General features: G+C 65.5%; 102 protein-coding genes (1 of these 102 only partly in view). 49 read left to right on the top strand and 53 right to left on the bottom strand.

Annotated elements, in window-relative coordinates; translation table 11 throughout:
* Positions 1-229: 229 nt before the first annotated feature.
* Positions 230-769, top strand: a complete 540-nt coding sequence (def, locus tag ACTJKQ_RS17160; RefSeq protein ID WP_056067371.1) for a peptide deformylase — start codon at positions 230-232, stop codon at positions 767-769.
* 33 nt (positions 770-802) lie between these two features.
* Here the strand turns inward: def and ACTJKQ_RS17165 are convergent, their stop codons facing one another.
* Both ACTJKQ_RS17165 and map read right to left on the bottom strand, forming a co-directional pair.
* Positions 803-3,403 (bottom strand): [protein-PII] uridylyltransferase, encoded by a 2,601-nt coding sequence (locus tag ACTJKQ_RS17165; RefSeq protein ID WP_121943201.1) that lies wholly within the window; start codon positions 3,401-3,403, stop codon positions 803-805.
* Positions 3,404-3,498: 95 nt separating this feature from the next.
* Entirely contained in the window at positions 3,499-4,314 is an 816-nt protein-coding gene (map, locus tag ACTJKQ_RS17170; RefSeq protein ID WP_056744190.1) for a type I methionyl aminopeptidase, read from the bottom strand.
* Between the two features lie 137 nt (positions 4,315-4,451).
* Between map and purL the strand changes: the two genes are divergently transcribed.
* A complete protein-coding gene (purL, locus tag ACTJKQ_RS17175; protein WP_440597530.1) occupies positions 4,452-8,459 on the top strand; it encodes a phosphoribosylformylglycinamidine synthase in 4,008 nt (1,335 codons plus the stop codon).
* Positions 8,460-8,645: 186 nt separating this feature from the next.
* On the opposite strand, the gene ACTJKQ_RS17180 is transcribed toward purL, so the two are convergent.
* Complete coding sequence (locus tag ACTJKQ_RS17180; RefSeq protein WP_440597531.1) at positions 8,646-9,335, bottom strand: class I SAM-dependent methyltransferase; 690 nt, start codon at positions 9,333-9,335, stop codon at positions 8,646-8,648.
* A 233-nt stretch (positions 9,336-9,568) separates the two neighbouring features.
* Here ACTJKQ_RS17180 and ACTJKQ_RS17185 point away from each other — a divergent pair, with 233 nt between their 5' ends.
* The 4 genes from ACTJKQ_RS17185 (at position 9,569) to egtB (ending at position 13,651) form a co-directional block, all read left to right on the top strand.
* Positions 9,569-10,555 (top strand): DUF808 domain-containing protein, encoded by a 987-nt coding sequence (locus tag ACTJKQ_RS17185; RefSeq protein WP_440597532.1) that lies wholly within the window; start codon positions 9,569-9,571, stop codon positions 10,553-10,555.
* A 129-nt stretch (positions 10,556-10,684) separates the two neighbouring features.
* The gene (locus tag ACTJKQ_RS17190) at positions 10,685-11,275 is read left to right on the top strand and encodes an OmpW/AlkL family protein (protein WP_015013729.1); all 591 of its coding nucleotides are present in this window, start codon (positions 10,685-10,687) and stop codon (positions 11,273-11,275) included.
* A 240-nt stretch (positions 11,276-11,515) separates the two neighbouring features.
* On the top strand, positions 11,516-12,433 hold the full coding sequence (gene egtD, locus ACTJKQ_RS17195; protein ID WP_440597533.1) for an L-histidine N(alpha)-methyltransferase: 918 nt from the start codon (positions 11,516-11,518) through the stop codon (positions 12,431-12,433).
* A 12-nt stretch (positions 12,434-12,445) separates the two neighbouring features.
* Entirely contained in the window at positions 12,446-13,651 is a 1,206-nt protein-coding gene (egtB, locus tag ACTJKQ_RS17200) for an ergothioneine biosynthesis protein EgtB (RefSeq protein ID WP_440597534.1), read from the top strand.
* A 204-nt stretch (positions 13,652-13,855) separates the two neighbouring features.
* Here egtB and ACTJKQ_RS17205 read toward each other — a convergent pair whose 3' ends face one another.
* From ACTJKQ_RS17205 to ACTJKQ_RS17215, 3 genes are all read right to left on the bottom strand, one after another.
* Positions 13,856-15,139, bottom strand: a complete 1,284-nt coding sequence (locus ACTJKQ_RS17205; RefSeq protein ID WP_440597535.1) for an O-acetylhomoserine aminocarboxypropyltransferase/cysteine synthase family protein — start codon at positions 15,137-15,139, stop codon at positions 13,856-13,858.
* Between the two features lie 169 nt (positions 15,140-15,308).
* On the bottom strand, positions 15,309-18,002 hold the full coding sequence (locus ACTJKQ_RS17210) for a cation-translocating P-type ATPase (RefSeq protein ID WP_440597536.1): 2,694 nt from the start codon (positions 18,000-18,002) through the stop codon (positions 15,309-15,311).
* Between the two features lie 55 nt (positions 18,003-18,057).
* Positions 18,058-20,061 (bottom strand): peptidase U32 family protein, encoded by a 2,004-nt coding sequence (locus tag ACTJKQ_RS17215; protein WP_440597537.1) that lies wholly within the window; start codon positions 20,059-20,061, stop codon positions 18,058-18,060.
* Positions 20,062-20,320: 259 nt separating this feature from the next.
* Here ACTJKQ_RS17215 and ACTJKQ_RS17220 point away from each other — a divergent pair, with 259 nt between their 5' ends.
* From ACTJKQ_RS17220 to ACTJKQ_RS17235, 4 genes are all read left to right on the top strand, one after another.
* Complete coding sequence (locus tag ACTJKQ_RS17220; protein WP_440597618.1) at positions 20,321-21,412, top strand: branched-chain amino acid ABC transporter substrate-binding protein; 1,092 nt, start codon at positions 20,321-20,323, stop codon at positions 21,410-21,412.
* Between the two features lie 141 nt (positions 21,413-21,553).
* Positions 21,554-21,805 carry a hypothetical protein gene (locus ACTJKQ_RS17225; protein WP_440597538.1) on the top strand — a complete coding sequence of 84 codons (252 nt, stop codon included), beginning with the start codon at positions 21,554-21,556 and terminating at the stop codon, positions 21,803-21,805.
* A gap of 58 nt (positions 21,806-21,863) precedes the next feature.
* Positions 21,864-23,255, top strand: coding sequence for a tRNA adenosine(34) deaminase TadA (tadA, locus tag ACTJKQ_RS17230; protein ID WP_440597539.1), 1,392 nt, complete (start codon positions 21,864-21,866; stop codon positions 23,253-23,255).
* Positions 23,256-23,339: 84 nt separating this feature from the next.
* Positions 23,340-24,323: an LD-carboxypeptidase gene (locus ACTJKQ_RS17235; protein WP_056067397.1), complete on the top strand. Its 984-nt coding sequence runs from the start codon at positions 23,340-23,342 to the stop codon at positions 24,321-24,323.
* 91 nt (positions 24,324-24,414) lie between these two features.
* On the opposite strand, the gene ACTJKQ_RS17240 is transcribed toward ACTJKQ_RS17235, so the two are convergent.
* A complete protein-coding gene (locus ACTJKQ_RS17240; RefSeq protein ID WP_108498163.1) occupies positions 24,415-24,774 on the bottom strand; it encodes a hypothetical protein in 360 nt (119 codons plus the stop codon).
* Positions 24,775-25,174: 400 nt separating this feature from the next.
* On the opposite strand from ACTJKQ_RS17240, the gene ACTJKQ_RS17245 reads away from it, so the two are divergent.
* The 3 genes from ACTJKQ_RS17245 to ACTJKQ_RS17255 all read left to right on the top strand — a co-directional run bounded on the left by ACTJKQ_RS17245 (position 25,175) and on the right by ACTJKQ_RS17255 (position 29,801).
* A complete protein-coding gene (locus tag ACTJKQ_RS17245; RefSeq protein ID WP_056744210.1) occupies positions 25,175-26,104 on the top strand; it encodes an adenylate/guanylate cyclase domain-containing protein in 930 nt (309 codons plus the stop codon).
* 113 nt (positions 26,105-26,217) lie between these two features.
* On the top strand, positions 26,218-28,770 hold the full coding sequence (locus ACTJKQ_RS17250) for a penicillin acylase family protein (RefSeq protein ID WP_440597540.1): 2,553 nt from the start codon (positions 26,218-26,220) through the stop codon (positions 28,768-28,770).
* A 17-nt stretch (positions 28,771-28,787) separates the two neighbouring features.
* Positions 28,788-29,801 (top strand): asparaginase, encoded by a 1,014-nt coding sequence (locus tag ACTJKQ_RS17255; protein ID WP_440597541.1) that lies wholly within the window; start codon positions 28,788-28,790, stop codon positions 29,799-29,801.
* A gap of 97 nt (positions 29,802-29,898) precedes the next feature.
* Here the strand turns inward: ACTJKQ_RS17255 and ACTJKQ_RS17260 are convergent, their stop codons facing one another.
* Positions 29,899-30,516: a hypothetical protein gene (locus ACTJKQ_RS17260; protein WP_440597542.1), complete on the bottom strand. Its 618-nt coding sequence runs from the start codon at positions 30,514-30,516 to the stop codon at positions 29,899-29,901.
* A gap of 233 nt (positions 30,517-30,749) precedes the next feature.
* Here ACTJKQ_RS17260 and ACTJKQ_RS17265 point away from each other — a divergent pair, with 233 nt between their 5' ends.
* Positions 30,750-31,478: a hypothetical protein gene (locus tag ACTJKQ_RS17265; protein WP_116749577.1), complete on the top strand. Its 729-nt coding sequence runs from the start codon at positions 30,750-30,752 to the stop codon at positions 31,476-31,478.
* A 36-nt stretch (positions 31,479-31,514) separates the two neighbouring features.
* Here the strand turns inward: ACTJKQ_RS17265 and ACTJKQ_RS17270 are convergent, their stop codons facing one another.
* From ACTJKQ_RS17270 to ACTJKQ_RS17290, 5 genes are all read right to left on the bottom strand, one after another.
* Positions 31,515-32,789 carry an acyl-CoA dehydrogenase family protein gene (locus ACTJKQ_RS17270; RefSeq protein ID WP_056067410.1) on the bottom strand — a complete coding sequence of 425 codons (1,275 nt, stop codon included), beginning with the start codon at positions 32,787-32,789 and terminating at the stop codon, positions 31,515-31,517.
* Between the two features lie 52 nt (positions 32,790-32,841).
* The gene (locus tag ACTJKQ_RS17275) at positions 32,842-33,927 is read right to left on the bottom strand and encodes a phosphotransferase (RefSeq protein ID WP_056744220.1); all 1,086 of its coding nucleotides are present in this window, start codon (positions 33,925-33,927) and stop codon (positions 32,842-32,844) included.
* A gap of 44 nt (positions 33,928-33,971) precedes the next feature.
* Entirely contained in the window at positions 33,972-34,691 is a 720-nt protein-coding gene (locus ACTJKQ_RS17280) for a Crp/Fnr family transcriptional regulator (protein ID WP_015013747.1), read from the bottom strand.
* A 183-nt stretch (positions 34,692-34,874) separates the two neighbouring features.
* Entirely contained in the window at positions 34,875-35,654 is a 780-nt protein-coding gene (locus ACTJKQ_RS17285; RefSeq protein WP_056067414.1) for an oxepin-CoA hydrolase, alternative type, read from the bottom strand.
* Positions 35,655-35,690: 36 nt separating this feature from the next.
* Positions 35,691-37,214, bottom strand: a complete 1,524-nt coding sequence (locus ACTJKQ_RS17290; protein ID WP_440597543.1) for a 3-hydroxyacyl-CoA dehydrogenase — start codon at positions 37,212-37,214, stop codon at positions 35,691-35,693.
* Positions 37,215-37,287: 73 nt separating this feature from the next.
* Between ACTJKQ_RS17290 and ACTJKQ_RS17295 the strand changes: the two genes are divergently transcribed.
* On the top strand, positions 37,288-39,498 hold the full coding sequence (locus ACTJKQ_RS17295) for a hypothetical protein (protein WP_440597544.1): 2,211 nt from the start codon (positions 37,288-37,290) through the stop codon (positions 39,496-39,498).
* A gap of 110 nt (positions 39,499-39,608) precedes the next feature.
* On the opposite strand, the gene ACTJKQ_RS17300 is transcribed toward ACTJKQ_RS17295, so the two are convergent.
* The 4 genes from ACTJKQ_RS17300 to thiO form a co-directional block, all read right to left on the bottom strand.
* Positions 39,609-40,505: a thiamine phosphate synthase gene (locus tag ACTJKQ_RS17300; protein WP_440597545.1), complete on the bottom strand. Its 897-nt coding sequence runs from the start codon at positions 40,503-40,505 to the stop codon at positions 39,609-39,611.
* On the bottom strand, positions 40,498-41,307 hold the full coding sequence (locus tag ACTJKQ_RS17305; RefSeq protein ID WP_440597546.1) for a thiazole synthase: 810 nt from the start codon (positions 41,305-41,307) through the stop codon (positions 40,498-40,500). Before ACTJKQ_RS17305 ends, ACTJKQ_RS17300 begins: the two co-directional genes overlap by 8 nt.
* Positions 41,308-41,385: 78 nt before the next feature.
* A complete protein-coding gene (thiS, locus tag ACTJKQ_RS17310; RefSeq protein ID WP_056067422.1) occupies positions 41,386-41,583 on the bottom strand; it encodes a sulfur carrier protein ThiS in 198 nt (65 codons plus the stop codon).
* Positions 41,580-42,713, bottom strand: a complete 1,134-nt coding sequence (thiO, locus tag ACTJKQ_RS17315; RefSeq protein WP_440597547.1) for a glycine oxidase ThiO — start codon at positions 42,711-42,713, stop codon at positions 41,580-41,582. Before thiO ends, thiS begins: the two co-directional genes overlap by 4 nt.
* 534 nt (positions 42,714-43,247) lie before the next feature.
* Between thiO and thiD the strand changes: the two genes are divergently transcribed.
* On the top strand, positions 43,248-44,123 hold the full coding sequence (gene thiD / locus ACTJKQ_RS17320; protein ID WP_440597548.1) for a bifunctional hydroxymethylpyrimidine kinase/phosphomethylpyrimidine kinase: 876 nt from the start codon (positions 43,248-43,250) through the stop codon (positions 44,121-44,123).
* Between the two features lie 80 nt (positions 44,124-44,203).
* Here thiD and ACTJKQ_RS17325 read toward each other — a convergent pair whose 3' ends face one another.
* On the bottom strand, positions 44,204-45,484 hold the full coding sequence (locus ACTJKQ_RS17325) for a purine-cytosine permease family protein (RefSeq protein WP_440597549.1): 1,281 nt from the start codon (positions 45,482-45,484) through the stop codon (positions 44,204-44,206).
* Between the two features lie 791 nt (positions 45,485-46,275).
* Between ACTJKQ_RS17325 and ACTJKQ_RS17330 the strand changes: the two genes are divergently transcribed.
* Genes ACTJKQ_RS17330 through ACTJKQ_RS17340 form a run of 3 tightly spaced genes read left to right on the top strand, consistent with a single transcriptional unit; the run spans position 46,276 to position 47,399 of the window.
* On the top strand, positions 46,276-46,629 hold the full coding sequence (locus ACTJKQ_RS17330; protein ID WP_440597550.1) for a hypothetical protein: 354 nt from the start codon (positions 46,276-46,278) through the stop codon (positions 46,627-46,629).
* Between the two features lie 30 nt (positions 46,630-46,659).
* On the top strand, positions 46,660-47,070 hold the full coding sequence (locus ACTJKQ_RS17335; protein WP_440597551.1) for a DUF6678 family protein: 411 nt from the start codon (positions 46,660-46,662) through the stop codon (positions 47,068-47,070).
* Positions 47,071-47,099: 29 nt separating this feature from the next.
* The gene (locus tag ACTJKQ_RS17340) at positions 47,100-47,399 is read left to right on the top strand and encodes a hypothetical protein (protein WP_440597552.1); all 300 of its coding nucleotides are present in this window, start codon (positions 47,100-47,102) and stop codon (positions 47,397-47,399) included.
* 78 nt (positions 47,400-47,477) lie between these two features.
* On the opposite strand, the gene ACTJKQ_RS17345 is transcribed toward ACTJKQ_RS17340, so the two are convergent.
* The 14 genes from ACTJKQ_RS17345 to ACTJKQ_RS17410 form a co-directional block, all read right to left on the bottom strand.
* On the bottom strand, positions 47,478-47,738 hold the full coding sequence (locus ACTJKQ_RS17345; RefSeq protein WP_440597553.1) for a hypothetical protein: 261 nt from the start codon (positions 47,736-47,738) through the stop codon (positions 47,478-47,480).
* 148 nt (positions 47,739-47,886) lie between these two features.
* Positions 47,887-48,318: a GNAT family N-acetyltransferase gene (locus tag ACTJKQ_RS17350; RefSeq protein ID WP_056067433.1), complete on the bottom strand. Its 432-nt coding sequence runs from the start codon at positions 48,316-48,318 to the stop codon at positions 47,887-47,889.
* A gap of 181 nt (positions 48,319-48,499) precedes the next feature.
* Complete coding sequence (locus ACTJKQ_RS17355) at positions 48,500-49,381, bottom strand: helix-turn-helix domain-containing protein (protein WP_440597554.1); 882 nt, start codon at positions 49,379-49,381, stop codon at positions 48,500-48,502.
* 12 nt (positions 49,382-49,393) lie between these two features.
* Positions 49,394-49,753 (bottom strand): nuclear transport factor 2 family protein, encoded by a 360-nt coding sequence (locus tag ACTJKQ_RS17360; RefSeq protein WP_108497445.1) that lies wholly within the window; start codon positions 49,751-49,753, stop codon positions 49,394-49,396.
* A 125-nt stretch (positions 49,754-49,878) separates the two neighbouring features.
* Positions 49,879-50,946 (bottom strand): NAD(P)/FAD-dependent oxidoreductase, encoded by a 1,068-nt coding sequence (locus tag ACTJKQ_RS17365; protein ID WP_440597619.1) that lies wholly within the window; start codon positions 50,944-50,946, stop codon positions 49,879-49,881.
* A 31-nt stretch (positions 50,947-50,977) separates the two neighbouring features.
* Positions 50,978-51,307, bottom strand: a complete 330-nt coding sequence (gene fdxA, locus ACTJKQ_RS17370; RefSeq protein ID WP_055393870.1) for a ferredoxin FdxA — start codon at positions 51,305-51,307, stop codon at positions 50,978-50,980.
* Between the two features lie 114 nt (positions 51,308-51,421).
* Complete coding sequence (locus tag ACTJKQ_RS17375) at positions 51,422-52,786, bottom strand: sulfate adenylyltransferase subunit 1 (RefSeq protein ID WP_440597555.1); 1,365 nt, start codon at positions 52,784-52,786, stop codon at positions 51,422-51,424.
* The gene (gene cysD / locus ACTJKQ_RS17380; RefSeq protein ID WP_440597556.1) at positions 52,786-53,739 is read right to left on the bottom strand and encodes a sulfate adenylyltransferase subunit CysD; all 954 of its coding nucleotides are present in this window, start codon (positions 53,737-53,739) and stop codon (positions 52,786-52,788) included. The genes ACTJKQ_RS17375 and cysD overlap by 1 nt, the downstream gene beginning before the upstream one ends.
* Before the next feature lie 14 nt (positions 53,740-53,753).
* Positions 53,754-54,377, bottom strand: a complete 624-nt coding sequence (locus ACTJKQ_RS17385; protein WP_440597557.1) for a phosphoadenosine phosphosulfate reductase domain-containing protein — start codon at positions 54,375-54,377, stop codon at positions 53,754-53,756.
* Positions 54,378-54,427: 50 nt separating this feature from the next.
* Positions 54,428-54,817 (bottom strand): DUF934 domain-containing protein, encoded by a 390-nt coding sequence (locus ACTJKQ_RS17390; RefSeq protein WP_440597620.1) that lies wholly within the window; start codon positions 54,815-54,817, stop codon positions 54,428-54,430.
* 37 nt (positions 54,818-54,854) lie between these two features.
* Positions 54,855-56,639 carry a nitrite/sulfite reductase gene (locus ACTJKQ_RS17395; RefSeq protein WP_440597558.1) on the bottom strand — a complete coding sequence of 595 codons (1,785 nt, stop codon included), beginning with the start codon at positions 56,637-56,639 and terminating at the stop codon, positions 54,855-54,857.
* Positions 56,640-56,646: 7 nt separating this feature from the next.
* Positions 56,647-57,450, bottom strand: a complete 804-nt coding sequence (locus ACTJKQ_RS17400; protein WP_440597559.1) for a sulfite exporter TauE/SafE family protein — start codon at positions 57,448-57,450, stop codon at positions 56,647-56,649.
* A gap of 136 nt (positions 57,451-57,586) precedes the next feature.
* The gene (gene mnmC, locus ACTJKQ_RS17405) at positions 57,587-59,548 is read right to left on the bottom strand and encodes an FAD-dependent 5-carboxymethylaminomethyl-2-thiouridine(34) oxidoreductase MnmC (protein ID WP_440597560.1); all 1,962 of its coding nucleotides are present in this window, start codon (positions 59,546-59,548) and stop codon (positions 57,587-57,589) included.
* Positions 59,549-59,939: 391 nt separating this feature from the next.
* Entirely contained in the window at positions 59,940-60,212 is a 273-nt protein-coding gene (locus ACTJKQ_RS17410; protein WP_010461281.1) for an oxidative damage protection protein, read from the bottom strand.
* Positions 60,213-60,371: 159 nt separating this feature from the next.
* Here ACTJKQ_RS17410 and ACTJKQ_RS17415 point away from each other — a divergent pair, with 159 nt between their 5' ends.
* The 16 genes from ACTJKQ_RS17415 (at position 60,372) to ACTJKQ_RS17490 (ending at position 73,131) form a co-directional block, all read left to right on the top strand.
* Positions 60,372-61,394 carry a sulfate ABC transporter substrate-binding protein gene (locus ACTJKQ_RS17415; protein ID WP_056067453.1) on the top strand — a complete coding sequence of 341 codons (1,023 nt, stop codon included), beginning with the start codon at positions 60,372-60,374 and terminating at the stop codon, positions 61,392-61,394.
* Positions 61,395-61,571: 177 nt separating this feature from the next.
* Positions 61,572-62,162 carry an NADPH-dependent FMN reductase gene (ssuE, locus tag ACTJKQ_RS17420; RefSeq protein ID WP_440597561.1) on the top strand — a complete coding sequence of 197 codons (591 nt, stop codon included), beginning with the start codon at positions 61,572-61,574 and terminating at the stop codon, positions 62,160-62,162.
* 138 nt (positions 62,163-62,300) lie between these two features.
* Entirely contained in the window at positions 62,301-62,477 is a 177-nt protein-coding gene (locus ACTJKQ_RS17425; protein WP_158236071.1) for a hypothetical protein, read from the top strand.
* A 58-nt stretch (positions 62,478-62,535) separates the two neighbouring features.
* On the top strand, positions 62,536-63,507 hold the full coding sequence (locus tag ACTJKQ_RS17430; protein ID WP_116749593.1) for a sulfonate ABC transporter substrate-binding protein: 972 nt from the start codon (positions 62,536-62,538) through the stop codon (positions 63,505-63,507).
* 41 nt (positions 63,508-63,548) lie between these two features.
* Complete coding sequence (locus tag ACTJKQ_RS17435) at positions 63,549-63,689, top strand: hypothetical protein (protein ID WP_203422183.1); 141 nt, start codon at positions 63,549-63,551, stop codon at positions 63,687-63,689.
* Between the two features lie 46 nt (positions 63,690-63,735).
* Positions 63,736-64,899 carry an FMNH2-dependent alkanesulfonate monooxygenase gene (gene ssuD, locus ACTJKQ_RS17440; protein WP_260667067.1) on the top strand — a complete coding sequence of 388 codons (1,164 nt, stop codon included), beginning with the start codon at positions 63,736-63,738 and terminating at the stop codon, positions 64,897-64,899.
* 23 nt (positions 64,900-64,922) lie between these two features.
* A complete protein-coding gene (locus tag ACTJKQ_RS17445) occupies positions 64,923-65,297 on the top strand; it encodes a VOC family protein (RefSeq protein WP_056744268.1) in 375 nt (124 codons plus the stop codon).
* Positions 65,294-66,160, top strand: a complete 867-nt coding sequence (gene ssuC / locus ACTJKQ_RS17450; protein ID WP_056067463.1) for an aliphatic sulfonate ABC transporter permease SsuC — start codon at positions 65,294-65,296, stop codon at positions 66,158-66,160. Before ACTJKQ_RS17445 ends, ssuC begins: the two co-directional genes overlap by 4 nt.
* 48 nt (positions 66,161-66,208) lie before the next feature.
* On the top strand, positions 66,209-67,171 hold the full coding sequence (locus ACTJKQ_RS17455; protein WP_260667069.1) for an aliphatic sulfonate ABC transporter substrate-binding protein: 963 nt from the start codon (positions 66,209-66,211) through the stop codon (positions 67,169-67,171).
* 4 nt (positions 67,172-67,175) lie between these two features.
* On the top strand, positions 67,176-67,985 hold the full coding sequence (locus ACTJKQ_RS17460; RefSeq protein WP_440597562.1) for an ATP-binding cassette domain-containing protein: 810 nt from the start codon (positions 67,176-67,178) through the stop codon (positions 67,983-67,985).
* Positions 67,986-68,044: 59 nt separating this feature from the next.
* Complete coding sequence (locus ACTJKQ_RS17465) at positions 68,045-68,260, top strand: TOBE domain-containing protein (protein ID WP_015013774.1); 216 nt, start codon at positions 68,045-68,047, stop codon at positions 68,258-68,260.
* A 340-nt stretch (positions 68,261-68,600) separates the two neighbouring features.
* Positions 68,601-69,209, top strand: coding sequence for a TetR/AcrR family transcriptional regulator (locus ACTJKQ_RS17470; RefSeq protein ID WP_121943172.1), 609 nt, complete (start codon positions 68,601-68,603; stop codon positions 69,207-69,209).
* A gap of 205 nt (positions 69,210-69,414) precedes the next feature.
* Positions 69,415-70,416 (top strand): NADP-dependent oxidoreductase, encoded by a 1,002-nt coding sequence (locus ACTJKQ_RS17475; RefSeq protein WP_121943171.1) that lies wholly within the window; start codon positions 69,415-69,417, stop codon positions 70,414-70,416.
* A gap of 131 nt (positions 70,417-70,547) precedes the next feature.
* A complete protein-coding gene (locus tag ACTJKQ_RS17480) occupies positions 70,548-71,255 on the top strand; it encodes an SDR family oxidoreductase (protein WP_440597563.1) in 708 nt (235 codons plus the stop codon).
* A 391-nt stretch (positions 71,256-71,646) separates the two neighbouring features.
* Positions 71,647-72,051, top strand: coding sequence for a GreA/GreB family elongation factor (locus ACTJKQ_RS17485; protein ID WP_121943170.1), 405 nt, complete (start codon positions 71,647-71,649; stop codon positions 72,049-72,051).
* Positions 72,052-72,174: 123 nt separating this feature from the next.
* Positions 72,175-73,131, top strand: a complete 957-nt coding sequence (locus ACTJKQ_RS17490; RefSeq protein ID WP_440597564.1) for a universal stress protein — start codon at positions 72,175-72,177, stop codon at positions 73,129-73,131.
* Between the two features lie 56 nt (positions 73,132-73,187).
* Here ACTJKQ_RS17490 and ACTJKQ_RS17495 read toward each other — a convergent pair whose 3' ends face one another.
* Both ACTJKQ_RS17495 and ACTJKQ_RS17500 read right to left on the bottom strand, forming a co-directional pair.
* Entirely contained in the window at positions 73,188-74,552 is a 1,365-nt protein-coding gene (locus ACTJKQ_RS17495; RefSeq protein ID WP_440597565.1) for an LLM class flavin-dependent oxidoreductase, read from the bottom strand.
* Between the two features lie 141 nt (positions 74,553-74,693).
* Positions 74,694-75,551 (bottom strand): TauD/TfdA dioxygenase family protein, encoded by an 858-nt coding sequence (locus tag ACTJKQ_RS17500; RefSeq protein WP_108497574.1) that lies wholly within the window; start codon positions 75,549-75,551, stop codon positions 74,694-74,696.
* 279 nt (positions 75,552-75,830) lie between these two features.
* Between ACTJKQ_RS17500 and ACTJKQ_RS17505 the strand changes: the two genes are divergently transcribed.
* From ACTJKQ_RS17505 to ACTJKQ_RS17535, 7 genes are all read left to right on the top strand, one after another.
* Positions 75,831-76,937: an ABC transporter substrate-binding protein gene (locus ACTJKQ_RS17505; RefSeq protein ID WP_056744284.1), complete on the top strand. Its 1,107-nt coding sequence runs from the start codon at positions 75,831-75,833 to the stop codon at positions 76,935-76,937.
* Between the two features lie 289 nt (positions 76,938-77,226).
* Positions 77,227-78,099 carry an ABC transporter permease gene (locus tag ACTJKQ_RS17510; RefSeq protein ID WP_440597566.1) on the top strand — a complete coding sequence of 291 codons (873 nt, stop codon included), beginning with the start codon at positions 77,227-77,229 and terminating at the stop codon, positions 78,097-78,099.
* Positions 78,100-78,112: 13 nt separating this feature from the next.
* Positions 78,113-78,925: an ABC transporter permease gene (locus ACTJKQ_RS17515; RefSeq protein WP_440597567.1), complete on the top strand. Its 813-nt coding sequence runs from the start codon at positions 78,113-78,115 to the stop codon at positions 78,923-78,925.
* 45 nt (positions 78,926-78,970) lie between these two features.
* Complete coding sequence (locus ACTJKQ_RS17520) at positions 78,971-79,804, top strand: ABC transporter ATP-binding protein (RefSeq protein WP_440597568.1); 834 nt, start codon at positions 78,971-78,973, stop codon at positions 79,802-79,804.
* A gap of 36 nt (positions 79,805-79,840) precedes the next feature.
* The gene (locus ACTJKQ_RS17525) at positions 79,841-80,935 is read left to right on the top strand and encodes an ABC transporter substrate-binding protein (protein WP_440597569.1); all 1,095 of its coding nucleotides are present in this window, start codon (positions 79,841-79,843) and stop codon (positions 80,933-80,935) included.
* On the top strand, positions 80,932-82,290 hold the full coding sequence (locus tag ACTJKQ_RS17530; RefSeq protein WP_440597570.1) for a sulfatase family protein: 1,359 nt from the start codon (positions 80,932-80,934) through the stop codon (positions 82,288-82,290). The genes ACTJKQ_RS17525 and ACTJKQ_RS17530 overlap by 4 nt, the downstream gene beginning before the upstream one ends.
* A gap of 192 nt (positions 82,291-82,482) precedes the next feature.
* Entirely contained in the window at positions 82,483-83,451 is a 969-nt protein-coding gene (locus tag ACTJKQ_RS17535; protein ID WP_440597571.1) for a CysB family HTH-type transcriptional regulator, read from the top strand.
* A gap of 58 nt (positions 83,452-83,509) precedes the next feature.
* Here ACTJKQ_RS17535 and ACTJKQ_RS17540 read toward each other — a convergent pair whose 3' ends face one another.
* Positions 83,510-85,150 carry an argininosuccinate lyase gene (locus tag ACTJKQ_RS17540; protein WP_440597572.1) on the bottom strand — a complete coding sequence of 547 codons (1,641 nt, stop codon included), beginning with the start codon at positions 85,148-85,150 and terminating at the stop codon, positions 83,510-83,512.
* A gap of 174 nt (positions 85,151-85,324) precedes the next feature.
* Between ACTJKQ_RS17540 and ACTJKQ_RS17545 the strand changes: the two genes are divergently transcribed.
* On the top strand, positions 85,325-86,281 hold the full coding sequence (locus ACTJKQ_RS17545) for a LysR family transcriptional regulator (protein ID WP_440597573.1): 957 nt from the start codon (positions 85,325-85,327) through the stop codon (positions 86,279-86,281).
* Positions 86,282-86,323: 42 nt separating this feature from the next.
* Here the strand turns inward: ACTJKQ_RS17545 and ACTJKQ_RS17550 are convergent, their stop codons facing one another.
* A complete protein-coding gene (locus tag ACTJKQ_RS17550; protein ID WP_208758677.1) occupies positions 86,324-87,199 on the bottom strand; it encodes a LysR family transcriptional regulator in 876 nt (291 codons plus the stop codon).
* Between the two features lie 109 nt (positions 87,200-87,308).
* Between ACTJKQ_RS17550 and ACTJKQ_RS17555 the strand changes: the two genes are divergently transcribed.
* Together ACTJKQ_RS17555 and ACTJKQ_RS17560 are read left to right on the top strand one after the other, a co-directional pair.
* The gene (locus ACTJKQ_RS17555) at positions 87,309-88,319 is read left to right on the top strand and encodes a zinc-dependent alcohol dehydrogenase family protein (RefSeq protein ID WP_440597574.1); all 1,011 of its coding nucleotides are present in this window, start codon (positions 87,309-87,311) and stop codon (positions 88,317-88,319) included.
* The gene (locus tag ACTJKQ_RS17560) at positions 88,316-88,747 is read left to right on the top strand and encodes a nuclear transport factor 2 family protein (RefSeq protein WP_440597575.1); all 432 of its coding nucleotides are present in this window, start codon (positions 88,316-88,318) and stop codon (positions 88,745-88,747) included. The genes ACTJKQ_RS17555 and ACTJKQ_RS17560 overlap by 4 nt, the downstream gene beginning before the upstream one ends.
* A gap of 167 nt (positions 88,748-88,914) precedes the next feature.
* Here ACTJKQ_RS17560 and ACTJKQ_RS17565 read toward each other — a convergent pair whose 3' ends face one another.
* The 4 genes from ACTJKQ_RS17565 to ACTJKQ_RS17580 form a co-directional block, all read right to left on the bottom strand.
* Complete coding sequence (locus tag ACTJKQ_RS17565) at positions 88,915-89,451, bottom strand: hypothetical protein (protein ID WP_192421260.1); 537 nt, start codon at positions 89,449-89,451, stop codon at positions 88,915-88,917.
* Positions 89,452-89,571: 120 nt separating this feature from the next.
* Positions 89,572-90,345 (bottom strand): YkgJ family cysteine cluster protein, encoded by a 774-nt coding sequence (locus ACTJKQ_RS17570; RefSeq protein ID WP_440597576.1) that lies wholly within the window; start codon positions 90,343-90,345, stop codon positions 89,572-89,574.
* Positions 90,342-91,832: a sensor histidine kinase gene (locus tag ACTJKQ_RS17575; protein WP_440597577.1), complete on the bottom strand. Its 1,491-nt coding sequence runs from the start codon at positions 91,830-91,832 to the stop codon at positions 90,342-90,344. Before ACTJKQ_RS17575 ends, ACTJKQ_RS17570 begins: the two co-directional genes overlap by 4 nt.
* A complete protein-coding gene (locus ACTJKQ_RS17580; protein ID WP_440597578.1) occupies positions 91,813-92,511 on the bottom strand; it encodes a response regulator transcription factor in 699 nt (232 codons plus the stop codon). The genes ACTJKQ_RS17575 and ACTJKQ_RS17580 overlap by 20 nt, the downstream gene beginning before the upstream one ends.
* 152 nt (positions 92,512-92,663) lie before the next feature.
* Between ACTJKQ_RS17580 and ACTJKQ_RS17585 the strand changes: the two genes are divergently transcribed.
* Complete coding sequence (locus ACTJKQ_RS17585) at positions 92,664-93,086, top strand: tripartite tricarboxylate transporter TctB family protein (protein ID WP_056067517.1); 423 nt, start codon at positions 92,664-92,666, stop codon at positions 93,084-93,086.
* 10 nt (positions 93,087-93,096) lie between these two features.
* Positions 93,097-94,611, top strand: coding sequence for a tripartite tricarboxylate transporter permease (locus tag ACTJKQ_RS17590; protein ID WP_116749611.1), 1,515 nt, complete (start codon positions 93,097-93,099; stop codon positions 94,609-94,611).
* A gap of 85 nt (positions 94,612-94,696) precedes the next feature.
* Here ACTJKQ_RS17590 and ACTJKQ_RS17595 read toward each other — a convergent pair whose 3' ends face one another.
* From ACTJKQ_RS17595 to ACTJKQ_RS17605, 3 genes are all read right to left on the bottom strand, one after another.
* Positions 94,697-97,000: an ATP-dependent DNA helicase gene (locus ACTJKQ_RS17595; protein WP_440597579.1), complete on the bottom strand. Its 2,304-nt coding sequence runs from the start codon at positions 96,998-97,000 to the stop codon at positions 94,697-94,699.
* On the bottom strand, positions 96,997-97,890 hold the full coding sequence (locus ACTJKQ_RS17600) for a hypothetical protein (RefSeq protein ID WP_440597580.1): 894 nt from the start codon (positions 97,888-97,890) through the stop codon (positions 96,997-96,999). The genes ACTJKQ_RS17595 and ACTJKQ_RS17600 overlap by 4 nt, the downstream gene beginning before the upstream one ends.
* A 401-nt stretch (positions 97,891-98,291) precedes the next feature.
* Positions 98,292-99,233: a LysR family transcriptional regulator gene (locus ACTJKQ_RS17605; protein WP_440597581.1), complete on the bottom strand. Its 942-nt coding sequence runs from the start codon at positions 99,231-99,233 to the stop codon at positions 98,292-98,294.
* A gap of 74 nt (positions 99,234-99,307) precedes the next feature.
* Here ACTJKQ_RS17605 and ACTJKQ_RS17610 point away from each other — a divergent pair, with 74 nt between their 5' ends.
* Both ACTJKQ_RS17610 and ACTJKQ_RS17615 read left to right on the top strand, forming a co-directional pair.
* Entirely contained in the window at positions 99,308-100,051 is a 744-nt protein-coding gene (locus ACTJKQ_RS17610) for a sulfite exporter TauE/SafE family protein (protein ID WP_440597582.1), read from the top strand.
* Between the two features lie 6 nt (positions 100,052-100,057).
* A complete protein-coding gene (locus ACTJKQ_RS17615) occupies positions 100,058-100,249 on the top strand; it encodes a hypothetical protein (protein ID WP_056067526.1) in 192 nt (63 codons plus the stop codon).
* 208 nt (positions 100,250-100,457) lie between these two features.
* On the opposite strand, the gene dgoD is transcribed toward ACTJKQ_RS17615, so the two are convergent.
* From dgoD to mmsA, 10 genes are all read right to left on the bottom strand, one after another.
* Positions 100,458-101,606: a galactonate dehydratase gene (gene dgoD / locus ACTJKQ_RS17620; protein WP_440597583.1), complete on the bottom strand. Its 1,149-nt coding sequence runs from the start codon at positions 101,604-101,606 to the stop codon at positions 100,458-100,460.
* A gap of 57 nt (positions 101,607-101,663) precedes the next feature.
* The gene (locus tag ACTJKQ_RS17625) at positions 101,664-102,323 is read right to left on the bottom strand and encodes a 2-dehydro-3-deoxy-6-phosphogalactonate aldolase (RefSeq protein WP_440597584.1); all 660 of its coding nucleotides are present in this window, start codon (positions 102,321-102,323) and stop codon (positions 101,664-101,666) included.
* Positions 102,320-103,369 carry a 2-dehydro-3-deoxygalactonokinase gene (locus tag ACTJKQ_RS17630; protein ID WP_440597585.1) on the bottom strand — a complete coding sequence of 350 codons (1,050 nt, stop codon included), beginning with the start codon at positions 103,367-103,369 and terminating at the stop codon, positions 102,320-102,322. The genes ACTJKQ_RS17625 and ACTJKQ_RS17630 overlap by 4 nt, the downstream gene beginning before the upstream one ends.
* An 11-nt stretch (positions 103,370-103,380) precedes the next feature.
* Positions 103,381-104,319 carry a dihydrodipicolinate synthase family protein gene (locus ACTJKQ_RS17635; RefSeq protein ID WP_440597586.1) on the bottom strand — a complete coding sequence of 313 codons (939 nt, stop codon included), beginning with the start codon at positions 104,317-104,319 and terminating at the stop codon, positions 103,381-103,383.
* Between the two features lie 113 nt (positions 104,320-104,432).
* Positions 104,433-106,166, bottom strand: a complete 1,734-nt coding sequence (locus ACTJKQ_RS17640) for an IlvD/Edd family dehydratase (RefSeq protein WP_440597587.1) — start codon at positions 106,164-106,166, stop codon at positions 104,433-104,435.
* A gap of 34 nt (positions 106,167-106,200) precedes the next feature.
* On the bottom strand, positions 106,201-107,238 hold the full coding sequence (gene yjfF, locus ACTJKQ_RS17645; protein WP_099730004.1) for a galactofuranose ABC transporter, permease protein YjfF: 1,038 nt from the start codon (positions 107,236-107,238) through the stop codon (positions 106,201-106,203).
* Complete coding sequence (locus tag ACTJKQ_RS17650) at positions 107,235-108,287, bottom strand: ABC transporter permease (RefSeq protein WP_440597588.1); 1,053 nt, start codon at positions 108,285-108,287, stop codon at positions 107,235-107,237. The genes yjfF and ACTJKQ_RS17650 overlap by 4 nt, the downstream gene beginning before the upstream one ends.
* On the bottom strand, positions 108,280-109,830 hold the full coding sequence (locus ACTJKQ_RS17655) for a sugar ABC transporter ATP-binding protein (protein ID WP_440597589.1): 1,551 nt from the start codon (positions 109,828-109,830) through the stop codon (positions 108,280-108,282). The genes ACTJKQ_RS17650 and ACTJKQ_RS17655 overlap by 8 nt, the downstream gene beginning before the upstream one ends.
* Positions 109,830-111,059, bottom strand: a complete 1,230-nt coding sequence (gene mmsB, locus ACTJKQ_RS17660; RefSeq protein ID WP_440597590.1) for a multiple monosaccharide ABC transporter permease — start codon at positions 111,057-111,059, stop codon at positions 109,830-109,832. The genes ACTJKQ_RS17655 and mmsB overlap by 1 nt, the downstream gene beginning before the upstream one ends.
* A gap of 1 nt (position 111,060) precedes the next feature.
* Positions 111,061-111,776: the end of a multiple monosaccharide ABC transporter ATP-binding protein gene (gene mmsA, locus ACTJKQ_RS17665; RefSeq protein WP_440597591.1), read on the bottom strand. The gene runs 802 nt beyond the window's last position; only the last 716 of its 1,518 coding nucleotides appear in the window; its start codon lies off the right edge, out of view; its stop codon occupies positions 111,061-111,063.

The raw sequence follows: 111,776 nt of genomic DNA on the forward strand, positions 1-111,776 counted from the left end.
CCTGGGCTCGAACCAGGGACCTACGGATTAACAGTCCGGCGCTCTACCGACTGAGCTATCGAGGAACAAGACTTAGATTATATACACAAAAATTGTCCCGAATCCACAAAACTGACTGCATCGGTTCGCAAACCCACGCGCCAACCTGAAGCCGCATGGCGCGATATGCTGGGCACCCTGCTGCCAATTTGGCGGTCTGTGCCTTGCCTCCAAGCCTGTCTGATATTTCATGACCATTCACACCATTTTGAAAATGGGCGACCCCCGCCTGCTGCGCGTGGCGCAGCCTGTCACTGCGTTCGACACTGACGAGTTGCATCAGCTGGTGCGGGATATGTTCGAGACCATGGCCTCCGTGAACGGAGCCGGCCTTGCCGCGCCGCAGATTGGGGTGGATCTGCAACTGGTGATTTTTGGTTCCAACGACCGCAATCCGCGCTATCCGGATCGGCCGCTTGTGCCGCCCACCGTACTGCTCAACCCGGTGATCACGCCCCTGGGGGTGGAAGAAGAGGAAGACTGGGAGGGTTGTCTCTCCGTGCCCGGCTTGCGCGGCAAGGTGCCCCGCTGGTCGCGCATCCGCTACACAGGCTTCGATCTGTACGGCGACCCCATTGACCGCACGGTAGATGGCTTCCATGCGCGCGTCGTACAGCACGAATGCGACCACCTGATCGGCAAGCTGTATCCCATGCGGGTGCGTGATTTCACGCAGTTCGGGTTTACCGAGGTGCTGTTCCCGGAGATCAGTGCCACCGAAGACGACTGATAGAGATCCTCTCCTGGGCCTATCCCTGCGCGGTCAGGACGACAGTTCCTGCAGCAGCTCGGTTTCGATCTGGATCTGGCGGGCGTTGTTTTGCAGCTCTGGGCCCTGGATGAGAAAGGTGTCTTCCACCCGCTCGCCCAGGGTACTGACCTTGGCCAGTTGCACGCTCAGGTGGTGCTGCGCCAGGATGCGTGCCACGAGATAGAGCAGACCGGCACGGTCGCTGGCCGAGATCGCCAGCAGCCAGCGCTGCGCCTTTTCGTCGGGGCGCAAGGTCACCCGGGGCGCTACAGGAAAGCTCTTGACCCGGCGTGACACCCGCTTGCGGGTGGGTTCTGGCAAAGGGCCGCCTTCCTCGATCACGCGCATCAGGTCGCTCTCCACCATGTGGGTCAGCTCGCGGTAGTGCCCTGGCTGCTCCGATGCCGAAGAGGCCACGACCTGAAAGGTGTCCAGCGCATAGCCGTTGTTGGCGGTGTGAACCCGCGCATCGAGGATGCTGAAACCCACACGGTCGAAGTAGCCGCAGATGCGTGCAAACAGGTCGGCCTGGTCGGCGGCGTAGACCATCACCTGCAGCCCATCACCCGCCAGCGACTGGCGGGCGCGCACCACCGGCTTGGCCGTGCCCACATGGCGCGACAGGTGGCGTGTATGCCAGGCAATGTCGGCCGCGTCATGGCGCATGAAATAGCTCACATCCAGCGTGGCCCACAGTGCCTTGTGGGCCTCAAAGGGCAGCGCATTCAGCGCCAGCAGCACCAGCGCCTCGCGCTTGCGGGCTTCGATTTCGGCCGCAGCATCGGGTGCGCGGCCACCCAGGGTGCGCAGCGTGGCGCGGTACAAGTCTTCCAGCAGCTTGCCTTTCCAGGCATTCCAGACCTTGGGGCTGGTGCCACGGATGTCCGCCACCGTGAGCAGGTACATGGCCGTGAGGTTGCGTTCATTGCCCACGCGGCGTGCAAAGGCAGCAATCACATCGGGGTCGCTCAGGTCCTGCTTTTGCGCCACGGTGCTCATGGTCAGGTGCTCACGCACCAGAAACTCGATGAGCCGGCCATCTTCGCGGTCCACGCCGTGCTGGCGGCAAAAGCGCCGTACTTCTTCTGCGCCGATTTGCGAGTGGTCGCCACCGCGTCCCTTGCCAATGTCATGGAAAAGCGCTGCCACATACAAAATCCAGGGCTTGTCCCAGCCGCCCGCCAGCTGGGAGCAAAAGGGGTATTCGTGCGCATGCTCGGCCATGAAGAAGCGGCGCACATTGCGCAGCACCATCAGAATGTGCTGGTCCACCGTGTAGACGTGGAACAGGTCATGCTGCATCTGCCCCACGATGCGACGAAACGGCCACAGGTAGCGGCCCAGCACCGAGGTCTGGTTCATCAGCCGCATGGCGTGCGTGATGCCCGAGGGCTGCTGCAGGATGCGCATGAAGGCATCGCGGTTGACCGGATCTCGACGGAAGGCGCTGTCCATCACGCCGCGTGCGTTGTACAGCGCGCGCAAGGTGCGCGCCGACAGGTCCTTGAGTCCGACCGTGGTCTGGTAGAGCAGGAAGGTCTCCAGGATCGCGTGCGGGTCGCGGGTATACAGATCGTCGCTGGCCACCTCGATAAGACCTGCCTTCTCAAAGAACCGTTCGTTGATCGGACGCGGCTCATGGGTCGATGGGTTCAGGCGCTCTTCAATGTTGAGCAGCAGGATCTGGCTGAGTTGCGACACCGCCTTCGCTGCCCAGTAGTACCGCCGCATCAGACTTTCGCTGGCCCGCATGGGCAGGCGCGAACCATCGGGTGCTTGCGAGCGGTAGCCGAACGACTCGGCCACGGCGGTCTGCAAGTCGAATACCAGCCGGTCTTCGTGCCGCCCGGCAGCCGCATGCAGACGGGCGCGGATCAGGCACAGCAGCGCCTCGTTGCGCTCGATCTGGCGCACTTCAAAGGCCGTGGCCAAGCCACTGGTGGCCAGTTCCTTCCAGTTGCTGCCCAGCCCGGCAGCCTGCGACACCCACAGGATCATCTGCAGGTCCCGCAGCCCGCCGGGCGACTCCTTGCAGTTAGGCTCCAGGGAGTAGGGCGTGTTCTCGTACTTGGTGTGGCGCTGGCGCATCTCCAGGGTCTTGGCGACCAGAAACGCCTGTGGATTCATCTGCGCGCGGTACTGGCGCTGGAATTCTGCAAACAGCGCGGCGCTGCCGCACACCAGCCGCGATTCGAGCAGCGAGGTCTGCACGGTGACATCGCCCGCGCTTTCGGCAAGGCACTCGGCCACCGTGCGCACGCTCGATCCGATCTCCAGGCCCGTGTCCCAGCAGCTGCCGATGAAGCCTTCCAGCTTCGTGCGCAAAGCACTGCCGGCCTCGGGCGCCGTGCCGTCGGGCAGCAGCAGCAGGACATCGACATCGGAATAGGGGAACAACTGGTCGCGCCCAAATCCACCGACGGCCACCAGGGCCATATCGTCGGGCAGCTCAGCGCGCTGCCACAGGGTCTGCAGCAGGTTGCCCGCCAGCGACGACAGCTTACGCAGCAGCACACGGATGCCGCGTGTCGATGCGCCGGTGGATTGCATGGCCGCCAGCAGCGCAGCCTTGTCGCTGCGGTAGGCGTCGCGCAGGGCATGGAGTTCAGTCATGGTCGGTAAGTATCGTGGGAGGCCATGAAAAAGCCATGCAAGAGTTGTGCAAGCGGCTGCCCTTTTGCGCGGGAACCGGTGGCCCGGCGCTCACCTCAGGTCTTGGTGGCGGTCACAAAGGACGGCAGCGGGGGCGAACCCGCTGACAACGTCATCACCTCGTAGCCCGTGGGCGTGACCAGTACCGTGTGCTCCCACTGGGCCGACAGGCTATGGTCCTTGGTCACGATGGTCCAGCCGTCGTTGCCAAATTCCTTCACGTCGCGGCGGCCGGCATTGATCATGGGCTCGATGGTGAACACCATGCCGGGTACCAGTTCTTCGAGCGTGCCGGGCTTGCCATAGTGCAGCACCTGGGGTTCTTCGTGGAACTTTTGGCCAATGCCGTGGCCGCAGAACTCGCGCACCACCGAGAAGCCGTGCCCTTCGGCAAACTTCTGGATCGCGTGGCCGATATCACCCAGCCGCGCGCCGGGCTTGACCTGCACGATGCCATGCCACATGGCTTCAAACGTCAGCGCTGACAGGCGCTTGGCGGCGATCGAGCATTCGCCGATCAGGAACATACGGCTGTTGTCGCCGTACCAGCCGTCCTTGGTGATCACGGTCACGTCCACATTGACGATGTCGCCCTTCTTGAGCGGCTTGTCATTGGGGATGCCGTGGCACACCACATGGTTGACCGAGGTGCACAGTGAAGCCGGGTAGGGCGGGTAGCCCGGTGGCTGGTAGCCCACGGTGGCCGAGATGGTGCCCTGCTGGGCCATGCATTCGGCGCCCAGGCGATCGATTTCTTTGGTGGTGATGCCGGGCTTGATGTGCGGTGTGATGTAGTCCAGCACTTCGGAGGCTAGACGGCAGGCCAGGCGCATGCCCTCGATGTCCTCGGCGCTTTTGATGGTGATGCTCATGGCGCAATTATCCCATTGGGCCCCCGGCTGCGCAGGCGGCCCGGCCATGCCCGGTAAAATGGAGGGCTCCGGTGCTGGTTGCACGCTGGCGCCCGGAGCCACCCTCTACCCCTGACACCCCCCAACAGGCCGCTACCGTGACCTTGCACATGACCACGCTGGCGGGCGGCAACGCCCTCAGCTCCTTCCGCGCCCAGCAACTTCAACCCGCCCTGGAGGCGATCCACCCCAAGATCAGTGGCATTGCAGCGCGTTTCGTGCACCTGGTCGCCACCGATGCGGCCCCCACTCCTGCAGAACAAGAACGCCTGGCCGCGCTGCTGACCTACGGCGACCCCTACGCGGGCCCTGAAGACGGCGCCGCGCTCATCGTCACGCCCCGCCTGGGCACGCTGTCGCCCTGGGCCTCCAAGGCCACCGACATTGCGCGCAACTGCGGCATCGCCATCCGCCGTGTCGAGCGCATCACCGAGTACCGCGTCAGCCTGAAATCCGGCCTGCTGGGCAAGACGCCCGAGCTGACGGCCGAGCAACTGGGCCATATCGCGGCCCTGCTGCACGACCGCATGACCGAATCGGTGGTGGCCGACCGCAGCGCCGCAGCCGCCCTCTTCACCGAACTGCAGCCCGCCCCCATGGAGCATGTGGATGTGCTGGCCGGTGGTCGCGCGGCACTCGAAGCGGCCAACACCCGCTTCGGCCTGGCCCTGGCCGACGATGAAATCGACTACCTCGTGACCGCCTTCACGGGCCTGAAGCGCAACCCCACCGACGTGGAACTGATGATGTTCGCGCAGGCCAACAGCGAACACTGCCGCCACAAGATCTTCAACGCCGAGTTCACCATTGACGGCGTGGCGCAGAGCAAGAGCCTGTTCGGCATGATCCGCAACACGCACCAGCTGGCGCCCCAGCACACGGTGATCGCGTATTCGGACAACGCCTCGGTCATGGAAGGCCATCAGGTGGAGCGTTTTGTGGCAAAAATGGCCGCAAGCGCTAGTGAATCAAGCGCTAATAGCTATCAAAAAAGTAGCGTTACCCAGCATGTGTTGATGAAGGTGGAAACGCACAACCACCCCACTGCCATCTCGCCCTTCCCAGGCGCATCGACCGGCGCGGGCGGCGAGATCCGCGACGAAGGCGCCACCGGCCGGGGCTCCAAACCCAAGGCGGGCCTCACGGGTTTCACCGTGTCCAAGCTCTGGGGCAGCACCGTGGGCAAGCCGGAGCACATTGCCAGCCCGCTGCAGATCATGGTCGAAGGCCCATTGGGCGGCGCGGCGTTCAACAACGAATTCGGCCGTCCCAATCTGAACGGCTACTTCCGCGAGTACGAGCAGAACGTCGGCGGTGTGCAGCGTGGCTACCACAAGCCCATCATGATCGCGGGCGGCGTGGGCGTGATCGATGCAGAGCTGACGAAAAAGATCGAATTCCCTGCAGGCTCGCTGCTGATCCAGCTGGGCGGCCCCGGCATGCGCATCGGCATGGGCGGCAGCGCGGCGAGCTCCATGGCCACCGGCACCAATGCGGCCGAGCTGGACTTTGACTCGGTGCAGCGCGGCAACCCTGAGATCGAGCGCCGTGCACAAGAGGTCATCAACCACTGCTGGGCACAGGGCACGAACAACCCCATCCTGGCCATCCACGACGTGGGCGCGGGCGGTTTGTCCAACGCCTTCCCCGAGCTGACCAATGATGCTGGCCGCGGCGCGCGCTTTGACCTGCGCGCCGTGCAGCTCGAAGAATCGGGCATGAGCCCGAAGGAAATCTGGAGCAACGAGTCGCAAGAACGCTACGTGCTGGCGATTGCGCCCGAATCGCTGGAGCAGTTCAAAGCCTTCTGCGAACGCGAGCGCTGCCCGTTTGCCGTGATCGGTACGGCCACCGAAGAGCGCCAGCTGGTGCTGCACGACCCCGCTGCCACGGCCGACGACCAGAAGCTCCCCGTGGACATGCCGATGAACGTGCTGCTGGGCAAGCCGCCCAAGATGCACCGCGACGTGAAGACCGTGGTGCGCGAATTTGCACCGATGGACTTGACCGGCGTGCCGCTGCAAAAGGCCGTGATCGACGTGCTGGCCCACCCCACGGTGGCGTCCAAGCGCTTCCTCATCACCATTGGCGACCGCACCGTGGGTGGCCTCAGCCACCGCGACCAGATGGTCGGCCCCTGGCAAGTGCCTGTGGCCGATTGCGCCGTGACACTGGCCGATTACAAGGGTTTTGCGGGTGAAGCGATGAGCATGGGCGAGCGCACGCCGCTGGCCGCCATCAACGCGCCCGCCTCGGGTCGCATGGCCGTGGCCGAGGCCATTACCAACTTGCTGGCCGCGCCCATTGAGCTGCCGCGTGTGAAGCTGTCGGCCAACTGGATGGCCGCCTGCGGTGAGCCCGGCGAAGACGCTGCGCTCTACGAAACCGTGAAGGCCGTGGGCATGGAACTGTGCCCCGCGCTGGGCGTGTCCATCCCCGTGGGCAAGGACAGTCTGTCCATGCGCACGCAGTGGAATGAAGGTTCCGACAAGAAGAAAGTCACCTCGCCCGTCAGCCTGATCGTGAGCGCCTTTGCTTCGCTGTCCGACGTGCGCGGCACGCTCACTCCCCAGCTCAACGCCACCGAGGCCGATACCACGCTGGTGCTGATCGACCTGGGCAAGGGCCAGAACCGCATGGGCGGCAGCATCCTGGGTCAGACGCTGGAGCAAAGCGGCAACGTGGTGCCCGATGTGGACGACCCCAAAGACCTGGTCAACTTGGTCAACGCCGTGAACGCACTGCGCGCCAAGGGCCAGATCCTGGCCTACCACGACCGCAGCGATGGCGGCCTGCTGGCCGCAGCAGCCGAAATGGCCTTTGCAGGCCATGTGGGCGTGGCGCTCAACGTGGACATGCTGGTGACTGAAGGCGACGGCATCAGCGACAGCCGCATGGAAACCGGTGACGCCAAGAACTGGGCGCTGCAGGTCAGTGCCCGCCGTGAAGAACTGACGCTCAAGGCGCTGTTCAACGAAGAGCTGGGCGTGCTGCTGCAGGTGCGCACGGCCGAGCGCAACGATGTGATGCAAACCTTGCGTGAGCACGGCCTGTCCAGGTTCAGCCACTTTGTGGGCAAGACGCGCCCTGCATCGTCTGAGATCGACGCAGGCAAGGGTGAGCTGCAGGTCTGGCGCGATGCCAAGGCCGTGTTCAGTGCGCCGCTGGCCGACCTGCACCAGGTGTGGGACGCGGTGAGCTGGAAGATTTGCCAGCAGCGCGACAACCCCGCCAACGCCGACGCAGAACACGCCGCAGCGGGCGAGCCCACCGACCCGGGCATGCATGTGCACCTTTCGTTTGACGCGGCAGACAACGTGGCCGCGCCGTACCTGAACCTCGCAAAACCCAAGGTCGCCATCCTGCGCGAGCAGGGCGTGAACTCGCACATCGAAATGGCCTACGCCTTCACCGAGGCGGGCTTCGAGGCGTTTGACGTGCACATGACCGACCTGCAGACCGGCCGCGTCCAACTCGAAGAATTCAAGGGCGTGGTCGCCTGCGGCGGCTTCAGCTATGGCGACACGCTGGGCGCTGGCATTGGCTGGGCGCGGTCCATCACCTTCAACCCGGTGCTGGCCGCACAGTTCCAGGGCTTCTTCGGTCGCACCGACACGTTCGGCCTGGGCGTTTGCAACGGCTGCCAGATGTTTGCTGAGCTGGCGGACATCATCCCCGGTGCACAAGACTGGCCACGCTTTACCACCAACCAGAGCGAGCGCTTCGAGGCCCGCCTCTCGCTGGTGGAAGTGCTGGAATCACCCAGCCTGTTCCTGCAAGGCATGGCAGGCAGCCGCCTGCCGATTGCGGTGGCACACGGCGAGGGCTATGCCAACTTCAAGTACCGGGGCAACGCCGACAAGGCCATTGCTGCGATGCGCTACGTGGACAACCACGGCCGCGCGACGGAGCAGTACCCGTTCAACCCCAACGGCAGCGCGGGTGGCCTGACGGCAGTGACCACGGCCGACGGCCGCTTCACGGCCATGATGCCGCACCCCGAGCGCGTGTTCCGCAACGTGCAGATGAGCTGGACCAGCGAAGACAAGGCGCAGTACAGCGGCTGGATGCGCATCTGGCGCAACGCGCGCAAGTGGGTGGGGTAGCAGGGGGCATCCCCCTGAGCGGCTGCGCCGCTTCCCCCTTCTCTCGATTCGCTGCGCGAATCGGGAAGAGGGACGCAGCCCTCGCTGCGGGGCGGCCCTTGCTCGGCAGCCCTGGCGCTTAGGGTGCGCGGGCTCGGCGGTCTGATGGTGGCGCTATCGTGCCGGGCCAACCCTTCAAAGTTGCGTTCAGGCCGCTGTTAAGGTGCGCTGGTACATCAGCAGCCGCCCTTTGTACGCCGGCACATCGGCCTGGGCGGGGTGGTCCAGTCGCTCTTCGATCACATCGAAACGGTGCACAGCCATCTGCTTATGGAAGGTGGAGCGGTTGCCCCTGTTCGGGTCCACGATCCAGATCTGCGCGCCGTCGCCTGCGTGGTGGTCCAGAAAGGTGGCCAGGGACGCACGAGCGTCGCGTTCGTACAGCACATCGCTGCCGATGATGAGGTCGAACTGGCCTTGCACCGCGTTGGCCGGTGCTGGCGCGTCCGAGCCCCATTGACCCGTGCGGTACTTCACGGGTGACAGGCCGTTCAGGCGCGCGTTTTCCTGCAGAAATTGTTGGGCCAGAGGATGGCAGTCGCTGGCAGTGACATCGATACCGCGCCGATGGCACACCAGGCTGGCCAGACCCAGTCCGCAGCCGATCTCCAGCACACGTTCGCCCGCCAGCAGGGGGCGGCTGGCCATGCGCTGGGCCAGCTGCGCGCCCGACGGCCACAACAGGCCGAAGAGGGGCCAGGCGGCCGATGAGATACCCAGCGCCTCGGCGGCGCCCAGCGGGTCGGCAAACTGCTGCTTGTCCAGCAGCGACTGGATGATCAGGTCTGCCGCGCCGGTGATGGCGATGTCTTCTTGCTTGGTCAGGTAGCCGGGCATGGCGGGGCGGTGAAGCCCGCAGAAGGCCCCATAGCGGGTAGTGGATGAGGGCGCGAGTATGCGCCTTGTGGCTGGGCAAGCATGCCCGCAGGCGGTGTGGGGCTATCTGCGAATGGCATGGCCGCTGCACGACGATGGGGCTTGCGCGGCGGTTGCCTGTGCGTTGCTATAGTGCGGCGCACACCGGCGGCTTGTTCGCCGCAATTTTTTGCGACTCATCCCAAGGACTTCCCATGGCCGCTGGCAGCCTGCTTGCTTTGCTCGACGATATCGCCACCATCCTCGACGATGTGGCCTTGATGACCAAGGTGGCGGCCAAGAAGAGCGCTGCCATGGCCGACGATGTGTCGGTGATGACCAAGGTGGCTGCACAGAAGACGGCGGGCGTGCTGGGGGACGACCTGGCGCTCAACGCCCAGCAGGTGACTGGGGTGCGCGCTGAGCGCGAGATTCCGGTGGTGTGGGCGGTGGCCAAGGGCTCGTTCATCAACAAGGTCATCCTGGTGCCCGCTGCGCTGCTGATCAGCGCCTTCGCGCCGTGGGCCGTGACGCCGCTGCTGATGGTGGGGGGCGCCTTCTTGTGCTTTGAGGGCTTTGAGAAGGTGGCGCACAAGCTGCTGCACGCCCAACATGAAGATGAGGCCGAGCATGAGAGCCACGCCAAGGCCAATGCCAATCCGGCGGTGGATCTGGTGGCCTTTGAAAAGGACAAGATCAAGGGTGCCGTGCGCACGGACTTCATCCTGTCGGCCGAAATCATTGCGATCACGCTGGGCACGGTGGCCGCTGCGCCCTTCGTGCAGCAGCTCACGGTGCTGTCGGGCATCGCCATCATCATGACCATCGGTGTCTATGGGCTGGTGGCGGGTATCGTCAAGCTGGACGACCTGGGTCTGTGGCTCAACAACAAGGCCAGCAGTGCCGCGCGTGCCCTGGGATCGGGCATCCTGCGCGCAGCACCCTGGCTGATGAAGGGGCTGTCCATTGCGGGCACTGCGGCGATGTTTCTGGTGGGTGGTGGCATTCTGGTGCACGGCGTGCCTGCGTTGCACCATGCGGTTGAGGCTGCAGGTACGGCAGCGGCGCAATGGCCCGTGGGTGGGCTGTGGGCGGTGCTGGTGCCCAACCTGCTGAATGCCGTGGTGGGCATCGTGGCGGGTGGCCTGGTGCTGGCCGGGTGGACCATGGTTCAGCGCCTGCGGGGCAAGTCCACAGCTTGATAGTGGGTATTCCTTGATCTAGGTCTAAGGGTTACTACCGAGGGCTTGAGGTAAGGCAAGGCCGGGTCGTGGCCGCAGCGGTTCAATGCATGCACGGGGGTCGTCCCCGTCCAACCGATGCGAAATACCATGAAAAAGAACCTGCTGGCTGTCGCCGTTCTCTGTGCCCTCTCTTCTGGCGCTGCCCTGGCGCAACAGGCTGAAGGCCCCTGGATGGTCCGTGCACGTGCGGTGCACCTGGACAGCGCCAACAAGGACAGCACACCGCTGGGCCTGTCGGTCAACAACAAGACCATCCCTGAAGTGGATGTGACCTACTTCTTCAACAAGAACATCGCGGCCGAGCTGATCCTGACCGTGCCCCAGAAGCACACGCTCAGCGCTGGCGGCGCAGCCATTGGCACGCTCAAGCACCTGCCCCCCACACTGCTGGCGCAGTACCACTTTGATGCCCCCGGCTTCAAGCCCTACGTGGGCGCGGGCCTGAACTACACGCGTTTCTCGAGCGTGAACCTGCCTGCGGGTGTGAGCATTGACCGCAACAGCTTCGGCCCCGCGCTGCAAGTGGGTGTGGACATCCCGCTGGCCAAGAACCTGTACCTCAACTTCGACGTGAAGAAGGTTTTCATCAAGACCGACGTGAGCGCAGGCGGTGCCAAGCTGGGCACCTTCAAGGTGGACCCCGTTCTGGTGGGCGTGGGTCTGGGCTGGCGCTTCTAAGGGCACAGGGCCCCAGGCGGGCCCTGCGTTCCTGACAATAAAAGTTCTCCAAGGGTCTGAAGGGCTGGCGCATGCGCCAGCCCTTTTTTTGTGGGTGCGGAAATGGCCTACACACGGCAGTCAGCGAGGGAACGCACAATGGGGCAGGGGAGCGTGTGGGGCGTGCCGCAATGTGGGCGCTCCAGGTGCCTCTGCTTTTGACCACCCGGCGGCGCTGCCGCCCCAACGTCCTGACGACCCATGCTCCTGCCTCGCTATTCCGACATCACCCACGGACTGACCCAGCGGCCCGCACGCATCTCCCCCAAGTATTTCTACGACCAGCATGGCTCGCAGCTGTTTGAAGCCATCACACGCCTGCCGGAGTACTACCCCACACGCACCGAAATGGCGCTGATGCAAACACATGCAGACAGCATCGCGGGCGCCGTGGGCGCAGGGCGCACCCTGATCGAACTGGGCGCGGGCAACTGCCAGAAGGCCCGCACCCTGTGCCGCCTGGTGCAGCCGGCCTGTTTTGTGGGCGTGGACATTTCGGCGGATTTTCTGGAGCAGGCGGTGCAAGGGCTGCGCGACGACTTCCCGGCGCTGGATGCCCGCGCGCTGGCGGGCGACATGACCCTGGGGGTGTCACTGCCTGACGACATTCCCCGCACCGGGCGCCTCGTGTTCTACCCTGGCTCGTCCATCGGCAACTTCGACCCGCCGCACGCGCTGGAGCTGCTGGCCCACATGCGCGAGCTGATCGACGACGATGGCGGCCTGCTCATCGGCATCGATTTGCCCAAGGATGTGGCGGTGCTCGAAGCCGCCTACGACGATGCAGCGGGGGTCACCGCCGAGTTCAACCGCAATGTGCTGCGGCATGTGAACCGCCTGATCGGCAGCGACTTTGACGTGGCGCAGTGGCAGCACCGTGCGTTCTTCAACACCGAGGCGTCGCGCATTGAAATGCACCTGGAGGCTGCCTCTGACACCGAGGTGTGCTGGCCCGGCGGCGGTCGCAGGTTCGACCAGGGCGAGCGCATCCACACCGAGAACAGCTACAAGTACCCGTTGCCCGTGTTCACCGACATGCTTGCGCGCGCCGGTTTTGCGCAGGCCCAGGCGTGGACGGACGAGCGGGGCTGGTTCGCGGTCGTCCACGCCCGTCCTTGACCGGTGGCTGCCATGACCGTGACATCCCCCGCATTCGACACGCTGCTGGCGCGCTACACCGCCGTGCGCGGCCGCTCGCTGGCCCTGGCGGCACCACTGTCGCCCGAGGACTGCGCCGCGCAGTCCATGCCCGATGCCAGTCCCACCAAATGGCACCTGGCCCACACCACCTGGTTCTTTGAGACCTTTGTGCTCGAAGCCCACGAGCCCGGTTTTCAGCCGTTTGCACCGGCGTTCCGGGTGCTGTTCAACTCCTACTACAACGGTGTGGGTGCCAAGCACCCGCGTCCGCAGCGCGGGCTGCTCACGCGGCCATCGCTGGACGAGGTGCTCGCCTACCGGGCCGACGTGGACGCCCGCATGGCGCGCCTGTGGCCCGCTGTGGCGCACGACACTGCGCTGCGTGGCCTGATCGAGCTGGGCCTGCAGCACGAGCAGCAGCACCAGGAGCTGATGCTCACCGACATCCTGCACCTGCTGTCCTGCAACCCCTTGTTCCCTGCCTATGCCAAGGCTTCTGACGCTGTGGCGCCCGAGGCTGGCGAAGCACTGGCGTGGCATTCCTTTGACGGGGGGCTGGCCGATATCGGCGACGCTGGCAACGGCTTTGCCTTTGACAACGAGGGCCCGCGCCATCGTGTGTATCTGCATCCCTACGCGCTGGCCTCGCGGTTGGTGACGCAGGCCGAGTATCTGGCGTTTGTGGAAGGTGGCGGCTACCACAACCCGCTGCTCTGGCTGGCCGAAGGCTGGGACTGGCGGGCGGCGCAGGGTCTGGAGCAGCCTCTGTACTGGCATCGCATCGACGCGGCCTGGCACCAGTTCACGCTGGCCGGCCTGCAACCGCTGCAGGGCAACCAGCCGGTGGTGCATCTGTCGTACTACGAAGCCGATGCCTACGCGCGCTGGGTGGGCGCGCGCCTGCCCACCGAGGCTGAATGGGAGCATGCGGCCGCGCAGGGTGCCGCTGGCGTGGCGCAGTGGCACGGCGCTGCCTGGCAGTGGACGCAGTCGAGCTACGCGCCGTACCCCGGCTTCCGGGTGGCCGAAGGCGCCGTGGGTGAGTACAACGGCAAGTTCATGGTCAACCAGTACGTGCTGCGGGGCTCGTCCAGCGCCACGCCGCCGGGGCACGAGCGACTGACCTACCGCAACTTCTTTCCGGCCACGGCGCGCTGGCAGTTCACCGGCATTCGGCTGGCACGCGACATCGGCTGAAGGCGGCCAGCGCCTGGCGCTGGCCGTCATCGACCCGCCGCGTTGGGGCCAGCATGACGGTGTCGCTACGTGTCGTGGTCTTGTTTGCTATTAAATATGTAGCTGATGGCGCATATTCCACTAGCGCTTGGACGCAAAAAGTCTCAAAAGTACGGTGACAGGTGCCTGGCCATGCGCCTGTGGGGGCGCATGGCCATTCGCACATCACACCTTGTCGAGTGCCTGGGCCAGGTCCGCCCGCAGGTCGTCGATGTGCTCGATGCCGACCGACAGGCGCACCATGCTTTCGCTCACGCCCGCCTTGGCCAGCTCTTCGGGATTGAGCTGGCGGTGGGTGGTGGACGCGGGGTGGGTGGCCAGCGACTTTGCATCGCCAATGTTCACGAGGCGCGTGAAGAGCTGCAGCGCGTCGAGGAAACGGGCACCTGCCGCACGTGGATCGGCGTCGCTGTTCTTCACGCCAAAGCTCAGGATGCCCGATGCCTTGCCGCCTGACTGGCGTTGCACCAGCGCGTGGTCCGGGTGGTCGGGCAGACCGGCGTAGCGCACCCATTCGACCTTGGGGTGGCTTTGCAGGTACTGGGCAATGGCCAGCGTGTTGTCGCAGATACGGTCCATGCGCAGCGCCAGGGTTTCGATGCCTTGCAGGATGAGGAATGCATTGAGCGGCGCCAGCGCCGCACCCGTGTTGCGCAGTGGCACCACGCGTGCACGGCCGATGAAGGCGGCGGGGCCCAGCGCCTCGGTGTAGACCACGCCGTGGTAGCTCACGTCGGGCTCGTTCAGGCGCGGGAAGCGTGCCTTGTGCTCCGCCCACGGGAATTTGCCGCTGTCCACAATCGCGCCGCCCACGCTGTTGCCGTGGCCGCCCAGGTACTTGGTGAGCGAGTGCACCACGATGTCCGCGCCATGCTCGATGGGGCGCAGCAGGTAGGGGCTGGGTACCGTGTTGTCCACGATCAGCGGCACGCCATGGTCATGCGCCACCTTGGCCAGCGCGGCGATGTCGGTCACATTGCCCAACGGGTTGCCGATGGACTCGATGAAGATCGCCTTGGTGCGCGCATCGATGTGCTGCGCAAAGCTGGCCGGGTCGCGCGGGTCGGCAAAGCGGGTGGTGATGCCCTGCTGCGGCAGCGTGTGGGCAAAGAGGTTGTAGGTGCCGCCGTAGAGCGTGCTCGCCGAGACGATGTTGTCGCCCGCCTCGGCAATGGTCTGGATGGCGTAGGTGATGGCGGCCATGCCCGAGGCCACGGCCAGCGCGGCAATGCCGCCTTCCAGCGCCGCGACGCGCTTTTCGAGCACGTCGGTGGTGGGGTTCATGATGCGGGTGTAGATGTTGCCCGGCACCTTCAAGTCAAACAGGTCGGCGCCATGCTGGGCGCTGTCAAACGCGTAGGCCACCGTCTGGTAGATGGGCACGGCCACGGCCTTGGTGGTGGGGTCGGGGCTGTAGCCCGCGTGGACGGCCAGGGTTTCGATTTGCATGGGTGCTGTCTCTTTCATTGAAGGGATGGGAGTGGCACAACCGGGCTCAGCCCATGGCTGGACGAGGCCCGGTGTGCCGATGGCGCGGGCCATTCTGGCACCCTGGACCCCTGGCGTCATCGAATCGTTGGCTATGTGCTTATGACGTTCTTGTGCGCGCTGGACTCTTTCAGGCCGAGGGCTCGTCCATGGCGCTGTCCATGGGCTCTGGGGTGGTGCGGCGCGCCTGCTGGCTGCGGCGCCAGGCCTTCTCGATTTCCACGACCACCAGCACCACCAGCGCGGCGCCGATGCACAGCACCAGCTCACCCAGGCTCAGCGGCTCGGTGCGGAAGATGGGGTTGAGCCAGGGCACATAGATGGTGGCCATCTGCAGCGCAAAGGTGAGCAGCACGGCACCCAGCAGCGGACGGTTGCTCAGCAGGCCCAGGCGCCAGATGGGTTCGGATTCGGAGCGGATGGCGATCACATGCGCCATCTGCGCCAGCGTGAGCACGGTGAACACCATGGTCTGCCAGTGCGTGTGGCCGGTGTGCAGGGCCCAGGCCTGCACCGCCAGGCACAGCCCACCAATGAGCAGGCCCACGCCCAGGATGTGCTGCCACATGCCGTGGGCAAACAGGCTTTCGCGCGGCGCGCGGGGCGGGCGCTGCATGATGCCGCGCTCGGCAGGCTCGGCCGCCAGAGCCAGGCCGGGCAGGCCGTCTGTGACGAGGTTGACCCACAGGATGTGGATGGGCAGCAAAGGGATGGGCAACAGCAACAGCGGCGCCAGGAAGATGGTCCAGATCTCGCCCGAGTTGCCCGTCATCGCGTAGCGCACAAACTTGCGGATGTTGTCGTAGATGCGGCGGCCCTCGCGCACCGCGGCGACGATGGTGGCGAAGTTGTCGTCCAGCAGCACCAGGCTCGATGCCTCGCGCGCCACGTCGGTGCCGCCCTGGCCCATGGCCACGCCGATGTCGGCACGTTTGAGCGCCGGGGCATCGTTCACGCCGTCGCCCGTCATGGCCACAAAGTGGCCCTGGGCCTGCAGCGCCTCGACGATGCGGATCTTCTGCGCCGGGTCCACGCGGGCGTAGACCTGCACCTGCTCCATGCGGGCGCGCAGTGCGGCATCGTCCAGTGTGGCCAGGTCGGCGCCGGTGAGCACCGGGGCATCGCTACTCTTCACAATGCCCAGGCGGTGCGCAATCGCGCGCGCGGTGGCGGGGTGGTCGCCCGTGATCATCACCGGGGTGATGCCCGCGCTGATGCAGTCGCGCACTGCGGCCTGGGCCTCGGCGCGGGGTGGGTCGATGAGGGCGATCAGGCCCAGCAGCTCCAGCTGGTTTTCTACTGCGTCGATGTCGTTGGTGTCGGGCAGGCGGGCGTGGCTGCGGCGGGCGAGGGCCAGCACCCGCAGGCCCTGGGCGGCGAGCTGCTGGGCGGTGGCGAGGACCTTGGCGGTGTCGAGTGCGGCAGCGCCTTCAGGCGTCCAGTGGGCGGTGCAGCGGGGCAGCACGGATTCGGGCGCGCCTTTGGTGTAGGCCACAAAGCCTGCGGCCGCGCGGTGGAAGGTCGTCATGCGCTTGCGGTCGGAGTCAAACGGTTGCTCCTGCACGCGGGGGCTGGCGGCATCGAGCTGGGCCTTGTCCAGCCCGCCCGCGTGGGCGGCCAGCACCAGTGCGGTCTCGGTGGGGTCGCCCAGCCAGTGGATGCCCGACTGGCCCTCTTCGTTGTGGACCTGCAGCGTGGCGTCGTTGCACAGTGCGGCGGCGCACAGGGCTTCGGCGTGGGCGGGGCCGGGCAGGGGATCGCCGGGCACCCAGCGCACGCCGTGGGCCAGCAGCAACTCGGCATGCATGCGGTTCTGAGTCAGGGTGCCGGTCTTGTCCGAGCAGATGGTGGTGACCGAGCCCAAGGTCTCCACCGAGGGCAGACGCCGCACCAGGGCATGCACCGCCACCATGCGGCGTGCGCCCAGGGCCAGCAGCACCGTGACCACGGCGGGCAGGGCCTCGGGGATGGCGGCCACCGCCAGGCTGATGGCGGTGAGGGCCATGAGCAGCGGCGCCTCGCCGCGCAGCACGCCCACCACAAAGATCACCGCGCAGATGCCCAGCACCGCTATCGCCAGGCGCTTGCCAAACGCCGCCAGGCGCAGTTGCAGCGGCGTGCTGCGGTCGCCGGTGTCGAGCAGCGTGGCCACCTTGCCCAGCTCGGTGTGCATGCCGGTGGCCACCACCAGGCCGCGTGCGCGGCCGTGGGTGGCGGTGGTGCCCTTGAAGGCCATGTTGGTGCGGTCGCCGAGCGCGCCCACGTCTTCGGCTGCCAGGGCTTCGGTCTGTTTGGCTACGGTGACGGACTCGCCCGTGAGGGCCGATTCATCCACCTGCAACTGCGCAATCTCGATGAGCCGCAGGTCGGCCGGGATCTGGTTGCCCGCCTCCAGCAGCACGATGTCGCCGGGCACGAGCACGGTGGCAGGAACCACCTGCAACGCACCGCTGCGCAGCACGGTGGCGTGCGCCGCCGCCAGCTTGCGCAGCGCCGCCATGGCCTGGTCGGCGCGCCAGGCCTGCACAAAGCCGATGACGGCATTGAGCACCACGATGACGAGGATCACCAGCGTGTCGGTGACCTCGCCCACCAGCCCCGAGATGACGGCCGCGCCCAGCAGCACCAGCACCATGAAGTCCTTGAACTGGTCGGCCAGCAGGCGCCACCAGGGGCGGTCCTGCGATGCGACCAACTCGTTGGCGCCATGGGTGGCGCAGCGGCGCAGCGCTTCGTCGGCATGCAGGCCTGCGTCAGGGTTGACGCCATGGGCCTGGGCCACGGCGTCGGTGGGGTGCAGGTGCGGCGCGGTGGATGGGGACATGCGGCGATCAGTGAAACGGGCCGCACGCCCGCACAAAGACTTCTTCGGCGTTGCCTTAGTGCGCGACTTGCGGCCGGGCTTTGTAGAACTGGAGCGGGGCTTCTGGCACCTGGTTCAGCACCTGGCGCTTGATCTTGCCCACCACATGCATTTCACAGGGCTTGCAGTCAAAGCGCAAGGTCAGCTTTTCCTTGCCATTGATCAACATCAAGGGTTCGGCCTTGATGGTGCCCTGGACACCCGTCACGCCCTTGGCCTGTTTGGGGCAAAGGCTCATGGAAAAGCGCACGCAGTGCTTGGTGATCATGAGGCTGACCTCGCCTTCCTCTTCGTGCGCCTCGTAGGCCGCGTCGATCACCTTCACGCCGTGGCGCACGTAGAAGTCGTGGGCCTTGTGGTTGAACACATTGCCCAGGAAAGAAAGCGTGTCCTCTGGGTAGGGTGCAGGCGGCTCCACCGGCGTGGCGCGCGGCAGGCGGGCAAAGTTGCGGGCGCGGTTGGCTTCCAGGTCGGCCACGGCATCGCGGCGCAGGGCGTTGACCACCGAGGCGGGCACAAACCAAGGCTGCGAGAGCTGCAGCGCAATGTCATGCACCGCAAACACCGTGGCGCCAAAGCGGCCGAGCTGCTCGCGCAGGCTGGCCTCGGCCTTGGCCGCATCAGTGGCTGGCTGGTGGGGTTGCTGCACGGATGCAGAGCCCACGTTGCCGTCCTCGTCGGTCAGCATCAGGCTGAAGCCGGTGGGCGTTTCGCTCAGGTGCGCCCACAGGCCGATGCGGCGGTCGCTGGACTTTTTCTCCAGCGTGCGCACCCAGTCCATGTCGCGGTTGCGGTTGACCTCGGTGCCCTTGCGCAGGTCCTTGAAGCCGTCCATCGGGTCCTTGGGGTACACGCGCCACTGGCCCACGCTGCGGGCCGACACCGGCTCGGCCACGTTGATGGCCATGCCCACCAGCTCCTTGTGCAGGTCGTAGTAGCACAGGCCGTCGCCGTTGTGCAGCACGGTGGCGGGGTCACTCAGTTCAAGCTCCACAAAGTCTGGGCCCAGCTTGGTCACCCAGCCGATGGCCTGGCCGGGGTTTTTGGGGGTGTCGAACGCGCCGATGTCTTCCTTGCGGCCGGTCACGAAGTAATCGGTGAACTCGCGGTTGAAGTTCTGCAGCGGGTCGGGCGTGAAGGTGAAGGTGGTGCGACCGCTGGACGAGCGCGACAGCGGCCGGCCTTGGGCCTCGCGCTCTTCGATGATCTCGTCGAGCAAGGTGCGGTAGTGGGCGGTGATGTTCTTCACGTAGCCCATGTCCTTGTAGCGCCCTTCGATCTTGAAGCTGCGCACGCCCGCATCGATGAGTGCGCGCAGGTTGTCGCTCTGGTTGTTGTCCTTCATGCTCAGCACGTGCTTGTCGTGCGCGATGAAGCGGCCCTGCGCGTCGGTCACCTGGTAGGGCAGGCGGCAGGCCTGGCTGCAGTCGCCGCGGTTGGCGCTGCGGCCCGTTTGCGCATGGCTGATGTTGCACTGGCCACTGTAGGCCACGCACAGCGCGCCGTGGATGAAGAACTCGATGTTGGCGCGCCCCGGCGCATCCACGGGCCCCAGCGCCTTGTGCACTGCGGCGATCTGCTGCACCGTCAGTTCGCGTGCCAGCACGATCTGCGACAGGCCCGCGTCCTGCAAGAAGCGTGCTTTTTCGGGCGTGCGGATATCGGTCTGGGTGCTGGCGTGCAGCTGGATGGGCGGCAGGTCGATTTCGAGCAGGCCCATGTCCTGGATGATCAATGCATCCGCGCCCGCCTCGTACACCTGCCAGGCCATCTTGCGCGCGGCCTCCAGTTCATCGTCGCGCAGGATGGTGTTGAGCGTGATGAAGATGCGGCTGTTGAAGCGATGCGCGTGCCTGACCAGGCGCTCGATGTCCCGGATGTCGTTGCCCGCACTGGCCCGCGCGCCAAAGGCCGGGCCGCCGATGTAGACGGCATCGGCGCCGTGGTTGATGGCTTCGATGCCAATGTCTGCATCGCGCGCGGGCGAGAGCAGTTCGAGCTGGTGGGGCAGTAGGGACATGGGGCGTGATTATCCCAGCCTGCCTGGCCGGGCGGTGGGCGCCGGACTCATTAGCCCGGTTAATGCCGGAGCAAATTACTAAGTTTGCTTAGTAATTTTGCGAAAACGAGGGTTGAGGTGGCTACGATGCGGGGTTTGTTGTGTACAAGTTCGGTGCACAACAGGATGATTTGACCGACCCAGGAGACTTTGTACCGTGCTGCGCCCCGTTTTTGCTTCTTCGCCCCTGTTCCGAATTTCTGCGCTGACCGCCCTTGCGATGGCGGCCCATCTGGCCTCTGCCCAGGACGTACAGACCGTCAAGATCGCACATGCGGGCCCGGTGTCGGGCGGCATTGCCCACATCGGCAAAGACACGGAAAACGGTGTGCGTCTGGCCATTGACGACCTGAACGCCCAGAACCTCGTCATCGGCGGCAAGAAGATCAAGTTTGAAATCGCGGCCGAAGACGACGCGGGCGACCCACGCCAGGCCACTGCCGTGGCCCAGAAGCTGTGCGACCAGAAGGTGGCGGGCGTGGTGGGGCACCTGCAATCGGGCACGTCCATTCCCGCCTCGGCGGTCTACGCCAAGTGCGACCTGCCACACATCACGGCCTCGGCCTCCAACCCCGACCTGACCAAGCCCGGCCACAAGACCACCTTCCGCCTGATCGCCAACGACAACGCGCTGGGTGCTGCCCTGGCCTTGTTTGGTGCGGACCACCTCAAGCTCAAGAGCGTGGCCATCATCGACGACCGCACGGCCTATGGCCAGGGCGTGGCCTCGGTTTTCAAGGCGACGGCGCAACAAAAGGGCCTGAAAGTGGTGGCTGAGGAGTTCACCAACGACAAGGCCACCGACTTCATGGCCATCCTCACCGCCATCAAGAACAAGAAGCCCGACGCGATTTTCTACGGCGGCCTGGACGCCCAAGCTGGCCCCATGCTGCGCCAGATGGAGCAGCTGGGCCTGGGCAACGTGAAGTTCTTTGGCGGTGATGCGCTGTGCACCGAGAAGCTGCCCGAACTGTCAGGCAAGACCCCCGCGCTGAAGAATGTGACCTGCGCGACGGGCGGTGCCTCGGTGGACAAGATGCAGGGCGGCTCGGACTGGAAGAAGCGCTACGACGCCAAGTTCCCCGGCCAGTTCCAGATCTACAGCCCCTATGCCTATGACGCCGCCATGGTGCTGGCCGACGCGATGAAGCGCGCCAACTCGGTGGACCCCAAGGTGTTCGCGCCGTTCCTCGCCAAGACTGAATACAAGGGCGTGACTGCCAACATCGCCTTCACCGCCAAGGGCGAGCTGACCACGCCCGCCGTGACCTTGTACACGTTCAAGGACGGTAGCCGCGTGGCATTGAACTGAGGTCACCCTCCGGCGTTGCTTCAGCGACTCCTGACCCAACGGCCGCTCCCTGCGGCCGTTTTTGCGTGCGGCGTTTGGCTTTACAGTCAGATCCCATCGCAAGAACGCGCGGGCCCCCGGTGCCCGCCAAGGAGCCCAGGTATGCGCGCACTGTTTGGATTGGTCGGACTGGTGGTGGTGCTGGCCATCGTGGGCCTGCTGGCCAAGAAGCAACTGGCGGCCACGAGCGCCCCCGTGCCCGCATTGCAAACCGCCACAGGCGCGGCGGGGCCTGCGTCGGTGCCGACCGGAACGGTGCGTGAGCAGAGCCAGCAGATGCAGCAGCAGGTCAAGCAGCAGGTAGAAGGCCTGATGCAACAGGCACGCCCCATGCCCGAAGACGAGAAAAAATGAGCCAGATCGGCTTCAAGCACTGATACTTCATGCCTTGGATGCTATTGAAAATATAGTGATGAAAACCGCCGACGATGCGCACTGGATGCGACTGGCCCTGGCCGAGGCGCAAGCCGCAGCCAGCGCGGGCGAGGTGCCCGTGGGCGCCATCGTGGTCAAGGACGGCCAGGTCATCGCCACCGGCCGCAATGCCCCGGTGGAAGGTCACGACCCGACGGCCCATGCCGAGATCGTCGCCCTGCGTGCGGCAGCCCAGCGCCTGGGCAACTACCGGCTGGACGGCTGCAGCCTGTATGTGACGCTGGAGCCTTGCGCCATGTGCAGTGGCGCCATGCTGCATGCCCGCCTGGCACGGGTGGTGTTTGGCGCGATGGAGCCCAAGACGGGTGCGGCAGGCTCGGTGCTCAACCTGTTTGGGCATGCCGAGATCAACCACCAGACCGAGGTGCAGGGCGGGGTGCTGGCCGAGGAGTGCGGCGGCCTGCTGAGCCGCTTTTTTGCGCAGCGGCGCCGCCAGCAACGCGCCGAGGCATTGGCCCGCCACCCCCTGCGTGACGATGCCTTGCGTACACCCGATGCGGCTTTCGCGAACCTGCCCGGCTACCCCTGGGCTCCCCACTACGTCAGCGACCTGCCGAGTCTGGCAGGCCTGCGCCTGCACTACCTGGACGAAGGCCCCCGCGATGCGCGCCGCACCTGGCTGTGCCTGCATGGCAATCCGGCTTGGAGCTACCTCTATCGCCGCATGCTGCCCACCTTTCTGGCTGCAGGTGACCGCGTGGTGGCGTCCGACCTGATCGGCTTTGGCAAAAGCGACAAGCCCAAGAAGGAAGGTGCGCACCAGTTCGAATGGCACCGCCAGGTGCTGCTGGAGCTGATCGAGCGGCTGGACCTGCGCAATGTCGTGCTGGTGGTGCAGGACTGGGGCGGCATCCTGGGCCTCACGCTGCCCATGGCGATGCCTGAGCGGTTTGGCAGCCTGCTGGTGATGAACACGCTGCTGGCCACAGGCGATGCACCGTTGCCCCAGGGCTTTTTGGACTGGCGTGCGATGTGCCGGGACAAGCCGCTGTACGGGGTAGGGCGCCTGGTGGCACGCGGCAACCCGCACCTGCATCCCGACGAATGTGCGGCGTACGATGCGCCCTTTCCGGACAAAGGCTACCGGGCTGCGCTGCGCGCGTTCCCCGAACGTGTGCCTGCCGATCCCGATGACCCCGGCGCGGCGCTGTCGCGTGCAGCCCGCGATTTCTGGCAGCAGCAGTGGCAAGGCCGCAGCCTGATGGTGGTGGGGGCGCAAGACCCCGTGCTGGGGCTGCCCACCATGCGGGCGCTGCAACACAACATCCGTGGATGCCCCGAGCCGGTGGTGCTGCCCCATGCGGGCCACTTTGTTCAGGAGCACGGCGAGGCCATTGCCGCACAGGCTGTGGAATACTTCACGCACTGATGTGCCCGCTCGTGCCCCTTGACTGCATGGGGCAGCGGGCATCCCCCCTGTTTACGGAGCAGGCCCCCCCGGGGCCTGAGCGCTTTGCACGACCACCATCACGATCCCTCGCAGTGCGACCACGACCACGGTCCCAAGCACATCTACATCTACTCGCCTTCCAGTGCAGTGCGCGACAAGGCCGCCTTCAAGCGGGGCATCGCCCGTCTCAAGGCCCAGGGCCATGAGGTGGAGGTGGATGTGGACGCGCTGGCCACACACACACGCTTTGCGGGCGACGACGCCACCCGGTTGGCCGCCATCCACCGTGCGGCGGCCAGTGGTGCCGATGTGGCGCTGATCTCGCGCGGGGGCTATGGCCTCACGCGCATCCTGCCGGGCATCCGCTACAAGGCGGTGGCCAAGGCCATCGAAAAGGGCACCCACTTCGTGGGCGTGAGCGACTTCACCGCCTTCCAGCTCGCCGTGCTGGCCAAAACCGGGGCCACCACCTGGGCGGGGCCGTCGCTGGGGGCCGATTTTGGCGTAGAGGGCGCGCCCGACGACATCATGGAAGCCTGCTTTGACGACCTGCTGACCGGCCATGGTGAAGGCACGGGCTGGCGCATGCACAAGGAAAAGCCCCATGCCACTACCGGCAAGCCTGCTGTGCCCAACGTCTATGTGAAAAGCGCCACCCTGTGGGGCGGCAACCTGGCGGTGCTGGCTTCGCTGGTCGGCACGCCGTACTTCCCGCAGGTCAAGGGTGGGGTGCTGTTTGTGGAGGATGTGCACGAACATCCCTACCGCGTTGAGCGCATGCTGACCCAGCTGCTGCACGCCGGTGTGCTGGCCCAGCAGAAAGCCGTGGTACTGGGGCAGTTCACCAACTTCAAGCTGGCGCCGCACGACAAGGGCTACAAGCTGCAGTCGGTGGTGGACTGGCTGCGCACCCAGATCAAGGCGCCCGTGCTGACCAACCTGCCGTTTGGGCATGTCGAGACCAAGGTGCTGCTGCCCGTGGGTGCAACGGTGTCGTTGTCGGTGGAAGAGCGCGATGCGCTGATCTATTGGGGCCACCAGCACTGAACAGGCGGCGCTATCCCGGGGCCGCTGCGTGGCACGATGCCGGTGCAGCGTGGTGACCGGCCCCGGCCGTCAGGGCTGCAATCTCAAGGTTTCAGAGGTGCGCGCGGGGTGCGTTGGGCATTTGTGGCACCCGCAGCGACAGCGGCAACTGCCCCTGGAACATCGGCGTCACCCGGTCCAGCACCGTCTGTGCGATGGCCTCGCCGCGCAGCAGGGTGAGCGTGTCGAGCAAATCGCTGCGCAGGTACCACAGCGCTTCAATGTCGCCCGCATAGCGCAGGCGCATGTTCATGCGCGCCACTTCGCAGCCGGTCAACCCCATCAGGCTGTGCAGCATGGCACGCCGCACCTCTTCCAGACCCTGGTCGCGCACCCAGGCCGTCGATGACGGCTTGTCACGACCTAGCAGGTCGTGCAGGTTGTTGCGGAGATTGGGCTTGTTCCAGCGCATGGACGGTGGGCTGTGCGATTTTTGTAACAGGGTCGATCAAAGTAAGCGGGAGTGAGGATTGACGCAAGGGTGACGCTCCTGTTTTTGCATAAAGACAACACGGCGCCCCCGTTTGTTGCGAACTTTTACGCAATTCATCGCGAAGGCTTGCGGCGGCCTGACGCGAGGCAAGCGGGCGAACAGGTGCGCTGCTCGGCGTGGGCTTTGCCGGGTCTTCAGGCACCCAAGATGCGCGCCCTCTACGCCTACTGCCACCACCAGCGCCTGCAGTGAGGCCGCAAGTACTGGCTTGCGTGGCCCGCAAAGACCTTGGCAAAGGATTGTTGACGCTTTGATAGATGCGTCTTCGTTGAGCTTGCACTAAACTGGTTCACATGATGTTACTAATCGGCCATCGTTCATGAGTGTGTTGTCAACGGTGGTCTTCGCCGACATTTCGGGCAGCACCTCGTTGTATGAAACGCTGGGCAACGAGCGCGCCACCGAGGCGGTGACTCAGGTCACGCAGTGGATCAGTGACACCATCGAGGCGCATGCGGGGCGCGTGGTCAAGAAGCTGGGCGACGGGGTGTTGTGTGTGTTTGGTGATGCGGCCAGTGCCGTGACCGCCACCACCCACATGCTGCGCCAGCACCAGGCGCGTCTGGACCGGTGGCCGCAGCCGCTGCGCATGGACATCCGCGTGGGAGTGGCCAGTGGCGAGGTGGTCGATGTGGATGGCGACTGCTACGGTGATGCCGTCAATGTGGCCTCCCGCCTGTGCGAGCGCGCGGGCCCCGCCGAAATCTGGGCCACCGAGACGACTGTGCTGCTGGCGGGGGCCGCTGCCGATGTGTGGTACCGCAAGCTGGGCCTGATGGAAATCCGCGGCAAGGCCGAACTGCAGATGCTCTACCAGGTGGAGTGGCGCGAGAACGAAGAGCCCGACTCGCTCACCATGCAGGCGGCGCTGGTCAGCAGTTTTGCTCCGGCCGATTCTATCCTGGGGCAGATCCAGTTTTCCTGGCATGGGGTGGACATGTCGTTCACCTCGTCGGATGCACCCGTGCATGTGGGGCGCGCCAACCATGCCCAGCTGTGCATCAATGACCCCCGCGTTTCACGGCTGCATGCGCGCATCGACTGGCGCAACAGCGGCTTTGTGCTGACCGACATGAGCAGCTTCGGCACCTGGGTGCGGTTTGACGGCAGCGACTCGCCCGTGCGGCTGCGCCGCGATGCCTGCATCCTGCATGGCACGGGGCAGATTGCGCTGGGGGTTCCCTTTACCGAGTCCAGTGCTCCGATCATGAACTTTCAGGTCGCCGGCACCAGCGTTCATCTGGGCTGAGGCCGTCGGCTGCCGCCGACAGCTGTCACAGCGCGGCGGGCTCCCGGTCAGCGCGCAGCCCTTTCACTTCCGAACCCACACAAACAACCCAGAACAATCAGGAGACACGAGACATGGCGTGGATGAAGCGAACGGCCGTCGGGCTGGTGGTGGCGGCCTTGGTGGCTGGCACGGGGGCCGCCGTGTATGTACAGCGCAGCTTTGCGACACTGGATGGCAAGCTGGTCGTGAAGGGCCTGCGGCAGGCCGTGCAGGTGCAGCGCGATGGCGCAGACTTCACCCACATCCGCGCGCAGAGCCCGCAAGACGCCTGGTTTGCGATGGGCTACGTGCATGCGCAGGAGCGCACCTGGCAGCTGGAGTTCAACCGCCGCGTGATGCACGGCGAACTGTCCGAAGTGTTTGGGCCGGCCACGCTGGAGACCGACAAGCTCATGCGCACGCTGGACATCATGGGCACGGCCAGGCGGCAGTACGCAGGCCTGCCGTTGTATGCCAAGGAGGCCCTGCAGGCGTACAGCCAGGGCATTCATGCCTTCCACCAGAACCGCCCCCAGGCGCTGCCGCCGGAGTTCCATATCCTGGGCGTTCAGCCGGGTGGGGCCACGGGCGCCGTGTGGGAGCCCGAGGACAGCGTGGGCTGGGCGCTGATGATGGCGCTGGACCTGGGCGGCAACTGGGGCAACGAGTTTGCGCGGCTGTCCATTGCGAAAACGCTGGACACCGAGCGCTTGTGGCAACTGATGCCACCGTACCCGGGCGAGCGCCCCGCAGCCTCGGCCGACCTGGCCGCGTTGTACCGGCAGTTGGGGGTGTACCGGGCCACCGATGCCAGCGCTTCTGCTGCACCGGCGGCCGCCGCTGAACCGGTCGACCGGGGGGCTGCATCTGCCGCGCTGGGTGATGGGCATTTGTCCCGCCAGATCAGTGCCGGCATGCTGGCCTGGGCTGACGAACTGACCCGCAACGCAGGTACCAACGAGGGCAAGGGCAGCAACAACTGGGTGCTGGCGGGCACCCGCACCGTCAGTGGCAAACCGCTGCTGGCCAACGACCCGCACCTGGGCCTGTCGGCACCTGCCATCTGGTACTTTGCGGGCTTGCAAGCTCCCGCAGGCCAGGCGTCTGACGGCACCCCCATCGGCGCCATCGACGCGGTGGGCGCCACCTTGCCCGGCATGCCCTTTGTGGTGCTGGGCCGTACGGACAAAGTGGCCTGGGGCTTCACCAACACGGGCCCCGATGTTCAGGACCTGTACCTGGAGCAGATCAACCCCGCTGATGCCTCGCAGTACCGCACGCCCGAGGGTTGGGCGCCCTTCACGGTGCGCAACGAAACCATTCGCGTAAAAGGGCAGGCCGACGTCGCCCTGAAAGTGCGCAGCACCCGGCATGGTCCTGTGTTGAGCGACGCGCAGAAGTCGCATGCGGACGTGCTGGACCTCGGCAAATACGTGCTGGCGCTGCGCTGGAGCGCGCTCGATGCCGACAACCAGACGGTGCTGGCGGGCCTCCAGACCAACCAGGCGAAATCGGTGGACGCGTTGTTCGCGGCCCTGTCGCACTACCACTCGCCGATGCAGAACGTGGTGGCGGCCGATGACCAAGGCAACATCCGTTTCAAGGCCGCAGGCCGCGCACCTGTGCGAGACCCGGCCAACGACATCCGGGGCGTGGCGCCCTCACCGGGCTGGGATGCGCGGTACGACTGGAAGGGCTGGCTGCCGTATGACCAGACGCCCGAGGACAACGGCGCCCGGGGTTGGATTGCCACCGCCAACCAGCGGGTGACCGCGCCGGACTATCCCCACTACCTCACCCAAGACTGGGCCTTGCCCTACCGCTACGAACGCATTGCGCAGCTGATCGAGGCGACCGACAAGCACGATGCCGCGAGCATGCAGGCCATTCACCGCGATGTAACGTCGCTGGCCACGCGCAGGCTGCTGCCCTATCTGCAGCAGGCCAAGTCATCACACCCCCTGGCCGCAGCTGTGCAACAGCAGCTCCAAGGCTTTGACGGTGTGATGGATGCGGGCAAGGCTGCGCCCCTGGTGTTTGCCGCATGGACCGACGAGCTGGCGCGTGGCCTGATCGTGCCGCGCATCGGTGACGCGCGGTTTACCGCCACCTACGGCAAGCGCGACTACCGGGCCGCGCTGGAGGGCATCCTGGAGCGCAACGACCCCTGGTGGTGCCAGCCCGCAACGTGTGCAGAGCAGTCGGCCGCAGCCCTGGGGCGCGCGCTCGACAGGCTGCAGGCGGCGTACGGCGCAGACCCCGCGCAATGGCGTTGGGGCGCGGCGCACCCGGCACTCAGCGTGCACCGGCCATTTGGCAATGTGCCTGCACTGGCCCGCTTTTTTGACGTGAGCGAGCCATCGCATGGCGATGCCTACACCGTCAACGTGGGGCAGTACAACGCGGGCGAAGCCAAGGGGCCGTTTGTGAACCGCCACGCCGCATCGCTGCGCGCGGTGTACGACCTGGCCGACCTGGAGCAGTCGCGCTTCATCTACCAGACCGGGCAAAGTGGCCTGGTGTTTTCGCCGCGTTACCGCGACATGAGCAGCACCTGGGCGCAGACGGGCTACCGTGCCCTGCAGCGCCAGCCCGCAAGCTGGGCCCATGAGCTGACGCTGGCCCCCGCACCGGCGGCGCAGTAGTCACGCTGGAGATCACCATGGGTTTTGTTCCGCTGATCGAGGTGACCCGGGGCGACCTCGCCGAATGCCAGCACTGGGGCGCCGTGGCGGTAGCCGATCGCCATGGCCGTGTGCTGGCACAGGTGGGCGACCCGTACACGGTCACGTTCACGCGCTCCACCATCAAGGCATTTCAGGCCCTGCCGTTCATGCAGTCTGGCGGCGCCCAGGCGCTGGGCTGGGGCGCGGGCGAACTGGCCCTGCTGTGCGCCAGCCACAACGGTGAGGCCATGCATGTCGAGCAGGTTGAGCACATGCTGGGCAATGTGGGGCAGAGCTACCACGCCCTGCGCTGCGGCTGTCACCGGCCGCTGTTTGCCGAGCTGGAGCTGGGTTCGCTGCCAGAGGGTTTTGTGCCCGACGAACGCCACAACAACTGCAGCGGCAAACACGCGGGTTTTGTCGCCCATTGTGTGCGGCAGGGCTGGCCGCTTGACAACCATCTGGACCCTGCGCACCCGTTGCAGCGGGCGATTCGTGAGCGGGTGGCGCAGGCAGTGGGGCTGGGGCCTGAGCAACTGGTCATGGGCATCGACGGCTGCTCCGCCCCCAACTACGCCATGCCGCTCGCGCACCTGGCCCGGGGCTATGCGCGCCTGGCGGGTGGGGCGCCCGACACGGATCTGGACCAGAGCCTGACCGCACTGGCCGATGCCATGGTGCAACGCCCGGAGCTGGGCTCCGGCACCGGTCGGCACGACCTGGATTTCATGCGGACAGGGCGGGGCGATTGGGTCTCGAAGACCGGGGCCGACGGGGTGCAGGTGGTGGGCAGCCGCAGCCGTGGCGAGGCCTTTGCCCTCAAGATCATGGACGGCAACATGGTGGCGCAGGTGGCGGCTGCCGTGGAGGTGATGGACCAGCTGGGATGGCTGGACGCCACCCAGCAAGAGGCCCTGGCGCTGCGCAGAAACGCGGTCATCCGCAATGCCAAGGGGCTGGTGGTGGGCGGCCGGCGGTCGGTCTTTCGCTTGCAACGCGCAGCGGCTTGAGCCTGGGTGACGTCTGGGTGGCTACCGTCGGAAGTGCCGGTTCCTGCTCCCACGGCGTGTTGGGCAGAGAATTTGCGTGAAATCGGCCGGTAGCGCACTATTGATATGTGCTGGCCGCTTCAAAAAATGTAGCAAAAGGCTCGGTGTCCGGCAGCACGTAGATCACCCCTGACGCCCGCCCGAACCAGGGAGCTATGAACTGGTCGTAAAACGCTGCGGGTGCGTTCACACAGCCATAGCTGATGCGTTTTTCTCGGGTGCTGGAGCTTGCCAGGCGCTGTAGGCGGCGCTCTGCGGCGCTCACGCTGCGCACCCGGTGCAGTGAGACGGCAGCGTCGTAGTCGATCCACACAATGTCTTCACCCTGCAGGTTGCGGCCGGGCTCGGTCACAAAGCGGCCTGCAGGGGTGGTGCGTTCGTGCGGGCGGATGTGGGCCAGCGGCTTGGCCCCGATGCCCAGGGCTGAGCGGTCACCCGCAGCGGCCCCCAGCAGCACGGGCGCGCTGCCGAGCCACTGGGCCTGGGCAGAAAACACGTGGATGCGCGCGGCTGGCTTGTCGATCACGGCAAACGGCAAGCCCTGGTGATCGGCCGTTGCGGTGGACCAGCGCACCAGCTGGCGCACCCGGGCCGATGCGTCGTCGGGCAGTGCCAGGGCAATCCCCGGTGCGACGAGCGCACCAGCCAGGGTGATCAGTGCAAGTCTGCGGTCCATAGAGAAGAGCATGTGGGCTGTTCAGATCGCCAAAAGTGAATGCGGCGGGGTTGCTCCGGCGCGGTGCAGTGCCCATGCGCGTGGGCAGTGGCCGCACCAGCCGTTCGCCGCTTTGCCCTTCCGGCATGGTGAACCAGGTCACAGAAGGCGTTCCGCCGGTTTGCCGCAGCGGCCGATGCCCCCAATAATGCCTGCATCCGTGACTTCCGCGAAGCCTTGGGCTTCGAATCGCCATGTTTGACCGTCTTCGCAAAGCGCTGCATCTGCCCGGTGGCCCGAATGCCGCACGGCCCGTGTCCAACCAGGAGGTGGTGCGTTGGGCGGCCACCCAGCGCCTGGCGGTGGTGCCGCAGGCGGTGGACGGGCATTTTGACCTGGGGGGCGACCTGAATGGCCACCCGTGGCGGCTGGAATGCGGCAACCCCACGCGTGACTATGTGCGCGGCCTGGAGTTGCGGGGGCGCGCCGATCTGGGGGTGGACCCGGACGCGGCGGTGATGGTGCTCAACCGCCCCTTGCAGGAGTCCCTGGAGGGCAATGCCTACAACGCCATCACCGACACCCTGCAGACCACGGTGAATGCCAGCCTGCCCGAGGAAATGCGCTGGCTGGCCATGTTTGAAGAGGTGACCTGGCCGGGCCTGCCGGCCTCGTTTCGCCAGCACTTTGCGGTGGTGGCCGAGCGCATGGAGACCGCGCAGCGCTGGATCCATGCGCCGGTGGTATCCCAGTTGCTCAACGTCGTGGAAGGTGAGGGCGGGGAGGTACGGGCGCAGTCGCCGCTGCTATTGATGCTGGTACGCGGCAAGGTGTACCTGCGCATGGAGCACACGCAGCGCAGCCTGACGGAGATCGCCCAGGCCACGCAATTGCTGCTGGCGGCTGCCCAAGGGGCATTACACAACCTGCCGCCCCCTGCGGCCGCAGGCGGGGCGACGGGAGACGCTGAAGACCCGCAGTAGAGCGTCTGCGGGTCCTGTGTCCTGTGCCGTGGAGCGTCAGCTACCCCGGGTCACCGGCACGGCGGCGTCCCGGCCGTAGGTGCCGTACTTGCCCAGTTCCCACTTGGCAATGGCGTTGCGGTGCACTTCGTCCGGGCCGTCGGCAAAGCGCAGGGTGCGCGCACCGGCGTAGGCATAGGCCAGCGGGAAGTCGTCAGACATGCCGCCACCGCCGTGCACCTGCATGGCCCAGTCGATGACCTGGCAGGCCATGCTGGGGGCCACCACCTTGATCATGGCGATCTCGGTCTTGGCGACCTTGTTGCCAGCCACGTCCATCAGCCAGGCAGCCTTCAGGGTGAGCAGGCGCGCCATGTCGATCTTGCAGCGGGCCTCGGCAATGCGCTCCTGTGTCACGGTCTGCTGGGCCACGGTCTTGCCAAAGGCCACGCGTGACGATGCGCGCTTGCACATCAGCTCCAGCGCACGTTCGGCCAGGCCAATGAGGCGCATACAGTGGTGAATGCGTCCAGGGCCCAGGCGGCCTTGGGCGATCTCGAAGCCACGGCCTTCGCCCAGCAGGATGTTGGAGACGGGCACACGCACGTTCTCGAAGGTCATCTCGACGTGGCCGTGCGGTGCGTCGTCGTAGCCCAGAACATTCAGCGGACGGATGATCTTGATGCCAGGGGCGTCGGCGGGCACCAGCACCATGCTCTGCTGCGAATGGCGCGGGGCTTCGGGGTCGGTCTTGCCCATGGTGATGAACACAGCGCAGCGCGGGTCGGCCGCACCAGAGATCCACCACTTGCGGCCGTTGATCACGTACTCATCGCCCTGGCGCTCGATGCGGGTCTCGATGTTGGTGGCGTCGCTCGATGCCACATCGGGCTCGGTCATGGCAAAGGCCGAGCGGATCTTGCCTTCGAGCAGGGGCTTGAGCCAGCGGGCCTTGTTGGCTTCGTCGCCGTAGCGGGCAATGGTTTCCATGTTGCCGGTGTCGGGCGCGGAGCAGTTGAACACCTCGCTGGCCCATGGCACGCGGCCCATGATTTCGGCCAGCGGTGCGTATTCCTGGTTGGTCAGCCCGGCACCTGCATAGCCGGATGCTGCGGCGCTGTCGACCGGCAGGAACAGGTTCCACAACCCGGCGGCCTGGGCCTTGGGCTTGAGGTTCTCGATGGTGTTCAGCGCGCTCCAGCGCTTGCCTGCGACGGTGTTGGCGGCCAACTCATCCTTGTAGGCAGACTCGTTCGGATAGATGTGGTCATCCATGAACTGGAGCAGCTTGGCCTGCAGTTCCTTGGTTTTGGGCGAGTAGTCAAAGTCCATGGGTTTCTTCTCCGTTGGTAATCGTGGGCGGCGCTGGTGTTGCGTCGTGTGTTCAACCGCGTTGCGCGAAGGACCAGGCCAGCTGGGCCATGGGTCGCGCGGTGTCGCCCGAGGCCTTGGCCTGGGCGCTGGAGGCCGTGCCAGCCTCTACCCGCTTGGCAATGCCCTGCAAAATGGCGGCGATGCGGAACATGTTGTAGGCGAGGTAGAAGTTCCAGTCGGCACGCAGCGCATCGGGGGTGGTGATGCCGGTGCGCTCGCAGTACAGGCGGATGTAGGTGTCTTCGTCGGGAATGCCCAGCGCGCCCAGGTCCAGCCCCGCAATGCCACGCCCCAGCGAGGCAGGAATGTGCCAGCTCATGCAGTGGTAGCTGAAGTCCGCCAGCGGATGGCCCAGTGTGGACAGCTCCCAGTCGAGCACGGCGATCACGCGGGGCTCGGTGGGATGGAACATCAGGTTGTCCAGGCGGTAGTCGCCGTGCACGATGGACACATGGCCCTCGTCGCGTGCGCTGGCGGGCATGTTGGCGGGCAACCATTCCATGAGGCGGTCCATCTCTTCGATGGGCTGCGTGATGGAGGCCACGTATTGCTTGCTCCAGCGGCCGATCTGGCGGTCAAAGTAGTTGCCGGGCTTGCCGTAGTTGGCCAGGCCTCGGTCTGCAAATTTCACCGTGTGCAGCGCTGCGATCACCCGGTTCATCTCGTTGTAGATGTCACCGCGTTCAGCTGGCGTCATGCCGGGCAGGGACTGGTCCCACAGCACGCGGCCCTGCATGCACTCCATCACGTAGAAGGCGCGCCCAATCACCGACTCGTCCTCGCACAGCACAAACATGCGCGGCACGGGAACGTCGGTGCCGTACAGGCCGCTCATCACCGCAAACTCGCGCTCGATGGCGTGGGCAGAAGGCAGCAGCTTGGCCACGGGCCCGGGCTTGGCTCGCATCACGTAGCTGGCGCCGGGGGTGATGAGCTTGTAGGTGGGGTTGGACTGCCCGCCCTTGAACATCTCTACCGTCAGCGGGCCCGCAAAGCCCTCCATGTTCCTGGAGAGCCATGCAGTCAGCGTTTCGATGTCAAAGGCGTGCTGATCGGAAACAGGGCGGGTGCCAACGAAATGGTCAAAGTTGCTCATGGAGGCGGATGAAGGTTCTGGCGGTCAGTGATGGGGTAAGGGATTCAGTTGTCGGCTTCAGCGATGCGCATCAGGGCTTCGCGGTCCCGCACCACCAGGCCGCCCGGCTCGATGCGGATGGCGTCTTCGCGTTCCATGGCCTTGAGTTCCTGGTTCACGCGTTGGCGCGACGCACCCAGCAGTTGTGCCAGTTCTTCCTGCGCCAATTGCAGGCTGATCCGCATTTCGCTGCCGTCCGACAGGCTGGGCACGCCGTAGCTGCGCACCAGGTGCACCAGCTGCTTGGCCAGGCGCGATCGCAGGGGCAGTGTGTTGAGGTCCTCCACCAGCCCGAACAGCTGGCGAATGCGCCGCGCATGCAGGCGCAGCATCGCTTCGTACAGCTCGGTGTGCACCGCCAGGATCTTGCGAAAATCGGCCTTGGCCACACACAGGATCGTGGTGTCGCCGTGCGCGTAGGCGTCGTGCGTGCGCCGGTCCCCATCGAAGATCGCCACGTCGCCGAACCAGATGCCCGGCTCCACGTAGGTCAGCGTGATCTGCTTGCCCGAGATGGATGTGGAGCTCACCCGCACTGCACCGCGCGCGCACGCAATCCACTCCTCGGGCGGGTCGCCGCGTGCGGCGATGAGGCCGCCGTCCTTGAAGCGTTTGACGTATGCACATCGCAGGATGTCGTGGCGTAGCGAAGGTGAGAGTGATGAAAACCAGCGACCGGAGTTGATCGCTTCACGTTCTTCGATAGTAAGAATCGGGTCGTCCATGGCCTGTCTTTTGGGTGACTAGAAACAGGCCCATTGTCGCGTCAGGGACCTGCGCAATGCGTCAGGGTTGTCACTTGCGTGTCTGCGCGTAGGCCAAAAGAAAACCCCCGGCGCTGGGTGGCAGCGTACCGGGGGTTGATGGGTCTGCGACGGTGGATGCGTCGAGGCGTTTGTGGTGCAGCGCTATTCGTAGCGGGGAACGCGCTTTTCCAGAAACGCTGAGATGCCTGCGCCGCCATTGGCGTGGTGCAGGTTCTTCACGAAGTGGTCGCGCTCATGGCCCAGGTGGTGTGTGAGCTGGGCATGGGGAGCTTCGTTCAGCAGCTCCTTGATACTGGCCAGTGCATTGGGTGCACGGGCATTGAGCTGCTCGGCCAGCGCCAGGGCGGTGTCGAGTGCATTGCCTGTTTCGGCAAGGCGGTTGACCAGGCCCAATGTGTGCAGGCGTTCTGCGCCGATGCGGTCCCCGCACATGAGGATCTCGGTGGCTATCTGGCGGGGCAGCGCGTGGGCCAGGCTCCAGCTGGCGCCGCCATCGGGCGACAGGGCCACGTTGCTGTAGGCCATCACAAACACGGCATTGCGGGCCGCCACGATGAAGTCGCAGGCCAGCGCCAGCGAAAACCCTGCGCCGGCTGCTGCGCCCTCCACGGCGGCGATCACCGGCTTGGGGTAGGTGCGGATGGTCTCGATCCAGTTGTGCAGGCCTTCAATGCTTTGTGCCTGCACCTGCGGCGCTTCCTGGCGGTTGGCCAGCAGGCGCTGCAGATTGCCGCCCGAGCAGAACATGCCATCGGCGCCCGTGATGACCACGCTGCGGATGTCGGGGCTGCTTTCGGCCACGCCCAGTGCTTCCACACCCGCGGCATACATCACCGGGTCGATGGCATTGCGCCGCTCGGGGTTGCGAAGGGTCAGGATCAGGGTCTGACCCTGGCTGGTGCTCTGGAGTTCTGCGGGCATGGTGGTCTTCAGTGAGGCGGCCGTGGTGCTTGGCAATCAGTCTTCTTCGACATGGCTCAGGCTCAGGCCAATCGCACCCCTTCGGCGCAGCCATGGGCTGGGGCGGTAGCGCGTGTCGCCATACACGGTCTGCATGTTGAACAACACCTCCAGGATGTTGGTGGGGCCCCAGCGGTCGCCCATGGCCAGGGGGCCCAGCGGGTAGCCCAGGCCCAGGGTCACGGCGGTCTCAAGATCCTTGGGGGAGCAGATGCCTTGCTGGCAGATGTCGCTGGCGATGTTGACGATGGTGGCCACCACGCGCTGCGTGACGAAACCACCGCTATCACGGATCACACTGACAGCCTTGCCGTCGCGCGCAAACAGCGCATGCGCCGCGTTGCGGATGTCAACGCGCGTGGCGGGGTTGGTGGCCAGCACGCGACGCTTGGTCGCGGCGTCATCGATGAGCATGTCGATGCCGATGGTACGGGCCGGGTCCAGCCGCTCCACCACCGCGACGGTGGTCACGTCAAAGCCCAGTGGGGCAACCAGCGTGATGGCCTGGGGGGAGGGGGATTGGCCGGTTTCGATGGTGGCCCCCAGGTCCTTGAGCAACTGGTACAGCTCGGCCCGGCGTGCAGCGCGCGGGGACACCCACACCGGCGGAATGTCGTTGACCACGGGGGCAGGCGCCTCGGCAGGCACCTGCGCCATGCCCTCCACGTAGCGATAGAAGCCTTCGCCCACCTTCTTGCCCACCACGCCCCCCGCCAGACGCTGCGCGGTGATCACGCTGGGGCGGAAACGGGGTTCGTCGTAGTACTGGCGATAGATGGACTCCATGACCGGGTGCGACACGTCTAGCGCCGTCAGATCCATCAACTCGAAGGGCCCCAGCTTGAAGCCGACCTGGTCGCGCAGGATGCGGTCGATGGTGGCGAAATCGGCCACACCTTCGCCCACGATGCGCAGGGCCTCCGTGCCGAAGCCGCGCCCCGCGTGGTTCACGATGAAGCCAGGGGTGTCCTGCGCCTGTACAGGGGTATGGCCCATTTCCTTGGCATACGCGGCCAGCGCAGTGCAGATCGCTGGATCTGTCTTGAGGCCCGCGATCACCTCCACCACCTTCATCAAAGGCACGGGGTTGAAGAAGTGGAACCCGGCCAGGCGTTCGGGGCGCTTGAGGGCTGCGCCAATGGCCGTCACGGGCAGGGAGGACGTATTGGTGGCCAGCACCGCATCGGCGCGCACCACCCCTTCCAGTTCGACGAAGAGAGCCTGTTTGGCATCCAGCCGCTCCACGATGGCTTCCACCACCAGATCGCAGGCCGCCAGGTCTGCCGCCGTTTTGACGGGGTGCAGCCGCGCGGTCAGCGCTGTGGCTTGGTCCGCTTCGATCCGGCCCTTGGCGACCAGCTTGTTCCATTGCTCCTGCAGGGCGGCCCGTGCGGCGTCGGCGGCTCCGGGGTTGGCGTCCAGCAGAAAGACCTGGCTGCCAGCCTGGGCAGCAATTTGTGCGATGCCCCGGCCCATGGCACCGGTACCCACGATGGCGATGTTGGGAAACTGAATTTTCATAGCGGCATTATGGCTCTGGCCTTATCTGGGTCTTATGTGCAAGAATCCTTCGGACCGAAAAACAGAATTGATTGTGAAAATTCGTAACACCATTTTTGGGCCAGGATTGTGGGCGCTTGCAGCCGGTGCTTCGGCGCTGTCCCTGGGCAATGGTAGTGGTACGGTCGTATTGGGCTCCCCGGTCGATCTCTCGTTCGAGTTGCAGCCCGACCCGGGCACGGATGTCGCATCGTCCTGCGTCACGGCCAAGCTGGTGGCAGGCGACAACGCCATCAGTGACAGCAAGGTGCGCGTGGTCCCATTGCCCGAGGTGCGTGGGCGTCCTTCAGGGGTCCGCGTGCTGGCCTCGGTATCGCTGGATGAACCGGTTCTCACCGTAACCCTGACCGCAGGGTGCAACGGAAAAACCACGCGCAGCTACACCTTCCTCTCGGATTTGCCGACCACCGTCACCCGGTCCGCCTCTGCATCCCCGGTGGACTTGGCGCGGCTTCCTGCAGCAACCCCCAGCGCAGCTTCAGAGTCACAGCGTTCGCCTTCACAGGGCAGTGGCAGTGCATCTGCGGCTGCCGCCGGTGCGATGCAGGCCACCAGGCCCCGTGACAAGGCGCCTGCACTGGCAAGGGCCTCGGGCTCGCCCTCCGCTGAGAGCCGCCCTCCCGGCTCTCCAGCTGCCGCACGGCCTTCCGCGCGTGTGGGCACGGCAGCACCTGGCAAGTCGGTGGTGGCCGCTGCACCTGCAGCGCGCTCGCGTTTGGTGGTTGAGCCCCTGGACACCTGGCTGGACAGTCCTGTGGCGTTGCGCTCTACCGCGCAGCTACCCACGGCGCCTTCTGAAGAGATGTCGGCCCTGCGCACCCAGGCCGCCGCGTTGTGGAGGTCGTTGAACGCGCAGCCGGAAGAATTGCAAAAAGACGGCGAACGGTTGAAGGCGCTGGAATCAGACACCGCCGCATTGCGAGCACAGGCCGCCAAGGACCGTGCAGCCGCTGGCCAGTTGCAGCAGCAGCTGGAGGCGATGGAACAGGAGCGTTTTCCTGCGACGATGGTATATGCCTTGGGCGGTCTGCTGGCCTTGGCCTTGGCGGGGGTGGCATGGATGTGGTCGCGGATGCGCAGCGCCTCTGACAAGGCAGTGCGTTCGTGGCGCGATTCTGTGGCCTTGGGCGCACGTGGCGATGCAGCATCGGCGCATGAAGAAGCGGTCAGTCTTACCCCCCATCCCGGCGACACGTGGCTGCCGTCGGAAACCCAGCCTCATGCCGTCGCGGCGAACCCAGAGTCCGGTGCCATGCCCCTGCGCAAGGCAGCCCCTGCGGCCGTGGAACCACGCTTCGTAGCGACCAGCCCGGCGGCGAGTGCTCCCGCCCCCTTGCAGGCGAAGTTGGTTTCCGCGCCGGCTGCCGCCTCGGTAGCTCCCCACATCGTCAACCCTGAAGAGCTGTTTGACATCCAGCAGCAGGCTGAATTTTTTGTTTCGGTGGGCGAGCACCAGCAGGCCATCGAGGTGCTGAAGAATCACATTGCCGAGCACCGCCAGACCTCTCCGTTGGCCTACCTGGAGCTATTGCGGCTGTACCACACGCTCAGCCGTGTGGATGAGTTTGCGCAGCTGCGAACGCAGTTCATGCAGTCCTTCAACGCGCAAGTGCCGGAGTTTGCGGGCTTTCACCGCACGGGCCGCATGCTGTACCACTACACCGACGCACTCGCCGAGATCGAGGCCGAGTGGACAACGCCTGCGGTGTTGGGCTTGCTGGAGAAATTCCTGTTCCGCCGCACGGGCGCTGAAGCGGTGGAACCGTTTGATCTGGCGGCCTATGACGATCTTTTGCTGCTGCTGGCGATTGCACAGACCACGCCCGCCAGTGCGCGCGGTGCAGCGCCCCCGCGCAAGCGGACGACGCCCCTGGCACCGCCCCGGTCCGAGACCCTGGTGGCACCTGCAGCTCATGCACCGGTGGCGTTGCACGACGACCAGCCGCTTGATTCACTGGCAGCCAGCCTGGAGTTCGAGTTCGCGATGAAGGCCCAGCAGGAGCCCGAGCCCGTGCGCTCTGCAGCCACTCCCTCCAGGCCCGCAGCAGCCGTAGGCGAGGATTCGCGGGGCATTCCGCTTGACCTGGATCTGTCGGACCCACCCCACCTCACGCTGAGCGATCTGCCCCCGGTGCCCGTGACGGCGCCGCCGCCAGCGGGTCAGCCGGTCGGCTTTGGCATGGAGAACGATCTCATGGAGCTCCGCCTTGAGCTGGAGCAGATGAAGAAGCCCGACAACAAGTAGCGAGCAGGCGAGCAGGCGACCAATCGGCCACCCGGCGACTATCCAGGTGGCGCTGCGATGGTCGTGAGGGATGCGCGATAGCCGCCGTGGCCGCTATCGCCACCGAGCCGTCACCGCATCAGCGCCATCAGCTCTGCGGCCGATGCTTCAGGGTCCGGCGCGTTGACCAAGGCCCGCACCACGGCCACGGAACCCACGCCAGTGGCCAGTACCGTGGGGAACTGCTCGGCGCTGATCCCACCAATCGCCACCTGAGGGTAGTGCTGCATCAGCCGCGCATACACGCCCAGCCTGCCCACGCCCTGGGGAGCGGTGGCCATTTTTTTCAGGGTCGTGGGGAACACGGCACCCATCGCGATATAGCTGGGCCCCACGGCGTCGGCACGCACCATTTCGGCATATCCATGGGTGCTCACGCCCAGGCGCAGGCCCGAGCGATGAAGCGTTTGCAGTTCCTCGGTGGTGAGTGCGTCCAGGTCTTCCTGGCCCAGATGAATGCCGTAGGCGCCAGCTTCGATGGCGTCCCGCCAGTGGTCGTTGATGAACAACAGCGCGCCCGTGCCTTGCACCGCCTGGACGGCGGCCTGCACTTCGGTCCGGATGGCCTGGGCGTCGTCCGACTTGAAGCGCAATTGCACCGTGGGCACCCCGGCACGTGCCATGCGGCCCACCCACTGGGCGTCGGGCAGTACGGCATACAAGCCCAAATGCTCCGGGCACGCGGCGAACTGATGGGCGCGTGGAAGGCGCTGCAGGCCAAAGTCCTGGGGCTCGTCGGGCCATTGCTTGGGCTGTGCACTGCCAGTGCGCAGCGCGCGCGCCTGCCAGGCGCGGGCCAGGCATTCGGCGTCATGGGCGATGAAGCCCAACTGGCTGCAGGCCTGTAGCGCGGCGAGGTAGACAGGGTCCTGCAACGTGGGGGTTGGCACGGGCTCGGGCGCAAACCCCGCAAAGGTGGCCGCGTGGTGGCTCAGGATGGCGTGCGCCAGGGCGGTGGTGTCATGCATGGGCGTGGTGCCAGAAAGGGGTACCCAGCACGGGGGTGCTGGGCTGGGCGGCGTCTTGTGCGGCCATGGCACCGGCCAGGCGGGCTGCGCGCCCGGCGCTGACGGCATCGGCAAATGCGCCGGCCATGGCCACGGGGTCTTGGGCCAGAGCCACGGCGGTGTTCAGCAGCACGCCGTCGTAGCCCCATTCCATGACCTGGCAGGCGTGCGAGGGCAGGCCCAGCCCGGCATCGACCAGCATGGGCACATTCAGGCGCTCGCGCAGTGTCTGCAGCGCATAGGGGTTGACCGGGCCGCGCCCGGTGCCGATGGGGGCGGCCCAGGGCATCACGGCCTGGCAGCCCACGTCCACCAGGCGCTGACACAGCACCAGGTCTTCGGTGCAGTAGGGCAGCACCTGAAAGCCTTCTTTGATGAGATGCTCGGCCACACCCACCAGGTTCAACGTGTCGGGCTGCAGGGTGTAGTCGTCGCCGATCAGCTCCAGCTTGATCCACGGGGTGTTGAATACCTCGCGCGCCATCTGCGCGGTGGTGATGGCCTCTTGCGCACTGTGGCAGCCGGCGGTGTTGGGCAGCACGGGCACGTTGAGTTTGCGCAGCAGCTCCCAGAAGCTGCTGCCGCTCTCGGCCGGGTTGCTGCCCTGGCGACGCAGGGATGCCGTAACCATGGCGGGCCGGGCGCGTTGCACAGCGGCTTCGAGCACGGCGGGCGATGGGTAGCGCGAGGTGCCTAGCAGCAGGCGGCTGGCGAACGTCTGGCCGTACAACACCAGCGGGTCTTGGGGCGTCGGAGTGGTCATTGGTTTACTATGGTTTTTGTAGCTGCTGGTGCATGATTTATATGCGCTTACAGCTCTTTTGATTGAATTTTTGCTGACTCAGCCGCCCGTGACCGGCGAGATGATCTCCACACGGTCGCCGGGCTGCAGCGCATGGGCGGCGTAGCGGGTGTTGGGCACAAAAGTGGTGTTCACCGCCACGGCAAACGGGGGGCGCGCTTCGATGGCGGCCACAGCATCGGCCACGGTGGCGCCTTCGGGCAGTTCGTGCGGGATTTGGTTGATCGAGATGTTCATGCAAATGTGGGGGCTGCAACGCCGGTCGGGGCGGGTGCGGTTGGCTCCAGTTCCAGCCGGAGGTCAAAACGTTCGGACAAGGTCGATTGTCCCGTGTTCAGCACCTCCAGGGTCACATCCAGCATGGCGGGCGAGATCATGAAGCCGTGGCGGTACAGACCGTTGATCTCCAGCACGCCCGGGCGGGTCTGGCGGATGGCGGGCAGGTTGTCGGGCAGCGTGGGGCGGCACTGCGTGGCCAGTTCGAGGATGCGGCCTTCGCCAAAGCCGGGGTGTACCGCATAGGCGGCGCTCAGCAGTTCCAGGGTGGAGCGCACGCTGGCCGGGGAGCGGTCGTCGGACTCGATCTCGGTCGCGCCAATGACAAACAGATGGTCGTCCTTGGGCGCAATGTAGATGGGGTAGCGCGGGTGCACCAGCCGGGTGGGGCGCTGCAGTGTCACGTCGGGCGCATGGATGCGCGCCACTTCGCCGCGCACGCCGCGCAAGGCACTCCACTGGCCCTTGGCGCCCAGGCCCCGGCAGTCCAGCACCCGGTCAGGCTGGCCGGGTGCGCCGGGCGTAAAGGCTTCGGGCGACTGGGGCGTGTGCCAGTGCATGCGTACTCCCAGGCGCTCCATTTCCACCACCAGGGCGGCCAGCAACTGGCGGTTGTCCAGCTGGCCCTCGCCGGGCAGGTACAGGCCCTGGTTGAAGCGGTGCGCAAGGGCGGGCTCCACCTGCTCCAGGGCGCCACTGTCGAGCTTTTGCAGGGCGGGCAGCTCGGGCAGGCCGCGCTGGTTGTTTTCGAGCTGGCGGGTGAAACGCTGGGCTTCGGCCGCGTCCTGGCGATGCCACACGATCAACGTGCCGGCCTGCTGAAAAAACACAGGCGCTGACAAGGTTGCCAGCAATTCGGGCCAGCGCGTCAACGCGTGGTGACCCATGCGCACCACGCCGGGTTCGGTGATCGCAGACTCTGCCAGCGGGGCCAGCATGGCCGCAGCCACGGTGGCGGCCGAGTTTTCGGCGGCGGGGCTGCCCGCGTCGTAGATGTCTACACGGTGCCCCAGACGCGCAAGCTCCACAGCCAGCAGACGGCCCATGAGCCCTGCGCCCAGGATGGCAAAGGAAGAAGGTGGAAGTGACATAGCTCCGTCAGTGTGTCCATGTAGTGGCAAGCAGCCATGGACAAAACGGGGTCACCGTTGATGGAAACTCCCCACGCCAGCATGACCTGGATCGGGTAGCGGGGCTGCTGCGTGTGCCGCAGTGCACAGGGTTCTGTGCGGGCCCCAGGGTATTTCTCAGTCGCGTGCCAAGAGCCGGTTCCAAGTCTTTTTGGAGTTGCACAAGTACCTTGCCGGGAAGGGGTGCTAGGCGCGGTGCGCAGTTGATAGCTCGGCTATCAACAAGCGCCGCAACGCCGCAGACCGCCCGGCAAGGCACTTGCCCGAAGGGTTGGAGTGAAATCGGGCGATTGGACGCCCCGGCTGTTTGCATGGGCATGAGCCCATGCGGCGCACCCGAAGCATCCACTCATCCCGATTGCACTCCAATGCAGTCTCCAAAAAGACTTGGAACCGGCTCTAGGGTGGGACACCCCTGTTTCGTCCGGAAAATGAATTACAGCACATCCCCCATACGCCCCGTTTTGACGTGGCGCATAGGCCATAATTTTTGCCATGATTTCACCGACGATCTCCTTGCCCTCCACGGGCCACCGCTACGCACGCGTGCTCTCCATTGCCGGGTCTGACAGCGGCGGCGGCGCGGGCATCCAGGCCGATCTCAAAACCTTCAGTGCCCTGGGCTGCTATGGCATGACGGCCATCACCGCCATCACGGCACAGAACACCTGTGGGGTGACAGGCATCCACGGCATTCCGCCCGAGATGCTCAAGGCCCAGATCGATGCGGTGGTGCAGGACATTGGCGTGGACGCCGTCAAGATCGGCATGCTGCACTCACCGGACGTGGTGCACGTGGTGGCAGAAGCCATTCGGACCTATCAGCTGCCGCACGTGGTGTTGGACCCGGTGATGGTGGCCACCAGTGGCGATCGGCTGATTGCCCAGGAGACGGTGGCCGTGCTGGTCCAGGAGCTGTTTCCGCTGGCCGAAGTGGTCACGCCCAACCTGGACGAGGCCGGATGGCTGCTGGGGCGCCGCATCGAGGGCGTGGAGGCGCTGGAGCTGGCCGCGCAAGACCTGCTGCGACTTGGCGCCCGCGCTGCGCTGCTCAAAGGCGGGCACCTTCCGGGCGACTGGGTGGTGGATGTGCTGGCCGTGCAAGGCGGGGAACACGCACAAGGACAGGGCCACCGGTTGCAGTCACAACGCATCGCCACCCACAACGGGCATGGCACCGGGTGCACCCTGTCGTCCGCGATTGCCGCGCAGCTGGCACTGGGCCAGCCGCTGCAGCAGGCCGTGGAGCAGGCACGGGCCTACATCCTGGGAGCCATTGCTGCCGGCGCGGATGTCACCACCGGCCACGGCCATGGTCCCCTCAACCACGGCTACGCGCCCGTGGCGCAGCGGGTGTTTCAGGCACTGTAGAGCGATTTTTGGGTGTTTTGAGACTCAAGCGTTAGTCAATCATGCGCTGAGTGCTCATCTTTTGATAGTGGCTGATTGGTTCAGTGTGCCTTGGGCCTCGTGGCCCAGGCGAGCACAAAGCTGAACACCAGTGCGGGCAGTGCAGAGCCCGCGTCAGGCAGTACCTTGGGTGCCAGGTGGTACACCGCAATGCCCGCCAGCCAGATGGCCACGGGCGCCGCATTCACCTTGCGCGCAGCCGCGAGCAGGGCGGGCGCATCGGTGCCGAAGGCCAGGCGCCCCAGAATCACGCCAAACAGCGGCACAAACACCGAGCTGAGCAGCAGCAAGAACGGCTCCAGGCTGTGCATGGGCAGCACCAGCGCCAGCCCGGTGCACAGCGCGGCCACCAGCAGGCCCCAGGCGCGCACGCCCCAGCGCGGCAGCAGGCTGTGGGCCGACACGGCGCCCGAATAGGCGTCACCATAGGCGTTGTCCACCTCGTCGATCAGGATCAGCGACAGCGCAATCAGCCCGCCCTGGGCCAGCAGCAGCGCCTGCACCAGGTCCTGGCTGGGCAAGGTCAGCGCCACCAGCACCCCCAGGCTGTAGCACCAGATATTGGCCAGCGCATAGCCCAGCCAGGTGCCGCGCAGTGCGGAGCCGCCGTTCTTGCCATGGCGCGCGTAGTCGGCCACCAGCGGCAGCCACGAGATGGGCATGGCGATCACCAGGTCCAGCGCGGGCAGCACGCCCATGCCGCCCGCACCCTGGCGTGTCCACAGCGCTTCAAAACCTTGGGTTTGCGCCAGCGAGAGGAACTGCCACGACAGCCACAGCAGCGACAACACCACCAGCGGCAGGGCAATGCGGGCAATCAGTTTGCGCACCAGCTGCACCATCGATCCGCTGATCAGCAGCATCACCACGCCGCCCCACAGCAGCGTCGCCAGCACGGGCCAGTGGGCACCAGCCATGGCGCCCGACCGCTGGCCGATGGCCACGGTGGCATCGCGCATCACCACCAGCTCGAAGGTGCCCCAGCCCACCAGCTGCACGATGTTCAGGACGATGGGCAGGCTGGCAAACGTGCGGCCGTACACGGCGTGCATCAGCCCCGCGCTGGCCAGGCCGCTGTCGCAGCCCAGCTTGGCCACCCAGCCCAGCAGGCCAGCGCCCACGATGGAGCCGGCGACGATGGCGATGAGTGCCTCTTTGGTGCCCAGCGCAGGCATCAGGTAGGCGCCCACCTGCATGACCAGCAGGCCCACGCCCAGGCTGAACCAGAGCGAGGCGTGGTCATGCCACTGGAAAACGCGGCGGTCGGGGGAGACGGGGGCCAGCGCTTCGTTGGTGGCGTGCGTGGCAGGCGATGAGGACATGGAATGGCTCCGTAAGCAGATACAGAGCAGGGGCCGCCCACCAGTGCGCCCTGACGTGTTCAGGGCCGTGCCATGGCGGACTTGCTTCCCTGCGCGAGGATGATCTCAAGCCTGCAAAGTAAAACAATGCAGGCAACAGGTTCGAAGGGTTTGATCTCAGCCCAGCAACGGATTTATTGCAGGACACCCCCAGCGATATGGTTGGATTCTAGTTAAACAGGGTTGAGTGAGGTCAACGAGCTGTTTCACGAGTGGCGCAGTTCATTTCCTTCATGGGTGCGAATGGCGCCTTGAGGCAGCGGTGACTGTCTAGAGCGGGCCCGCTCGTGTCCCCCGCCGTGGGGCAGAATCCGGCCAGAAGCGGACCTAAAGAGTTATGAAAAACAGAATCATGTACATCGAGGCGAAGTCTGGCGGGCTGACTGGTCCTGCTCGAATCGGCCGCGTGACTGCGTCGAAGACAGGAGCGACTCTGTACTACCAAGGCAAATCGTTTCAGAGCCTCAAAGGCTCTGGATTTAAGTCAAACTACTTTGACGTTGAGACTGGTGAACACTATTGGATATCGGGTCCGCGTCGAGATGGTAGGGATGCGCTCTATCCGACGAATATTCAGCCAGGCATTGATGCGGACGTGGCTGACGAGTACTGGACAAAGATCGGGCAGCAACCAATGTCCCGGCGGTCGTAGTGCAGTTTCCGAATTCCCACTTTGATTCCGCTAGCACCTGCGCATGGCGGCAGGCCCTGGCCAGCGGCAGACTTTCAACTTAAAAGGCAGACTCCCCGGCATGAGTAACCACTTCAATGACGCGCATCCATGGGATATCACCCTTGCGATGCAGCTCCCAGGGAAAGTAGTTCTCGTGGGATTGGCCTACTTCGAAGCGCGAGCCGAGGAGCCTTTCGAGCAGCAACAACTGTTCGGCCGCGTCGTCCATGCAGATGAGCACAGCGGAATTCTGCTATCGCTGCAAGGCCTGCGGGACGGCGAGCAGTACAACCTACCTCCAGATACGCGCTCGTTTCGAGAAGCACCACCCGGTGAGTACCGGCTTCGGAGCACCGGAGAAGTGGTGGTCGACCCCGACTTCACGGTCACGTTCTCAATTCGAAAGCAAGCGAACACTCAGCACGAGGGCTGAAAACGGCCACAACCGGACATTGGATGCACCATGACCATTGAGCACAAATTCGGATGGGGTCCAAAGACAATGCCTCGACCGAGCGAGGCTGACATGAATCGTTTGGCTGGAATGGTTAGCCGTGGCGAGTTACACCCCGTTCTCAATCACACGAAGTGGGCGGAACTTCGAGCCGAGATGCTCACGGCGCTTCCCGAGCAGCATCCACAATTTAGAGCTCGCAGCGTGTTCGCACCACCTGACTTCTGCACCGACTGGGATGGGGAGTTTTATTACCACGTGCACCCGGTCGCAGACCTGGAGTGGATGGAGCTGCAAGCCACCTCTACGGATTGGCTTCTTGGAATTCTCCGGCGTCATAGCATCCCCTACTCGATAGAAGATGGCGTCGTGCGGGTGTGGGGTTACACCCGCCCCGGACCGCAACCAGTGTGGCAGTGAGCGGCCAGAAGCAGCCTTGGATGACAAGAATGAAACCACAACTCCGGATCAGGGTCAGCACCGTGCTGCTATGCGCGGGTTTGCTTCTCCTGCCTTGGTCATCAACGCTGCTCACAATCCCCAAACTCCCTCCATCTTTGGATGGCATCCAGCATTTTCTGAATGGCACGATTCTCGATGTTGGGCCCCTGTTGTTTTTTGTGGCTTTTGTCATCGCCTCCGGCCTTCTCGTCGCTGCAATCTGGCGGCGGCAATGGGCATGCGCAAGTCAGTCAATGGCAGAGATGTCAGCTTGTGTTCTGGCTCTAAGCGCAGTACCAGCGTACTAATTCAGCGCCTCATTGATCGCAGGCATTGCTGTTTTGAACGCATCAAATTTCCGCTTTGGGCCCATACCTGCCGCTGCATCAAGCATCCGAGCCTTCGTTTTTGAGCAGATGTAGCCGCTCTGAAAAATTGATGGTCCAACTGAGTCCGAACAGGAACAGTCGAATAGTGACCGTGAATGCGGCGAGCATGCTGAGTGCCGCGCTTATCAATGCCAGTCCCAAGCTTGGTGTGCTCAACCTACCCACGAGCCAATAAAGACCAAAGTAGCCGTACCAAAAAACGGCGCAGAGAATCAATATCTGCAACACGGCGACCGTCGCGACAAGAAGGATTCGCATGCTGGATTTGTTCCGATAGGACTAGGCGGCGAAGTTCCGCTTTTGGCCGAATTCTGCCCCACACAGAAGGACGCTAGCGGGCCCGTTGCAGACCTTTGGCCCCCCGGTAGCAGACGACTTGCCGGTACGCATCATCTTGATTTGAGGATTAGCTTTCACTAAGGTAGCCCCCCTCCACCTGCTGCTGCTGATTCTTAAAGATGGCCATAGCCGTCTTCATTCGCATGAAACCGAATTTCCTGTAAAAAGGTTCTTTGCCAGGGACCGCATACAAGATGATTTTCTTGTGACCGGATGACATTTCCACCAGGTCACTGACAACTTGTTTGCCGAGGCCTGTGCCTTGATAGCTGGGCAATACCGCAACGTCGCATATGTACGAGCAATCTCCACCATCAGCGAGCGCGCGTCCCACCGCTACGAGCTTCGCATTCTCGTAGACGAAACACTTGAACATGCTGTTTGAGAAGACTTTCTGCAGATGAAGCGGCGGCTTCTCGCCTAGTGGTGCAGCCCGATAGAGGGCAGACAGTTCTTCCCAGTCGACTCCATCTGCGGAGTGTTTCCATTCGAGTGGCATTTGTGGCTCCAATGTCCGCTTCTGGCCGGTAGGTAGCGGGCAGCTCGATTACTGTTCCGACCCTGGCTCCGGATGATCTTAATCAGGTTCAACGGGACTCTCTCAGTCGGTTCCGGCAGGCCGGTTCGACGCCCTTAGCGATGGCGCCCCAAAGGGGCACGGTCCTCTTGGAGGGGGAGGGTCAGCGCTTGCCCTGGGCAATCGGGATCGCGTAGTGCATCACGGAGTCGCTGGACGTCGGGTGGTATTGCGAGCCGTAGATTTCCAGATCCGGCCCCAGGGTGTGCGACGGGCCGGCCGACAGCAGCCAGCTCGCGTAGATGTAGTTCACCGTCGCATCGACGTTCTGCGCAGGGCCCCGGTGGGTGAAGCGTGCATAGGTCGATCCGGGGATTTCCATGGCCACCATGCCCGGTGGCAGCGCACCGAGGCCCCGCACTTCGATGCAGGCCAGGTAGCGCAGTTCTTCGGTGTGGGGCCCCGCTGGGGCTACGACGCCGTAGCAGACCCTGGGCACGGCGTTCGCAATCTCGCCCAGCCGGGGCAGGAACTTCGCCCACAGGGGCGGCAGTTTTTGCCCCAGATTGTTCTTTTCGGAGTCGATGCCGTAGTAGTCCGTGGGCAGCCCGACCAGCTGCATGGCAGGCTGCTCCTTGATGTCGGGTTCCAGCGAAATGTTGTGGTGAATGTGCGCGAGGTAGCTTTCGTCGAAGCGGATCTTGCGCACGAACCGCGAGCGGTTGCCCATCTTGCGGTACTGCGACGGCGTGAGCCGAAAGCAATCCCTGAATGCGCGCGTGAAGCTCTCCTGCGTCTCGTACCCGCACGCCAGCGCAATGTCGAGCACGCTCAGCCGTGTGTTGGTCAACTGCTCCAGCGCCCGGGAGAACCGGCGCGACCGGATATAGGTCTTGAGGGTTTCGTTGGTCAGCGCCTTGAAGATCCGCTGGAAGTGCCACTGGCTCATCCCCGCAGCCCGTGCCACCTCGGAAAGCTGGATATCGGATTCGAGATGGGCCTCGATGAAATCGATGCCCTCCTGGATTTGCCGGAGATAAAGCACGGTGGCGTCGGTTCAAGGGGTTTCAAAGAAACCGGTCATGGCAACCAGGCGATTCTGGTCGTTGTACCGGCCGTAGCTCACGCCTTCCCCGATCACCTGTCCGCTGCCATCCACCATGTTCCATTTGGCGATGCTCTGCTGGTTGTGGCTGGCGAAATAGTGGGTCACAAAATGCCCGCCGGGGACCTGACTGTGAAAGTTGTCCATGTAGGCCGTCAATTGGTCCCAGCCCTGGGCGGTGGCCAGCGGGTCGTTGTAGGTGCAGGCAGGGTCGAGGGACTGGGTAAAAAGGGCTGTGCGGTCCGCGGCCGAATCGGTCTTCCACGACGCGGTGTAGGTGTCCCAGATGGATTGAAGGGGTGGTTGGCTCATGGCGTGCTCCTGGTGGGTGGATGGAGGCGCCATCGTGCCGGGCGCTTGCGCGCCTTTTGGACATTTTGTGCTTATTTGTGGGCCCGTCGTTTGGGCACGAAGTGACGAGCCCTGGCCCGCCGGGACTACGCGCTGACGGACGGCGCCGATACCGGTGCCACACCCAGCAACTGGTGCAGCCGCGGACTCGTGGTGGTGTATTGCAACGCCACCTTGTCGCCCTTGAGCGCCTCGGCGGCGCCAAAGGCGGCGAGAGTGGCCTCGTGGAAGCCGCACAGGATGAGCTTGCGTTTGCCGGGGTAGGTGTTGATGTCACCCACGGCGTAGATGCCGGGCACGCTGGTGCGGAAGGCCTCGGTGTCCACCACCAGCTGTTTGCGGTCCATGGCCAAACCCCAGTCCGCAATGGGCCCGAGGCGGGGCGAGATGCCCAGCACGGCCACCAGCAGGTCCAGCGCCAGGGCGCGGGTGCTGCCGTCGGCATCCACCACCTGCAGTGCGGTGAGGCGGTCGCCCGCAGTGTCAATGCCGGTGATCTGTGCGGCCTCGACGTGGATGCGGCCCGCATCGCGCAATTGCTGCAGGCGTTGCAGCAGGGCTTCAGGCGCCTGGAACACGTCGCGGCGGTGCAGCAGGCTGACGCGGGCGGCCTGGCCTTGTTCGGCCAGTTCCACGGCGCGGGCCACAGCGGGCTCGTCGCCGCCGTGCACGACGACGTGGCCCCCGGCCACATCCGCAGTCGCGGGCAGGTGTTGGTAGTGGACCTGGGTGCCCACAAAGCGCTCGATGCCTTCCACCTTGAGCGTGCGCGGCACAAAGGCGCCCACGCCTGCGGCAATGAACACGCTGCGGGCCAGCAGTTGCGTTCCTTGCGAGGTTTCGACCAGCAGGCGTCCATCGGCCTGCACGGTGAGTGCGGACACCAGCGCGTTCAGGTGCCACTGGGTCTTGAACGGCGCAATCTGCTGAAGCAGCAAAGCGGCCAGCTCACGCCCGGTGCACACCGGGATGCCCGGGATGTCGTAGATGGGTTTGTCGCCGTACAGCTCGACGCACTGGCCGCCCGCATGGGGCAGGGCGTCGATCAGGTGGGCCGTGATGCCTTGCAGGCCCAGCTGGAAGACCTGGAACAGGCCCACGGGACCCGCGCCGATGACGACGGCGTCGGTCTCAACGACTGCGGGCACTTGCAAAGTCTCGGTCACCAACGGGGCGCGGGGCGTTTTACTTGACCAGTTCGTTGACCTTGCCCGGTTTGCCATTCCACTCGTCGGCGTCTGGCAGCGCGGGCTTGCGCTTGGTGATGCTCTTCCAGCCGTCGGCAAAGGCCAGGTCGGCGTTGAGCTTGATGAAAGCGATCTGGTCGGCCGGCAGGTCTTCTTCGGCAAAGATGGCGTTGGCCGGGCACTCGGGGATGCAGACGGCGCAATCGATGCATTCATCGGGGTCGATGACAAGCATGTTCGGGCCTTCGCGGAAGCAGTCCACGGGGCACACGTCCACACAATCGGTGTACTTGCACTTGATGCAGTTTTCGGAGACGACGTGGGTCATGACAGGAGTTGTGTGGGTCGGTGAAAACCCTCAATTTTAGAAGCTTTCACCGGCCTTTGGTTACAGGGTCCCTCACCCCGATGGGGTGACTGGGGTTACGGGCGCTGATCTAGATCAGTTCACCAGCACGGCACCGGCCGTTTTGTGGCTCGCGGTGTCCACCAGGATCAGCGATCCGAGCACCCGGGCTTTGCCAAAGGGGGCGGCCGGAATCGCCTCTTGCAGCAGCAGGTCGACATGGCCGATGGCATTGGGGTCCAGCTGGGTGGCGGCTTCTTCGGCCAGCGTGTTGATGTTGAGCTTGTGCACCACGGCTTTCACCTTGGCCTTGACCCAGCGGTGGCCGTGCAGCGCCCAGTACACGCGGCCTGCGACCAGGGGCTCGTCGTCCATCCAGGCCACCGTGGTGCGCAGCTCGCGGCTGGCGGGCCATGCAGGCACGCTGGCGGGCGTGTCGAAGTCGTCTTCGGCGGGGGTGGCGACGGCAGGCGCCGCTAGAATCCAGTCGCCCCGCGAGACATCCACCTCGCGGTCCAGGATGATGCCGGCGCTGGTGCCTGCGGGCACATCGGTGGGGCGGCGGGCGTGGTCCAGCACCTGGGCCACGGTGGCCAGCTGGCCGCTGGGGAAGACCTGCACGGCGGTGCCGGGCGCAAAACTGCCGGCGGCCACGCGGCCCCAGAATACGCGGCGGCCCTGGCTGGTGTCCGACGAGGACGAGAACTTCTCGACCCACTGCACCGGGAAGGCCGGTGCCAGTGCGGTGTCTGCAGGGGTGTTGGGCAGTTCTTCCAAGACTTGCAGGAGGGTAGGACCGTCATAGCCGCACCAGCCTGCGTGCGCGTCCACTACGTTCCAGCCCTTGAGGGCGGAGACCGGCACCATGGCGCGCACGGTGATGCCTGCCGCCTGGGCAAAGGCCTGCAGTGCGCCCTGGATATGCTTCCAGGCCAGGGCGGGGTCTTCCACCGCGTCCAGCTTGTTCACGGCAAACACCAGCGAGTGCACGCGCAGCAGATGGGCCAGCAGGCTGTGGCGGCGCGTCTGCGGCAGCAATGCGAGGCCGGGGTTCTTCCAGTCGAGCTTGGTCGCATCGACCAGCACCACGGCGGCGTCGGCGCTGCTGGCGGCCGTCACCATGTTGCGGGTGTACTGCTCGTGGCCGGGCGCGTCGCCAATGATGAACTTGCGCTCTTCGGTGGCGAAGTAGCGGTAGGCCACGTCGATGGTGATGCCCTGCTCGCGTTCGGCGGAAAGGCCGTCGGTCAGCAGGGCCAGGTCGGTCTCACCCTGGCGCTGCACGCCGGCCAGGTGGTCTTGCAGCACAGCCTTGCTGTCCACCAGCAGGCGGCCGATCAGCGTGCTCTTGCCGTCATCGACGGAGCCGCAAGTGATGAACTTGAGGGCGGAAATATGGTCGTTTTGACCGGTAGCGCTAGTGTTGTTTGCGTCAGTAGCTATTGAATTGATAGCGGTCATCAGAAATACCCGTCCTTCTTGCGCTTCTCCATCGAAGCATCCGATGTCTTGTCGTCCATGCGCGTGGCGCCACGCTCGCTCACGTCGGCGGCCAGGGTCTCGATGACGATCTCGGCCGGGGTGGCTGCGGTGCTTTCCACGGGGGCGGTGCAGGTGATGTCGCCCACGGTGCGGAAGCGCACATCGCGCGTTTCCACCACATCGCCCTCACGCGGCGGGGTCAGCTCGGTCACGGGCATCAGCAGGCCCTTCTTGTCCACCACCTGGCGCTTGTGCGTGTAGTAGATGCTGGGCAGGTCGATCTGCTCGCGGTCGATGTACTGCCACACGTCCAGCTCGGTCCAGTTGCTGATGGGGAACACGCGGAAGTGTTCGCCGGGCTGCAGGCGGGTGTTGAACAGGGTCCACAGCTCGGGGCGCTGGGCCTTGGGCTGCCATTGGCCAAAGCTGTCGCGGTGGCTGAAGATGCGCTCCTTGGCGCGCGCCTTTTCCTCGTCGCGGCGGGCACCGCCGATCAGGGCGTCAAAGCGGAACTCTTCAATCGCTTCGAGCAGCGTGACCGACTGGTGCACGTTGCGCGACTCGCCGGGGTGGGCCAGGCGCACGGTGCCGCGCGCCATCGAATCTTCCACGCTGCGCACGATGAGTTCGGCGCCCAGCTCCTTCGCCCGGAAGTCGCGGAAGTCCGTCACTTCCGGGAAGTTGTGGCCCGTGTCGATCATCAAGAGCGGGTAAGGGATGCGGCCCGCGCCAAAGGCCTTCTCTGCGCACTTGAGCATGACCAGCGAATCCTTGCCGCCCGAGAACAGCAGGGCGGGGCGCTCGAAGGCGGCGGCGACTTCGCGCAGGATGAAGATGGTTTCTTCTTCCAGGGCGTCGAGGTGGGAGTTGTTGAGGTGGTAGCTCATGTTGTTGGTTTTCTCAAGCAGCGCTGAGTCGGTGCGGGCGTTCATGGTCGGACCTGGGGTCAGTGGGCAATGTGCAGGCCACACTCGCGGTTGTCTTCGCCCTTGGTGGGGTCCACGTAGTCGAAGTTGTTGGGCAGGCCGTGTTTCACGCAGTACTCGTGCAGGTCTTTGGACGACCAGTACAGCAGCGGAGCCACTTTGATGAGGCCGTCGGGGTTGATGCTCACCGGGTCCATCTGCGCGCGCACGGCGGTATCAGTGGCGCGCAGCGCAGTGAACCAGACTTGCGGCGCGGTCTCGCGCAGGGCGCGGGCAAAGGGCTCCAGCTTCACCTCTTCGGTGAAGGCGGCGTGGCGTGGGTCGTCCAGCGCGGGCGTAGGGCCGTCCACCGCTTCGCGGTGGGCGCGCGAGCGCAGGGGCAGGTAGATCTTCAGCTTCAACCCCAACTGCTGGGTCACTTCGTCGGCAAAGCGGTAGGTGGCTTCGGTGTTGTAGCCGTTGTCCATCCAGACCACGGGCACATCAGGATTCACCTGCGTGACCATGTGCAGGATCACGGCTTCGAAGGGGCGGAAGTTGGTGGAGACGATGCTGGTCTTGCCCAGGCCCAGGGCCCATTCCACGAGGGCGGGCGCGTTGCGGCCCAGGTCGGCGTTGATGCGTGCGAGATCGATTTGGCTCATGGTGAGGGGACTCGTGTTTTGGTGCAGCGGGCGCGTGGGCAGTGCGCCTGTCAGGCAGCCTTGGCGGCAAACTGGGGTTGGGGGTTCACTGCGTCGCCCTGGTAGAAGCCAGGGAAGCGTTCAAACTGGCGCTGCGCATCGGCAGCGTCCACGCCCTCGCGCAGCACGGCGCTGGAAAAGCCCGTGCGTTGCATCTGCACCAGCTGATCGATGAGCACATCGCCGGTGGCGCGGATCTCGCCCGTAAAGCCACGGCGGCGGCGCAGCAAGAAGGCCTGGCTGAATGCGCGGCCATCGGTGAAGTTGGGAAAGTGCAGATCCACACGGTCCACGCCATCGAGCGGCAGTGCCAGCGCATCGGCATCGTTGGGCAGGGCCACGGCGCGGGCGTCGCCATCGGCAGGCGGCTGGTGGTCTTGGGCGGCGATTAGTTTCAACATCATGTCTGTGGGGCTGTGCTGTACGGCGCTGCGGGGCTCAGGCGGCAGCGGTTTCTGGTTCTTTGTGGCGTGCCTGCTTGGCGGCTTCCTTGAACGGGTCGAGGCCAGTGCGGCGCACGGTGTTCTGGAAGGTCTCGCCGCTTTCGCGCAGGTCGCGGTAGGTGCCGAGCACGGCCTCGATCACATCCGGCACTTCGGCCGCCGAGAACGATGGGCCAATCACCTTGCCGGCCACGGCAGCGCCCGACAGGTCAGAGCCGTCGGAGCCGCCCAGCGTGACCTGGTACCACTCCTTGCCGTCCTTATCCACACCCAGGATGCCGATATGGCCGCTGTGGTGGTGGCCGCAGCTGTTGATGCAGCCGCTGATGTGCAGGTCGATCTCGCCGATGTCGTCCAGCTCGTCCAGGTCCTGGTAGCGCTGGGTGATGGCCTCGGCAATGGGCAGCGAGCGGGCATTGGCCAGCGCGCAGAAGTCGCCGCCGGGGCAGGCGATCATGTCGGTGAGCAGCTGCACGTTGGCGCTGGCCAGGCCCAGGGCCTTGGCTTCTTGCCACAGGTCGAACAGGCGGCTGGCGTGCACCCAGGGCAGCAGCACGTTCTGGTCGTGCGTCACGCGGGCTTCGCCGGCGGAGTATTTGTCCACCAGGTCGGCCAGTGCAATGAGCTGGTCGCTGGTGGCGTCGCCGGGCGACTGGCTGGGGCGCTTGAAGGACAGCGTGACGGCGCGCAGCTGGGCGTTTTGGTGGGCGTGCACATTGCGCTTGAGCCAGCGGCCAAACATCACATGCTCTGCCGCCTGTGCGTCCAGCGATGCCTGCAAGGCTGCAGGGGCCACGTCAGCGATGTCGGCCAGCTTGGGTGGCACAAAGCAGGCGGCCACGCGGTCAAATTCGGCCTGGGGGATGGTGTGGGGGCCGCCGTCGATTTCCAAAATCTGGCGGTATTCGGCTTCCACATCGTCGATGTACTGCTGGCCCTCGGACTTCACCAGAATCTTGATGCGGGCCTTGTACTTGTTGTCGCGGCGGCCGTGCTCGTTGTACACGCGCACGATGGCCTCGATGTAGTTCATGATCTGGTTCCACGGCAGGAACTCGCGGATCACGGTGCCGATGACTGGCGTGCGGCCCATGCCACCGCCCACAAACACCTTGAAGCCGATCTCACCTGCATCGTTCTTGACCAGGTGCAGGCCCACATCGTGCCAGCCCGTGGCCGCGCGGTCGTCCTTGGCGCCGGTGATGGCGATCTTGAACTTGCGGGGCAAAAACGCGAACTCGGGGTGCAGCGTGGACCACTGGCGGATCAGCTCCGCATAGGGGCGGGGGTCCACGATCTCGTCCACAGCGATGCCTGCCAGCGCGTCGGTGGTGGTGTTGCGGATGCAGTTGCCGCTGGTCTGGATGCCGTGCAGGTTCACGCTGGCGAGCAGGTCCATCACGTCCGCGCTTTTGGACAGCGGAATCCAGTTGAACTGCACATTGGTGCGGGTGGTGAAGTGGGCGCAGTGCGTGGGCAAGAACGTGGTGCCCAGCTTGCCCTGGCCTTCCATGGCGGCCTTGAAGACGGCGGCTTCGGGCTCGTCGTATTCGCGGGCAATCTGCGCCAGCACGCGCAGCTGGCGGCTGGCGATCTCGCCGTAGGGCACTGCCACGCGCAGCATGGGCGCGTAGCGCTGCACATACCAGCCGTTTTGCAGGCGCAAGGGGCGGAAGTCGTCCTCGCTCAGCTTGCCCGTCTGCCAGCGCGTGAGCTGGTCACGGAACTGTGCGGCACGCTGTTTCACGAACTGGGTGTCGAAAGCGGTGTATTGGTACATAGGGGGCTCAGATCAGAATCAGTTTGAAGCCTGCCCAGGCCAGCAGAATGGACAAGGCGGAGCGGATCAGGCGCTCAGGAGTACGGGCGACGAGGCGGGAGCCCAGCCAGATGCCCGGCAGCGAGCCAGCCAGCAATTGTGCAAGCAAAGGCCAGTCCACCGAGCCCAGCGACGCATGACCCAACCCTGCCACCAAGGTCAAAGGCACGGCGTAGGCAATGTCGGCACCGATGATGCGCGGCAGCGGCAGCATGGGGTACACCAGCAGCAGCACCGTGACGCCGATGGCGCCCGCGCCCACCGAGGTAAAGGTCACCAGCGTGCCGATCACGGCGCCCAGCAGCACCGGCAGGCTCCAGTGGCGGGGGCGGGTGGGGTCTCCGGTGTGGCTTTTGCGGGCAGCGGCTTCGGCTGCCTGGCGCTGGGCAGAAAACGCCACCACTTTGTAGAGCGTCGCCGCCGCCGTGAGCAGCAGGGCAAAGCCCAGCGTGGTGGTCATGATGGCCTGTGCCGTGCCGCTGGCGGGCCCCAGGACTTTCAGCGCCCACAGCGCCAGCAGCGCCGCCGGAATGCTGCCGGCGCACAACTGGCCCACCACCTTCCAGGGCACCATCCGTTGGCGGGCCAGGCTCACGGTGCCGCCCATTTTGGTGAAGGCCGCGAACAGCAGGTCGGTGCCGACCGCCATGTGGGGCTTGATGCCGAAGAAGAAGATCAGGATCGGCGTCATGAGCGAGCCGCCGCCCACACCGGTCAGGCCAACGATGAGCCCGACGGCAAAGCCCGCAAAAACAAACGCCAATTCATGCATGGCGGCGAATGTAGAGGGGCTTCTTATGGATGCAAACTATTGTTTTGCTCTGCCAATATGCTTATTTGTTTATAAGCAAGGCTTGGCGCGGGCTGGCGGGGTGGCCGCTGCTGGCCACCCACTTGTCGAGAGGGTGTTACGGCAGACGCTCGGTGCCCATCGCCTTGGCCAGCCGCGCATCCAGCGGCAGGGGCTCGCCCTGCACTCGGGCGGCCAGCAGTTCGCCGCACAACAGCGCCAGTGTCAACCCCCGTGCGCCCATGGCCGTGCTGGCCCACAGGCCCGGCAGGTTGGCCGCGTCCACCGGGCCCACGAGAGGCAGCCGGTCGGGCGCGGTGCAGCGCACGGCGGCCCAGGTGCGCAGAGCGGGGGACTCGCCCGGGGCGGGCTGAGGCGCTGACACGGCCAGCGCCTGGGTGAACAAAGGCTCCAGCTGGGGCGCGATGCCGGGCAGCAGGCCCTGCAGCTTGGCCCAGTTGGTGGCATGGGCGGTGTGGATGTCGGCTGTGCTGGGCGGCAGGGCCTGCACATCGCGTTCGAACGTCGAGCCCATCACCCAGCCTTGATCGCCATCGGCTTGATCGCCCAGCGGGAACCGGGGCACCAGGTTGCCATTGCCGTTGGCTGGGAACGGAATCGATGGTCGCAGCGGCGTTGCCGTCTCGGCATGTTGGCCCCACGACACCTGCCCGCGCACTGGCTGCAGGGGCCAGCGATGGTTCAGCAGCGCCGCGCTGCCGGCGCCTGCGGCAATGACCACGGTGGGCGCCTCGGCCAGCACTTGGCCGTGGGTGTCGATCATTTGCCAGGTGGCGATGGCCGGACTGTGTGTCGTGGCGGGTGTCTCCACGCGCTGCAGCTGGGCCACCGCGCAATTCCCCCGCCATTGAATGCCGGGTTGGCCCAGCAAGGCCCTGGCCAGGCGCGCCGGGCGCACCCAGCCCGCCTGGTGGTGCCAGCAGGCAGCCGCGTCAGGCGGCAACTGAGCGGCGGCCAGGGCAGCAGATGGCGCAGGCTCGCTCCAGGCGGCGCCCGGCCCTTGGGGCCAATCGGGCGACAGACCTGGGCTGCCGTCGGTGCGGTGCTCCAGCACGCCGCAATGCGCCCAGTCCACCCCCTCGTTCAGCAACCAGCGGGCCTGCTCCAGCGTGGAGCGGATGCCGCTGCGCGACAGGCGCGACAGCACACTGTCGTCGGGCGACACGTGGGGCGCGAACACCCCGGCGGGCAGGGCGGATGCGCCTGCAGCCGGCTCGACGGCCTGGTCCAGCACGGTGACCTGCCAGCCGCGTCGGGCCAGGCTGGCGGCGGCGGCGGCACCTGCAATGCCGCCACCGATCACGATGCAGGGGCCGGGCAGAGACGGTTCCGGCGTTGCCCCTAGCTGGCGCGGGGTGCGGGGCTCCCAGCGCGGGTTGAAGGTGGCATGCAGGTTGTCGCGCTTGGGCGGCGCGCCGGGCACGCGGGTCACTGCAAAGCCGCATTGCGCCAGGGCATCGCGCACGGCGCGTGCGATGGTCCAGGTGGCGAGTTGCGTACCGCGACGGCAAGAGCGCGCCACGGCTTTCAGCGTGTGCAGGTCCCAGCTTTCGGGGTTGCGCTGGGGGCTGAAGCCGTCGAGGTAGATTGAGTCCACCGTCAGGTTCTGCTGGCGCAGCATGGCCTGGGTGTCGCCCACATACAGGGTAAGCAGCACCCGGCCCTCGTCAAAACGCAGGCGGTGCACGCCCGGCAGCAGGCCCCACCACTGGCGGTGCAATGCCTCAGCCAGCGGCGCCAGCTCGGGGTGGACTGAGGTGGCGCGCAGCAGGTCGGCCGCACTCACAGGCCAGGCTTCGGTCGATACGAAATGCAGCAGCGTGGGTCGCTGCGGGTCCGCCCGCCAGGCGGCCCAGGTCACCAGGAAATTCAAGCCAAAGCCAAACCCGGTCTCCAGAATGCGCCACTGCGATTGCCCCGCCCAGGCCTCGGGCAGGCCACAGCCGTGCAGAAACACCCGGCGGGCCTGGGTGAGGCCGCCGTTTTCGCTGTGGTAGCGGTCGCCGAAGCGGGGGCTGTAGGGGGTGCCATCCGGCAGCCACTCGATGGGTTCAGTCATGTGGACGGCAAAAGGCCGGCGTGGCGCCGGCCTGTTGGACAGGGAAGGCGGTTTTTACCGCGAACCGCTCCAGGGCGTGTTGCGCTGCGTCACGCGCCGGGCGGGACATATCCCGCCGCAGCGTCTGCGCCGCCGCCGAAGAAATGGTTTTAGCGAAACGACTTTCTGCAGCGCTGCACTGCGCTTCGCTCCATTACGCACTGGGCGGGACGTAGACCGCTACAGCGTCTGCGCCGCTGCCAAAAAAGTGGTTTTGGCGAAACCATTTCTCGCAGTGCTTCACTACGTTACGCACTGGGCGGGACGTAGCCTGCCGCGGCGTCTGCGCCGCCGCCAAAGAAATGGTTTTGGCGAAACCACTTTTTGCAGCGCTGCACTTCGCGTCGCTCCGTTACGCGCTGGGCGGGACGTAGCCCGCCGCGGCGTCTGCGCCGCCACCAAAAAAGTGGTTTTCCATCTGGCGTGCCAAGTACTGGCGGGCGCGCGCATCGGCCAGGTTCAGGCGGTTTTCATTGACCAGCATGGTCTGGTGCTTGAGCCAGCCGGCCCAGGCTTCCTTGCTCACGCTTTCCCAGATGCGTTTGCCCAGTTCGCCGGGGTAGGGGGGGAAGTCGAGGCCTTCGGCTTCCTTGCCGAGCTTGATGCATTGAACGGTGCGTGCCATGGGATGTCCTTGGTGTGGGGCGAGCGAAAAAAAGCTTCGCTCAGATGATTTGGATATTAAGAACTGAAATCTCAGTAGTTCCAGTTTTGAAGAGGGCCTTCCAGAATGCGTTCCATCGGTGATTTGCACCGCAACACATTCACAAAAAGAGGCCCTTCCATGAACTTTCGCCGCGACTTTATCAAGTTTCCCTTCGCCGCTGCCCTGGTGAGCAGTTTGGCCCTGACGGCATTGCCGTCGTTTGCACAGTCTGTGACGCTGCTCAATGTGTCGTACGACCCGACCCGCGAGCTGTACGTGGAGTTCAACCAGGCCTTTGCCAAACACTGGAAGGCCAAGACCGGCCAGGACGTGACCATCAAGCAAAGCCACGGCGGCTCGGGCAAGCAGGCGCGCTCCATCATCGACGGGCTGGACGCCGACGTGGCCACCCTGGCGCTGGCGGGCGACACCGATGCGCTGCACACCAACGGAGGCTGGATCCCGAAAGACTGGCAAAAGCGCCTGCCGCACAACAGCTCGCCCTACACCTCCACCATCGTGCTGGTGGTGCGCCAGGGCAACCCCAAGGGCATCAAAGACTGGGACGACTTGGTGCGCCCCGATGTGAAAGTGATCACACCCAACCCCAAGACCTCGGGCGGTGCGCGCTGGAACTACCTGGCAGCTTGGGAATTTGCCAAGCGCAAGTACGGTGGCGACGCCAAGGCCAAGGACTTCGTGGCCAAGCTGTACGGCAACGTGCCCGTGCTCGACACCGGCGCACGCGGCTCTACCATCACGTTTGCGCAGCGCAACCAGGGCGACGTGCTGATTGCGTGGGAGAACGAGGCCTACCTGCTCGAAAAGGAATTCGGCACCAAGTTCGACGTGATCGCGCCGTCCATCTCCATCCTGGCCGAGCCCGCCGTGTCGGTGGTGGACAAGAACGTGGACAAGAAGGGCACGCGTGCCGTGGCCGAGGCCTATCTGCAGTACCTGTACACCGAAGAAGGCCAGGACATTGCGGGCAAACATTTTTACCGCCCCGCAGTCTCTGACAAGGCCAAGGCCAAGTACGCCAAGCAGTTCCCCAAGCTGAACCTGTTCACCATCAACGACGCGTTTGGTGGCTGGGACAAGGCTGCCAAGGACCACTTTGCGGACAACGCGAGTTTCGATCAGATCTACACGCGCAAGTAAGCAGGCCCAACCGCCCCGAAGGTGGCTGGGGCGATGCTCCAGCCTCCATGGAAGAACCCTGGCCCCAACGGGCCGGGCGGGGCGTTGTTTGTCCTTTTTATAAGAAAAACAAGCTCAAGCGCTAGTCCGTCATGCGCTGGTAGCTATCAAAACAGTAGTAACAAAGGAACCAACACCATGTCCGCCTTGCTCATCGCTGGCAGCCCTTCAGAGCGCTCCCGCTCCGCCGCCTTGCTCGACGCCGTGGCCCAGCGCCTGTCGGTGCGCGGCGCGCTGGTGGATCGCATCCATATCCGCGACCTGTCGCCCCAGGCGCTGTTGCTGGCCGATTTTGGCCATCCCACCGTGGTGAAGGCGATTGACCAGGTGGCAGATGCCTGCGTGCTGGTGGTGGCTACGCCCGTCTACAAGGCGGCGTACAGCGGTGTGCTCAAAGTGTTTCTGGATTTGTTGCCGCAGACAGCTCTCAAGGGCAAGACCGTGCTGCCCCTGGCCACGGGCGGCAGCCCGCACCACATGCTGGCGCTGGACTATGCGCTGCGCCCCGTGCTGCAGTCGCTGGGTGCCAAGAGCATCCTGCCCGGCATCTACGCCACCGACGCCCAGGTCACGCTGACGCCCGAGGGCACCTACCACGTGCAGGCCGACATTGCCGCCCGACTGGATGACGCGGTGAACGTGCTGGTCACCGAAACCCTTCGCCCATCGCCCGCCCAGGCCACACGGTTCGCGCCCGTGCATTTCTCGCAAGTGCGATGTAGCGTCTGACGGACCACGCGCCTGCGGCCCTGGCCGCAGGCGCCCACGCTCCGCCCGCCTTCCTCCTTTCCATTGTTTTCCTGGTAATGCCCGCTGAGCGCAGGCAGGGTGGGCTGTTGCCTGCTTGTACAAAAAAAGGTGCTGTTCATGTCCGGTGACGCAATCCCTCTGTCCGCACAGCCACAGGCTCCATCGGTCCTTGAAGACCGACCCCTGGGTTTGCGCGACGCCCTGCGCTGGCTGGGTATTGCCTTGCTGGTGGTGGCCTCGCTCGTGGTCATCGGTGCCTTCTTGCTCATGCCGGTGGTGCCTGTCGCGGGCTGAATTCCCGCGGTTTTGGCCTCTTTTTGCCGCCCCATTTTTCTAGAAACAAACCATCACTATGACGACACATTTCTCTCTTCATCGCCGCCAGGCGCTGCTCACCGGTCTGGCCGCCGCCGCTCTCGGCGTCACGGGGGCCCCGGCCCTTGCACAAACGACTGCGCCCGGCCGCGTGCTGCGCGTGGGCCACCAAAAAGGCTGGCTTTCCATCCTCAAGGGCCGTGGCACGCTTGAAAAGCGACTGGCCCCGCTGGGCGTGAAGGTCACCTGGACCGAGTTCAACGCCGGCCCCGTGCAACTCGAAGCGCTCAACGTCGGCTCCATCGACTTTGGCGACGTGGGCGAAGCCCCGCCCATCTTCGCCCAGGCCGCTGGCGCGCCGCTGGTCTATGCGGGCGCCACGGTGCCGCGCCCAGCGCTGGAGGCCGTGATCGTGCCCAAGGACTCCCCGATCCGCAGCGTGGCCGACCTCAAGGGCAAACGCGTGGCCTACAACAAGGGCTCCAACGTGCAGTATTTCCTGGTCAAGCTGCTGGAGAAGAATGGTCTGAAATACGGCGACGTGCAGTCTGTCTTCCTGGCCCCAGCCGACGCGCGCGCCGCGTTTGAAAAGGGCGCAGTCGATGCCTGGATCATCTGGGACCCGTTCCTCGCTGCCGCCCAGAAGACGCTGGATGCCCGCCTGCTGGCCGACGCCACGGGAGTGGTCAACAACCGTGCCTACTACTTCACCTCGCGCGACTTCGCGACCAAGAACACCGATGTGTTGCGCATTGCGATCGAAGAGGTCAACGCGATTGACACCTGGGCGTCCAAGAACAAGGCGGCTGCAGCCGCAGAGCTCTCTGCCGTTCTGGGGCTGGACAAGTCCATCACCGAGCTGTACCTGAACCGCGCGCAGTTCGGCACCGCCCCGGTCACGCGCGAGATCCTGGCTGAGCAGCAAGGCATTGCCGACACCTTCTTCGACCTGAAGCTGATCCCCAAAAAGCTCAACCTGCTGCACGCCGCGCCGGTCGATCTGCTGTAACCCCACCACCCAGACCACAAACACGTTCCAAGGAGCTTGCCATGCCTGCGCCCATGCCTTTCCCGTTGCACGCCCAGCTGCGACGCGTTCTGTGCGTCACGGCCACCGCCTGGGGGCTGGACGGTCAGCAGCGGCGCGCGGTCTTGCGCCCGCCCCAGTTCGGCTTTGCCATCTCCTACTGATTTCGTTCGGACCTCGTTGAGATCCCGTTTTGAAGAGACCTGTCCCATGCAAATCTTCTGGTTCATTCCCACCCACGGCGACAGCCGCTACCTTGGCACCGCCAAAGGCGCACGCCAGCTCAGCCATGACTACCTCCAGCAGGTGGCGGTTGCCGCTGACAGCCTGGGCTACGAGGGCGTTCTGATCCCCACCGGCCGCTCCTGCGAAGACCCGTGGGTGGTTGCGTCCAGCCTGCTTGCCGTGACCAGGAAGCTCAAGTTCCTGGTGGCGGTGCGCCCCGGCCTGCACCAGCCCGCACTGGCTGCACGCATGGCGGCCACGTTCGACCGGCTCTCGGGTGGGCGACTGCTCATCAACCTGGTGACTGGGGGCGACCAGGCCGAGCTGGAGGGCGACGGCGTGTTTCTGGACCACGCCACGCGCTACGAGCAGTCGGCCGAGTTCATCCGCATCTGGCGCGAAATCCTCACGCGCAGCCACCAGGGCGAAAGCCTCGACTATGAGGGCAAGCACCTCACGGTGAAGGGCGCAAAGCTGCTGTTTCCGCCCTTGCAGCAGCCGCACCCACCGGTGTACTTCGGTGGGTCGTCCGACGCCGCCCACGACCTGGCGGCCGAGCAGGTGGAGACCTATCTGACCTGGGGTGAACCACCCGCCGAAGTGGCCAAGAAGGTGGCCGACGTGCGCGCCCGCGCTGCAAAGCGGGGCCGCACGGTCAAGTTTGGCATCCGCCTGCACGTCATCGTGCGCGAAACCGAAGACCAGGCCTGGGCCGCTGCAGAAGAACTCATCAGCCATGTGGACGACGTGACCGTGGCGCGTGCCCAGGCGGTGTTCTCACGCATGGATTCCGAAGGCCAGCGCCGCATGGCGCAGCTGCATGCGGGTGGCGTCAAGCGCAGCCGCGCCGACCTGGAGATCAGCCCCAACCTGTGGGCTGGTGTGGGCCTGGTGCGTGGTGGTGCGGGCACGGCGCTGGTGGGTGATCCGGAAACGGTGGCGGCGCGCATCGAGGAATACGCGGCGCTGGGGCTGGACACCTTTGTGCTCTCGGGCTATCCGCACCTGGAAGAGGCTTACCGGTTTGCCGAGCTGGTGTTCCCGTTGCTGCCCGTGGGCGCGCGCGAGAAGCTCTCTGGCGGCAACCCACTGGGGCCGTTCGGCGAGACCGTGGCCAATGACTTTGTGCCCCGTGCGTCGCAAAGCTGAACCGGCACCGCAGGAGATATGCCATGAGCATCCAGTCCATCAACCACGTGCAACTGGCCTTCCCGGCTGGGGCCGAGGCGCCCATCCGGCGCTTTTACGCCAGCCTGCTGGGCCTGCCGGAGGTGCGCTTGCAGGCCGGTAACACGCTGCGGTTTGCTGCGGGCACCCAGCGCATCGATCTGGTGCCTACCGAGCACTGGCAACCGGCGCCTGCGGTGTCGCACCTGGCCTTCGAGGTGCAGGACCTGCCCGCGCTGCGCCACCGCCTGCTGCAGGCCGAGCTGCCGCTGGTGGAAAACCGCGCGCTGCCCGGCTACCTGCGCTTTTACGTCAAGGACCCGGCGGGTAACCAGCTGGAGTTCCTGGAGCCCGATAACGAACAGGACATCACGCCATGACACAGACCACCCGAGAGCTGCAGATATCGCCTGTGGCGGACTCCGTCGATCTCCCGCTCGAAGGGCCTTTGCTCCCCGCGTCGCTGGTCCGCTTTGTGGCCAACGTGGCGCAGCGTCTGCTGCCCTGGGCCGTGCCTGTAGGGCTCATCGTGTTGTGGCAGATCGCCTCTTCTTCGGGCTGGCTGTCCACCCGCGTGTTGCCTGCACCGCTGGAAGTGGTGAAGGCGGCCTGGACGTTGACCCTGTCCGGCGAGCTTTGGACCCACGTCAAGGTAAGCGCAGGCCGGGCGCTGGCGGGTCTGGCCATCGGGGGCGGCCTGGGATTGCTGCTGGGCCTGCTCACCGGCTCGGTCAAGCTGTTCGAGACGCTGCTCGACTCCACCATCCAGATGGTGCGCAACATCCCTGCGCTGGCGCTGATTCCGCTGGTGATCCTGTGGTTCGGCATCGACGAATCGGCCAAGCTGTTCCTCATCAGCGTGTCGGTGTTCTTCCCGATCTATCTCAACACCTTCCACGGCATCCGCAATGTGGACCCGGGCTTGATTGAGATGGGCCGCACCTACGGCCTCGGGCGCTGGCAGCTGTACCGCCAGATCATTCTGCCCGGCGCCTTGTCGAGCATCCTGGTGGGACTGCGCTTCTCGCTCGGCCTGATGTGGGTGATCCTCATCGTGGCAGAGACCATTTCGGCACAGGCGGGTATTGGCTACCTCACGATGAATGCGCGGGAGTTCCTGCAAACCGACATCGTGCTCGTGGGCATCCTGCTGTACGCGTTGCTGGGCAAGCTGGCTGACGTGTTTGCCAAGGGGCTGGAGCGCTACTGGTTGCGCTGGCACCCCGGCTACCAGACGGCTTGAGCTGCGGGGCCCTGACTCCGACATTCCTACAACGCATTCATCACGACCATGACCCTTCCTTTCCTGATTCATCGGCGCACTGTGCTTGGTGCCCTTGCGGCCCTGTCCAGCGGCTTGGCTGCGGCGCAAGGCAAGCCCGAGACCCTGCGCATTGGTTTGCAGAAATCATCCACGCTCACCACCATCCTGCGAACACGGGGCACGCTGGAGCAATTGCTGGCACCGCTGAACGTCAAGGTCTCGTGGCACGAGTTCACCAGTGGCCTGCCTTTGCTCGAAGCCCTGAACCTGGGCAACATCGATGTCAGTGCCGACGTGGCCGACACCGTACCCGTCTTCGCCCAGGCAGCCGGCGCCAACCTCACCTTCGTGGCGCAGGAATCGCCATCGCCCGCCGCCCAGGCCATCGTGGTGCGTGCCGATTCGCCCATCAAGACCGTGGCCGACCTCAAGGGCAAGAAGATCGGTTTTGCCAAGGCGGCGGGTGTGCACTTCTTGCTGATTGCAGCGCTGGAGAAGTCCGGCCTGACGTTCAAGGACATCGAGCCCGCCTACCTCACGCCGGCCGACGGCCGCGCAGCCTTCGAGCGTGGCGCCATTGACGCCTGGGTGGTGTGGGACCCTTTCCTGGCCGCCGTGCAAAAGCAGTCGGCGGTACGGGTGCTGGCCGACGGGCGTGATCTGGCGTCTTACCAGCGCTATTACCTGGCCGGGACTCCCTATGCCAAGGCCCGACCCGATGTACTCGGTGTGTTCTTCCACGAGCTGCAGAAGGCCGGTGCCTGGGTCAAGCAAAGTCCCAAGGACGCAGCCGCGCTGCTGGCACCGGTGTGGGGGCTGGATGCGGGCGTGATCGAGCTGGCCAATAGCCGCCGCAGCTATGAGGTGCGCGCCGTGGTGCCCACAGCCCTTGCCGAGCAACAGCGCATTGCGGATGCCTTTTTGGCCGAGAAGCTGCTGCCCAGGCGCGTGAATGCCCTCGATGTGCCTCTCTTCAAACCCGGAGCCTGATGCCATGAGCCAGAACGATCCCAACACAGCGCAGGGCGTGCGCCTGGAAGTGCGCAGTGTGGACAAGCGCTACGGCACGCGCGATGTCCTCAAGAAGACCGAACTCACGATTGAACCCGGCCAGTTCGTTGCGATTGTGGGCCGCAGTGGCTGCGGCAAGAGCACGCTGCTGCGTCTGGTGGCGGGCCTGGAGTCAGTCTCTGGCGGTGCGATCCGCCTGGACGGCCAGGACATCACCGGCCTGAGCGGTGACACCCGCATCATGTTCCAGGACTCGCGCCTTTTGCCCTGGAAGCGTGTGGCTGACAACGTGGCCCTGGGCCTGCCGCCCGAGCGGCGCGGCGCCGCGGCCGATGTGCTGGCGCGCGTGGGCCTGGGCGACCGGCTGGGCGAATGGCCGGCACGCCTGTCGGGCGGCCAGCGCCAGCGCGTGGCCCTGGCGCGTGCGCTGGTGCACAACCCGCGCCTGCTGCTGCTGGACGAACCCCTTGGTGCGCTCGACGCACTGACCCGCATCGAGATGCACCGCCTCATTGAAGGCCTGTGGCGCACCAGCGGCTTTACGGCATTGCTGGTCACCCACGACGTGCAAGAAGCCGTGGCCCTGGCCGACCGCGTGATCCTGATCGAAGACGGCCAGATCGCGCTGGACCAGCGCATCGACCTGCCACGCCCCCGTTCGCACGGTGACGCCGCGTTTGCTGCCATCGAAAAACGCATCCTGGATCGCGTGCTGCAAAAGCCCGATGGCGACCCCGCACGCGAGGCGCCATGGCCAGGTGTGCCAGCGCATGGCCTGCGCTGGGCGGTGTGATTTTTTGTTTCTCTCACCCACTGTTTTCATTTCTCAACGGACTATTCAAGGAGAACCCCATGTCCATTCAAGCCATCAACGTACGCAACCAGTTCAAGGGCAAAGTGCGCGAGATCATTCGCGGCGATGTCGTCTCCGAGGTCGATGTCGAAACCCCCTGGGGCATCGTCACCTCCGTCATCACCACCCGTTCGGTGGACGACCTGGGCCTGGTCGTGGGTTCCGATGTGGTCGCACTGGTCAAGTCCACGGAGGTGTCCATCGCCAAGCTGTGATGGAGCACTGCCCGCCGTCATCACTGGTGTTGCGGCTGAATCGCGCACAAAGCGGGCGCTTGAGGCGACCCGCTGCGTGCGGGGGGCTGCGGTGCTCTGGATGAAGACTGCGACAGGCAAATAGCTCGTTTGGAAACGGTCGCATCGCAGGAGGGGAGGGCTGGGGCTCATCAAGACGGCCGCAGCCCGCCTTCTTTTTGACTGCCCATCACGTACCTGTTGATGGCACTGCTCGCATTCCAGGCCCCACAAGGGCCTGTTTTTTTGGGGGGGAACGATGCACGGGCGTGTGTGTAACCCCGTGGACGAAGCGCAGTTGCACTGGATAGTGAATTTATGTATGATGAACATCATGCGAAATAAACAGTCCAATGCTCGAGCCGCCGCCAAAGAAGCGACCCATGAGCGCATCGTGTCGGTGGCGGCGCGGGCGATCCGTCGTCAGGGCTACCATGGCACCGGGGTTGCGGACATCATGAAGGAAGCAGGCCTGACGCATGGCGCCTTCTATGCGCACTTCGAGTCTCGCGAGGCCATGCTGGCCGAAGCGGCAACGCAGGCGTGCGCTCAGTCTGTGGCGACGGTGGCGGGCGCTGTGGCGGGGGAGCCCGCCTCGCAGGCGATGGCAACCGTGCTCAAAGCCTACCTTTCGCGCGAACATGTCGAGAGCATCGAAACGGGTTGCCCTCTGGCCGCGTTGGGCTCCGAAACCTCGCGCCAGTCGCCTGAGGTGCGGCGCGTCTCCACCCGGCACATCAAGGAAATGGTCGATCTGATTGCGCGCCAGTCACCCCAGTGGGGCCAGCCAGAAACCCATGAGCAAGCGCTTGTCACCTTGTCCACCATGGTGGGAGCGCTCGTGCTTGCCCGTGCTGTGGACGACGCCGCGCTGTCCGACAGCCTGCGCGAAGCCGCGCTCAAGCACCTGTTGCCGGCGGAAACGGCATAACGCGGATTCACACCCAGCCTCTTCTTGATCGTGCGATGGCACGCATTTTTTTATCATTACATATGATGTTTATCATGCGAAATTGCGGGCCAAACTCTGCACAGCATCTGGCGCGTCATGGATGGACGGCGTTTTTGGTGGAGCCTCGCCAGTCCGCGTGGCATTGCTGTGCAGCCATGCAATCCCTTGCAGCAAAGGAAACCCCATGAAAGCGTTTGTTCTGGATCGCTATGCCAAAAAGGGCGTACTCCGGCCTGCCGATGTTCCTGCTCCCTCCCTGCGCGACGATGAGGTGCTGGTGGAGGTCCATGCAGCGGGCGTCAACCCGCTCGACGCCAAGATCCGAGATGGTGAGTTCAAGCTCCTCCTGCCTTACAAGATGCCGCTCATCCTCGGGCACGATGTGGCGGGCGTGGTGGTGCGGGTAGGGCCGCGCGTGCGGCAGTTCAAGCCGGGGGACGAGGTCTATGCCCGGGCGGACGACTTTCACATCGGCACCTTTGCGGAGCTGATTGCGGTCAAGGAGTCTTCGCTGGCCTTCAAGCCCCGCAGCCTGACCATGGAAGAGGCAGCGTCGATCCCGCTGGTGGGCTTGACGGCATGGCAGGCGCTGGTGGAGAAGGCCCAGGTCATCAAAGGGCAGAAGGTTTTCATCCAGGCGGGGTCGGGGGGGCTGGGCAGCATCGCCATCCAGCTGGCCAAGCACTTGGGCGCCACCGTGGCCACCACCGCCGGCGCGGGCAGTGCCGCACTGGTCCAAAGCCTGGGCGCGGACGTTGTCATCGACTACCGCCAGCAAGATTTTGAGAACGTGCTGCGCAACTATGACGTGGTGCTGCACAGCCAGGACAGCAAGGCGCTGGCCAAGTCCCTGCGTGTGCTCAAGCGCGGAGGCCAACTTGTCTCCGTCTCGGGCCCGCCCGATCCCGCATTCGGCGAAACCCTTCATGCGTCGGGCTTCTTGCGGATGGTGTTCCGGCTGTTGAGCGCCGGTACCCGGCGCCGTGCCCAAGTGCTGGGCATTGGCTACTCGTTCCTGTTCATGCGTGCACAGGGCAGCCAGCTGCAGGAGATCACGCGTCTGGTGGATGCAGGGGCCATCCGCCCGGTGATCGACAAGGTGTTTCCCTTCGACGCAACCAACGAAGCCATCGCCTACGTGGAAACCGGCCGTGCCAAGGGCAAGGTCGTCGTCAAGGTGCGCTGAGCTGCTCGCTTACTGCTGCCTCGCACCCGTCTCGCGTCCGTCTCGCACCTATCGAGCCCTCACTCCATATCCATCCCTTGCACAGCCCGTGCATATCCCTGTTCAGTCCCACCCCAACCTTGGAGATTCCCATGAAGATCGAAAACGCTGTTGTCCTCGTCACCGGTGCCAATCGCGGCATTGGCCTGGCCTTTGTTCGCGAGTTGCTCGCACGCGGTGCGCGCAAGGTCTACGCCGCCGCGCGCGATCCGTCCACCATCGTCCCGCAACCCGGCGTGCAGGCTTTGCGCCTGGACGTCAACAACCCCGAAGAGGTGGCGGCTGCCGCCGTGCAGGCGTCTGACGTGAGTTTGGTGATCAACAACGCGGGCATCGCCCAGCCCGGCGGGTTTCTGGCGGCCGACAGCGAAGAGGTGATGCGCCGCATCTTTGAGACCAATGTCTTTGGCGTGCTGCGTGTCAGCAAAGCCTTTGCCCAGGTCCTGCAGTCCAACGGAGGCGGGGCGCTGCTCAACGTGCTGTCTGTGGCGTCGTGGGTGAATGGCGGCGAGCTGGCTGCATACTCGGCCAGCAAGTCTGCGGCTTGGTCGCTCACCAATGCACTGCGCCACGAACTGGCCGCGCAAAACACGCATGTCCTGGGCCTGCACATGGCGTATGTGGATACCGACCTGACGCGCGGCTTTGACGTGCCCAAGACCAGCCCGGTTCAGATCGTTCGGCGCGCGCTGGATGGCCTGGAAGCAGGCGCGGACGAGGTGCTGGCCGATGAGCTCACACAGCATGTCAAGCTCGCGATGACAGCCACGCGACCCAGCTACCTGCCGCAAGTGGCCTGAGTACGCCGCGCAGGGGCCACCCAGCTGGCGTGACGCTCTGGGTGGCCCCTGGTGGCGACAAAGATCGGCCACCCAGCCGCCGGGTATCTGGCAAGAACCCTGGGGCTATTGCCCCCAGAACCGCCCGTGTTGCCTACACTCGGGCCCATGACGACCCTTCTGGTTTGCCCTTTTGCCGCCCTGGCTGTGCTGCCCCGCGCAGCGGCCTGCGCGCGAGCGGTGGCCAAGAAGAACGCGCGTCGTCAGCTGACGCCAGCACATTCCTGAGCCCGGCGGCACCCTCTCTCCTCATCCCCTTGTAGCGCAACCATCCACCGCCGGGCACCAGCCAAGCGCGGTAGCGGCCGTCTTGTCCCCACGGGGCACCGCCGCATTCGATGGAGTGCTTTGTATGCATGCAGTTGTGACCCCTGGCGAGCGCACGCTCACCGACCTGGACTATTCGCGCCTGACCAAGCTGGTCGGCAACCGGCCAGCCCCCTTGCTGGACGACCTGCTGGCCAACGCCGATATCACCAGCCCGCGCACCGTGCGGGCCGACGTGGTCACCATGAATTCACGCGTGGAGCTAGTGGACCAGCACACCCACCGGCGCCAGGTGCTGACCCTGTGCTACCCGCAGGACGCCGAGCCTGCGGCGGGCTTCATCTCGGTGCTGTCGCCGGTCGGCATCAGCCTGCTGGGCTTGCGGGCCGGGGACGTGGCCCGTTGGCAAACGCCCCATGGCGAAGAGTGCTCCGCCACCATCGAGAACATCCAGTACCAGCCCGAGGCCACGGGCGACTACCTCACCTAGTCGCCTTTGCACGCCGGCCCGCTGCGGGCCGTACCACCAGATCACTTCTCACCAGACCGGCGCCAATCGCACTGGCAGCCGTTGGAGGAGTGCGCGTTGTTCACCACAGAAGGACGTACCACCATGACCCCTCGTTCCATCCTTGCCGCCACCGATTTTTCTGAACAGGGAGGGCACGCGCTGGCGCGTGCGGCGCTGCTGGGCGCAGAGCATCGGGCTGCGTTGCAGCTGGTGTATCTCTCCCAACCCGGCGAAGTGCAGCCACCCGACGTGGCCGTGCGACTGTCGCACCATGCGCTGCAGATTCGGCAGCGCCACCAGATTCCTGTTCATGCCGGAACACGCATGGATTGCACGGTGGCGGATATCGCCCGCGCGGCAGCGGGTCACGACCTGGTGGTGTGGGGCATGGCCCCGCAGCGCGGGTTGCGGGCCTGGTTCGGCGCGCACCCTGTGATCCAGTTGCTCCGTGCCTGCCAGCGCCCCGTGATCGTGGTGCGTAGCGCAGCGGCACAGCCCTACCAGAGCCTGATGGTGGCGGTGGACTTTTCTCAGGCTTCGCATCGCCTGGTGGAGCTGGGCCTGGCGCTCCACCCCCGCGCACGTGTGGAACTGTTCCATGCCGTCAGCACTGCCAACGAGGGCAAGCTGCGTTATGCCGAAGTGTCGGAACGCGCCATCCAGATCTACCGCGAGCAGTGCAGGCGCCATGCGCAGGACCGCATGTTCACGCTGACCGACTCGTACGATGCGCGGCGCAACCGGCTTTCATCCTCCATCGGCCGGGGCGACCCGGCGCGGCAGGTGTTGGTGGCGCAGCAAGGTGCCGGGGCCGACCTGATCGTGGTGGGCAAGCATCCCGCGTCCCGGTGGGCAGACTGGCTGTTCGAGAGCGTTGCGCAACGCATCCTGTGTGAAGCCCGCACGGACGTGCTGGTGGTGCCGCACGGCTTTCAGTCCGCATCCCGGGGGGCCGCCCTGAAACGCCTGGCGACCGATCTGCCCGTGCGCCGTGTCAAGGCAGGCCCGCCGCGCCTGCCGAGTCATCCCAACCCTGCGGCGCTGCAGGGTGGCACATGAAGAAGGAGCCCTGCGGACAGCCCTGCCGAGGTCATTGGGATCGCCATGCATGATGCCTAGGCCGCCTTCGCGAGCAGTGTTGTGTACCGGCTTGCGGGCCTTGCCAGGCCCAGGTTTTCCCGCAGGGTGGTGCCTTCGTAGGCGGTGCGAAACAGGCCGCGCCGCTGCAGTTCAGGCACCACCAGGTCCACAAACTCGTTGAGTGATTGGGGCAACACAGGCGGCATCACGTTGAAGCCGTCCGCCGCCCCGTTCTCAAACCATTCCTGCATGCGGTCGGCAATGGTCTCGGGTGTACCGATCACCACCCAGTGGCCGCGTGCACCGGCGAGGTATTCGTACAGCTGACGCACGGTGTATTTCTCTCGCCGGGCCAGCTCCAGCACCACGTGGGCGCGGCTGTTGATGCCCTTGGGTGGCTCGGGGATGTACGGCGGAGGTGCGTCAAGGTTCCACTTCGACAGGTCCTCTCCGGGCCAGAAGGGGGTGAGAGTGGCCAGGCCCACGCTGGGGTGGATCAAGGCCTGCAGCTCGGCCCACTTGGCCTGGGCTTCTGCCTCGGTGCGGCCAATCACTGGGGAGATGCCGGGAAGCACCAGCAGTTCTTCAGGACTGCGGCCGTACTTGGCCATGCGACCCTTCACATCCTTGTAGAAGGCCTGGGCCTCGGCCAGGCTGGTCCAGGCGGTGAAGATGGCTTCGGCCGTCGCGGCGGCCAGTTCCTTGCCGTCTTCCGAGGAGCCGGCTTGCACAATCACTGGGTGGCCTTGCAACGAGCGCTCGATGTTGAGCGGCCCTTGCACCTTGAGGTGTTTGCCCACGTGGTTGAGTGCGTGCAGCTTGTCGGGGTCAAAGTAGATGCCGCTTGCCTGGTCGCGCACCAGGGCGTCGTCGTCAAAGCTGTCCCACAGCCCCTTGACCACGTCCACAAATTCGTGGGCGCGCTCGTACCGCGTGGCGGGGTCCGGGTGCGTGTCCAGGCCAAAGTTGCCGTGCACATTTTCGGCGCTGGTGGTCACCACGTTCCAGGCGGCCCGGCCCTTGCTGATGTGGTCCAGCGACGCAAACTTGCGCGCCAGCAGGTAGGGGTCTTCGTAGGTGGTGGAGGCTGTGGCCACAAAGCCGATGTGCTTGGTGACGACCGACAGCGCCGCCCACAGCGTCACGGGCTCGAAGTGCGAGATCCGTCCCTGGCGGCTGAAGGACTCGCGGTCGCCCTTGTGCCACACGCCGGGGCTGTCGGCCACGAACACCTGGTCAAACAAGCCACGTTCGGCTGTTTTGGCGACCTCGATGTAGTGATCGATGTTGACGCCCGAATCGACCTGTGAGCCCGGGTGGCGCCAGGCGGCTACGTGGTGGCCCGTGGCCATGATGAAAGCGCCGAGGCGCAGTTTTCTGGATGTGTCGGGTTGGGTCATGTGAGATTCCAAAACTTGTGGAGATGGCTCGCGGCCTTCGACACTGGCGCGGCCCAGGCCAGTGCACCCGTGGAACCCGCTTTGCCGGGCCAGGGGGGGCGTCTCCCCAAGGGGGATGGCGCCGAAGGCGACTCAGGGGGGCTACTCGGTAATAGTGATGCGATGCAGCTTGCGGTGCTGCGGAAAGAAGTCGCCCACTGCGTAGTGCTGGGTGGAGCGGTTGTCCCAAACGGCCAGCGTGCCCGGCGCCCAGCGCAGGCGGGCCTGGAACTCGGCCACCTGTGGCAGGGCAAACAGCTGGGTCAGCAGCGCATCGCTGTGCGTGCGGTGCAGGCCCTTGATGTGGCTGGTGAAGGTGGGGTTCACGTACAGGATCTTCTTGCCCGTGACGGGGTGCACGCGCACCACGGGGTGCTCCACGGGCGGGTACTTGGCGCGGGCGGCCTTCAGTTCTTCGCCGCTGGCGTCCTTGCGCAGCAGGTACTCCGTCCAGCCGCTGATCTCCCAGGTGTGTACGGCCGTGAGCGTTTCCAGGTAAGCCTGGAAGGCGGGCGGCAGACTGGCGTACGCGGCCGTGAGGCTGGCCCACAGCGTATCGCCGCCGCTGGCCGGGATCACCTGTGCATAGAGGCTGGTGCCCAGCGGCGGTTGCTCGCGCCAGGTGATGTCCGCATGCCATTGGTTGGACGCCTTGGGGCGCTCGGCCGTGCTCTCCACGATCTCGATCTCGGGGTGGCTCTCGAGCCGGGGGAAGAACGCCTTCACCTCGGCCACATTGCCAAAGCTGCGGGTGAAGTCCACCTGCTGCTGCGGCGTGATGTGCTGGTCGCGGAAGAACAGCACCTCGTGCACGGCCAGTGCCTGGCGCAGCTCGGCCTGCGTGGCGGCGTCCAGGGGCTGGCGCAGGTCCAGCTCGTGGATGACTGCCCCGATGGTGGGGGTGTAGGGCTCTACCGCAAAGCGGGTGAACGTGGGGTGCAAATCGTTGATCTTGGACATGGCGCTACTTTCTGAAACGGTGGGGTGATGAAAGAGAACTCCCACACGATTGGGACAGCGCGCAGTGCGCGCATCAACGAAGCAGTTCGCATATGCATAGTCGGAAAACTGCGCCTTGCACTGGCGCGCGTGGGCCTGCCATCCGCAAATTTGGATATCTGTTTTTGGTCGTTGGCCCCCGCGCAGGGCCTGCCTAGAGTGATCGGCGACGTGTGCAGCACATTGCGCACGCACACCGGAACGACAACAGGCAAAACAACAGGCACGAAGGGTCAACAGATGAAAAAAACGCAATGGAAAACAGCGCTCTGGGCGGCTGCCACGACAGCCAGCGCGGCGGTGGCCCTGGGCCTGTGGGCGGGTAGCGCAGCCGCACAGGCGCAAGATCCCCTGAAGGTGATCCGCATCGGCATCGCCACTGGCGGTGTGGGCAGCGACCCGGTGCGCCATGGTGGCACCTCGGCCGCGCTGGCCTACACCGATGGCGGGCTGGAAGAAGAGTTCAAGAAGGACGGTGTGAAGGTGCAATGGACCTTCTTCAAGGGCGCGGGTCCGGCCGTCAATGAGGCACTGGTCAACAAGCAACTGGACTTTGCGTGGCAGGGCGACCTGCCCTCTATCGTGCACCGGGCCAGTGACGTGAAGACCAAGATCATTCTGGGCAGTGGCGTGCGCGGCGGGCTCTACCTTGCGGTGCCGCCCGACTCCAACATCCGCCGCCTGGAAGACCTCAAGGGCCGCAAGGTGGCCGTATTCAAGGGCACGAACCTGCATCTGGCAGCCGTGCGCGCGCTGGCCGACAAGGGTCTGAGCGAGCGCGATGTGAAACTGCTCAATCTGGATTTGCCCAGCGCTGAGGCGGCGTTGGTCAGCAAGGACATCGACGCCGCCTTTGGCTATGTGGGTTTTTTCAAGCTGCGTGACCAGGGCCTGGCCAAGGTGGTGTGGTCGGCTGCAGAAGATTCCTACAAGTACACCCGCCAGACGGCACTGCTGGTGACCGACGACTTCGCCGCCCGCCACCCCAAGGCAGTGGAGCGCGTGGTCAAGACGGTGGTGCTGTACGCGCATAAATATTCCGACGAAAACCGCCGTGCCGAACTGTTTGCGCAGTGGGGCAAGGCCGAGTACGCCGAGAAGGTGTGGCGCGAAGACTTTATTGGCCAGCCGCTGCGCGTGCGCCTGTCGCCACTGCTCGACCCATTTCTGGTGGCGCGCTACAAGGACGCGGCTGACGAGGCCCACAAGCTCAAACTCATCCGCAAGAAGCCAGAGATCGATAGCTGGTTTGACCGCCGCTATCTGAACGCTGCTCTCAAGGAGCTGAAACTGGAGAGCTACTGGCCCGTGTATGGCGCCAACGGGGATCTGGTCGCCGCCCCTTGATCCAGGTCTCCGATCCAGACCGCGGTGCGCAAGCCAGGAAAAGCCGCTCACCACCGCTCGTTGCAACCCGCCCGCACCTTGTGCGCGGCGGGTTTTTTGCGCCTGCGTCGAGGCAACCTCATAACGCAGGCGTCGCTGCTCATGCCGCAAACATCTTTGTCATTGCATATGAGTATTAACCATTTATTTTTATAACAAACGTCTTTTACATTTCTTTTGGTTGTTATCGATGGCGCTGCGCTCACCCCAGGTGGTAGCAGCTCCACCACCCACAAAGGAAATGCAAAAGATGGCGATACCCGCACTGAACGCGGCCGGGCCAGGCAGCCCCGTGAGGCCGCTGGACGCGCTGCCGGATGCCCCCACACGCCGCCCCGCAGCGGCAAGGCAAAACGCCGCCTGGACTTGGGCGAGGCGTTCGCTTTGGGCCTGGCCCTTTCCGCTGGCCGTACTGGCGCTGTGGCAGCTCTCCGCTCTGTGGGGCTGGGTGCCCGAGCAGGTGCTGCCGCCGCCCGCCGCCGTGTTCAAGGTGTTTGGCGAGCTGCTGGCCAGCGGCGAGCTGTGGGAGCACCTGCGCATCAGCATGGTCCGCGTGTTTGCGGGCTTTGGCATTGGCCTGGCGCTGGGCCTGCTGCTGGGCGGTGCCATGGGCCTCGCGCCCACCTTCCGCGACTACGTGTTCCCGCTGTTCAAGGCCTTTAGCCAGGTGCCGGTGATCGGCTGGCTGCCGCTGCTGATTCTGGTGGTGGGCATTGATGAGGCATTGAAGTTTCTGCTCATCGCCAAGGCCGCGTTGGTGCCCGTGGCCATCAACACCTGCCAGGGCATCCAGAACGTGCCCCACCGGCTGGTGGAGGTGGCGCGTGTGTATGGCTTTACCCGCTGGCAGATGCTGCGCAAGGTGGTGTTTCCGGCGGCCACGGCGCCCATCTGGAACGGCGTGCGCTATGGCCTCACCCATGCCTGGCTGGCGCTGGTGGTGGTGGAGCTGCTGGCGTCGTCCGAGGGCATTGGTTTCCTCATCGTCTACGGCCGCCAGCTTTTTCAGCTGGACGTGGTGCTGGCGGCGGTGCTGGCCGTGGGCATCGTGGGTTTTGTGATCGACAAGCTGCTGGCCGTGTCTGAGGCGTGGCTGCTGCGCTGGCGCAAGCCAGGACTGTGAAAGGGGTGTGTGAATGTCTTCAAGGTCTTCTGTGAACGTGCAACGTAACCTGTTCCACAAAGTGCCTCCGCGCCTGCGGGGCTGGGTGCTGCCCGTGTTGATTCTGGCGGTGTGGTGGGCGGTGGTTGCCTCGGGGGCGTCCGATTCGCCCCTGCTGGTGTCGCCGCTGGCCGTCTGGCAGCGCGGCGTGGGCCAGGTCGCGAGCGGCGAGCTGTGGGTGGCCTTGTCGGCCAGCCTGTGGCGCATGGCCTGGGGCTTTGGCATTGGCTCCAGCATCGGTCTGGCCGTGGGTGCGCTGCTGGGCTGGTCGCGCTGGGCCGAGCGGCTGGTGGGGCCCACGTTCCACACGCTCAAGCAGATCTCGCTGTTTGCGTGGATTCCGATGCTGTCGATGTGGTTTGGCCTGGGCGATACCGCCAAGGTAGCGTTTGTGGCCATGGCGGCGTTCTTTCCGGTGGTGCTCAACACGCTGGAGGGCCTGCGCAGCGTGCCGCGTGAGTACCTGGAGGTGGCCCGCGTGTACGAGTTCAGCGTGTGGCAAACGCTGCACCGCGTGGTGGCGCCTGCCGCCGCGCCCTCACTGTTCACCGGTATCCAGCTCTCGCTCATCTACAGCTGGCTGGCCACGCTGGGGGCCGAATACCTGCTGGCCTCGGGCAAGGGCATTGGCAACACGCTGATCGACGGGCGCGAGCATTTCTGGATGGACCTGGTGCTGTTTGGCGTGGTGGTGGTGGGCCTGGTGGGCTTTGTACTGAACGCGCTGCTGGCCGCACTGGAAAAGCGCCTGCTGGCCTGGCGTGATCGCACGATCGCCAGGTACTGATGCTGCTGACGCATCGCATACGCATACGAACACAAGGAAATCAACATGGCACACGCCGGTACCCTGGCCATTCGCGGCCTGAACAAGCAGTACGAGGTCAAGGGCGAAGCCCTGCCCGTACTGCAGGACATCTACCTCACCATCGAGCCCGGCGGGTTCGTGAGCATCGTGGGCTCGAGCGGCTGCGGCAAGTCCACGCTGCTGCGGCTGGTGATTGGCCTGGAGGGCGATTACCAGGGCGAGATCCTGCTCAACGGCCAGCGCATTGTGGGCACCAGCCTCAACCGGGGCATCGTGTTCCAGGAGCACCGCTTGTTTCCCTGGCTCACGGTCGAGAAGAACGTGGCGCTGGGCCTGCTCAACTCCAGCCTGACCGAAGGCCAGCAGCGCGCCACCGTGCGCGAGCACATTGCGCTGGTGGGGCTGGAGGGGTTCGAGACCGCCTATCCGCACCAGCTCTCGGGCGGCATGTCGCAGCGCGTGGCCATTGCGCGGGCGCTGGTCAACCGGCCCGACATCCTGCTGCTGGACGAACCCTTTGGCGCACTTGACGCCATGACCCGTGCCCACCTGCAGCAGGAGCTGCGCCGCATCTGGCAGCAGGAGGGCATCACCATGATCCTGGTGACCCATGACGTGGAAGAGGCCGTGTACCTGGGCGACCGCGTGGTGGTGATGGAGCCGCGCCCCGGCCGCATCCGCCGCACCGTGCCGGTGGGGCTGCCCCATCCGCGCGAGCGCACCTCCCACGCGTTCACCGCCATCAAGGACAGCGTGCTGCGCGAGTTCTCCGGCCACCCGGCGGCCGACCTGGCCGAGCCGCCGCTCAAGCGCGGCGAGCAGCTGGCGCCTGCCGCGCAGTGGCAATTTGCCGTTTGATTGTTTGTTCCCCTTTTACCGATCCCCGAGATTCCCATGACACAACAAAACCCCCTCGCTTTCTCCACACGCCGTTCTCTGCTGATTGCTGGCGCTGCCGCATTGGCTGCCCCCATGGTGCTGCGCGCACAGTCGCCCGCCAAGGTCATCCGCATCGGCTCGCCCGACCTGGGTACAGCCGGCAAGCCCTCGCCAGGCGGCAGTGTGTTTGCGGTGCTGCAGGCCAACAAGTGGCTGGAAGATGAATTTGCCAAGGACGGCATCAAGATCGAGTGGAACTTCTTTCGCGGCGCAGGCCCGGCCGTGCACGAGGCGCTGTCGGCCAAGCAGCTCGACATCGTCTCTCTGGGCGACCTGGCCGCCGTCATTGGCCGAGCGCGCGGTCTGCCCACCCGCTTCATTGCGGCCACGGGCCGGGGCAGCAACAGCTATCTGGCCACGGCGCCGGGCGTGAGCATCAAGACCGTGGCCGACCTCAAGGGCAAGAAGGTCACTGTGCTCAAGGGCACCGCCTACCAGCGCACCTTTGACAACCTGCTGGCCACGGCGGGTCTGACCGAAAAGGACGTGAAGCTCATCAACATGGACTGGCCCACCTCCAAGGCCGCCGTGGTGGCTGGGCAGATCGACGCCACGTTCGGTGGCTCGGACCTGTTCCTGCTCAAGGCGCAGGGCGCGCAGATTGCGCTGAGCACCAAGGGCCGTGGGCCGGACTACACCATCAACTCCGGCATTCTGGCCACCGAGGATTTCGCCGCGCAGAACCCGCAGCTCACCCAGCGCCTGGTGACCCAGCTGGTGCGCGCCGCCCACTGGTCTTCGCAAGAGGGCAACCGCGAGGCGCTGATCAAGCTGTACGCCGACAACAGCGGCAACCCCGAGCTGTCGTTCCGCGAAGAGCTGGCGGGCGACAACCTGAACGCCAGATATTCGCCGCTGCTCGACGAGGGCTTCATCGCCGGTTACCAGGGCGTGCTGGACGACGGCGTCAAGCTGGGGCTGATCCGCCAGACGTTTGACGTGAAGGCCTGGTTCCAGCCCGCCTTCGTGCAGCAGGCCGTCACGGACCTCAAGCTCGACAAGCAGTGGCGCGAGACCGATGCCGCCGGCAAGGCCAAGGGGGCTGCATGAGCATCACCACCAATGTGGCAGCCTCCGCTTCCACCCAAGCGCCCAACATCGTCTTTATCCTGGCCGACGACCTGGGCTGGGCCGACCTGAGCGTGTACGGCCAGGCCGACTTCACCACGCCGCACCTCGATGCGCTGGCGGGCGAGGGCGTGCGCTTTACCCAGGCCTATGCCAACTCGGCTGTGTGCTCGGCCACGCGGTTTGCGCTGATCACTGGTCGCTACCAGTACCGCCTGCGCGGCGGGCTGGAGGAACCCCTGGTGCGCAAGGCCCATGTGCACGGCCTGCCGCCCGAGCACCCCACGCTGCCATCGTTGCTGCGCGATGCGGGCTATGACACGGCGCTGATTGGCAAGTGGCACCTGGGCAGCCTGCCCACCTTCGGCCCGCTCAAGAGTGGCTACGACCGCTTCTTTGGCAACTATGGCGGTGCCATCGACTACTTCACGCACAAGCCCGGCGTGGGCGATGCCGTGGCGCGCGATCTGTACGAAGGCGAGGTGCCGGTGGAGCGCGTGGGCTACTACACCCAGCTGCTGGCCGACGAGGCCAAGCGCTGGATCGGCGAGCGCAGCGCGGCCAAGCCGTTCTTTCTGTCGCTGCACTTCACCGCGCCCCACTGGCCGTGGGTTGGGCCGGAGGACGAAGAAATATCGCTGGGCCTGAAAGACCTCTTTCACTACGACGGCGGCAACCTGGCCACCTATGCGCGCATGGTGCGCTCGCTCGACAAGGCGGTGGGCCAGGTGCTGGATGCACTCAAGGCACAAGGCCTGGCCGACAACACCATCGTCGTCTTCACCAGCGACAACGGCGGCGAGCGCTTTTCCAAGACCTGGCCCTTCACCGGCCAGAAGACCGAGCTGCTCGAAGGCGGGATCCGCGTGCCCACGCTGCTGCGCTGGCCTGCGCGCATTGCACCGCAGGTGAGCGACCAGGTCACCGCCACCATGGACTGGCTGCCCACGCTGCTGGCCGCTGCGGGCGTGGCGCCCCATGCCGACTACCCGCCCGACGGCGAGAGCATCCTGCCCGTGCTGCTGGGCGATACGCCTGCGCACCCGCGCACGCTGTTCTGGCGTTACAAGTCGCAGTGCCAGCGCGCCGTGCGCGAAGGCCGCTTCAAGTACCTGCGCATCAACGACAACGAGTTTTTGTTCGACGTGGAAGACGACACGCTGGAGCGCGCCAACCTGCGCCACAAGCACCCCGAAGTGTTTGAACGCCTGCGCGCGGCGTGGGAGCAGTGGAATGCGCAGTTCCTGCCCATCACCGACGAGGTCATCACCCACGGGCTGTCGCCCGACATCCAGGCCGACCGCTATGTGCCCGACCTGTCCCAGCGGGGCATGTAAGGCCCGTACGGGAAAAAAACCAAAGAAAAGTGACTGATGCGCTAGTGGAATATGCGCTTGATGCTATTAAAAACATAGTATTTACAGACCCCTGCGCTACGGGCTGTCTGGCTACGGAACGCATGGGGCCGTCGCCAACACGGTCACCGCGCGGTGGCAGTCACATCGACATTGTGAGACCCGCTTTTATCCATGAACTTTCAGCAACTGCGCTCTGTGCGCGAAACCGTGCGGCGGGGCTTCAACCTGACCGAAGTGGCACACATCCTGCACACCTCGCAGCCCGGGGTGAGCCGCCAGATCCGCGAGCTGGAGGAAGAGCTGGGCGTGGAGATTTTTGTGCGGGCGGGCAAGCGTCTCACGGGCCTGACACCGCCTGGCGAAGTGCTGTTGCCCACAGTCGAGCGCCTGCTGCTGGAGGCCGACAACCTCAGGCGTGCCGGCCAGGACTTCAGCGACAGCGCGCAGGGGCGCCTGTCGGTGGCGGCCACGCACTCGCAGGCGCGTTATGCGCTGCCCCAGGTGGTTCGCGACTTTCGGGCGTTGTTCCCGCAGGTGTCGCTGCACCTGCACCAGGGCTCGCCCCGCCAGGTGGCAGAGATGCTGTTGTCCGGCGAGGCCGACATCGGCGTGGCCACCGAGGCGCTGGCCGGCTACGACGCCCTGGTCACCCTGCCGTGCTACCGCTGGACGCACAGCATCGTGGTGCCCCCGGGCCACCGCCTGCTTGACCTGCCCGGCCCGGTGACGCTGGAGCAATTGGCGCAATATCCCATCATCACCTACGAGCTGGGCTACACCGGCCGTGCGCACATCGACGAGGCCTTTGCGCGCGAAGGCATTGCGCCCGACATCGTGCTCACCGCCATGGACGCTGACGTGATCAAGACCTATGTGGAGCTGGACATGGGCGTGGGCATCGTCGCGTCCATCGCGGTCGACGAAGAGCGCGACCGCCACCTGCGGCTCATCGACGCGGGCCATCTGTTCGAGGTCAATCTCACCCGCCTGGGCCTGCGGCGCGGCGCCTGGCTGCGCGGATATGCCTACCGGTTCATTGAAAGCTTTGTGCCGACGCTCACGCGCGAAGCGGTCGAAAAAGCGGTGCAGCAAGGCGGCGATGGCGCGCTGGATGACACCGACGGGCGCAGGCTGGAATGACGCCGGCGACGCCGCCGGTTTCTTGTTCTCCTCAGGCCCGCCCCCGGACATCCCCCGTTCAGGGCAGTGACTTCACGCCCTCAAACGCCGCGTTCAGCGCCGCCTCGGCGGCCAGCAGGCGCTGCCGGGCTTCACCCGACCAGGCGCGGTCCTTGGCCAGCGTGTCCTTGGCAGCGGCCACCATGCGCGCGACCTCCTGGGGCTGGGGGCCGCCTGTGCCGGTGCGGGTCAGCACCATCTCGGCGGGGGACAGGGCGCGGCGGAATTCCTTTTCCGTCAGGGGCAGGCGCTGGTCCTTGATGTCGTACTTTTTGCCCGCTTCGCGGTAGATGCGCACGGCTTCGGCATACGGAAAGTCCTTGGGCCGGATGTTGCGCTCCTTGGCATACACCACCACGTCCGACGCAAAGTGGTGACCCACCCGGAACGGAATGGCATGGGTACGCTGCAGGGTTTCGGCCAGCTCCATCGACGTGGTCCATTCGGATTCCAGTTCGTCCAGTGCGCGGGCTGGGTCGATGCGCAGCGAGTCCAGCACATCGGCCAGCTGCTGCAGCATCTCCACGCCCTGGACAAAGGTCTTGGCGCTGCCGGGGCTCCAGGTGTTCTTGTAGTCGATCATGCCGGGCGTGACGTTATGGGCGCGCCACAGCGATGCCTGGGCCGACGCCACCACATCGCTGGCCTTGGCGCGGGTGTTCTGGATGATGCCGGGGTTGGCCTTTTGCGGCATGGCGCTGCTGGTGTAGGTCTTGGAGCTGGCCAGCAGCATCCATGGCCGGGTCTGGTGGTACTGGGTGTGCACATCCTGCATGAAAGCGCCCACGCGGATGGCGGTGGAGCTGGCGATGGACGCGGCCTCGATCGGGATGTCATACGTGCTGATCTGTCCGGCATCCAGCGAGTTGACGATGAGCCCGTCAAACCCCAGCAGTTGCGCCAGGCGCTCCCGGTTGATGCCCCAACTGGAGTTGGCCAGCACCGCCGTGCCCATGGGGCTGAGGTTGATGCGGGCATAGGCCTCGCGGATGCGTGCCGAGTCGCGGGCGAACGAATCGGCAAACGCCATGAGGTAGTGCCCATAGCTGATGGGCATGGCCTGCACGCCATTGGTGTAGGCGGGCACATAGGTGGCGGTGTGCGCCTGTGCGATGGTGATGAGCCGTGCGCGCACCTGGTCCAGGGCATCGGCAAAGTCCAGCATCTCCAGGCGCAACTGCGCAGCGTTCAGGGTGGAGTGGATGTCCTGGCGACTGCGCCCGGTGTGGATCAGCGTGGCCTCTGGACCCACGGCGTCCGTGATGATCTTCTCGACCTGCAGCACATCGGTGGGGCGCTTGCCGCCCGGGGCCGTCGCCTGCGTGATCGACAACTCCACGCCCCTCGCAATGCGGCCCGCCTGGGCTTTGGGGATGATGCCTTGCTCCACGTTGACCACGGTCGATGCCATGTTGATGCGGCCAAACCAGTAGAAGGTGTCCTGCGACTTGGACAAGGCGCTGGTGGCGTCCCCCTTGACCAGCCCCTGGATCTTGGCGACCTGTGCCTGGCATTCGGCGGTGGTCTTGCAGGCGGTGTCCAGGGTGTCTGCGGCCTGTGCCTGGCCCATGGCCAGGAGTGCGCCCACGACCGGAGCGAGCAGGAAATGGGTGGGGCGCAAGGTGATCGTGCGCAGGGGCTGGCGCTGAGGTGATGGCATGGTGGTTTGTCTCCTGAGATCTCTCGCATCCAGCGGCAGGCTGGTGCGGGGATAAGATTCGTTAATTGAATGCATCTGGCGTGGGTTTGCTCCTTGCCAGCGCGCGATCGTTCCATAGCAGGCGCCGCAAGGCCAATGCTTCTTTTTTAAGTGAATTCAATTTTTGAATAAGCCATGCCGGATTTGACGCCTTCCGTCCTGTTCAACCGCATCCTGGGGCGGGTGCGCCTCAAGCACCTGCAGCTGGCCATTGCGATCGCCGACCTGCAGAGCCTGCACCGGGCGGCTTCCTCCATTGGACTGAGCCAGCCCGCCGCGACCCATGCGCTGGTCGAGCTGGAAAGCTCTCTGGGCGGCCCTCTGTTCGAGCGGCACTCCAAGGGCATGCGCTTGACCCGCCTGGGAGAGGCGGTCCTGCCGCTGTTGCGCGCATCGCTGGTCCCTCTGCAGGCGGCAGCAGGCAATGCCGCGCTGATGCAGCAGGGCGCAGCGTCCGCGCTGATCCGCATTGGCAGCATTGCGGCGGGCATCAACGGCCTGCTCACGGTGGCCATCCCGACCTACGTTGCCGCACACCCGGATGCGGCCATCGATGTCCACGAGGTCACGATCGACAATTTGCTGGAGAGCATCCAGGAGGGGACGCTGGACCTGGCCATCTGCCGCGAACCGACCCCGCTGCCGCAAGGGTTCGCGTTTTGCGCCGCGCTGCAGGATGGGTTTGTGGTGGCCTGTCGCCCGGAGCATCCTCTGACCCGGCAGGCCACCGTCACCGCCGCAGAGCTGCTGGCGCAGCGCTGGCTGGCCCCACCCCTGACCGGGCTGGGACCCCAGCAGGTGGAGAGCCTCTTCGATGAACTGGGTGGTGTGCCTGAGCTGTGCCGCGTGTCGAGCCGTTCGACCGAGATTGCATACGCCATGCTGGCCGACAGCGACATGCTGATGTGCGCGCCCGCCAGCCTGCTGCGGCCGCTGGTTCAGCGTGGAGAGCTGGCGGTCTTGCCGTGGAAGTCACAGGCGGTGGGGCCGTTGGGCGTTTTGGTCAAGGCAGATGTGCTTGCGCACCAGAGCCACCCGTGTCACAGCTTCATCGAGTATGTGCTGGCCGTTGGGGCAGGGCTGGGTCGCTGACCGCCATCAGCCAAGCGCTGCGACGGCGCTCCCAGCGTTTTGTCAGCCGCCCTGGTCGCCTGCATCGCCCTGAGCAGGGCCCAGCGCTTGCATCAGCATTTCCACCAGCGCGCGCAGCCGGGGGACCCGGCGCAGGTCCCGGTGGTAACCCAGCCACACATCGCGCCCTGGCGGCGTTGGGGTACGTTCCACCCTTTGCAGGCCGGGGTGCGAGTCACCCAACGGGCAAGGCAGTACGGCCAGGCCCGCGCCCGATGCGCAGGCCACGGCCTGCACGTGCCGGTTGTTGCTGCGAAACGCGATGCGCGCCGAAGGAAAGGCCTCGCGCAGCCAGGCCGCGTCCGGCATCTCGCTGAATCCCAGGTCCATGGTGATGAGGCGAAGGTCCGCATCGTCCGTGGGCATGTCTGCGCCCCGCTGCAAGTACAGCGCATAGGGCACATGCATCAGCTGCCGCTGTATGACGTCGGGCTCGTCAAAAGGAACGATGCGCGCCACCAGGTCCGCCTCGCGGCGCGCCAGGCTGAAGAGGCGCGCATCGGTCAGGAGTTCGATGCTGACGCGGGGGTGGTGGTTGGTGAACGCGGCACACAGCGGCGCCAGCACATGCAGTCCAAACCAGTCAGAGGTCGATACCCGGAGCGCGCCTTCCAGCTGCTGGTCTGCGCCGTCCAGTTGGCGGGAGAACGACAGCGCCTGCGCTTCCATGCCCTCGGCGTGGCGCAGCACGGCGGCTCCTTCGTCGGTCAAGACGAAGCCCTCGGAGGTCCGCTGGAACAGGGTGTGGCCCAGAGAAAGCTCCAGCGCCTTCAGCCTGCGGCCCATGGTGGGCTGGCTTTGTTGGAGGGCGCGGCCTGCCGCACCCAGCGTGCCGTGCCGGGCAATGGCCAAGAACACCTGTACGTCATCCCAGTTCATCGGCTGCATCATACAAAAGTGAATGACAAGGTTTCAATATTGTGGCTTTTCATTCAAAAGAGAAAGGTAAAAACTGGCGGCACTGTTCAACCCCGCGAAGGAATACGCCATGTCCACCTCTCCCGTCCCCACCATGCAGGCCCTGGTGCTCGCATCCCCCCACGGCGCACTGAAAACCACTTTGCTGCCCCGGCCCCAGCCTGCGGCGGGCCAGGTGCTGGTCCGCATCCACGCCAGCGGCGTGAACCCGCTGGACACCAAGATCCGCGCGGGCGCCGCCGAGCACGCCCAGCAACCGCTGCCGGCCGTTTTGGGTATGGACCTTGCCGGCGTGGTGGAGGAGGTGGGGCAGGGCGTCTCTCGCTTCAAGGTGGGGGATGCGGTGTATGGCTTTACCGGCGGCATCGGCGGGCTGCAAGGCAGCCTGGCGCAATACGCTGCAGTGGATGCCCGGCTGCTGGCCCACAAGCCAGGCCGGTTGACCATGCGCCAGGCAGCGGCCTTGCCGCTGGTCTTCATCACCGCCTGGGAGGGCCTGGTGGACCGCGCCAACGTGCGCAGCGGGCACAAGGTGCTGGTGCACGGCGGCGCGGGTGGCGTGGGCCATGTGGCCGTGCAGCTGGCCCGCGCCCGGGGTGCCGAGGTGTTCGCCACGGGCACGGCGGCGCAGGCCGGTTACATCCGGTCTCTGGGGGCCACGCCGATTGACCATGAAACGACCTCGGTCGAGGCCTATGTCCACGCGTTCACCGACGGCCAGGGCTTCGATATCGTTTACGACACCGTGGGTGGGCCAGTGCTGGATGCGTCGTTTGTGGCGGTCCGCCGCTACTCGGGCCACGTGGTGACTTCGCTGGGCTGGGGCACCCACAAGCTGGCGCCGCTGTCGTTCCGGGGTGCTACTTTCTCTGGGGTGTTCACGCTGCTTCCCATCCTCACGGGGGAGTTCCGTGAACACCACGGCGAGATCATGGAGCAGGCCACCTTGCTCGCGGAAGCGGGGCAACTGGAGCCATTGCTCGACCCCACCAGCTTCACGCTGGACACGGCCGAAGCGGCGCACGCCCTGGTCGCCAGCGGCCGCGCCCGAGGCAAGGTGGTGGTCAGCGTGCTGCCATGAGCCAGCCGGGTCAACCTTTGGCAGAAAGCGCCGGCGGGGCAGCCAGCAGGGACGACGCAGCAGGCCTGCGGCATGGTGCGATGGCCCCCACGCACGAACACCTGCGCCACGTTGCCGATGCGCTGATCGCGGCCACCAACGCATTTGCGGTGGAGCGGGTGCTCGCCCTTTTTGCACACGATGCCGTGATCGACGACCCCTCCACGGGCCACCGTTTTGATGGCCATGCCGGAATAAGCCGCTATGTCGAACAGTACTTCGTCGGTTACCAGACGGTGACCCGGTTCCTGTCGATGCAACGCCTGGGGCCGCAGCGCGCGAGGGTGCGGGTGGACTTCACGGGGGATTTTGGTCACGAGATCGGCAACCTCGACATCACCGTGAATGCGCAGGGCCTGATCGCCCGGCTGGATGCCGACCTGGAATGAGCGGTGTGAATGGTTTGGCTGCGCGACGGCCCTCAGGGCTGGCGTGCGGCACCAGGCTGTACAAGGCCTCGCTGGGCTGTGTGGATGCGGAATTTGATCAAAAACAGCCTGAAGCGATAGTGAACCATGCGGTAGTAGCTATTAAAAAGAGAGCGAATTGATCCGGCTCAACGCGGCAAGCACCCCGCAAACCCCCTGGGCCCTGCTGCTGAGACATCCGCCAGCGCCACGGCCTCCAGCCGGTCGTTCTGCCCCGGTATCTTGGTCAGCCGCTGGCCGTTCTGCCAGCGCCACTGGGTGCCGTCAAAACTGTAGATGAAGGTGTGCGTGCGGTTGGACAGCAGGTGCGCGGGGGTGAGGGTGATGGCCTGGGCGGCGGCTTCGGTAGGTGCGTGGGCCTGGGCCTCGTTGTCCTTGATGACGAGCTTGCCTACGTAGGGTGTCACGGTGGATTCGGTGCGCGTGACTTCGGGCTGGACCAGGGCAGGGCTGTAGCCGGTCAGGGTCCAGTCGCCCGCAGCGCCAGGCAGTACATGGGGTTGCCGTGCGGCCAGGAATTGGGTGCACGCGGTGGTGATGGCATCGAAGCTGGTGGTGGCGGGGCCGGTGGCTTCGGGCTTGCTGCAGCCTGCCAGGCCCGCCACCATGGCGGCAGCGGCTGCCAGGTGGAGGGGGGCGCAGGAGCGGAGGGTGGGCTGAGTCATCAGGCGTGAGGCGGGGGGGCTTCGAGAAGTTCGGCCGCACGGCCAGGCGGCTGCGGGGCTGGCTGCATTGTGGGCGGCTGGTGGCGGTGGGTCTTGATGGACATCAAGGCGCGTGGGCTTTCACGGCAATGTGGTGGGCAGGGCCAGCGCGCCTTCGTCACCCCGGTACCAGCGCAGCAGAGCGCTGGGTGCGTGGAGCGGTGTGCCGCCCAGGGCTGCCAGCACGGCGGCGTTGAGTTCGTGGGCGCTGGCGGGCAAGGGCTGGTCGCGGTAGGCCAGGGCGGTGCCGGCCATCAGCGCTTCGGCGTCCAACAGCAGGCGCAGGTTTTGCGGGATGGTGGGCGATTGCTCTGCACAGTGCGCAGCCGACAAGGAATGCGCCTTGCGGCAGGCGGCAGGGCGCACGCTGTAGATGGCACACCGATCATTGACGAGAAAGCTGCAGGGCTGGCGCGTGGTGCCCGCGCTTGCCGCCGCCAGGTGCTGCTGCAGGCGCTGCGTGGTTGTGGCCTGGTCCGCGCCGGGCAGCGTGCGCAGGTGCTGGGCGATGTGCAGCACCTCGGGCTCCGTCGCCTCCACGCGCAGGTGGCAGCAGTGCGCGCAGCCCGCCTGGCACGCTGGCTGGGGGCCGGTGGCGCGGGCTTGTTCTGCCACGGTATCCAGGCCCTTGTGCAGTTGTGCGATGAAATCGACGGCGGCCTGGGCTGCGGGCTCGGTGGTTTCGGCGGCCTGGGCGGCGGCGTTGGCTTCGGTGCCATGGGCAGCTGCGCCCTGCATGGCGTGGGCCTGCACCGCCCGCAAGGCCCGCCCAGCCGCGCTGCGCACGCGGGCGATGGACTGCAGGAAGGCCGCTTGCTCTGCCGCGGTCAGTGCTGGGTCGGGCGGGCTCGTCATGGGGATGTGGGGAGCGTGCCGGAGGGGGCAGGCGTATTGGGCGCCAACGGCAGCCACACGCTGGCCGCCAAGCCAGATCCGTCGGTTGTGTCGCTGGCTGCCGCAAGCTCCAGCCGTCCTTCCATCAACTGCACATACCGCGCCACGATGGCCAGGCCCAGTCCCGCACCCTGGCCCAGGCGCTGGCCCTGGTCGCCCTGCGCCCAGCGCTGTTGCAGCTGCTGCGCCAGCGTGGCATCCACGCCGGGGCCGTTATCGGTCACGCGCAGCACACCGAAGCCGGGCTCGGTGTGCAGCGCCACGGTGATGCGGGGTGGCGTGCCGCGCCCGTAGCGCAGTGCGTTGTCCAGCAGGTTGTTCAGGATGCCTTCGACCAGCGCTGTGTTGCCCCGCACCACCAGGGCGTGGTCCAGCCCCTCGGCGCCCAGGTCCACCCCCAGGACATCGGCGCGTGGCAGGTAGCGCAGCAGCACGTCGCGCACCAGCGTGTGCAAGGCCAAGGGCTGCAACGTCAGCGCGATGCCACCCTCGGCCGCACGGGCCAGGGCCAGCAGCTGGTCCACGGTGCGGCTGGCGCGCTGCTCGGCTTGGGCGATGCCCTCGATTTCGCTGCGCCAGACGGCCGGGTCGTTGTGGGCCAGCGCGTGGGCGGCCTGGGCGCGGATGCCTGCGAGCGGTGTACGCAGCTCGTGCGCCACGTTGCCCGCAAATTCGCGCTGCGCATGCAGGCTTTGCTGCACCCGCGCCAGCAAGCCGTCCAGGGCCACACCCAGACGTTGCACGTCGCTGGTGCTGGCTTGTTGTGTCAGCGCGGGCGGCAGGGGTTGCAGGTCGGCAGCGTCGCGCTGGTCCATGGCGTCCTGCAGTGCACCCAGCGGATGCAGGTCGCGCTCTATGCCACGCAGCAGCCACGACCCCAGCACTACCAGCAGCCACAGCTGGGCCAGGCCCGAGTACACCAGCAGCCTGCGCAGCAGCTGCGTGCGCTCGGCGGTGGTCTGCGCCATGACGACGGTGAAAGAGGGCGGCCCGGCAATCTGCAAGGTGGCGCGCCGCAGTTCGCGCCCGTCTTGCGAAAGCTGCGAAAAGGCGTGGCTGCTGCCCGCCGCCACCACGCCCGGCGCCAAGTGGGGGTCGCCTGCGATGAAGCTGCCATCGGGCGCGTACACCGCAAACCATACGGTTTCGCTCTGGTCAAAACGCAGCAGCCCCACCTCGCGCGGCGTGAGGTCCAGCCGCAAAGGGTCGCGCGCAGGATCTGTCGGCTGGCCGCCGCGCACATGGGCGGCCACGGCGTGTGCGTCATCGAGCAACGCTCGGTCAAATGCCTCGGCCACAAAGTGGTTGCCCACGCCCAGCACCACCGTGCTGCCCAGCCCCCAGATCAGCACCAGTGACAGCAGCACGCGCCGGCCGATGCGCTGGCGCAGGTCGGGCGGCTGCTGGTGCAGCGGTGCGGGGCCGGGTTCAGGACTGGCCAATGTCATCCTCTAGCACGTAACCCAGCCCGCGCAGCGTGCGAATCGCCGCGCCGCTGCCCGCAATCTTGCGCCGCAGGCGGGAGAACGAGGCCTCCAGCGCGTTTTCGCCCACCACCTCACTGCCGTCCGACAGGCGCGAGGACAAGTCGCCCTTGCTCAGCACACGGCCGGGCGGGGTCATCAGCTCCCACAGCAAATCGAACTCGCGCGCGGGCAGCTCCAGCGGTTGCCCGGCCACGCTGACGCGGCGCGCCTGGCGGTCCAGCACCAGCTGGCCCACGGTGACGATGTCGGCGGTGCCGCTGGCGCGCCGCAGCAGCGCGCGCAGGCGCGCTTCCACCTCTTTGAGTTCATAGGGCTTGCCCAGATAGTCGTCGGCGCCGGCGTCCAGCCCGGCAATGCGCTCCTCGGTGCTGTCGCGGGCACTGAGCACCAGCACGGGGGTGCGGTCGCCGCGCGCACGGGCGCTGCGCAGGGCGGTGAGGCCGCTGCCCAGGCCGCTGCGCGCGTGGGCAGCGTGGGGCAGGTTCAGGTCCAGCAGCACAGCGTCGAAAGCCTGTACGGCCCACCAGTGCTGGGCTTCTTCGACGGTATGGGCCAGTTCGACGCGGTGGCCCGCGTTTTCGAGGCCCTGGGCCATGGTGCGGCTGAGCACCGGGTCGTCTTCCACCAGGAGGAGGCGCATGGAGGTCGGGGTTCTACGTGAAATTACGCATGGCCAAGATCAGCCTGCGATCAGGTTCGATGGAGATAGTCTGCCCGTCAGCATACCCCAGCCCTGCGCGCCGTTTGCACCGCCGGATGGGGTCGTCCAGCCTATCAGGAGACAACCTTTACATGATCAACCGCAATCTACTCAGAGGCTTTGCCCTCATGGCTTTGGCGCTGGGCTTTGGCCTGCCGTCCATGAGCTATTCGCTGGGGACGCTCGGCCGCGCAGGGCCGGGCATGTTCCCGTTCATCGTCAGCTGCATGCTGTTTGTGATCGGGGTCATCACCGTGGTGCGCGCGCGCCTGGTGGCGCCGGTGCCCATGGACTTCCAGGTGCGCAACATCGCCATCATTCTGGGCAGCCTGTGCGGCTTTGCGGCGCTGTCGCACTTTGTGAACATGATCGCGGGCATCGTGTTTCTGGTGTTCTGCTCGGGGTTTGCGGGTACGTCGTACTCGTGGAAGCGCAACCTGAAGATCGCTGCGGTGCTGGTCGGCATCGCGTTTGCATTCCAAAAGCTGCTGGGCGTGAGCCTGCCGCTGTACTGAGGTCGCCGCCATGGAAGTCTTGAACAACCTCGCGTTTGGCTTCAGCCACGCGCTGACGCTGCAGAACCTGATGTTCTGCGCCCTGGGCTGCACGGTGGGCACCCTGGTGGGCTTGCTGCCGGGCCTGGGCCCGCTGGCCACCATCAGCCTGCTGCTGCCGCTGACCTATTCCATCGACACCACCGGCGCGCTCATCATGCTGGCCGGTATTTACTACGGTGCGCAGTACGGCGACAGCGTGAGCGCCATCACCATGAAGATCCCGCATGCGAGCAGTATCGTGGCGTGTATCGACGGGTATGCGATGACGCTGAAAGGGAAAACGGGGCTGGCCCTGTTCACCGCCGGGTTCTCCAGCTTCATCGGGGGCACGGTGGCCATCGTGGTGCTGGCGTTCCTTGCGCCCAGCCTGGGCGAGGTGGCCTTTTTGTTCGGCCCTGCCGACTACTGCGCGCTGATGCTGGTGGGTTTTGTGTGCGTGAGCTTTGTGACCACGGGCAGCCTGCTCAATGGCCTGGCTATGTGCATGGTGGGCGTGTTGCTGGGCTCCATCGGTACCGACGTGAACAGCGGCCTGGCCCGCTTCACCTGGGACGCTCCGTTCCTGGCCGACGGCGTGGGCATTGTGAGCATTGCGCTGGGCTGTTTCGGCATTGCAGAGATCGCCAAGAACCTTGACTCGCGTGAAGAGCGCTCGCCCTTCAACGGCAAGATCAAGCTCATGCCCACCTGGCCCGAGTTCAAGCGCATCATCCCCAGCGCACTGCGTGGCAGCGTTGTGGGCTCCATCCTGGGCATCCTGCCCGGCGGCGGCCCCGTGATCGCCCAGTTTGCGGCCTATGCGCTGGACAAGAAGGTCAGCAAGTACCGCCACGAAATCGGCACCGGCTGCATCGAAGGCGTGGCTGGCCAGGCTGCAGCGGACGAAGCGGCTGCACGCACCAGCTTCATCCCGCTGATGAGCATCGGTATCCCCGAGAACGCCGTGATGGCGCTGATGATGGCCGCGTTCATCATCAAGGGCATCCAGCCCGGCCCCAACATGATTGCTGGCCACCCCGAACTCTTCTGGGGTCTGGTCGCCAGCATGTGGATCGGCAACTGCTTCCTGCTGGTGCTGAACGTGCCGCTGGTGCGCTACTGGCTGTCGGTGTTCAAGATTCCGTACAACGTGTTGTTCCCCGCGATCTTGTTCTTCTGCTGCATTGGCACCTACAGCATCAACAACAACCTGGACGACGTGTTCATCACCGTAGCGTTTGGTGCGCTGGGCTACCTGTTCATGCGGCTGGAGATGGACCCCTCGCCGCTGATGCTGGGCTTCATCCTGGGCCCCATGCTCGAAGAGAACTTCCGCCGCTCCATGCTGCTGTCGCGCGGTAGCTTTGAGGTGTTCATCAACCGTCCTATCAGCGGCACGCTGATCAGCCTGATCGCCGCATTCGTGTTGTGGCAAACGGTGGCGTTTTTCCGCCAGCGTGGCAAGGCCAAGGAGCTGGTGGTGACGGACCCCGTTGCATCCTGAAGATTGACTCTCTGTGTGCCGCTTTGGCGGCCTTTGCAAGGCCGGTCCCCAACGGGTGACCGGCCTTTTTTTGTGGCTCAGCCTCTCAGTCCACCTGCCACCATGCAGGCAGCAGCGCACGCACCTGGGCCTGCGCAAACCGGTCGTCCATCAGGTGCACCACGCCCTCGTCGCTGGGCGTGCGGATCACGCGGCCTGCGGCCTGCACCACCTTTTGCAGGCCGGGGTAGAGGTAGGTGTAGTCGTAGCCCGCGCCAAACAGCGCCTGCATGCGCTCGCGGATCTGTTCGTTGACGGGGTTGACCTGCGGCAGGCCCAGCGTGGCCAGAAAGGCGCCGATCAACCGCTTGCCCGGCAGGTCGATGCCCTCGGCAAACGCGCCACCCAGCACAGCAAAGGCAATGCCCTGACTGCTGTCGGTAAAGCGCGCCAGAAAATCCCGCTGCTCGCCTTCCAGCATGCGGCGCGACTGGCACCAGTGCGGCACGTCGGGGTGTTGCTGCGCAAACAATGCGGCAGCCTGCTGCAGGTAGTCATAGCTGCTGAAAAACGCCAGGTAGTTGCCGGGCCGCTCGCGAAAATGCTGCGCCATCAGCGCCGCAATCGGTGCCAGCGATGCCACGCGGTGCGGGTAGCGCGTGGAGATGTGGCGCGCCACCTGCACCTGCAGCTGGTGCGCGGCAAAGGGCGATTCCACGTCCACCCACACATGGTCGTCGGGAAGGCCCAGCAGGTCGGCGTAGTAGCGCGCGGGCTGCAGCGTGGCCGAGAACAAGGTGCTGGTGTGTGCAGCTGCAAGGCGGGGTTGCAGAAAGGGCGCGGGCACCACGTTGCGGATGCAAACCACGGAATCGCCAGGTTTGAAGGCCCGCTGGTGGCGGGCGGCAGAAGCCTGGGTGATGTCCATCATCGAATGCGCATCGAGCAAGTCGGCCATGCGCTGCAGGTGCAGGGCGTCGAAATAGAAGGTCTGCAGCGCGCTGTCGGGTTCTGTGGGGTGGTCGGTGAAGTGTTCGGTGAGCGTGGTGGTGCACTGCTGCAGCGAGGCCAGCAGCTTGTCGGGGAAGGTCTCGAGCACCGTGTACGGGGCCGGGTGCGCCTTGTCCAGCGCCACCCAGGCGCGGCGCACCTTGTCCAGCGCCTTCTTCACCGGCGCGTGCTCCGCAGCGGTGGGGCTGCTGCGGGCCCGGGCCAGGGCGGCGGGGTGAAGCTCGGCCGTGAACATCTTGCGGCCGCGCTCCACCAGGTTGTGGGCCTCGTCCACCAGCAGCGCCGTGCACCACTGGTTGGCCTGGGCGAGGCCGTGCAGCAGCCCGCCCAGGTCAAAGTAGTAGTTGTAGTCGCCCACCACCACATCGGCCCAGCGGGCCAGCTCTTGGCTCAGGTAGTAGGGGCAGACGTCATGCTGCAGGGCCACGTCGCGCACACGGGCTTGTTGCAAGACGGGCGCGGGGTTGCCTGCGCTGGCGGGGGCCACGGCGGCAGCGCGGGCGGCAGGCAGCCGGTCGTAAAAGCCCCGGGCCAGCGGGCAGGATTCGCCGTGGCAGGCCTTGTCGGGGTGCTCGCAGGCCTTGTCGCGCGCCACCAGCTCCAGCACACGCAGGGGCAGCGCCGGCGCGCTGTCGGCCAGGCGCGCCAGCGCATCCAGCGCCATCTGCCGCCCCGAGGTTTTGGCGGCCAGAAAGAACACTTTGTCGATGCGCTGGGCCGGTGCTGCCTTGAGCAGCGGGAACAGCGTGCCCATGGTCTTGCCAATGCCCGTGGGCGCCTGGGCCAGCAGGCAGCGGCCCGCCACTGCCGCCTTGTACACGGCCTCGGCCAGCGGGCGCTGGCCGGTGCGAAAGTCGCCAAAGGGAAACGCCAAGGTGATCAGTGCCGCATCGCGTGCGGCACGGTGGGCCAGCTGCTGTTCGGCCCAGGCAATGAAGCGCTGGCACTGGGTCTCGAAGTGCTGGCGCAGGTCGTCGGCGCTGCAGTGTTCGGTGAACACCGTCTCCTGCTGCGTGCCCACGTCCAGGTATACCAGGGCCACGTCGATGTGCGCCAGCTGCTCCTGCTCGCACAGCAGCCAGCCATACAACTTGGCCTGCGCCCAGTGCAGGTGGCGGTGCGATGCGGGTTGGCGGTCCAGCCGCCCTTTGAAGGTCTTGACCTCGTCGATGCGCTGCTGCGCGGGGTCGTAGCCATCGGCCCGGCCGCGCACGCGCAGAGTTTGGTAACTGCCGCTCAGTGCCACCTCGGCGCGGTAGCCTGCACCCCGCCGTGACGCTGCCACCGCATGGCCTGCCATACCTTCCAGCGCGGTGGGCGCAGGCGTGAAGCGCAGGTCCAGGTCGCCCTGCTTGGCGGTGAACTCGCACAGCTCGCGCACCGCCACGGTGTAGGTCATGGCGGGGTGGTCGGGGTGTCGGTGGCGGGAGGGGCAGGCTCGCCCAAATGGGTCTGAGCCATGTCGTCATCGCTGCGCAGCGGCGTGGCCTTGCACAGCGCCATCCATACCGAAAAGGGTAAGTTGCAACGGTTGTGCCGTGCGGGGCGCAGCAGCTCAAAGCGCCCATCCTCCACACTGCCATGCAGCACCCAGATGCCGAAGTGCTCGGGGATCTCATCTGGCTCGGCAATGCCGGCCGGGAAGACGTAATAGCACTCCTCGCACAGCCACTGGTAGGCCTGCCGTTTGGCGTCGTGCCGCAGGTCCGACAGCAGGTCGGCCCGGCTCGCCTTCACCTCATGCACCATGGGCTGCAGGTAGGCGGGCACGGAGGTGTTGCGCACCGAAAAAAGATCGGGCCGTGCTATGCGCCACACGTTGGCGGCGGCGCGGGCTGCGGGGGCGTGGTCATCCTCGGCCCACAGCGGAGCCATCGCGGGTGTGGTGTTGGCGGGCGCACCAGCTGTGGCCGCAGGCGGCACCCCATCCCCCACCGGCACGCTGTCGATCACCGCGCGCGTTGAAAGCTCTGTCCACACGATGCGCCCCGAAGCCAGCAACTGCGCTGCAAACTTCTGCCCCAGCCGGTCGTGCAGGCTCAGCGCACGCACGCCGCGCTGGCGGGCCTGCGCCAGCGTGCGGATGCCTTCGTCGGTGAGGCGCAGGGTTTCGCAACCATCGGCCGCAATGTGCAGACTGATGAGGCCCGCAGCCAGCAGGTCGATCTCCAGACCATCCTTGCACGGCCAGCCTGCCGAGCGCCAGATCTGCATCAGGCGCGTGCGGTGAAAGCGGGTGATCGGGGTGGAGGGCGGGGAGTCCGAAGTGGGGGAGGGCAGCGCCGTCATGGTGGGGTGGTAGGGCTGGCGTCACACTGATTTTAATCACAGTGTCTGGGAGGGACTGTTTTTTGGACAAGGGTAGAACAGGGTTGCAGAGGAGTTGGGGGTGTGATCGGCACCTGGCGCAATATGGGTGGGTGCTAAAAGCTATTGAAATGTGAGCATTCCCTCGTTGACATTCCGAGGGAGAAGCAATGAGTCACCAGGGGCCTGAATGAGGACGCTCCTGCCCGCCATTGGGCTAACAACCGGAAGTTGTTGTCGCGTGGCCGTCTATGCCGCAGGAAAATTGGAAGCGGTTGCGAGAGGCTGCAGCGCAGGGTTTGCAGCCGGTCAGTGTTCTGACGCTGATAGCAGGCTACCGGGCAACTGCAATCCTTATCCCATACCCAGCCAACTTCCTCTGCTCACCGGCTCCCAATCTGCGGATGCGCCCCCAGCAGCGCATTGGCCAGCGCGCTCACGCTGGGCAGTTCACTGCCTGCCGGGGTCATGCAAACGAGCAGCTTTCTCCGAGACCAAGCATCAGATAGCCCTAGGATCTGGGTGCCTGACTTGGCAAAGCGCGCAGCCGCGCTCTCGGACATGACCGCCACTCCCACGCCTTCGGCTACCAATTGCGCGACAGCGTCAAATCCGCCCAGACGCACCCGATGGCGCGGGACCCGGCCACTGCGACTGGCCTGGGCTGCCAGAAAGCGGCTGAGTCCACTCTCCCGGGCCAAACCCACAAAGGGATGCACTAGCAATTCGCCATACGCCACGGAACGGCGGCGGCCCAAAGACCAGCGCTTTGGCAAGAGTGCCACCAGACGGTCATCGACCCATGGCTGCACAAGCAGCCCAGAGGTGTCCACGTAATCGGCGACGATGCCCAGATCGGCAGTGCCACGGCGCAATGCCTCTACGACCGCCTCGCTCGAAAGCTCTTGCACGTCCACATCAAGATCAGGGGTCTTCACCAAGAATTGGCCAATCGTGCGCGGAAGGCTCTCGGACATGGCGGCTGTGTTGCACAGCAGCCGAACGGTCCCGCGCAATCCATGACCAAAGCTCGCCATCTCTACATGCAGCGATTCGAGCTCAGCCAGCACGCGGTTGGCATGGCGCAGCAGAGCGCGTCCCGCATCGGTGGGTATTGCGCCCGACTTGGACCGCTCCAACAACTGCGAACCGGTTGCGTCTTCAAGACCCTTGAGGCGAGCGCTGGCCGCAGCCAACGACAGATTCACGGACGAAGCAGCGGCAGTGATGGTTCCATGCTCCATCACGGCGGCAAAGAGGTGCAGGTCAAACGGATCAACGCGGTAATCCGTGGTGCGGCGCTTAGGGGTACTCATGACCGCCATCCTACGGAATACGCGAAGGATCTGTTCACTGCTATCCGATGGACAGCACTTGGGCCATGCACACACCATAGGGCATGGACATATTGCAGCTCTTGATGGTGGTCGTTGTTTTCGTTCTGGCCGGTGGTGTGAAGGGCGTCACCGGCATGGGGCTGCCTACAGTAGCCGTGAGCTTGCTCGGGCTGTGGATGCCCCCGGTGCAAGCCGCCGCACTGTTGGTCATACCCTCGCTGGCAACCAATATCGCGCAATGCCGTGGCCCTCACCTGCGCTCGCTGGTATCCCGGCTGTGGCCCGGTTGGCTGGCAATCGCGATCGTGACTGTGAGCGCGCCCGGTCTGGGGGACGCCGTTTCCGCACAAACGACCAAGGGCTGGCTGGGCGTGATTCTCATGGCCTATGGCATCTGGGGCTTGTGGCGACCTCAGATGCCCGATCTTTCACTCACCAGCAAATGGCTCAGCCTGCCGACAGGCGCGGCCACCGGGTTCGTGACGGCACTCACGGCCGTCTTCGTATTGCCCTGGGTTCCCTACTTGCAGACGCTGCGGCTGGGCAAGGACGAGATGGTGCAAGCGCTGGGCCTTTCATTCACCGTGGCCACTCTGTCGCTCGCCGTGAAAGTGCAGATGTCCGCCCCTTTGGGGTTGATCTCGTCGTCTGTTGCTATTGCAGTCGGTGGAGCATTGATCGGCGCATTTTGCGGGCTCAAGCTTGGTGAGCTGCTACGTAGCCGCCTTGTCGGCCCCGTCTTCCAGAAGGCACTTTTTATGGTGTTCCTCGGATTGGGGGCTGCCAATCTGATCCAGGCACACTGACACAGTATGAGCGGACAAAAGGAGTTGCTTGAGGCTGCAGCCTTGTTAGAGCGGGCTTACCGGCTGGCACACGTGTTGCAAGGCGAAGGTTTGCTTGAAATCGGAAGCAGACAGTTTGTTGCAGACGAGCTTGTCGAGGTGCTTGATGAAGCTCGTGTGGCGTTTTTTGCAGCCTGTGATTTGCCCAAACCGCTCTGACTTTCTCTGAGCTGACAGAGTCATCCCCGTACCAGCAAGCGTTCGAAAGATGAAACTGGGCGACTGCTCCTAGCCTATTGATCTGGCGCAATCCATTCATGAGCCCCGTTCGAGCCGAGGCTGCCGAAGCCCCGGGCAAGCTGATGTACAGCGCCATCGATACTCTGGAGTAAACCGCGCCGCATCAATAACAAGGCGCCCAACCACCTCACCACTCCGCAAAACTCCCATCCCGATGCCGCCACACCGGGTTCCTCCACCGGTGCCCCTCCTGCGCCCGCTCGCGCACATAGTCTTCGTTCACCTCAATCCCTAGCCCCGGCCCGGTGGGGATGGCGACCATCCCGCCCTGGTACGCAAACACCCCGGGGTTGGACACATAGTCCATCAGGTCGTTGGCCTGGTTGTAGTGGATGCCCAGGCTCTGCTCCTGGATGAAGGCGTTGTAGCAAACCGCATCCAGCTGCAGGTTGGCCGCCAGTGCAATCGGGCCCAGCGGGCAGTGCAGGGCCAGGGCCACGTCGTAGGCCTCGGCCATGCTGGCGATCTTGCGGGTTTCGGTGATGCCGCCTGCGTGCGAGGGGTCGGGCTGGATGATGTCCGCATAGCCGCCTTGCAGCACGCGCTTGAAGTCCCAGCGCGAGTACAGACGCTCGCCCAGGGCAATGGGGGTGGATGAGATGCGGGCGATCTCCTTCAGCGCCTCTTCGTGTTCGCTCAGCACAGGCTCTTCGATGAACATAAGCTTGTAGGGCTCCAGCTCCTTGAGCAGCACCTTGGCCATGGGCCGGTGCACGCGACCGTGGAAGTCCACGCCAATCCCCACATTCGGCCCCACGGCCTCGCGCACGGCGGCCACGTTTTGAAGGCAGCGCTCCACCTTGTCGTAGCTGTCCACGTACTGCACCTCTTCGGTGCCGTTCATCTTCACGGCCGTGAAGCCGCGCGCCACGGCGGCCTGGGCAGCGGCAGCCGTCTCGCTGGGGCGGTCTCCGCCAATCCAGCTGTAGACCTTGATGTGGCTGCGGACATTGCCCCCCAGCAGCTCGGACACGGGCACGCCCAACGCCTTGCCCTTGATGTCCCACAGGGCCTGGTCGATCCCGGCCAGTGCGCTCATGTGCACGCCGCCGCCCCGGTAAAAGCCGCCCCGGTACAGCACGGTCCAGTGGTCTTCGATGTGGCGCGGGTCCTTGCCGACGAGGTAGTCTGCCAGCTCATCGACCGCAGCGGCCACGGTGTGCGCGCGGCCTTCCAGCACGGGTTCGCCCCAGCCGGTGATTCCTTCGTCGGTTTCGATTTTGAGGAAGCACCAGCGCGGCGGGACGATGAACGTGGTGAGTCGGGTGATCTTCATGGGGGATGGGCAGTCGGTTCAGAAGTGCTGGGTTGTCTGGAACGAGTAGGGGGCGGTTCAGGCCGTGGCGGGCGCGGTGCCAAAGGACGCCTGCCACGCCCGCGCAAACGCTGCAGCCTTGTGCGCCACCTCGGGGGCCTGGTCACCGGGCCGGTACAGGGCCGATCCCAGGCCAAAGCCGCTGGCGCCAGCGGCGGCATAGGGCGCAATGCTCTCGGGCACGATGCCGCCCACGGGCACCAGTGCCATGGGCGGCGTGATGACGGCGCGCCAGGCCTTGAGCACATGGGGCGGCAGCGCCTCGGCAGGGAACAGCTTGAGCATGTTGGCGCCCGCTGCCAGCGCGGCGTAGGCCTCGGTCAGCGTGGCCACGCCGGGCGCGCAGGCCATGCCGGCAGCGCGGGCGGCCCGGATCACATCGGGGTCGCTGTGGGGCATGACGATGATCTGCCCACCGGCTGCGGCCACATTGGCCACGGCATCGATGGAGAGCACCGTGCCTGCACCCACGAGGCAGTCGGCGGGCAGCGCATCGCGCAGCGCGCGGATGCTGGCCAGCGGCTCGGGGGAGTTGAGCGGCACTTCGATGATGCGAAACCCTGCGTCGTACAGCGCGTGGCCGATGGCCACCACCTCGTGCGGCTGCACGCCGCGCAGGATGGCGATGAGCCCGCAGCGCTGCAGGATGTGGAACAGGGTTTTGTCGATGGGGTTCATGCAGCCAGACTCCCGGCGGTGAAGGGGTGTGAGGGGGCGGGTGCGGGCGCAACGACCAGCCCTGCCGCCAGCGCGATTTGCCACAGCCCGGTGGCCGTGGCATGCGTGGCGATGGTGGGGGCGGCAAAGCCGTAGGCCTGCATTGCGACGGCGTAGCGGCGGCACAGGTCGGGCTCGCCGCAGAGCACCAGCGTTGGTGGTGTTGGTGCGGTTTGATCCTGTGCGCGTGCAAGGCTTGCCACCTCGTGCCCGATCAGCAGGCCCGAGAGGTAATCCGCTTGGGCTGTGGGCGCCAATGTTCCTGTCAAGCCCAGCGTGCGTGTGCTGAAGATGTGCGAGAGCAGACCCAGCGCGGCGTCGCTGCCCCGCGCAACCTCCAGACCGCGCGCAAAGGCATCGTCGTCGGGTGTAACTGCAGCCTGCATGGTCTTGCCCAGAATCGTGTGGCCGCGCAGAGCGGCAAACACCTCGCCGGTCATGAAGGTGTGGAACTCTTCGATGTGGCCTTGGCGTGCCAGCACCCATTTGCTGTGGGTGCCGGGCAGGCCGATGAGCACGGGCCCATCCGCACGCAGTGCAAGGCCTGCCAGCACCCCCAGAACCTGGGTTTCTTCGCCGCGCATCACGTTGGGCAGCGCGCCCTGCTGCAACAGGCCCGGCACGATGTGCAGCGGCGGGCCGTCGCGCCGCGCCACCAGCGTCAGGCCCCGCGCCAGTGCATCAAGCGAGGTGGGCGTCGGCAGGTACTTGGCCTCGCGCCAGCCCTGGGCGCTGCCCACCATGCCGCAGGCCAGCAGGGGCAGGCCGGGTGTGGCGGCCAGCCAGTCGCCGCAGGTGTCTTGCAGTGCGCGTTCAAACGCGGCGCCGGGCTCGCCGTCTGCCACGCTCGCGGTGGCGGGGGGCAGGTTCATGATTCCCCAGGGGCGGTGCCGCGTTTCCAGCACCTCGCCATGCGCGCCCATGCGGAAGGCGCGCAATGCGCTGGTGCCCCAGTCCAGGGCAATCAGGCCCGCCTCGGCGGGCACCAGATAACGTGCAGGCGCCATGGGTGTCCTGCTTAACGTGCCCAGCGCAGAACGAGCGGATCCAGCCGCCGCGCGATATCGATCAGGCCGCGCCGCACCTCGGGGTGCATGGCGGGGAAGGGGTGGCGGCCTGCCTCGCAGGCGATCACGCCGCCTTCCTTCATCAGTGCCTTGGCCGTGAGGATGCCGCCCTGGCGGTTTTCGTGGTTGATGAGGGGCAACCAACGCTGGTAGAGCGCAAACGCCTGGTCCATGTCGCCCCGGCGGTGCGCCTCGATGATGGGGCGAATGCCGTCGGGGAAGGCGCCGCCCGTCATGGCGCCCGTGGCGCCCGCATCCAGGTCGGCCAGCAGGGTGATGGCCTCTTCGCCGTCCCACGGGCCTTCGATGGCGTCTCCGCCCAGGCGGATCAGCTCGCGCAGCTTGCTGGCGGCGCCGGGCACTTCGATCTTGAAGTAGGCCAGGTTTTCAATCTCCTGCGCCATGCGGGCCAGGAAGGGGGCCGACAGCACGGTGCCGCTGGCGGGTGCGTCCTGCACCATGATCGGAATGCGGATCGCGTCGGACACACGGGCATAGAACTCGTAGATCTGCGCCTCGGGCACGCGGAAGGTGGCACCGTGGTAAGGCGGCATGACCATCACCATGGCGGCACCCATGTCCTGCGCGGCGCGGCTGCGCTCGGCACACACGCGGGTGCCGTAGTGGGTGGTGGTGACGATAACCGGCACACGGCCCGCCACATGCTCCAGCGACGTGCGGGTGAGGACTTCGCGCTCGGCATCGGACAGCGAGAACTGCTCGGAGAAGTTGGCCAGGATGCACACGCCGTCCACACCGGCGTCGATCATGAAGTCGAGGCAGCGCTTCTGGCTGTCGAGGTCGAGGCGGCCGTCTTCATGGAACGTGGTGGGCACCACGGGGAAGATGCCGCGGTAGCGAGGGTTCTGGAGGGAATGGGTGGCTGGCATGGCGGGTGCGGGTAAGAATTTGAGTGAAATATGCCTATAGCGCTAGTTGAATAAGCGCTGGTAGCTATTGAATCTGTAGCAATTGACTGTGACGAGCGCCTCAGTGGGGCACATCAATGCGAGTGGCGGGGCACAGCAGCCCCCCGGCAGCCGACCAAGAAGTCAAAGTCGCAACCATCGTCCGCCTGCAGTACGTGGTCCACATACAGCCGTTGGTAGCCGCCGCGTCCGCCGTTGTCCGCGCCCGCCAACGCGGCCAGGCGTGCTGCCAGTTCCTCGTCGCTGATGTCCAGGTGCAGGCGGCCGTTCTCGCAGTCCAGCTCAATGAAGTCGCCATCGCGCACAGCAGCCAGCGGACCACCGGCTGCCGCCTCGGGCGCCACGTGCAGCACCACGGTGCCGTAGGCGGTGCCGCTCATGCGGGCGTCGGATATGCGCACCATGTCCTTCACGCCCTGGCGCAGAAGCTTGGGCGGCAGGCCCATGTTGCCCACCTCGGCCATGCCGGGGTAGCCCTTGGGGCCGCAGTTCTTGAGCACCATCACGCAGCTGGCGTCGATGTCCAGGTTCTCATCGACGATGCGCTCCTTGTAGTGCTCCAGGTTCTCGAACACCACGGCGCGGCCCCGGTGCTTGAGCAGTTCGGGCGAGGCGGCGGAGGGCTTGAGCACCGCGCCACGCGGCGCCAGGTTGCCGCGCAATATGCAGATGCCACCGTCGGCAATCAGCGGGTTGCTGATCGGGCGGATCACCTCGTCGTTGTATTGCGGGGCTTCGCGCACGTTGTCCCACAGGCTCTTGCCGTTGACGGTGAGTGCGTTGGGGTGGGGCAGCAGGCCGTTCTCGCCCAGGCGGCGCAGCACGGCGGGCAGGCCGCCCGCGTAGTAGAACTCTTCCATCAGGAAGCGGCCCGAGGGCTGCAGGTCTACCAGCGTGGGCGTACCACGGCCAATGCGCGTCCAGTCCTCCAGGTCCAGCTGCACGCCGATGCGGCCTGCGATGGCCTTGAGGTGGATGACCGCGTTGGTGGAGCCGCCGATGGCGGCGTTGGTGCGGATCGCGTTCTCAAACGCCTCGCGGGTCAGGATCTTGGAGAGCGTGAGCCCTTCGTGTGCCATCTCCACAATGCGCTTGCCCGACATGTGGGCCAGCACATAGCGGCGCGAGTCCACGGCCGGGATGGCTGCGTTGTGCGGCAGTGAGGTGCCCAGCGACTCGGCCATGCAGGCCATGGTGCTGGCCGTGCCCATGGTGTTGCAGGTGCCGGCGGAGCGTGACATGCCGGCCTCGGCCGCGAAGAACTGGTGTTCGTTGATCTCGCCAGCTTTCAGTGACTCGTGCAGGCGCCACACGGCCGTGCCCGAGCCGATGTCCTTGCCGTCGAGCTTGCCGTTGAGCATGGGCCCGCCCGTGACCACGATGGCGGGCACATCGCAGCTGGCCGCGCCCATCAGCAGCGCAGGCGTGGTCTTGTCGCAGCCCACCAGCAGCACCACCGCGTCGATGGGGTTGCCGCGAATGGCCTCTTCCACGTCCATGCTGGCCAGGTTGCGTGTGAGCATGGCCGTGGGGCGCAGGTTGGATTCGCCGTTGGAGAACACCGGGAACTCGACGGGGAAGCCACCCGCCTCGTAAATGCCGCGTTTCACATGCTCGGCGATCTTGCGAAAGTGAGCATTGCACGGGGTCAGCTCGGACCAGGTGTTGCAGATGCCGATCACAGGCCGGCCGTCAAACGCGTGGTCGGGGATGCCCTGGTTCTTCATCCAGCTGCGGTACATGAAGCCGTTCTTGTCGGCCGTGCCGAACCATTCGGCGGAGCGGAGTTTGTGCTTGGGGGTGGTCATGGTGGGGTGCGAGAGAAAGAGGAAAAATGAAGACTCAACGGGCCTTGCCCGAGCGGCGCGAAAGCAGCCGCTGCAGCAGACAGAAAGCGAACAGCAGCACACCAACGACGATGCGCGTCCACCAGGAGCTGAGCGTGCCGTCGAAGGAAATCAGGGTCTGGATGATTCCGAGCATGAGCACGCCAAACAGCGTGCCCGCCACATAGCCCACGCCACCCGTCAGTAGCGTTCCGCCAATGACCACGGCAGCAATTGCGTCCAGCTCCATGCCCACAGCATGCAGGCCATAGCCCGACAGCATGTAGAACGTGAACACCACGCCCGCCAGTGCCGAGCAAAAGCCCGACAGCGTGTACACGCCAATCAGCGTACGGCGCACCGGCAGGCCCATGAGCACAGCCGAGTGCTCGCTGCCGCCCACCGCATACACGCTGCGGCCAAACGGCGTGCAGTGCGCCACAAACAGGGCAACCAGCAGCACGGCGATGGCGATGAGCGCCCCCAGCGATAGGGATGCGCCTTCCCACAGCGGCAGGCGCCACTGGGCCAGCTCCGAATAGCCTTCGTGTGTGATGCTGATGGAGTCGATGCTGATCAGGTAGCACAGCCCCCGCGCCAGGAACATGCCTGCCAGCGTGACGATGAAGGGCTGAAGCCGAAAGCGCTCGATGAGGAAACCCATGAACGCGCCAAATGCCGTGCCCATCAGCAACACCAGCGGGATGGCGACCATCGGGTTCCAGCCCCGGTGTTCCACCAGCGCGGCCAGCACCATGGTGGTCAGCGCCACCACCGAGCCCACCGAGAGGTCGATGCCGCCCGACAGGATCACGAACGTCATGCCCACCGCCACGATGATGAGGAAGGCGTTGTCGATCAGCAGGTTGAGGAACACCTGGGCCGAGAAGAACCCGGTGTACAGCACCGAACCCAGCGTGGCCATGGCCACGAACAGCGAGATGGTGGCTGCCAGCGGCAGGTACTTGGGGTTGAACCGCGCGCGCGCGGCGGTGGCCTGTGGGGCAGGGTGGTTCACGGTGCCGAAGCCTGCGGTTTTGGGTACGGCGCTCATGGCAAAGCTCCCGCGCCGGGGCGGCGTGCCAGGGCGCCGACTTGCGCCCGGAACTCGGGCGACTGCAGCAGCATCACGATGAACACCACCACGGCCTTCACCACCAGGTTGATCTCGGGCGGCACGCCCAGCGAGTAGATGGCGTAGGTCAGCGTCTGGATGATGAGCGCACCAATCACGCTGCCCACCAGGCTGAAGCGGCCTCCGGTGAGGGCGGTGCCACCCAGCGTGACGGCCAGGATGGCGTCCAGCTCCAGCAGCTGCCCAGCGTTGTTGCCATCCGCGCTCTTCACGTTGGAGCTGATCAGCAGCCCCGCAATGCTCGCGCACACGCCGCAGAACACATAGGCCGCCACGATAAGCCGCCCCGCCTGCACGCCCGCTACCCGCGCCGCCGTGGGGTTGATGCCCACTGCCTGGATGAACAGGCCCAGCGCCGTGCGCGTGATGGCGAGGTACAGCACCACGAAGACTGCGGCCACTACGAACACAGAGAACGGCAGCCCTGCCAGGTACCCACCGCCCATGAAGAAGTAGGGCGTGTAGTAGATGGTGATGATCTGCCCGTCGGTGATGAGCTGGGCAATGCCCCGGCCCGCCACCATGAGGATCAGTGTGGCAATGATGGGCTGCATGCCCACCTTGGCGACCAGCACGCCATTCCACAGCCCGCACAGCAGCGCCACGCCGATGGCGCCCAGGATGGCGACGGGCAGTGGAAACCGGCTCTCGGTGCCCGACACCGAGCCGCCGATCAGCCACGCTGCCACGGCCGCTGCAATGGCCACCGTCGCGCCCACCGAAATATCGATGCCGCGTGTGGCAATCACCAGCGTCATGCCCAGCGAAACCAGCACCAGCGGTGCGGCGCGGTTCAGTATGTCGATGAGGCTGCCGTACAGGTGCCCATCGCGCCATTCGATGTGTAGAAAACTGGCGTTGAAAGCCGTATTGATGGCCAGCAGGAGCAGCAACGTGACGGCGGGCCACGCCAAGCGGTGTCGCATCAGCGCGGCAAAAAGGGAAGGAGAGGGGGAACGTTCAAGCATGTTCTGCGGCGATGAGTTCGTAGACGGCGTCTTCGCTGCTGCCCGCAGGCAGCTCACCCACCTTGTGGCGGTCGCGGAGCACCACGATGCGGTGCGCCACGCGCACCACCTCGCTCATTTCGGAAGAGATGAACAGAACGGCCATGCCGCCCTGGGCCAGGCGCAGGATCTGGTCCATGATTTCCTGCTTGGCGGCCACGTCGATGCCGCGCGTGGGTTCGTCCAGGATCAGCAGTCGCGGCTCGATGGCCATCCAGCGCGCAAGGATGGCCTTTTGCTGGTTGCCGCCCGAGAGCAAGCCGATGGGCTTGTCCACCGTCTCGGTCTTGATGCCCAGCAGCTTCACATAGCGCACGGCCAGCGCAGTCTGCTCGGCGCGCGAAAGGAACTTGCTCACACCCATGCGCGCCTGCAGCGCCAGCGCAATGTTCTCGCGCACCGAGAGTTCGGCCACGATGCCGTCGGTCTTGCGCTCTTCGGGGCACAGGGCGAGGCCATGGCGGATGGCGTCCATGGGGTTGGCAAACTTCACCACCTGCCCGTCGATGCGCAGCGCGCCCCGGTCGGGCTGCTCCAGGCCAAACAGCAGGCGCGCCAGCTCGGTGCGGCCCGAGCCCAGCAGCCCCGCCAGGCCCACCACCTCGCCCGCGCGGATCTGCAGGTCCAGCGGCTGCAGTTGCGTGTCCTGCCCCAGGCCCTCGGTTTGCAGCAGCGTGGCCTGGCGGCTGTCCACGGAGGGCGCTGGTGCGGGTTGCTCCGACGCTGCGGCCAGGTCGCGGCCCAGCATGGCTGCGATCAGTGCCTGTGGCCCCAGGTCTTTGGCCAGCCACTCGCCCACCCAGCTGCCGTTGCGCAGCACGGTGATGCGGTCGGATACGGCATACACCTGGTTCAGGAAATGCGTCACAAAGACGATGGACAGTCCCTCGCTGCGCAGGCGCCGCAGCACCTCAAAGAGCTTTTGCACCTCGTCGTCGTCCAGGCTGGAGGTGGGCTCATCCAGGATCAGCACGCGTGATTCGATGCTGAGTGCGCGCGCAATCGCCACCAGCTGCTGCACGGCCACGGGGTAGTCCGACAGCAGGCGCGTCACGTCGATCTTTAGGCCGATGCGCGCCACCAGATCGCGGGCGCGCTGGTGCAGCGTGGCCCAGTCGATGCGAAAGCCCTGCGCAATGCCGCAGCGCGGATAGCGGCCCGCAAAGATGTTCTCGGCCACCGAGAGGTTGGGGCAGAGGTTGACCTCCTGGTACACGGTGCTGATGCCCAGGCGCTGCGCCGCCAGCGGCGAGTCCGGCCACACCGCTGCTCCGCCCAGCCGCATCTGGCCGCCGCTGGCCTCCAACACGCCTGTCAGCACCTTGATCAGGGTGGACTTGCCCGCACCGTTCTGTCCCATCAGCGCATGGATCTCGCCAGGGTAGAGGTTGAGCTGCACATCGCGCAGCACGGGGATGCCTGCAAACTGCTTTTGGATGCCCGAAAGCTGCAGCACCGGCGCGGCAGCGGGGGCGTGAGCGGTGGACGCGTCCATGGGGGTCATCACGCTTTGTTCTTGTTGTAGACATCCACGAGCACGGCTGCGAGCAGCACGACGCCCTTGATGACCTGCTGGTAGTCGATGCCGATGCCCAGGATGGACATGCCGTTGTTCATCACGCCCATCACAAAGGCGCCGATGACCGCGCCCATCACCTTGCCCACGCCGCCCGATGCCGATGCGCCGCCGATGAAGCAGGCAGCAATCACGTCCAGCTCAAAACCCAGGCCCGCCTTGGGCGTGGCGGTGTTGAGCCGCGCCGCAAACACCAGCCCGGCCAGGGCTGCCAACACGCCCATGTTGATGAAGGCATACAGCGTGAGCCGCTCGGTCTTGATGCCCGAGAGCTTGGCCGCCTTCTCGTTGCCGCCCATGGCATAAATGCGACGGCCGACGGTGGTGCGGCTGGTGACAAAGTCGAACAGCACGATCAGCAGCGCCATCACGATCAGCACGTTGGGCAGGCCCTTGTACGAGGCGAGCAGGTAGCTGAAGTACACCAGCAGCCCACCAAACACCACGGTGCGGGCGATGAACAGACCTGCAGGCTCTGTCTGCACGCCGTGGCGCAGCCGGTTGGCGCGCTGGCGCAGGCCACCCACGGCCAGGGCTGCGGCTACGGCCGCGCCCAGCAGCAGTGAGGTCAGGCGCAGGCCTTCCACGCTGAACAGGTCGGGGATAAAACCAGAGCTGAGCATCTGGAATGCCGAGGGGAACGGCCCCACCGACTGCCCCGCCAGCAGCGCCAGCGCCAGGCCCTTGAACACCAGCATGCCCGCCAGCGTGACGATGAACGACGGAATGCGCGAGAACGCCACAAAGCTGCCTTGAATGGCGCCAATGAGTCCGCCGCACAGCAGGCACACCAGCGTGGCCGGTACAAAGTGCCAGTTGTATTCGACCATCAGCACCGCTGCCAGCGCGCCGATGAAGCCACACACCGAGCCCACCGACAGGTCGATGTGCCCGGCCACGATGACCAGCAGCATGCCCAGCGCCATGATGACGATGTAGCTGTTCTGCAGCACCAGGTTGGTGAGGTTCAAGGGCTGCATCAGCGTGCCCTCGGTCATGTACTGGAAGAAGCCCATGATGGCCACCAGCGTGATCAACATGCCGTATTCGCGCAGGTTGTGCTGCAGGTGCTGCAACAGCGATTTGTCGTGCCGCGCCGCTGCTGTCGTGCTGCCGTCGGCCAGCGTGCTGGCGGGGGGATGGGTGGTCTGGCTCATATCAACTGGCTTTCACAATCGCTCGCATGATTCGTTCTTGGGATGCTTCGGCCGTCGGCATCTCGGCCACAAAGCGGCCTTCGTTCATCACATAGATGCGGTCCGTGATGCCCAGAAGCTCAGGCATTTCGGAGGAGATCACGATCACGCATTTGCCCTCGGCCGCCAGCTGGGCGATGAGGGTGTAGATCTCATACTTGGCGCCCACGTCGATGCCGCGCGTGGGCTCGTCGAGGATGAGCACTTCGGGGCTGGTGAACAGCCATTTGCTCAGCACCACTTTTTGCTGGTTGCCGCCCGAGAGGTTCAGCGTCTTCTGGTCCACGCCCGAGCAGCGGATGCGCAGCTTCTCGCGGTAGTCCTGTGCCACGCGGTGTTCCTGACCGCTGTCGATCACGCTGGCGAACGACACGCCCGGCAGGTTGGCCAGCGAGGTGTTGAACTGGATGTCTTCGTTCAGCACCAGGCCATTGCCCTTGCGGTCTTCGGTCACATAGGCCAGGCCGTGGCGCACGGCCTTTTCCACCGTGCTCACGTCGATGGGCTGGCCGTGCAGCCGCACTTCGCCGCTGATGCGCTGGCCCCACGAGCGGCCGAAGATGCTCATGGCCAGCTCTGTGCGGCCTGCGCCCATCAGGCCCGCAATGCCTACTATCTCGCCGCGCCGCACATTCAGGTCGATGCCTTTGAGGTACTCGCGGTCGCTGCGCTGCGGGT

It is taken from the genome of Acidovorax sp. 22279 (assembly GCF_052045435.1).
In the GTDB taxonomy this organism is placed as follows: domain Bacteria; phylum Pseudomonadota; class Gammaproteobacteria; order Burkholderiales; family Burkholderiaceae_C; genus Acidovorax; species Acidovorax delafieldii.

Coding starts and splice junctions, on each gene's coding strand:
- def (WP_056067371.1), top strand. CDS start 230: ATGACCATTCACACCATTTTGAAAATGGGCGACCCCCGCCTGCTGCGC.
- ACTJKQ_RS17165 (WP_121943201.1), bottom strand. CDS start 3,403: ATGACTGAACTCCATGCCCTGCGCGACGCCTACCGCAGCGACAAGGCT.
- map (WP_056744190.1), bottom strand. CDS start 4,314: ATGAGCATCACCATCAAAAGCGCCGAGGACATCGAGGGCATGCGCCTG.
- ACTJKQ_RS17180 (WP_440597531.1), bottom strand. CDS start 9,335: ATGCCCGGCTACCTGACCAAGCAAGAAGACATCGCCATCACCGGCGCG.
- ACTJKQ_RS17185 (WP_440597532.1), top strand. CDS start 9,569: ATGGCCGCTGGCAGCCTGCTTGCTTTGCTCGACGATATCGCCACCATC.
- ACTJKQ_RS17190 (WP_015013729.1), top strand. CDS start 10,685: ATGAAAAAGAACCTGCTGGCTGTCGCCGTTCTCTGTGCCCTCTCTTCT.
- egtD (WP_440597533.1), top strand. CDS start 11,516: ATGCTCCTGCCTCGCTATTCCGACATCACCCACGGACTGACCCAGCGG.
- egtB (WP_440597534.1), top strand. CDS start 12,446: ATGACCGTGACATCCCCCGCATTCGACACGCTGCTGGCGCGCTACACC.
- ACTJKQ_RS17205 (WP_440597535.1), bottom strand. CDS start 15,139: ATGCAAATCGAAACCCTGGCCGTCCACGCGGGCTACAGCCCCGACCCC.
- ACTJKQ_RS17210 (WP_440597536.1), bottom strand. CDS start 18,002: ATGTCCCCATCCACCGCGCCGCACCTGCACCCCACCGACGCCGTGGCC.
- ACTJKQ_RS17215 (WP_440597537.1), bottom strand. CDS start 20,061: ATGTCCCTACTGCCCCACCAGCTCGAACTGCTCTCGCCCGCGCGCGAT.
- ACTJKQ_RS17220 (WP_440597618.1), top strand. CDS start 20,321: ATGGCGGCCCATCTGGCCTCTGCCCAGGACGTACAGACCGTCAAGATC.
- ACTJKQ_RS17225 (WP_440597538.1), top strand. CDS start 21,554: ATGCGCGCACTGTTTGGATTGGTCGGACTGGTGGTGGTGCTGGCCATC.
- tadA (WP_440597539.1), top strand. CDS start 21,864: ATGAAAACCGCCGACGATGCGCACTGGATGCGACTGGCCCTGGCCGAG.
- ACTJKQ_RS17240 (WP_108498163.1), bottom strand. CDS start 24,774: ATGCGCTGGAACAAGCCCAATCTCCGCAACAACCTGCACGACCTGCTA.
- ACTJKQ_RS17245 (WP_056744210.1), top strand. CDS start 25,175: ATGAGTGTGTTGTCAACGGTGGTCTTCGCCGACATTTCGGGCAGCACC.
- ACTJKQ_RS17250 (WP_440597540.1), top strand. CDS start 26,218: ATGGCGTGGATGAAGCGAACGGCCGTCGGGCTGGTGGTGGCGGCCTTG.
- ACTJKQ_RS17255 (WP_440597541.1), top strand. CDS start 28,788: ATGGGTTTTGTTCCGCTGATCGAGGTGACCCGGGGCGACCTCGCCGAA.
- ACTJKQ_RS17260 (WP_440597542.1), bottom strand. CDS start 30,516: ATGGACCGCAGACTTGCACTGATCACCCTGGCTGGTGCGCTCGTCGCA.
- ACTJKQ_RS17265 (WP_116749577.1), top strand. CDS start 30,750: ATGTTTGACCGTCTTCGCAAAGCGCTGCATCTGCCCGGTGGCCCGAAT.
- ACTJKQ_RS17270 (WP_056067410.1), bottom strand. CDS start 32,789: ATGGACTTTGACTACTCGCCCAAAACCAAGGAACTGCAGGCCAAGCTG.
- ACTJKQ_RS17275 (WP_056744220.1), bottom strand. CDS start 33,927: ATGAGCAACTTTGACCATTTCGTTGGCACCCGCCCTGTTTCCGATCAG.
- ACTJKQ_RS17280 (WP_015013747.1), bottom strand. CDS start 34,691: ATGGACGACCCGATTCTTACTATCGAAGAACGTGAAGCGATCAACTCC.
- ACTJKQ_RS17285 (WP_056067414.1), bottom strand. CDS start 35,654: ATGCCCGCAGAACTCCAGAGCACCAGCCAGGGTCAGACCCTGATCCTG.
- ACTJKQ_RS17290 (WP_440597543.1), bottom strand. CDS start 37,214: ATGAAAATTCAGTTTCCCAACATCGCCATCGTGGGTACCGGTGCCATG.
- ACTJKQ_RS17300 (WP_440597545.1), bottom strand. CDS start 40,505: ATGCATGACACCACCGCCCTGGCGCACGCCATCCTGAGCCACCACGCG.
- ACTJKQ_RS17305 (WP_440597546.1), bottom strand. CDS start 41,307: ATGACCACTCCGACGCCCCAAGACCCGCTGGTGTTGTACGGCCAGACG.
- thiS (WP_056067422.1), bottom strand. CDS start 41,583: ATGAACATCTCGATCAACCAAATCCCGCACGAACTGCCCGAAGGCGCC.
- thiO (WP_440597547.1), bottom strand. CDS start 42,713: ATGTCACTTCCACCTTCTTCCTTTGCCATCCTGGGCGCAGGGCTCATG.
- thiD (WP_440597548.1), top strand. CDS start 43,248: ATGATTTCACCGACGATCTCCTTGCCCTCCACGGGCCACCGCTACGCA.
- ACTJKQ_RS17325 (WP_440597549.1), bottom strand. CDS start 45,484: ATGTCCTCATCGCCTGCCACGCACGCCACCAACGAAGCGCTGGCCCCC.
- ACTJKQ_RS17330 (WP_440597550.1), top strand. CDS start 46,276: ATGAGTAACCACTTCAATGACGCGCATCCATGGGATATCACCCTTGCG.
- ACTJKQ_RS17335 (WP_440597551.1), top strand. CDS start 46,660: ATGACCATTGAGCACAAATTCGGATGGGGTCCAAAGACAATGCCTCGA.
- ACTJKQ_RS17340 (WP_440597552.1), top strand. CDS start 47,100: ATGAAACCACAACTCCGGATCAGGGTCAGCACCGTGCTGCTATGCGCG.
- ACTJKQ_RS17345 (WP_440597553.1), bottom strand. CDS start 47,738: ATGCGAATCCTTCTTGTCGCGACGGTCGCCGTGTTGCAGATATTGATT.
- ACTJKQ_RS17350 (WP_056067433.1), bottom strand. CDS start 48,318: ATGCCACTCGAATGGAAACACTCCGCAGATGGAGTCGACTGGGAAGAA.
- ACTJKQ_RS17360 (WP_108497445.1), bottom strand. CDS start 49,753: ATGAGCCAACCACCCCTTCAATCCATCTGGGACACCTACACCGCGTCG.
- fdxA (WP_055393870.1), bottom strand. CDS start 51,307: ATGACCCACGTCGTCTCCGAAAACTGCATCAAGTGCAAGTACACCGAT.
- ACTJKQ_RS17375 (WP_440597555.1), bottom strand. CDS start 52,786: ATGACCGCTATCAATTCAATAGCTACTGACGCAAACAACACTAGCGCT.
- cysD (WP_440597556.1), bottom strand. CDS start 53,739: ATGAACGCCCGCACCGACTCAGCGCTGCTTGAGAAAACCAACAACATG.
- ACTJKQ_RS17385 (WP_440597557.1), bottom strand. CDS start 54,377: ATGAGCCAAATCGATCTCGCACGCATCAACGCCGACCTGGGCCGCAAC.
- ACTJKQ_RS17390 (WP_440597620.1), bottom strand. CDS start 54,817: ATGTTGAAACTAATCGCCGCCCAAGACCACCAGCCGCCTGCCGATGGC.
- ACTJKQ_RS17395 (WP_440597558.1), bottom strand. CDS start 56,639: ATGTACCAATACACCGCTTTCGACACCCAGTTCGTGAAACAGCGTGCC.
- ACTJKQ_RS17400 (WP_440597559.1), bottom strand. CDS start 57,450: ATGCATGAATTGGCGTTTGTTTTTGCGGGCTTTGCCGTCGGGCTCATC.
- mnmC (WP_440597560.1), bottom strand. CDS start 59,548: ATGACTGAACCCATCGAGTGGCTGCCGGATGGCACCCCCTACAGCCCC.
- ACTJKQ_RS17410 (WP_010461281.1), bottom strand. CDS start 60,212: ATGGCACGCACCGTTCAATGCATCAAGCTCGGCAAGGAAGCCGAAGGC.
- ACTJKQ_RS17415 (WP_056067453.1), top strand. CDS start 60,372: ATGAACTTTCGCCGCGACTTTATCAAGTTTCCCTTCGCCGCTGCCCTG.
- ssuE (WP_440597561.1), top strand. CDS start 61,572: ATGTCCGCCTTGCTCATCGCTGGCAGCCCTTCAGAGCGCTCCCGCTCC.
- ACTJKQ_RS17425 (WP_158236071.1), top strand. CDS start 62,301: ATGTCCGGTGACGCAATCCCTCTGTCCGCACAGCCACAGGCTCCATCG.
- ACTJKQ_RS17430 (WP_116749593.1), top strand. CDS start 62,536: ATGACGACACATTTCTCTCTTCATCGCCGCCAGGCGCTGCTCACCGGT.
- ACTJKQ_RS17435 (WP_203422183.1), top strand. CDS start 63,549: ATGCCTGCGCCCATGCCTTTCCCGTTGCACGCCCAGCTGCGACGCGTT.
- ssuD (WP_260667067.1), top strand. CDS start 63,736: ATGCAAATCTTCTGGTTCATTCCCACCCACGGCGACAGCCGCTACCTT.
- ACTJKQ_RS17445 (WP_056744268.1), top strand. CDS start 64,923: ATGAGCATCCAGTCCATCAACCACGTGCAACTGGCCTTCCCGGCTGGG.
- ssuC (WP_056067463.1), top strand. CDS start 65,294: ATGACACAGACCACCCGAGAGCTGCAGATATCGCCTGTGGCGGACTCC.
- ACTJKQ_RS17455 (WP_260667069.1), top strand. CDS start 66,209: ATGACCCTTCCTTTCCTGATTCATCGGCGCACTGTGCTTGGTGCCCTT.
- ACTJKQ_RS17460 (WP_440597562.1), top strand. CDS start 67,176: ATGAGCCAGAACGATCCCAACACAGCGCAGGGCGTGCGCCTGGAAGTG.
- ACTJKQ_RS17465 (WP_015013774.1), top strand. CDS start 68,045: ATGTCCATTCAAGCCATCAACGTACGCAACCAGTTCAAGGGCAAAGTG.
- ACTJKQ_RS17470 (WP_121943172.1), top strand. CDS start 68,601: ATGATGAACATCATGCGAAATAAACAGTCCAATGCTCGAGCCGCCGCC.
- ACTJKQ_RS17475 (WP_121943171.1), top strand. CDS start 69,415: ATGAAAGCGTTTGTTCTGGATCGCTATGCCAAAAAGGGCGTACTCCGG.
- ACTJKQ_RS17480 (WP_440597563.1), top strand. CDS start 70,548: ATGAAGATCGAAAACGCTGTTGTCCTCGTCACCGGTGCCAATCGCGGC.
- ACTJKQ_RS17485 (WP_121943170.1), top strand. CDS start 71,647: ATGCATGCAGTTGTGACCCCTGGCGAGCGCACGCTCACCGACCTGGAC.
- ACTJKQ_RS17490 (WP_440597564.1), top strand. CDS start 72,175: ATGACCCCTCGTTCCATCCTTGCCGCCACCGATTTTTCTGAACAGGGA.
- ACTJKQ_RS17495 (WP_440597565.1), bottom strand. CDS start 74,552: ATGACCCAACCCGACACATCCAGAAAACTGCGCCTCGGCGCTTTCATC.
- ACTJKQ_RS17500 (WP_108497574.1), bottom strand. CDS start 75,551: ATGTCCAAGATCAACGATTTGCACCCCACGTTCACCCGCTTTGCGGTA.
- ACTJKQ_RS17505 (WP_056744284.1), top strand. CDS start 75,831: ATGAAAAAAACGCAATGGAAAACAGCGCTCTGGGCGGCTGCCACGACA.
- ACTJKQ_RS17510 (WP_440597566.1), top strand. CDS start 77,227: ATGGCGATACCCGCACTGAACGCGGCCGGGCCAGGCAGCCCCGTGAGG.
- ACTJKQ_RS17515 (WP_440597567.1), top strand. CDS start 78,113: ATGTCTTCAAGGTCTTCTGTGAACGTGCAACGTAACCTGTTCCACAAA.
- ACTJKQ_RS17520 (WP_440597568.1), top strand. CDS start 78,971: ATGGCACACGCCGGTACCCTGGCCATTCGCGGCCTGAACAAGCAGTAC.
- ACTJKQ_RS17525 (WP_440597569.1), top strand. CDS start 79,841: ATGACACAACAAAACCCCCTCGCTTTCTCCACACGCCGTTCTCTGCTG.
- ACTJKQ_RS17530 (WP_440597570.1), top strand. CDS start 80,932: ATGAGCATCACCACCAATGTGGCAGCCTCCGCTTCCACCCAAGCGCCC.
- ACTJKQ_RS17535 (WP_440597571.1), top strand. CDS start 82,483: ATGAACTTTCAGCAACTGCGCTCTGTGCGCGAAACCGTGCGGCGGGGC.
- ACTJKQ_RS17540 (WP_440597572.1), bottom strand. CDS start 85,150: ATGCCATCACCTCAGCGCCAGCCCCTGCGCACGATCACCTTGCGCCCC.
- ACTJKQ_RS17545 (WP_440597573.1), top strand. CDS start 85,325: ATGCCGGATTTGACGCCTTCCGTCCTGTTCAACCGCATCCTGGGGCGG.
- ACTJKQ_RS17550 (WP_208758677.1), bottom strand. CDS start 87,199: ATGAACTGGGATGACGTACAGGTGTTCTTGGCCATTGCCCGGCACGGC.
- ACTJKQ_RS17555 (WP_440597574.1), top strand. CDS start 87,309: ATGTCCACCTCTCCCGTCCCCACCATGCAGGCCCTGGTGCTCGCATCC.
- ACTJKQ_RS17560 (WP_440597575.1), top strand. CDS start 88,316: ATGAGCCAGCCGGGTCAACCTTTGGCAGAAAGCGCCGGCGGGGCAGCC.
- ACTJKQ_RS17565 (WP_192421260.1), bottom strand. CDS start 89,451: ATGACTCAGCCCACCCTCCGCTCCTGCGCCCCCCTCCACCTGGCAGCC.
- ACTJKQ_RS17570 (WP_440597576.1), bottom strand. CDS start 90,345: ATGACGAGCCCGCCCGACCCAGCACTGACCGCGGCAGAGCAAGCGGCC.
- ACTJKQ_RS17575 (WP_440597577.1), bottom strand. CDS start 91,832: ATGACATTGGCCAGTCCTGAACCCGGCCCCGCACCGCTGCACCAGCAG.
- ACTJKQ_RS17580 (WP_440597578.1), bottom strand. CDS start 92,511: ATGCGCCTCCTCCTGGTGGAAGACGACCCGGTGCTCAGCCGCACCATG.
- ACTJKQ_RS17585 (WP_056067517.1), top strand. CDS start 92,664: ATGATCAACCGCAATCTACTCAGAGGCTTTGCCCTCATGGCTTTGGCG.
- ACTJKQ_RS17590 (WP_116749611.1), top strand. CDS start 93,097: ATGGAAGTCTTGAACAACCTCGCGTTTGGCTTCAGCCACGCGCTGACG.
- ACTJKQ_RS17595 (WP_440597579.1), bottom strand. CDS start 97,000: ATGACCTACACCGTGGCGGTGCGCGAGCTGTGCGAGTTCACCGCCAAG.
- ACTJKQ_RS17600 (WP_440597580.1), bottom strand. CDS start 97,890: ATGACGGCGCTGCCCTCCCCCACTTCGGACTCCCCGCCCTCCACCCCG.
- ACTJKQ_RS17605 (WP_440597581.1), bottom strand. CDS start 99,233: ATGGCGGTCATGAGTACCCCTAAGCGCCGCACCACGGATTACCGCGTT.
- ACTJKQ_RS17610 (WP_440597582.1), top strand. CDS start 99,308: ATGGACATATTGCAGCTCTTGATGGTGGTCGTTGTTTTCGTTCTGGCC.
- ACTJKQ_RS17615 (WP_056067526.1), top strand. CDS start 100,058: ATGAGCGGACAAAAGGAGTTGCTTGAGGCTGCAGCCTTGTTAGAGCGG.
- dgoD (WP_440597583.1), bottom strand. CDS start 101,606: ATGAAGATCACCCGACTCACCACGTTCATCGTCCCGCCGCGCTGGTGC.
- ACTJKQ_RS17625 (WP_440597584.1), bottom strand. CDS start 102,323: ATGAACCCCATCGACAAAACCCTGTTCCACATCCTGCAGCGCTGCGGG.
- ACTJKQ_RS17630 (WP_440597585.1), bottom strand. CDS start 103,369: ATGGCGCCTGCACGTTATCTGGTGCCCGCCGAGGCGGGCCTGATTGCC.
- ACTJKQ_RS17635 (WP_440597586.1), bottom strand. CDS start 104,319: ATGCCAGCCACCCATTCCCTCCAGAACCCTCGCTACCGCGGCATCTTC.
- ACTJKQ_RS17640 (WP_440597587.1), bottom strand. CDS start 106,166: ATGACCACCCCCAAGCACAAACTCCGCTCCGCCGAATGGTTCGGCACG.
- yjfF (WP_099730004.1), bottom strand. CDS start 107,238: ATGAGCGCCGTACCCAAAACCGCAGGCTTCGGCACCGTGAACCACCCT.
- ACTJKQ_RS17650 (WP_440597588.1), bottom strand. CDS start 108,287: ATGCTTGAACGTTCCCCCTCTCCTTCCCTTTTTGCCGCGCTGATGCGA.
- ACTJKQ_RS17655 (WP_440597589.1), bottom strand. CDS start 109,830: ATGACCCCCATGGACGCGTCCACCGCTCACGCCCCCGCTGCCGCGCCG.
- mmsB (WP_440597590.1), bottom strand. CDS start 111,059: ATGAGCCAGACCACCCATCCCCCCGCCAGCACGCTGGCCGACGGCAGC.